Genomic DNA, 115,081 nt, shown 5'->3' on the forward strand with positions numbered 1-115,081 from the left:
GGTGGAGCGGAATGTGGCGCGTCGGGTGTTCTTGACGCCGGAGTGCTGCAACGCGTATCGCCATAATTGGGATGATCTGCGTCGGATGGTGGGGTCTCTGCGTGGTGCGTATGCGAAGAATTTGGGTGATCCGCAGTGGGAGGAGTTCATTGCGGAGTTGTGTGTGGAGAGTGAGAGTTTCGCGTCGTTGTGGGCGTTGAATGATGTGGCGGTGCCGGTGAGTAGGACGAAGCAGGTGCGGAATTTGGCGGTGGGGGAGTTGGAGATGTTTTTGACGAGTATGTCGTTGCCGTCGGTGCCGACTGCGTGGATGCAGGTGTATACGCCGGTTGATGAGGTGGCGTGGGGTAAGTTGCGGGAGTTGTTGGCGATGAGTCCGGAGGAGCGGGGGCGTCCGTGGGTTGAGCATCGGGAGCAGTATCACGCTGCGGCAGGCTGAGTAGCAGGCTCGTGGAGCCCGCTCGAGCCGGAGCCTCCCAACCGGGAACATCCGAAGAGTCCGAGTCATGGCGTGGCGGGAGAGATTGCTCGGGAACCAGGTGTCCGATCGAGTGCTGCTAGTGGCGTTTGTGGGAGAGCATGTGTTGGCCTGCGGCGCGGAATCGCGGCCAGTTCATCGGTCCTCGGCGTAGCCGCCTTGCCACCATCGGCACAGCACGGTGAGCCGGCGTTCGGTAAGCGGACCAGAAAGTCGTTGCTGGACCTCATCGAGGTAGGCGAGTTCCTCGTCGGTCCATTCCCGGCCTCAGCGACGAGCACCGCAGAAACGGCGTGTTGCCCATCCTCGGCGGCAACCGCACGTGCCCAGTTGACTGCACCACGAATGCACCGTGGGCAATAGTGGTTGTTCGGTCATAGTGGTGCCCTTCTTCTAGGGTGGGATTGGGATGGCCGTCGATGTCGGTGGCGGACCGGGTGATGGGATCCGGGCCGGGGGTCAGGAATCGGGTTCGATCTTCCAGGTGGCCAGTGAGGCGCCGTAGCCCCGACGCATGACGTAAACATGGCGGCTGTACGGGTCCGGGTGGGCATCGTTGTCGTTGACATACAGATGCTCTCCGCCGTATCCGCCGGTGATGGCGACGTCGTCGCTGTAACGGACGACTCCCTTTCCCTCGGAGGTCAGGTCACCGTCGACCTGGAGGCCGTTGGTGCCGCTGGTGGTCAGTTTCTCGGTACCGCCGTTGGAGACGCGGATATCTCCGCTGGCGGACAGGAACCCTTCGACATCGCAGTCGGAGGTCAGGGTGGTGCGGCCGTTGACGGTGAGTCCGTTGCGGATGGCGAGGGCGTCGTAACCCCCGGAGATTCCTCCGGCGGCGGTGAGTTGCTGATCGACCGTGGCCGTCCGGTGGACTTGCACATCACCTTGGACGATGAGACCGCCGGAGACGTTGAGATCGCTTCTGGCGGAGAGGGTTCCGTTGACCGTCAGCGCCGCCACGGTCGGGTTGGTGACGGTGACGGGTACCAGGGCGTTCAGATACGTGGGTTCGAAACCGTGGGCGGTGTACTCGGCGACGAGTGTGAACGTCGTGTCGCTGGTGAGGGAGAACGCGCGCCCGGCGTCGGTGGTGCCGCCGTCGGGGAGGGTGGCGTGGGTGTCCGTGCCCGCGTAGAGCACGGTGCCGTCGCCGTCATAGAGCGTGAAGGACGTGCCGTTGCTTTCCCAGGTGAAATCGACCCGGTTTCCTGCCGTGAATCTGGTTTGGGGAACAGAGGTTCTGTCCGGGCTGTGGGTGATGAAGTTGCGCAGGTAGAAGGGCTGCGGTTCCACAAGCATGTCCACTTTGCTCTGCCTGAGCTTGTGGCGCATTTCGTTGTCTGTGGTGGATTTCTCGCCGATGGTGCAGGTAAGCGTGCCGGTGGGGGTTCCGAGTGGGCCGGTGAGGATAATGCTCATCGGGTAGTCGATGAGATCGGTGTCGTCATCATCGTCTGTGGCTGTGTTCTTGAAGGTGAACTGATAGGGACCCTTGATACCTTCGCCGGTGGCTTCCTCTTCCACCGCTGCGGCGGTGAAGACCTCCCATTTGCCCTCAGGGGTGACCGAACAGGTCGGTTTGCCCGCGAAGTAGGGAGCACTGTTGTCGGACTCGCCGGGAACGGCGATCTGGATCTCTTCGCAGTAGACCGGTTGGCTGCGGGGGGTGACGGCGATGACGATGCGGGCGTGACCGGGGGTGTCCTTGGTTCCGGCCTGGAGTGGTGACGGGCTGGTCGAGGGCTGGTAGTTCAACAGTGGCTGCTCGGTCATGGGTGTGCCCTTCTTCTCAGGTGGGGTCGGGGTTGTCGTCGAGGTTGGTGGTGAATCGGAGCAGGCCGTCTTGAAGTGTCGTGGGGTCGTCCGGGAACTGGGCGTTCGCTGTCGTCGGTGCCAGCGTGTACGGGGTCCAGGGGGCGGACCCGGGCGCGGGATGCAACCAGCTCCAGTTGCCGTGCTTTTCGGCGGGCCGTGGGAAGGCGATGGATCCGTTGCCTGTGCCTTGGCCGTGGCAGGTGGTGAGGATGGGCCCGAAGCGGAACAGGGCCTCGATGTGAGCGAGCGGTGTATCTCTATGGGCGGCCGCGACGGCGACCTCGGCGGTGGGCGTGATGCCGGTGACGGCGTGCACGCTCGCATGCGGGTCTATCAGCAGCAGCAACGGGATCGGGGCCGGGTCGCCGAAGGTCAGTTGGAGGTAGTTGGCGTCCGACGGGGTGTCGCAGGGACCCAGCGGGCCGATCTGGGTGAGGAAGTCCTGCTGTTGGTCGGGCTCGGTGACGCAGTGGAACCGGTCGTAGTTGTAGGTGCCGTGGGGGTCGGACGTGAAATAGCCGATGAGGCCGTCGTCGCGGGCGTGCCGGTCGCCCAGCCGGACCGCGAACTCATAGCCGGTGAACGTCGGCTGCGGCGGTTCGAGCGTCGCACCCCAGCCGGTGTCGAACAGCGGCGGACCGTCCAGGCACAGTCGCAGTTGCGCGGGTATGAGCGCCAGCGGTCGTCCGATGAGGACCGACAGGTTTTTGTCGGCGCGGGCGCCGAGCGGGTCGGTGGTCCACAAGGTGGTGTCGATCGCCTCGAGGAAGGCCGTGAAGTTCGCCGCGGAGGCGAGCCGCGAGGAGCCGAGGAGCCCGGCGAGGACCGGCGCTCGCGCGGCTACCTGGTCGAGACCGGTGATGGTGCCGTCGGGTGGCGGTTCCCACTGTCCGATCTGCCCGTCGCGAGTGCTGACCAGCCGGTAAGTGCCCAACAATATGCCCGCCGGGTCGTAGAGCAGCAGACTGCGGTCGAGGTGGTTGGGTAGCAGCCATCCGCCGATCGGGCTGGCCTCGGTACCGGTGCCGACGATGCGGCGCGCGGTCATGCCGTCGAGCAGATCGAAGTCCAGCCGCGCCGGTTGCAGGGGACGCGGCGGCAACTGGGCGACGGCCGCGACCTTCGGGGCGAGTGAGGTCGCGGTGTTGAAGGCGTCGTCGACGACGAGCGGAAAGTTCCGGTGATCGTGCAGCCCACCGTATTCGGTGTCGGAGTTGACGACGTCGAGCACCCGGCCGAACTTGTCGTAGAGGAACAGTTGCGTCAGGTAGATCTGCCCTTGCCGGATCTCCTGGAACTGCGGGTCGCTTCCGGCGGGCAGGTACGGGACGCCGGTGACCCGGTCGAGGTAGCGGGCGGGCAGGCTGTCCTCGGTCGCGGCGTCCGAATATCCGGCGAGGCCGGCGATGTGGGGGAAGTCCTCGTCGCCTGGTGTCGGGCGGCGGAAGGCGCGGATATCGCGGGCGGCGAGGCGTTCGTTGAATCCGGTCAGTTCCTGGGCCAGGAAATTCCATTCGCCGATATCGGCCAGCCACCCGTCCAACCGGTCGGCTTGATCGGCGGTGCCGTGGTCGGCCACGTACTTCTCCAGGCGGGCGGCGAACAGGGACCGGGGGTGCGGGCTCAGGCCCGAGATCCCACCGATCTCGACGATGTCGTCCAGGGAGTACCGCAACTGGGCGGCACCGGGGGTGAAGCGGTAGTCGGTGCCGTCGAAACTCCAACAGCGCTGGCCGCCGACGCTGTAAGGGATGGGGAGATAGGCCGCCTTCCATTCCATGAACACCGGCTGCCAGGGCTGACTCCAGGGCGTCAGGCCCAGGGCGGGCAGGGTGCCGGTGTAGTCGTCGGGCCGGTGCGCGGTGAGTGTCGCGGTCACCTCGTCGGCGGGCAGATCCGTGGCGGTCGCTAGGGCGGCGGCATTGTCCGGATCGAGCAGGAAGAATTCGGCGAGCAACGCACCCAGCAGGTCCGGAAACGAGGCGCTGGAAGGGATGTCGGGCATCGGCGCGTGACCGGGGGTGACGGTGATCGGTGTGCCGTTGACCGTGACGGCGGCGATCAGGGTGGAAATATCGGCGGTGACCGGCCGCACCGGCAGCGGCTGGTCGGCGTCGGCAATGTCCGGGGGAGGCAGCACCCCGGACACGGTGACGACCGGATTGTTGCTCTGCCAGAACGGGTTTGCGGGTATCGCCTTGAGGGCGGCACCCTGCGGCAGACCCTTGGCCGCGGCGAAGGCGGTGATCGCGGCCTGCAGCGCGTCCTGTGCTGCGGCGTGGGTGCCGCCGGGGTCGGGCTGGGGCACTTTGGCGGCCTGGTCGCGGACCGCGGCGGTCTTGTGGCGCACCCGCTGGGCCAGGGAACCGTCGATGCCGGGGTCGAGATGGTCCTGCATCCGCTGCGGGTCGGGTGCGTCGGGCGGCGGGATGAGCAGGTTGGCGTAGATGCCGTTCTTGAGCCACAGCGCGTTCAATCGCCATTGCAGCGAGGATAATTCGCCGAGCTGCGTGTCCAGGTCGCGCTGATCGTCGTTGAGGGTGTCGAGCCACGTCGGTGCGGTGAACAGCCGCGGTGAGTCGTCTGTGGCGGGCGGGGGTGTCACGGTCCAGCGGTGGCCGCCGGCGGAGGCGGCGAACCATCCACCGTGGATGCGGCGTCGTATCCGGGCGTCGCCGCCCTTCTCGTCGGCCAGCGGCAGCAGACCGTGCAGGAACGCGCGCAGCAGCTGCATGTCGGCGGGGGTGGGCGCTTGACCCGCGACCTCCAGCGCGCGACCCGAAAGTGCCGCGAAAGCGTCCTCGGTGGTGTTGGCCAGGGCGACGTCGATCCTCCCGTCATCGCGGATTCGGCGCAGCGGGTCCTCGGACGGCGCGGTGGTGGCGTCGGGGTCCCAGGCGAGCGACAGCACCTGGCCGGTGTAAAGGCTGCGGGTGGCCGGTTCGACCGCGCCGTCGTGGCCGGGGTTTCCGGTCAGGCGCGGATCCTGCCAGCCCAGGTGGGCGAGCACCTCCGTGTAGGAGGTGCTAGCGGTCGGGGCCAGTATGTCGTCGTCGGGGTGGGAGTACCAGCCGGTGAGGTGATAGGCGAGGGTGGTCGCGCCGGCGAGGTCGGTGAGGTCGTCGATGAAGGAGAAGATGTTGTTGTTGTGTGGGACGTAGGTGGGGAAATATGGGTCGCCGGGACCCATGGCAGTCAGGTACAGCCGATCATCGCCGGCGCGTTCGGACCACGCCCCGGGGGTGTCGGCGGGAAAGGCGAGCCCGATGGGCAGTTGATAGAAGCCCGGTTCCGGCTTGCGTGGTTTGACCTGATTGCGGTAGGTGTCCGCGCTGGCCTTCCAGGCGTCGACGGTGTTCTGGTCGACCAGGAAGTCGCTGGACTGCACCGCGTCGTGGCCTTGCCTGCGGGCGTAGGTGCTGTGCGGGCAGTCGCTTTCGATCACCCATGCCTTGACCCGGCGGTCGGTGGTCCCGCTGAAACGGGTGAGCAGCCAGCGGTTGGGGACCAGCGGGTAGCGCAGCCGCCCGGTGCGCGGGTCCTGCGTGCCGTGACGCAGCCCGCGCGGCAGCGTCCAGTGCAGGTGGACTCCCGGGGCGGCGAATTGGGAATCCTCGATCTGCCGGTCGCCTTCGTCGGCTTGGGGACTGGCATAGTCTTCCAGGGCTCGGTAGGTCTGTTGCCAGATGCGGAAGGTGTTCTCGCCCAAGACGGCCGAGGTGATCACCAGGGCGTCGAGCGCGACCGGAACGACGAGGGTGGGGCGCATGGTCACCGGCCTATCGTTTGATCGGCGGGGCCGGTGAAGCGGATCGCCTCGGGAACCCTGACCATCTGCAGGGCCAGATCGGCCGGGGTGATCGGGCCGACGGAGGTCCCGTGCGCGGCGTCGAGGGCCCGGCCGAGCGCCGCCACCAGCGAACCCGGCGCCAGCACACGGCACCCGTCGTCGCCGCGCAGATGGTCGAGAACCGGAAAGGTGACCTCCGGGTCGAACGGCGCCCCCAGCGCCAGGCCGTGCGAGGAGTCGTGCGGCCGCAGGTTGCGCAGCGGGATGAGGCCGTCGTCGTCGACGCCGAACCGGAACCCTTCCTGCGGTTCGGCCAGCTCGACCGTGTGCGGGATGCCGTCGAACAAGCACAGCAGCACGGTCGGTGACAGATGATCCAGCCGCAGTATCCGCAGCAGCCCGCCCGCCGGATCGTAGCCTCGCACAGCGAGGTTCGGCCATCCGGATACGATCGCCGATCGCAGCAGCAAGCCCGAGATCTGTTGTGCCGCCTCTGTTTCTTCGTCGATGGTGGTACGTGGGTCGCCGGTGCGCAGCGTGTCGCGGTGGGTGGTGGCCTGCGTGGCTGCCGCGGCGCGGACCGCAGCGCCGATGATCCGGTCTAGGACGGTGTCGCGGCTCGACTGCGCACCGATGCTGAGCGCGCCCGAGACCAGCGCGTCCAGCCACGTGCGATCGATGTGGAAGAAGCGCAACGATTCCGGCGGCAGCATCCGTTCATCGGGAACCAGGTGGATGAACGGAATGCCTTGCAGCAGTATCCGCTGGGCCAGCCAGGCCACGATCGGGGCGAGTTCGTCGACGAGCGGCGCCTCGCGCAGCGCTTGGTCCAGTGCGGCCCGGGTGTCGTCGGAGCGGAGGAATTCGGCCAGTGCCTGTGCCGGATCGCTCGGCGGCGCATCGGGGGCCGGTGGCGACCACGGCTGGGTCGGCGCGGGCGTCGGCGCACCCAGCACGGCGAGCAGCCGTCCGTCGAGCATGGCGCCGAACGCCGCACGCGCGGTCGTGACCTTCGAGGTCCCCTCATCCCGGTCCGGGAGGTGGGTGCTGATCTGCTGGTGGTGCAGGGTGTCGACCAGCGCCCGAGCTGAGTGTTTGAAGGTCGTCAGCTGTTGGGCGAAGACGGAATCGGCGATGGCGAGTGCTCGGCCGGTCTCGAACGCGGTCGCCAGCGACAGGTCGAAACTTCCCCAGACCGGGTCGTAGCCGATGAGTGCGTCCGCGGTGGTGGCGGTCATCGCCTGCGGTGTCGCGGCTGGCGCGACCGCGGTGCAAGGGCCGCGATACCAGCCGAAGGTGCTCTCACCGGACCGGGTCACATACGGCAAGGGAACATAGCCGCCGGCGATCCGCCGTGCCACCTCACCTCGCGCGTCGGTCGTATTCGTGCCCAGGTAGGGGCTGGGTAGCCGCAACCACATCTGTTCGCGCGCAGCCGGTGTGCCCGAGCGCGGGTCGTGGGCCAGTCCCTCGGCGAGTTCGCGGAAGTCGATCCTCCGGTCGGCCTGACACCAGAACGTCCAACTGCACAACGACAGCAGCGCCACCGACGTATAGGCACCGAAGTCGGGATCCTCGGTCAGGATCTGCTGGTGGCCTTCCAACGAGACCAGGTGCGCGATGTTCTTCACGGCATCCGCCGATCCCGCCGGGCCCACAGCCGGGAAACGGCCCGCGACGACCACGGAGAACAATCCGTCCTCTTGGATACCCAGAATGGGCCGGTCGCCGGTATCGGCGCCACGGCAGTGGGTCAGCCACCGCGCCTCGTCGAGCCGTGGCGCCACCGCCCGGAACGCCTCGGCCGCGACCTGGATGTAGCGGCACGGCGCATCCGTCGCGATATCGGACTCCACGGCCAGCGTGGGTTTGCGCACCGCCGGGTCGGGGGCCAGAAAATCCTGCACGGTCCCGGACTGGGCCCGGGTCGGGTCCGCGGTGGCGCCGACGAACTGGTCGTCGGTGAACACCAGCAGCGCCAGCCAGGGCGTGCCTGGCGCGGCGTTCATGTCGCGTTCCCATGGCAGCATGGGGTCACCGAGCACCACATGGGGCAGGACCTCGGCGAATCGCCCGGTGCTGCCGTCCGGCGGCTGGGTAGCCAGCACCGCGCCGGTGTCGATCGCCACCTGCGGACCGCGAACGGTGAACCGCTGCACCGTTCGCAACGCCCCGCCGGTGATAATCGACGCCCCGTCCGGACCCGCCTGCAGATCGTGGGTGATTTCGACGGTGTAGTCGCCGGCCGTCACACCGGGAAGGTAGTTGTCGTGCAGTTCGATATCGCCAACCGGGATGGTGTCGCGCGCGGGGTGTGCCGGACTCGAACTCATGCGGGGCTACTCGCTTTCCGGATCATCGGCGCCTGGCTGTAGAGGTGAGCTGTGCGCCGGAGGTCGATTCCGTCAGGTTGCCGTTGTGAACCGTTGCAGGCACAGGGGTTTCGGACCTATCGGCGGGCGGGGTGGTGTCTTGTGTCGTCCTCGACCTGAACTGTTCCGGCCTATAGAGGGATTTCGCTGAGACATCGTCCGCCGGTGTGTACTGATCGTTGAACTGGTTGTCGTGATGGCGGATTCGCACCGAGTCCGTCTTCGGTGCCAAGTCAACTGCCCATCCTTCGTCGTCTCGGCGGCTGCACCTTCAGCCCCTCGTCCGTCGTGCCATTCCGGTTCCGGACGGAACCCCAGGTCCAGTGCGCGGTCGAGAACCGAGTTACGGTCGAGTATTTCGTAGCGATCGTCCCGAGATTTCGATAGGCATTTTCTGCACAGCCCTTCTTCGCCGGGTTTCTCAGGTATGTGCCGATGTCGGTGTAGGCGCCGTTGAGCAGCTCGTATTGTGCGCGGTCAATGATGTGCTGGGCAGGCGCGTCCAAGTCGTCACCCGGATCATCGATCCGCACGGTCGGTCCTGTGAACAGGTTCCCGGGCAGCCAGACATACACCCGGGCAAAGTCGTCCCAGTAATCGTGGCGTAGTGGGGTATTCGGGTCGTGGATAATCTTGTTGCTTTTGATCTCTTTTGCGAGCTGCTCGACCCGATCGGGGTTGGCTAGCGCTAGCAGTGCCTTCGTCTCTTTCCCTGTCGTCTCGTCCTCTTGCATCGCCCCGTAGGTGTGGACGTTGCGCTCGATCGCGGTGAGCAGCGGACCCGCTACATCGCCGACCTTCTCCTTTGCTATGACTGTGTCCCATAGGGTCATCAAGCCGGCTTTACCTTTCTTCGGCGCGACATGGTGGTATGAGGATGGAGATTCCGCCGCTATCTCCTGCGGGCCCAAAACTAGGTAAAGCCAACTCTGAGGGGGTCCTACATACGGATGGTTGGGAGCGGCGTTGCCAAACGAGAGGTTGTACCTGGTGGGGGGCATGAACCTGCTCCTTCGCGGCTCGGCCCGCCGTCAGGCCGGGCAGATAGTTGTCGCGCAGTTCGATGTCGCCGACCGGGATGGCCTCCCTTGCGGGGCGGACTCGAACTCATGCGGGGTTGCTCACTTTCCGGATCATCGGCGCCTGGTTGTAGAGGTGTCCCGCGCCCGATGCCAATCCCGTCAGGTCGTCGTTGGGGCCGGTGAACAGTCCGGCGGCGGCGAGCGCGGTGAACACCTGATCGCGTCGGTTTCGGACCGGATCGGTGTCGAGGTCGCTGATCAATCGCACGGCGGCGGGGTCGGCTGCGACGACGTGGTCGTGGTTCGGTTCGGGGTGCAATGGCAGCGGAGACAGCCCGGGTGGGATCTCTTCGGCGTCGTATTCGCTGAGCGGGAACACCCCGCGAGAGCCGGCCAGCACCGGCCGGGGTGCCTGCACCTCGCATCCGACCAGCAGATCCGCGACAACCTCGGCGCTGGGTTCGGCGGGCCGGTGGGTGAACGGAGCCGGCGGGGCGCCCCACAGTGAAGCGGCCAGGTTCTGTCTGCGCGCGGTGACCGTCCAGCCCTGGACGGGCCGATTCTCGTGCCGCACGGTGAGCTGGTGCACGCCGGCGAGGCCGGTGTGGTTCATGGGCCGCACGTCGATGTCGGCACCGGTCGCCACGGAGTCCTCGCCCATCCGCACCTGGCTGCCGGGAATCGCGGATCGGGTGTGGAAACGCAGGTCGCGGGCACGCATCAGCCACCTCTGCCCGCTGCTGCTGGGTTCACCCGTGCCGGTGTCCGGCACGGTGGTGTCCAGACCGCTTATCGGGGTGAGAGTGAGCACTTCCTCGCGTTTGGGCAGCATGCCGGCTAGTTGTGTCCAGTTCAGCGGTGCGATCTGGCCCTGGTCCGGGTTGGCGCCGAAGCCGATGGTGACGGTGTGGACGACCAGGTCGACGGTCACCGAACCGCCGGTCGGCGGCCCCCACAGGGTGAGTTGGGCACCGGCCGAGACGCTGATCGTTCCGTGGACGAACAACGCGTCGATGCGGACCGACGCGCCGATGGACACTCCGATCTCGGCGGCGAAGCTGAACGGATGCCAGGCCACCACGAGATCGGCGTGGGCGGTGAACCAGGCTCGGATCGGACCCTCGTGGAACACCACGTCCAGCTTGGCGCCCGCCATCGCGCACGAGGGCGTCACGGCCAGATAGGCTTCGGCGGTGACCGATACCGAGGTGCTCGGGGCCCACCTGATGCCGAGTGGCGGCACGACGGGGTAGTAGGACGGGCGATCGAATTTCGGGTGGTAGCCGCCGAGCGAGACGACGAACTGCCCGGCGTTGGGGTTGGATCCGAACCACACCGCTGCGGCGAATCCGCCGGTCAGATGGCAGTCTTTCACCAGCACATAGGAGGCGTCGGACAGCTGCGCCTGCGCGGTCAGGGTGCCCTGGGCCGGACGCAGGGACGACTGGAGTCCCAGTTCGGCGTAGACGTAGGTGTGCGGTGATCGACCGGCCAGCGGAAGTTGCAGCGTCGCGGTGCCCAGGAGGGTGAAAATCAGCTCGTTGCCGAACTCCGCGACGAGCATCAGTTTGGTCTTCACGACCTCGAACAGGGTCAGTTCCGCCCCGACGCCGAGCCAGTAGCTGCCTTGTTTCGGCGGAATCCATTGCTGTGGCGCGGTTCCCGGTGAGGCCGGTGCGCGGCCCTCCAGAACGTCGAGAACATGGGTGGGTTCAGTGGGGCTCTGCCCGTTGAGGGCCAGTAGCGGGAAGTTCGGCACTTCTCGCGCGGTGGGAACGACCAGCTCGCGGTTGAACCCGAAACCGGCCATCAGCGCGCTGACCACCACCGGCGGCTCGCCCAGCTCCGCGTTGAGCTGGGCGAAGATGAACAGCGAAGGATCCCCGCCGGTCAACTGCGCGTAGGAGCCGATCGCGGCCAGAGCGAAGGACTTGCTGGCGATGACCGCGGTGCCGTCGTACTGGAACTCGATCCCGGCGGGCGGGTTCGGAACATGCAGCAGGCCACCGGAAATAGTGACCGCCGGAGTGTTGACCGCCACCCCGAGCCCGGACAGACTGAACCTCGGCACGAACTTGTCCAGCGGTGAACCGACCGCCAAGCCGTCGAACGACAGCTTCAACGGGCCCAGGGCGACCGCGGCGTCGAGCGCGAACATCAGCGCGTTGTCCTGATAAAGCACGCCGATCCGGTTCACGTGCAGCACACCGAGCTGTTTTTGCACCTGTAGCCACACACTCGCTCCGCCCTGCGGCGCATGCGTATTCGGGGTTGCCGGAACCGAGCCGGATGTGTCGGTGGGCATCTCGGGCGCCGGGTTACCGGACGAGGACGTACCCGACGGCGGGAGCCCTGAAGCCCCGGACGATGTGGCGGGCAGACCCAGCGCTACCGGTGTGGTGTTCGCGCCGATCCGCAGTGTCGCCTGCACGGCCAGGCCCTTGGCCAAACCAGCACCCGGCAGCGACACCACCTCGGCGTGAGTTAGCAGGGCGTCGAGCGACGCGGTGGTCGTAGCATCTATAGCACCGGTGCTATAGATGACCTGGAGATTGTCCACACCGAGAGTGCCCATCGCGGACAGGAACCCGCCGACCAGCGGCAGCTGGCCGAGATCGATACCGGCCGACAGATCGAAACCTACCGCGAACACCGCGGGCCCGGTGCCCGGTTTCACCCGGATGAACTTGGCGTCGGTCAACCCGACCCGCAAGCTCTCGGGAATATCCGCCGCGAGGTCGGTGGATACCGCGGCGATCCAGTCCCGCAACGCGACTGCGCCGCCGTGGACATTGCGATAGGTGGCGACGAAGGCGTCCATGCCACGCTCGGCGGCGAACAGGAGGTCCAATTCGAACTCGCCCACCGACAGCGTTCCCTCGTACCGGGTACCGGTGTCGTCGCGAGTGATGGCGACGCCCATCGCCGCCGTGACACCGTCGGCGATCTCCAGCTCGCCCCGGCAGCTGACGGCGAAGTGGCCGCTGCCGGTGGTGTAGGAGAACCAAAGACTGGTCAGCGCAAGGGTTTCCACTGGCTTGGGCGCCCCGGTGAGGCCCAGGTGCTCGAGCAATGCCCCCATCGTGAGCTCGTCGCCGGCTGCTGTCCCGCCTTCGAAGGTCCAGCCGCCGTCGGCACCGGCGGACTTCTCCGCGCTGATCGTGACGGGAACAGATCCCAGCCGCGCCGTGCCCGAGAAGCGGGCCACAAACTTCTCGACGGTGTTGTAGGCGATCGAAGCCGACACGTCCTTCAGGGTGAAATGACCGATGGACCAATCGCCGGTGAGCGTCGCCGTGATCCGGTAGGTGCCGCCAAGGCCGGTGACGAAATCCAGTTCGGCGACGGTCAGCTCGGTCGGCACATGGATACCCGGGAGCCCGAACGAGCTCAGCAACTGCGTGACACCGATCGGCTTGTGCTCGTGCAGACTGCCGATGAGATACAGGCCCGGCAGCCACAATTCGACATCCAACGCGAGATCTTTGAGCGTGAACGCAGCGGCCACCGCCGCGGACCTCACCACATAACCGGCAGGTTCGGCCGACAGGTCCTTGTCGAGGCCGAAGTCGAAACCGGTGACCTGCCCGAGTGCGCGATCCAACCCCAGATCCGTCAGGCCGCTCTCGAGTGTGCGCCACCTATCGTTCCCGGCCAATGCTCCTACCAGCGTGTTCACCGTGAACGCGCCCGGATCCCGTGACCGTACCGCTGCTTCCAGCTCGCCGTCCTTGCCCGTGTTCAGCGTGACTGCCACCGCGATCCCGTCGAACCGGCCATCGAGGATAAGCGTGACCTCGCCCAGGCGGGTCACCCGCACGGTCGCGGCCTGCACGGTAGTGGCCACCGCGGTCCCCGCGGGCCAGGCCAGCTCGGTGCAGCTGAGGGCCAGCGTCAGTTCGGTACGGCCCTGGTCGATCCGCGACCGGCCCGAGCCCGCGATGCCCTCCAGTTTGCGCCCGGGAAAGGTGGCGAGCGCATCGCGCAACCGGCCCGGCAGCGCAGCGTCTGCCCCATCGAGAACTGGCGGGTCGCCGAGCCCGGTCAGATGGGCCGCGAGCGCGTCCAGATCGATCGAGCCCTGGTCCCCGGGCTCCGGCTCACTACTCATCGTTTCTTCGCCCGACACTCGAGCCCGAGAACCTGTCGTCCTCTAGCCTTCCCTGCACCAGCTTCGCAGGACAACCGGATATCGGGGGCCATCGAAAGTCGTCCTCCTTGCCGAGGAACGCTGGTTTCTGGATCGCGGATGCCGAGGCGAGTCTGTTTGTCGCCGTTGCCCACAGGTAAGTCCTCCCCCCATGTGTGGCGCCGCCTGCCCTCCCGAGGTCTGCATGCGACAAGGCTCGTGTCGATGTGGTGCGCTCGGTCTCACCGTCAGAGCTGACGGGGCCGTAGCCAAGATGCAATGAAATACGTTGTCGGAGAAGAAAATACATGGACAATGGACCAATGTGATAACCAGTTTGCGCGGTCGTGGCCAGCCCGTCAAGCCCGGCTGTGGAAGTGCTGACGTGTCGTCCGCGCTTGCCCGCATGGGAGCAACCGGCGATCGGGCAACCTGGTCACAGGTTGAGATGCCTGCGGGCTGCTGTCCGGTGGCGTAGGTGGTGTGACTCTCGGGTGGTCCTGTCGTATGTGGGGCTGCCCGTCCGATAGCGTCTGTGGCATCGTTGGTCTGTGCGGATGCGGCGGGTGTCTGGCTCGTATCGCCGTCGCTGGTTTGTGCCGCAGCGGACCTGAGCCGCCGACGACGGTCAGGCGGTCGCGCAGCTGCCTGTCCGCCGGTCGAGTTCCGTTCGGCGGCAGTGGATTATGTTCCGCTTCGCGTCCCGGGGGCCATTGGTGACTGTGGAGGGAAACGCGTGGAGAACAGCAGCGAGTGGGACCAACTCGTCCAGACCGTTTCTGTCAACAGTTACGGCGTGCACGTCGAGTCCGACAAGGTCAGCCTCGAGATCGAGGGCGCCGACGAGGACTGGGGTTTCCCCGGACGTCGTGATCAGACGAGCAGGCGATCAATGGATCCAGATCGACAGGACGTTCGCCAAGGCCGACAAGGTTGATCTCGCGCCCGTACTCACAATGGCCGGTAGCAAGATCACCGTCGGCGGGATCGTCTGTCTGTCGCGGGTCGCCGGATGCATTTCTGGGTTGTTGGTAGATATCCGATCGCGCATCATCCGGCAGGTCCAGCCGATCACGATTGACGGTGACCATATTGCCGCACTGGCCTTCCAGCCGCCGAGTGACCGCGGGGCCCGGCGAGTCCCCGGTAGGCCGTCACGAAACCGGGGCTCCGCTGGGTAGCAACTCCTCCGCTGACCTGATAACGAATCCTCTGCCTGCGTGCGCGCCGTGAAGTGGGTTGTTCCGAGCCCTTGTTTGGGTGATTGCATTCAGAGGCGGACCGACCACCCTTGCGAGCGGCCGGCCCAACGATCCTCCCTCACCGCGCGGATACGCTTCTTCTCGGTGAATTGCTCCTCGGCCTGCAGGAACGCCATTCTGTTCAAGAAGCGGTGATGTCGGTGCGGTCAGGCTGCTGGGATCGCGGCTCTCGTCGCTGCGTTGCAACCGCAGGCTCTGCGAGAGCAACGCCAGATAGCTGATCCGCGATTGGCAGTACTGCTTGGCGCCTTGCCCGCGGTGCAGCGGCAGGTCGTTGTAGGCCATCACCTTCGTCGCCTCCCGCAGCCACGGCTGGGAGGTCTCGGTGAACCGTAGCGCGCCACCGAAACCGAACACTGCGATGTCCCACACGCCTTTGCGTCGTTCGGTTTCCGGATCCGAACATTGCCTTCGCGCGAAGGCAATGAAGTGTCTGGTCAGCGTGATTTCCTCGAAGATCAGTCCCTGCAAGGACGCCGCATCCAGGCGGTGTGCTTCCTGGGCTCGGAGATGGTCGGCTACGCGGCGGAAGAAGAATGGCTTGGTTTTCGCGCCGTCGGTGGTCCGTTGCTGCAGCCCGAACAATAACTCCGCCACCACGCGCGCAGACAGGCCCCGCAGGCTGATCTCGCCGCCGACCGCGATTCGCGTCTGCGCCCATCTGTTCGCTATCGCAGGGCACCGATGACCCGGTCGCGCCCACTCCTCGGTTGTCGAAGGCCATGACGCGGTGGTGCGCGTCGATGCCGTCGATGACCGGTGATGGCGAGCGGCCTCGAGTCTTAGGTCCGCTCGAATATCGCGGGCCAGGTGGGAAAAGGCGAAGCCATTTCCTCAGAATCAGTCGGCGGTCATCGGAAGCGATGATCGATGACTTCGCGTGGAAGTTTCTCGGGGCTCGGGTAGGTGATCAGCACGCGGCAACCGTCCGGGTCGATACCGTCGACGAAACTGATCCCGTTCGCTTGGGCGGTGTGGGTACTGGGATAGTGAGCGCGCAGTCGGTGTTCGATGCCGTCCAGCTCTTTCTTGCTGTCGGTGGACCAGATGAGGTACACGACGCCCAGGTCACCGATGTGGCGCCTGTGAAACGTGCCGCTGACTCGTAGGTAGAGCTGGAAGCCGTCGGGTGTCAAGAGCAGCGCGGCGTCCGGCTCGTGAATCGCGACACGGCATTCCAATACGTCGCAGTAGAAGCGTATCGAACGATCCAAATCCGACACTTCCATAAAACACGACGCGGCCCGCACGATTCCCATCTGCTTCCTTTCGAAGCGTCGCCCTGTCACCCAACGCTACCGGTTGTTGTGCTGCGTGCTGCGTAAGTACTGCTCGAGGGAATCGAGATGTCCATGGTTGACACGGCACCGGGGTAAACGCTCTGCCGCGCCGGATTCGGCCATCGCCCGCGAGCCCGGTCTGTGGCAGTTGTACTCGATCGTGGTCGACATCGAGCAGGTCAGGCCGGACGCGGGTGGTTTGGGGGAGTCTTGTCGTCGGGTTTGCGTGGACCAGACCGGGGAATTTCGTCGTGGACGAGTGCGACTGCTCGCGCGTTGATGGTGCGTCCGCGGACGAAGGCGCGTTCGGTATCGGCAGTCGACGCCGGCAGGGCACCGATGAGCTGTCTGGTGCTGTGAAGTCAAAGCAAGGGTCGAAAGCCGATGATCAGGGGGAAGCCACAGGCTGGGAGTGAGGTGAAATGGATGGCAAGGTCTACGTGGGTGGGGTGGGCAGCACTGGTGGTGGGGATCGGCGCGGTGGCGGCGTCGATCACAGTGAGTTCCACTCGGGTCGGGGAGGGTCTGACATTCGGCTTCGGTGCGTTCATCGCGTTCTTCGGGGTGTTGTCGTTGCCGGTGCGGAATCGGACCCCCGATCATTGGGGCTTGTTTGTGGTGGGCTTGGCGATGTTCCTGCTGCCCTGGCTGGGTGCCGGCTTCGTCCCTGATCGCGGGGCCGCGTGGACAGCGTGGGTGGCCGGGTTTCTCGCCATGGCCCTCGGGGCCGCGGCATGGACCCGGGGTAATCCACCTACCGCGTCCGGCATCCGCGATTACAGCACCGGCGCGGGCGAGCGCAGCGCCGTCAGTTATTGGATAAGCCGGGCGGCACTCGTCGTTGGAGTCGTGACGGTGGTGCTGGCCGGGGCGGTGGTGCACTCATCGCCCGCGGCGACTGCCGTCATGATCGGGCTGGGTGGCCTCACCGCAGTGACCGCGCTGTGGTCGCTGCTCGCGGGCGATCCGACGCGCGATTACCTGGCCTTGGCCGTCGTAGGGTTTGCCTTGTTCCTCGCGCCGTGGGTCGGTGGCTTCGCGGGTGGCAGCGCCGCATGGACGGCCTGGATATCCGGCTGCCTCGTCACCGTCCTCGGTGTCACGGGGTACCTACGCGGCGAGTCCCTGGATAACAGCAGCACCGTCGCCGACGCCGCCGAGGCGCGTTACCGCGAACGATTCCGATGACGCAATGGAAGGCGTGATCTCACCGTCGAGGTCTCCTGGTAGGCGTACCGTTCGATGTGTGGCAAGGCCCGGACCGGCCGCCCGAGCTTGGCCAGCTGAGACTCCGCAAGGCGAGCAGCGATAGAACCGGGAGTCGGCGATGACGACTCGACGCATTGTGCAAATCCGCAGAATCTATGACGACCCCACGCCGCAGGACGGTACCCGCGTCCTGGTAGACCGGCTCTGGCCCCGCGGTGTCAGCAAGACCCGAGCCCGCCTCGACGAGTGGTGCAAACAGGTCGCTCCATCCACCGAACTGCGCACCTGGTACGGCCACGACCCGAAACTGTTCGATGAATTCGCTCGCCGCTACCGCGACGAACTGACCGCACGCGATCGCGCCGCCGCCCTCACCCACCTGCACCAGCTGGCCGACCGTAGCACGCTCACGCTGCTGACCGGCACCAAGAACACCGACATCAGCGAAGCCGCCGTACTCGCCGATCTCCTCGCACACCCGAACAGGTCCCCCGATAGATGACGGGTCGCCTCGTGCCGACGGACGGCGACCCGGCGTGCTCATCCACGACCTTTTGCCACTTGCGCCCGGTTCGACGTCGGAGCGGCTCATGGTGACGTTGGATCGGTTGGCGAACGTACTGGGTGGCTACGGCGTCCGATTGCGGTTGGGTTCGGTTGCCCGGTCCACCCCATTACGCAGTGGGGCGCGCAGCTCGGTGTGAACGAGAACACCATCCGTAATCGGCTGCGCAAGATGGCATAGGTGACCGACCTCGGCCTGGACGACCCCCGCAAACGGTTCGCCATGATGATCGAACTCGCCGCCACTGATTCCGCCTGATACACCCGCGCTGTGCCATTGCCACAGATCCCGGTGCCTCGATTGTCGGATTAACGCAACCTGTCGCCTCGACTCGACGCGATCATGGAGTGGAGCAGAAGTCGCAGGTAGGGGCGGCGCAATGATCCGAGTGACTGTGACCCGGCCCGACACTAGGGCCGTGCGCGTCGTCAGGGGCGGCTACGCCGCCTCGGCTCGCCCCTGACGAGACTTTCCACCAGCCTCCTGCGAGAGAGAGGCAGCACTCGGAGAACACAAGGACGGCCCGGTGAAGTGGTCCGCCCTTCGAGCGATCCGGTCCTAGTTGAATCGGAGTTGAATGGAATGAGGAACGTGCGGGTAAACGAGATCATGCGAAGACCGATCATCGCTGTGCGGCATACTGATTCGGTACGCGAGGCGGCGCTGAGGCTTACCGAACTGGGCTATGCGGCGTTGCCCGTTCTCACCCAGGATGACCGCCTCATTGGGGTAGTCACCAGCGGTGACCTGTTGCGGGCCGGCGAACTCGATGACACCGTCGACGCCGTGATGACCGCACCCGCGGTGTCGGTCTCCGACAGCGCAGCTCTGGCCGAGGTCATGAGGTGGCTGGTAACGCGCGGACTGCGTAGCCTGCCGGTCGTCGACGCAGACGGTTGTCTGGTCGGGATGTTCAGCCGCGGCGACGCGTTACGGATCATGCTTACCCCTGACGACGCACTCGCGGCCGATGCACAGAATGTTGTCGATCAACACACCGGCGTGCGGCGCTGGCATGTCACCGTCGAAGAAGGCAACGCCGGCATCTCCGGCCGGTTCACCGACGAATCCGAACGGCGCATCGCCATCGCCCTGATCCGCACAGTGCCCGGTATCCGTGCCGTGACCATCGCGGCGACACCGGCCGCGGTGGCTGCATCCGTGCACTGACATCGACCCGGCCGACCGCAACTTCCGAACGCCTGCGTGAGCGGCACACCGACCGTCACTTCGATGGGTTCGAGCCGACGTCGCCAAACGTAGACCAGCGGGGACAGGTTGTGGCCTGAACGAGATTCGCCGGGGTCTCGGCGCGCCTGCCCCGCAGCTGGGGTCGTCACACGGCCCCGGGCATCGCGGTCCGCGCGCACATCGCCGCCGGAGCGTCCACCGCGCTGATAGGCCTGACTCGACCGCAAGCGTCGGGTGACCGCAATCGCCTTTCTGCTTCCACTGGTTTGCTGTCGACGGTGTGCCTCAAGGATGCGAGTGGAGGAATCGGACAAGTGGCGCACCCGCACTTGTCGCGGACGAACAAGCGCAGCCGTTACGGCGTGAACGATCCTGGGGTTGTCAGCCTATATTTCGATCGCGTGGAGGTGGTCATACAGGGGGCCGCTGGCAGGGCGGCCCATCCCATCTCGGTGACTGCATCTCGAACCGATTTCTAACCACCAGTCCTGGAGACCCGGATGACCCTCGCACAGCACGTCTCACCCGAACGCCTTACCGACCACCTACCGGCGCTGAGAGCCAGGCTCAATCAGCAACGCCGCTTCCGAGCGCAGCAACTGGCCGAACTCGACGCCGAAATCGATCGCGCCGCCGCACCCACCGACGCAGCTGAAGCAGCCCGGCATGAGGTCACCATTAAACTGGCCGCGGCCGCACGACACGCCTTGGCCGACATCGAGGAAACCCTCACCCTCATCACCACAGGCCGTTACGGCCGCTGCCGCGGCTGCCACACCGAGATCCCGCTCCACCTACTGCAAACCATTCCCACTACGCAGTGGTGTCTGAACTGCCGGCGGCATCTGCCCGCCTTCGACGGTTCCCGCCCGACGCGCGGACACCTTACTCGAACACCTCTCCAAGGAACTCGACGTGACCTGCGGCGAAACCGATTGCAACGGCCCATATGGGGGCATCCCCACGACAACCAACTGTGACCGATGGTCATCCCGCTGGACACCGACACCACCAAGAACACCGCCCCGAACGGCGGACTCGACTCCGTTGTCGGAATTCGACCCGGGCCGGAACCGCACCGAGTGGGAGGAGGACATGAGATGCCCGACCCGTTGACTGCGCTGACCCAGGCCGGGGTGTCGATCTGGCTCGACGACCTCAGCCGCGAACGCCTCACCGACGGCAGCCTCGCCGATCTGGTTCGTGACCGGCATGTGGTCGGTGTGACTACCAACCCGACCATCTTCGCCAAAGCCATCACCGGCAGCGACTGCTACGCCGAGCAAATCCGTGATCTCGCTCTGCGCCAGGTGGACACCGACACGGCCCTGCGGGAGCTGACCACCTACGACGTACGCTGGGCCTGCGATGTGCTGCACCCGGTATACGAGGCTACCGGCGAGGTGGATGGGCGGGTCTCGATCGAGGTCGACCCGCGTATCGCCCACGACACCGACCGCACGGTGGCCGAGGCTCACGCCCTATGGTGGCTGGTCGACCGGCCCAACCTGTTCGTGAAGATCCCCGCCGCCAAACAAGGGCTGCCAGCGATCACCGCCTGCCTTGCCGGCGGCATCGACATCAACGTCACCCTCATGTTCTCCCTGCACCGATACCGCGAGGTGATCGAAGCGTTCTGGTCCGGGCTCGAACAAGCCCACGCACGCGGGAAAGACATCACCGCCATCCACTCCGTGGCGTCGTTCTTCGTTTCCCGTGTCGACACCGAGGTCGACCAGCGTCTCGACGAACTCGGCACCGATCAGTCTGCCGCCCTGCGCGGTCAGGCCGCGATCGCCAACGCGCGGCTGGCCTATCAGCTCTATGAACAGAGTCTCGACAGCGACCGGTGGCGGGCGCTGGCGCGGGCCGGTGCCCGTCCGCAGCGTCCGCTGTGGGCGTCGACCGGGGTGAAAGACCCCCGCTACGACAACACCCGCTACGTGGTCGAACTTGTCGCGCCCGGAGTGGTGAACACCATGCCGGAAGCGACCCTGCACACTGTCGCCGACCACGGCATGGTCCCCGCCGACAGCATCCACGGCACCTACCCCCACGCTCAGCAGATCCTCGACGAACTCACCGGGCTCGGCGTCGACTACGACGACATCGTCGCCACCCTGGAAGCCAAAGGTGTCGCCACATTCGACGCCAGCTGGGACCAACTCGGCACCGACCTCACCCACGCCCTCACCGGCACACCCACCCGGCGGTGACACCGATGACCACACCCCCGACAACCGTAATCGCCGGTGCCGGGCCACGCCGTGGCCAAAAGCCGCACAGACATTGCGCGACAACCGATAGACGACCGCCGATCCTAATCGGCAACGATTCGGAGAGGACCATTCGTGTTCTCGTTCGTGCCTCGCTGCCACGGGCTGTGAGGATCGGCGAAGAACACCGGGATCCCCGTCTTGCGGGTGAAGTCAGCGTGCCCCCACATGCCTTGCCGCGGTCCCACGTCAGTGATCTCACCAGCGGAGCAGTGATGGGTTTCATCGCCGCGGCCAGTGGCCTGGTCATCGATTTGGCTCCGTAGCCACCCAACCCGGGACCGCTCTTCACCGAAGTTGGAGTTGCGGGACAAGCAACTCTTGGATTCGACCAATATCGCAGGCTCGAATATTGCGTATCCGCCACTCCGGATGTCCGGCTTCCGACCTCACGCCGTTCGCAGTTCCAGAACATTCGACGATCTCTCGCAGGCGTCAAGGGTTCTATACGCCTGCTGGGGTTGTGCGAATCTCGCCGTTCATGTGGTTCTCGGTGTCCCACGGCCCGGCCTTCAGGGCCGGCCTGACCCGTGACGTGCCATTCGCCCACTCAGCCACTCCGGTAACGGCCAGTCGACGAACTTCTCACCTCGGTCTGCGAAACGCCTGGCGGAGGAAACGCCCAGGATGTGAACTCAACGCCGACGCGTTCGTTCATTGTTATCGGGGTTCGTGCGATGTGGATAGCAATCAACGGGCAATAGGTGTACCTGAACCGTGGGCCCCGGGTTCTGCCCCGGTACCGAACTCGGCCGGGCCGGCATGGACGACAGCGCCGGCGAAGCGGTGCGCGGTTTGCGGATTCAGTTCGGAATCGGTGATAACGCAGGTGACTTCGTCGATACCGGCGACCTTTGCGAGGGCGCGTCTGCCGAACTTGGAGCTGTCGGCCACGGCGACAGCTCTCGTCGCGGCGGCGATCATCGCTCGCTTCAGGGGCACCTCCAATGTGTTCATGTTGGTGATCCCGGCATCGACGTCAACTGCGTCTGCGCCTCGACGCGGCGATCGAGACGTACCTGCACACCGTGCCCGGCCAACGCCCGCCGCGGCTGCCGCACTGCGCCGGAAGTCGTGACCGCCGAGTTCGGCGCGGATGCCGATCCGGCGCTGCTGGATCGGGACCGGGCCGCGGCTTGGGTCCACACCCGGTGGGGTGCTGCTCGTCTCAATTCGTGTGACCCGCATGACCCGCAGCGGCCGGTTGAGCGCTCGATATGCGGCTATCTTGTGTTCGCGAGAGGTCCCTGGGGCAGTGCCTTTGCTGTGAGCCGGATACGCGATGTTCAGTCGCCGAACGCGGCACCTGCCCGATTAGTTGTTGGCGCGTTGGATGGAGCGTCGGACCAAGCCGCGGATGCCGGGGAGCTGGATCGCGCGGAGCATCAGCTCGCCTGCCCACACATGTGTGCGTGACGGCGGGGCGAATCGGCTGATTCCCTTCCGGGCCAGTGCCTGTCGTTTGTGTACTTCCGGGCGCAACGACGTCTCCCAGGCGTCGAGTGCGGTGGGAATGTCATCGCCGTGTGCCGCTAGCGCGGTGCCGAGCCGGTCGGCGCCATCGAGAGCGAGGGCGGCACCGTAACCGGCGAATACCGTTACGCACCATGCCGCGTCGCCGAGTAGAACGACTCGGTCGTGACTCCAGCGGTCCATCACGATTTGGCCGACCGAGTCGAAGTAGGCGGTGTCGGGGTCGGCCTCGAGTTGGTGCAGGGCGTCGGCGATACCGCCTCCGAGATCCCCGAACGCTCGGGTGAGCGCGGGTGCGGCGCCGAGAGCCAGTTCGGCGGCCGGGTCGGGGGCGCGGTAGGTGAAGAACGCCGAGGATCGTTCCCGCCCCAGGTTCATCACCGCGGCTGTGCGTCCGGGGCCGATAAAGGTCGTGCCGACGCCTGCTGATACATGCTCGGGAATTGCTTCCAGCGGAAATGCGCCGACCATGTGGCCCAGGTCCACGAAATATTCGGGCTCGGCGCCGAATGCGAGCTCGCGGACTCGGGAATGCACGCCGTCGGCGCCGATGAGGAGTTCGGTTTGCAGGCGGGTGCCATCAGTGAGGGTGACCACGACTTCCCCCGGGGTCTGGGCGACGGCCTGCACGGTGGTGCCGAAACGGATGTCGACCAGCTCGGCCACCGCGCCGTACAGCGCCGACTCCAAGTCGCCGCGGAACAGGCTCAGTGCCCGGTTCCCGGCAGCAGCCTCGGCGACGGCGGCCGGAATCCTGAACTTCTCCCGTCCGTCCGCGTGGACGAGGACGGAGGTGAAGAACCCGATATCACGCGGAGCGAGCGCCGGTATGAGCCCGAGCCGCTCGGCGGCGGCATATCCGGGTCCGTGCAGGTTCACCAGGTAACCGCCACTGCGACGAGTCGGCGCGCGCTCGACCACAACGACGTCCCAGCCCTGCTGATGCAGCCGCAACGCGGCGGCCAAACCGGCGATACCGGCGCCGACAACCACCGCCCGCCTGCTCGGCGTTTCGGCGCGATGGTGCGCGGCGTTCTCGAGAGGTTCCACGTGCGACTCCTGAATCGATTCGTTGTCGGCGAAAGCCATCCACGAACTAACGCCATGCCGTCGTCAACTAATAGTTGACGGCGACATGATCGTCAACCTATGGTTGACGCATGGCTGGACGAGTGCCACTGCGTGAGGTGATCGTCGCGATCGAGCGGGTCCACCCTGAGGGCAGCCTGAATCAGTTGGTAGCAGCGGTGATTCACGCTGCGCACTGGTTGCGGCCGGCCGATCGGCTGCTCGACTATTTCGTGGGCCGAGCCCGGCGCGCAGGCATGCCCTGGGTGAAATCGGCGCCCACCTCGGTGTCTCCAGGCAGGCCGCGCAGAAAAGATTCGCGATTCGCCAAGAGGAACCAAGATGCCTGAAGTACCGATTGTCACCGGCGCCCCGGCCAGCCGCGGTGTTGTCGCCGGTCCGGTCCGGCTGGTGCACAGTGTCGACGACTTCGGCGCGGTTCGGCCGGGCGATGTCATCGTCTGTCGCACGACCGATCCGTCGTGGACAGCGCTTTTCAGCGTTGCCGCAGCGGTGGTGACGGAAACCGGAGGAATTCTGTCCCATGCGGCAATCGTCGCCCGCGAGTACGGGATCCCGGCTGTGGTAGCGGCCGAGGGTGCGATGGATGCCCTGGCGAATCATCGGACGATCTCGGTCGATGGGACAAACGGGCACGTTCACGCCGTTCGCTCAACCCAACGTTGATGTGACTTCATCAGGCATGGCTGATCGATACGAAAGGGAGGTCGGCGATGACGCATGTTTCACGCAGTTCGTTGCTCGCGTTGCACGCAATCCGCCTCGGCGGATTCGTCGATACACAGGCGGTGGCCGACAGATACGGAATGCCCGTCGCTCTCGCCGAGTCGCTCGTGCGGGACTTTCGGGAGTCTGGTTGGATCAGCCGCTTCCGTTTCGGGGCGGACGCAGGGTGGTCGCTCACCGAGAGCGGGCGTGTGGAGAACGAGCGGCTACTCGCCGACGAGCTATCCCAGTGTGGGGCCAAAGCATTGATGGAAGACGTCTATCGCATGTTTCTCCCGCTCAACGCACGGTTGGTGCAGGCTTGCACGGCCTGGCAGCTGACCATCCTTCCCGACGGCAGCATGCAGGACAACGACCACGGCGACGCGCAGCGCGACCGGCCGATCCTGGCCGAACTCGAAAGCCTCGCGCATGAATTGATTCCGCTGACGATTCAGCTCACCGAACGACTCGCCCGGTTCTCCGGCTACGACACCCGGTTCGCCGCGGCCGTCTCCCTGGCCGCCGACAATCCCGAGATGGTTACCGGCACCAAAAACGATTCCGCCCACCGGGTTTGGTTCGAACTACACGAAGATCTGATTGCCACCCTCGGTATCGACAGGGCACTCCCCTCCGGCCCGTAGGTGGGTTCTCCCACGCCCGGCGGTTCGGGCTGTCCAGGACAGCATGCAGGCAGTGCCCTGGAACGGCACTGTCGGCATCGGCACCACGGCTGGAGCTGACCATCTGGATGAGCCTCACGACGATCTACGGACGCAAGAACGTCAGGCGCTGGATGAGCTTTACCAACTGAAGTGCTTGGTCCGGATCCCCCCGACACCCTTCGCGCACGCTACGAACTTGCGTGTCGCACAAGCGGGCTCTCGCAGCCGGCTCGGGGGAACACCGATTCCCCTCGACGATCAGTGACTACCATGCCGGCGAGTAGCAGATGGTCATGTCCCTACCGGTCACGTGCGGCGTCGGCCGCATTCTCCTTCGGGATCGTTCGCCACATGGGCGCTGGACGTGCGCCCTGCCGGTGCAGTTCGACCAGGCGCGGCCGGGCACGGTCCCAGAACAGGCGGATGATCCTGCCTTGCGCCTCGGCTGCTCCGGCCACCGGGCGTGTCGATTCGGCGCTCGTCACCAGAAGCTCACTCAGTCGTTGCTTTCGCGCGTCCGAGGACGGATGGGAATTGAGTTGACGAGCCTGCTCCTCGCCGGTCTCCAGCAGCGACAACGCGCGATCCATCACGTCCACCACATCGAAGTACAAGCCGATGCCCAGGAAGGCGCCTACCAAGTCGATGTTGTCGGCGGCGCCGAAACCGGCCGTCGCGAGAATGCCCAAGCTGATCTCGTCGGCCAGGAATTCCTGTTGCCAGGAGTGGGTGAGTGATTCGACATCGGGGACCGGCAGCATTCCCGCGCGCGGCGTCGCTTCATGGGCGTGCACCAGCAGGTGTGCGTACCCCCGCCCCAGGACGAAACGGAGGAGGAAATCACGCAGGTCCGCGGCGAAGTCGAGCTGACCACCCGGCAGCCCGCCGAGCGCATGGCCGACGACGCTGCCGGTCATGGCGTAAACGCTGACGATTTCGGCGAAGCGCGCGGCGAGCATCGGCTCGGCATCCAATCGCTCGGCCGCGGCGGACTCGTCGAAGGAGAAGCTGGTCCTGCCGCTCGCATCGGTGCGCCGCTGCGGCAGAACCGACAGGACTGCTTCACCGAACTTGAACGCGAACAGCGGCAGCTCGTCTTCGATGAGCATCAGGCAGGTGCCTCGAGCGTCCCAATGGCCGGGCACGGGCGCGAGCACCGCGTCGAGCCGACCCGTCCGGAGGTGGCCGACGAGCGGGCGGGGGAATTCGGCCACCTCGGCCTGCAACGCACTCTCGGTCCAGCCCAGCACCTCGGCGAACAGGTCGCCCACGTCCCGCGGATCGCGACCCAGATGCACCGTCGCCGCTCGCGGATCGTCGGCTCGCTCGACGCGCAGGAAGCGATCGAGTTCGGTTCCCAGAGCGGCTGGGTCGACTCGAGCGCGGGCGCCGAGCAAGGCATCGGTCCGCGCCAGCAGATTCCGGTAGTAGTGCGACGCGGCTTCGTCGGGGTGTAGCGACCCCGGATCGAGCGGGGGGTCGAGCGTAGGCGCTTCTTTCGCGATGGTTCGCCAGGTACGTGCCGGTCGCACGCCACGCTCGCGCAGTTCCAGCAGGCGCGGTCGCGTGCGTTCCCACAGCAGACGCACGACGTCCGCCTGAATCTCGGCGTTCTTCAGCGCCGCCCGGAACCGTTCGGCCTTCTCCCGCTCGTCCGTGCCGTCGACGCGAGCCAGCTGCTCGAGCGACTCCCGCATTCGTCGCCTGCGCAGATATGACGGTGGGTGCGAGCCCAGTTGGCGCACGTTCTCGTCACCGGTTTCCAGCAGGGACACCGCTCGATCCATGACGTCCAGGGCGTCGAAGAACAGGCTGATGCCCAGAAAACTCAACTCGACCGGATACGCGTCGGCGCAGTTGATCGCCAGGCCCATGCCGATGAAGTCGGCTTCGAGCTCCTGCTTCCACGAGTAGGTCAGCGTGCTGACGTCATCGATCGGCAGGACACCTCGGCTCGGCGCCGTCTTGTGCAGATGGCCGAACAGGATGTGCCCGTATTCGTGGCCGATCACGAAGTTTTCCAGGGACTGTCCCAACATGTTCGCGAAGTTGAGGTAACCCGGAGGCAGCATGGCATAGGACTCGGTCCGATCGAACCGGCCGGTCACGGCGTAACCGGTGATGGCGTCGACGAAACGAGCGAGGACATCCGGATCGGACTCGATCCGCTCGGTCACGCCGGACACGCCGAGCTGATAGTCGCGCAGATGTCCGTCGTGCACAGGGCCGCGCGGGATCGCCCAGGCGACCGCCGCGCTCAGCTTGCGCCAGAACTCCTCCATCTGGTCCTCGACGAGCACCAGGTAGGCATCCGAGCGTCCCGGTGTCAGCGTGCACACGGCATTGAGCTGCCCGGTTCGCAGCGGACGCACCAACGGACGGCCGCCGAGCCGGGGCAAACCGTCCGGGAACAGGGTCGGAATGGCCGCTTCGATCCTGTCCTGAATTCTGCTGAGCTGCTCGACTTTGATCTCGTGGCGGCCCGCGCGACCGCGCATGAACTGGGCGACCACCCGCTCCGCCTCCGCCCGTATCTCCGGAGTGACCCCGGGAGCTGCGTAGTCCCGCAGGATCCGTTCGAGGAGTTCCGCAGCTCTGGCCTCGAATTCGGCCAGGTCGGCGCCGGCGAGATCGCCGGGCTCGGGCTCCTCCAGTGCCGCCCGCAGCTGCTCGTAATACCGTTGTGCTGCTTGCTGGGCGTCACCGTGCACCTACGCGCCGCCCTCGGGAGCCGGATCGCCGTCCATCGTCTCGACCGCGATGTCCGCCGTCTCTATCGCGATGTCCGCGCCGAACCTCTCGGTCACCGTTCGAGTGACCTCCTCCGCGCTGCCGCCACTGGAAAGCAACTGCGGCAGGGTGGATACCACCTTGCCGAACATGCCCTCCGGCTCCCTGACCTCCACGGTCACCTTGCCGTCGACGGTGACGATCACGACGGTGCCGTACACGACATCCGGGGTGCGGTAGAACGCCTTCGGTGCGCCGGGCCGCAGGTCGATCACCTGACCACCTTTGCGCTGCTCCAAGATGTGCAATACCGCACCGACGGCGGCCGCCGCACCGATCAGCAGCAGGGTCACGGTCGTGACCGGCTCGATTCCGCGGCGGGGGAACTCCTGCACCTCGACGCCGTGGGCCGCTGCCAACGCGCGTGCCGACGGCACCTCCCACGGGTCCAGTAAGACGGCCTGCGTCTGTGGCGGCTCGTTCACCGAAATTCCCCCTGCACGAAGACAATCGAGTCAGACCAACAGCGTGCCACAACTGGGCTGTCGCTGCCATGCCATCGGGGGTTCTGCGGTCGGAGCGGCCGGCACAGGGAGTTCGCCGCGTCGCGGTCGTTCGGGGTGCCGTCCGGACGAGTGCGGAGAATCTCGGATGGTCACGAGCCGGGATGGATAGCACAGCCCGTTCGACCTTCGGGTCCAGTTCACCATCCGCTACGGTCTCGGTGGTGTTCGTCCGATCCGGGTTCCTCATCGGTTACCTGATGGCGCTACCGTTTCCGGTACGCGGAAAAAGGGAGCCCGCGGCACAGAGTTCCGACATCTGGTTTCGTTCATCACGATTGCCGAAGAGCTGCATTTCGGCCGCGCACCCCGGCGTTGATGGACAGGGAACGGTGTATGTCGTTTCCGTGGAAGGGCTTACAGAGCCCGGCGCTACCCCAGGGGTGTTGGTCGCGGTGCCGATGAGAGCGGGGCGATCCAGGTGGTGAGGTAGTTGCGCAGCGTGCTGCCGGAGCGTGGTGGCCGGCCGGGGTCGATGACGAAGGACCGGACGATGCGCAGCATGTGCTCGACGAGTTCATCCAGCCGGGTACCGGTGATGCCGGCCCGATCACCGTGACCCTGTGCTGGCACGGAATATCCCGCTCCCGCGCGTCCAGCGAATACGTGCTCACAGCTGATTGCGGAGCGACTGGGCTGCTCCGGCGACGCCGCAGCGGCGACCTGAGTCACCGATACTGGTGGCGTGCCTATTGACAACTGCCCCGACTGTGGACGGGTGCTCGACGAACACGACCGGCACCGAAGGTTCAGGCTGCCGGAACCGGTGTTACGCGTGTCCCAGCCGGTGCCCGCGCAGGACGTGTGGATGAGCGGCTCGGATATGGGCGATTCGGAGTTGCTTCAGGTGCGGCAGGTCGGAACGTTCGCGCGCGCGACGCTTCCGGTCGCGCTGACCGGCGGTTACCGCGTTACTTTCGGGGTCTGGCTGCTGGTCCATCCCGCCGAATTTCGGTCGATCTGCGAAGCTTGGTGGGGTGCGGGCTATTCTCAGCTGCGCATCGAAGGCTATCTGGCGAACGAGATTCCGCCGTGGGGGATGCTGGCATCGCCGGTCGAGGCGATCGTGAAAGATTCAGAGCGACTGCCGGTTTGCGTAGCGTCGACGGATTCGCTCCTGGCTCGGGTGTTGCACGAGCAGTGGTCACATGAAGTCGTGTTGGGTTCGATCCACTGAACCATGGGCGGTCCTGGTGCCGTTATGCACACGAAGGTGGCTGGCGACGCTGTGCGTTCGGCTTCGATCCGTCGAGGGCTGCACTGTCATCAACACCGCTTCGATAGGCGCGATAGTCGACCCCGGCGCACGCTGCGGCCGCGGCGGTCATTTCTGTGCTGATGAATCCCAGATCTAGTGACACTAGATGGTATAGCAGTGCTAAAATCAGGCTTATGACGACCCAGACGCGGCGAGAACGGGAACGCGCCGAACGGCACCGGCTGATCATCGACACCGCTCGGGAGCTGGCCGAGTCGCAGGGCTGGGACGCGGTGACTGTGCGCAGGTTGGCGGAACGGATCGAATACAGCCAGCCTGTGCTGTATTCGCACTTCGCGGGCAAGGATGAGATCGTCACGGCGGTCGCCGAGGAAGGCATCGCGGAGATGGCCGCGTGGAGCCGCGCCGCGTTGGAGTCCGCGGGCGGCGAGCCGCGCGCAGCGTTGGCGGCGGTGGCGCGGTCCTACCTCGACTTCGCGACCGCGCGGCCCGCACTCTACGACGCGATGTTCCTGATGAAGGTGAACCTCGCGTTCGGCGAGAATGCCTCGCAGCCGCTGCGGGACGCGTTCGCCGTCATGTTCGCCGCCTTCTCGCCGTTCGCGGGCGAGCATGATCCGGAGACCTTCACCGAAGTCGGCTGGAGCACCCTGCACGGCCTGGCGACCCTGGACCGCGGTGGACGTCTGCGGCCGGCTCAGCGGGACGCCCGCCTAGCGGTGTTGCTCGACCAATGGACCCGATAGGCCTCTGCCGAGGCCACGGGTCCCCAGCTGGTCGCGCCGCTCGTCGGCCACATGGGCGCGGACGCTGTCGCCACCAGCGCCGCCGTGCCGGATACGCGCGAACACCATCGGGCCGCCGCCGCGCAGCAGTGTCACCGTCGGCCTGATAGTGCAGTAACCCGTCGTCGGCCACCTCGCGTACTTCGTGAGGGCGCACCGAGACATGCCCCGACAGCCATCATGTGCGCCATGGTCCTCCGCGGGGTGCATGAGCCGGGAATGACGCAGCTGATGCACCGTGCAGGAGTCGGCGGTGCGGGGCGCGGTCTGAAATCTAGCAAGGCTAGACAACGTAGCGGACGAATGCTACCGTTGCTCCAGTTCCTAACGATGCTAGAAATTCGGGAAGGGAAGTCGAAATGCTCATTCTCACCGGCCAGGCCATCGCCGCCGCCGCCGTTCTCTCCAATGCCATCGTGTATGGCACCGATGTCAGCGTGGCCGTGATCACCCGGTCCGTGTACCGCAAGCTCGATGACGCGACCGTGACCATGAGTGCGGGCTGGGGTCACTACTACGGCGACAAGCGCATGCCGGTTGTCGGCGTGGTCGGTGTGGTCAGCGCCGTGCTCACGCTGCTGATCGCACTGTCGGCCGGGCAGATCGGCGCCGCTATCGCGGCGGGGATCACGGTGGCGGCACTGTTCACCTGGCTCGCCTTCTACGTCCGCATCGCCAAGCCGATCAATTCCCAGCAGACCGCCGCTGCGCAGAGCGGCATCATCCCGGCCAATGCCCGTGCGCTGCAGGACAAATGGGACAGCATTCTGAAGTACCGGGTCACCCTGCAGTTCATTGCCATTGCCGGACTGTGCGCCGCGTTGATTCTCTTCTGATCTCAGAACACGGGGTAGGCGGTGCCGCGCGGAGTAAGTGGTCGGCGCACCAGTAGAAAGCTCGTCGTCGCCGTCCCGCTGACACACGACGCGCGGGACGTGGCAGGCAACAGCTCGAGCTTCCTCCACCCGAAAACTTCCGGCTGATCGCCGGGCACACCGGATATCGAATTCACCAAGGAGTAACGGACATGACCTTCACCATCAATGAACAGCAGTTCCTCGCCGAGGCCGGGATCGGTCGGCTGGCCACGGTGTCGCCCGACGGCGTTGTGCAGAACAACCCGACCAGCTATCGGGTGAACCCCGACGGCACGATCGACATCGGGGGAATGGGGATGCGTGCCAGTCGAAAGTACCGCAATGTCGAGGCGGGCAGCCGGGTGTCGTTCGTGATCGACCAACAGGTTTCACTGGAGCCATACGTGATCCGCGGCATCGAGGTACGTGGCACGGCCGAGGCGCTCGATGACGAGGAGCCGCCGTTCCCACCCCAGGAACGCGCGGTCATCCGCATTCACCCCGAACGGATCATCTCCTGGGGCATCGATGGCGGATCATTCGACTTCACCAGTCGCAGCGCCGAATAGTGAGGCACCATGGTGCTCCCAACACGAAAGGCCGTCACCGACCGTCCGGTAGTGAGCGGAATGGACCGCGTCGGTGCGTGAGACCGGGCACCGCGACATCGGCTACGCCGACCTGCGCTACGGGAGTGGGGAGCTGATTGATTTCCACGCGATCACTACCCGAGCCGTTCGTCCTTGCCCTCATCGTCGAATGGCTCGAATCATGGGCAGACACCACCTGGTCGTGGCGGCCGACCGCGGAGGCCGACGCTGGACCTCGTCGACTGACCTGTTGTCGCCCGGCTGCCCGCCGGAATCGACCGCCACGTCCTGCCCCGTTGGAGCGCTTCGCGCTGTACCGGATCGAAACTCGCCTGCCACTTGGTGCGGGGGCGGGGCGTCAGTTCATGCGGAGGTGGGGTCGAACTCGGCGGTGACGCGGTCCACGAGTTTCTTGGCTTCGGGGCTGTCGTGGTCAGTGGGCAGCTCGACGGGCTGTCCGTTGATCGGAACGGTCACCGGCCGACGGTTCGCCAGTACCTTTCCGGCGCCGTCGCCGCCCGGTAGACCGGCTGCGGCCAGGAGGCGGCCCATCACGGTGTCGGCGCCGACCGGCGGCAGGGCTACGACGCCCTGCGGCCACTGCACGCCTTTGATTTCGAAGAAGTCATGGTAGCCGCCTATGTGCTGGTAACCCACCTGGTTCCAGTACAAATCGTCTGGCGTCGAGCCTTGCGTTTGATCGATCTCATTGTTGAAAGTGCCTTGGAACACGCCGCTGCTGGGTTCGAAGTGCGCATATTGGCCCGACACGGACGCCTGCGCCTCGAGCAAGTCGAACACAACCTCCATACCACCGGGAGCAGGCCGGTTGTTCTTGGAGTAGAGAGCCTTGGCGCCATCGATGTCGGCCGGGTTCCACATGTGCGGGACGAGGTCGAGGTCGTTGGCGTAGCGCTGCACTCGTTGCAGGCGTCGGGTGGTGTAGTCGACGAATTCCTGATTGCAGAAACTCGGTCCGGCGGTCGAGAGCACGCTGATTTTGGCTTTCTCGGAGTTGTCCCATAGCCACTGGGTGTCGCGCAGGAACAGGGCCAGCGTGAGTGACAGGGCGCCGCCGAGGCTGTGGCCGGTGACGGTCAGGTCGATCGCCTTGTCGCCGAGCGCGCTCAGGAACTCGGGCAAGGTGTGACCGGCGCCGGGACGGTGGCCGGAGGGTCTGATGTTGATGAGGGTTTTCACCCCGATGGCCGTGCCGATCGTGTGCAAGGCAGCATTATTCGCGAACCACGGCGTCTGGAGAATGAAGGAGTCCTCGACGAGCCAGTCGAACACCAGTGCGTCGGTACTGCCGGCCATGGCGATCACGTACCGGGAGCGATCCTCGGTGCTTCGCACCATGTACAGGGCGTTGACCGCGTACAAGTCGGTGTCGAACAGCGCGACTCCCGGACCCCAGACGATCTCCCACCCTCCGATGACCTCCCGGTTGGTGTCGAGATACTGCTGGATCTTCTGGGAGAGTGTGCCCTCCAGGTCGCTGTCTTCTTTGCTGATGCTGTTGACCAGATTCGCGTACTCGCACAGCTGGTATGCGATCTTGTCCTGCAGATTCGGCTCATTGATCGTCGTGGATTGTGCAGTCATGTACCGCTCCTTACTGTATGAGTTTCATCCGAAACAGAGAGGAAAAGCGGTGACGCGAATTCACACGCCGCGTCCGCATCGGGGACAGAACATCCCGGACCGGTAGCTGCGTATACGATTCTAGACGATCCACCACACATGCGGGCGGATAACTTGCCTGTCCAGGATTTATCGAAACTCCATGACTCGGCACGGCCGACGGCTGGTCGGAGGTCATTGCCGATCGTGCGATCGCCCCAGTTCTTCGACGCCTGTGGGCGGGCGGACGAAGCGACCATCACCCGGTCCCGTGGCTGGGCTGTTCTTCGCGCAGTTTGCCTCATCCGGATCGGACAGTCCGGCAGGTGTGGTCTGCCCAGGGGCGAACCGACCGGGGAATCAGCAGGCTACGCCACACTCGAGCGGGTCCTGGCGATGCCCTGACCTGCGAATCGAGGACGGTGTAGCCGGCAGCTTTCGGCGTGTTGAGTACGTCGTACGACCGGGTCATCGTTGTGCAATGACGCCGTGTCGAGGCGGAGCGGACAGTGTGGATCGCTGAACAGGCGACCAAGACAGCGGCGGAAGATCAGTACTGCTCGAGCCCGAACCGGCCCCGCTCCATCACGCCGCGGCCCGCGCCGCCGAAGAAATATGCCCGGCAACCGCAATACGGATCAGCAACCGGAGGTGACACAACGAACCGTGGTTGTGCTCGGCGGTGAGATCAGTAGGCGGTATCGCGCATCGTCCGATCGGGCAGAATCCCCGATCGGACGAGTTCCTCGTAGATTCGCTGCTGCTCATCATCGAGATTCGAGTACAGCATGTCGTACGCCAGATCTTCCTCGGCGAGCACCGTGACCGGATCCCAGTCGTCCCCCAGTGCCGCGAGGACGGCGCTGCGCCGTCGTGCCTCGTCCAGCGTGAGGTCGTAAGCAAAATTGTGGTCGGTCATTCGGGATCTCCAACGAGGTTCTTTCCGAAACGAATTGCTGACAATGCCCAACGGGGCCTTTCTCAGGCAATGGCCTGCATCACATTCCACGGCCGAACTTCGTCACATTTGATGCCGATGCGCGGATCGACCCCGGCGTAGGCAGCTGACCTGCATATTCGAGCGGCGCAAGTAGCGTCGATGCCCGGCCGTGCCGAGCATCGACGCAGCCTCGCTGACCGAGCTTGTGTGGGTACCCGGCGGTCGGGAGCAACGCGAACGAGGGACGGGTTCTGATAGATTCCGGCCGCATGGGGTACAAGCGCGGCTGCGCACGGGTCTCTGCGGCCGGCCGGAACCCAGAATCGCAGAGGACCGTTCTGGGCGCGATGTATGTCGCCGTCGCGGCGCTGCTCACCTTGGTGTTATTCGTCCCGCAGGTGCGGCTGTATCGGGATGAGCAGCCGCGTGCCGATGTCATCGCTCAATTGCGGTTTCTTCGTGCGGAATTGGGGTCGGGGCTCGGGGAGGAGATGCAGGGCATGTTCCCAGAGGGTTATTTCTTCTCCCACGTCTTGTACGGGTTGGCGTGGACTGATATCGCCCGTGGCGACACGACGTATCGGGACGAGGCGCTTCGGGAGGCACGCTGGGCGCTGGAGCGATTGGGATCGGCTTCGGCACGGACGGTTTTCGATGCGCGGCTGCGCCCGGCGTACGGGGTTTTCTATGTCGGATGGTCCAGCCGGTTGCGCGGGGACGTGATCGAACTCGCCGGTGCCGGCGCACCGGAGGCGGCGCAATTCGTCGCGGATTGCGAGGGACTCGCGGTCGCTTTCGGTAGGGACGGGCCGTTCCTCGCGGCGTATCCGGGTCAGGCTTGGCCGGTCGACAGTGTGGTGGCCGTGTCCGCGTTGAGGTTGCACGACCGCATCCTCGGACCGCGCTTCGAGTCGGTGATCGCCGAATGGCTCACGTCGGCTCGCTCGCGCTTGGACCCGGCGACCGGTCTACTGCCGCACCAGGCGACTCCCGTGATGGAGGGTGCGCGCGGCTCGTCACAATCGATGATCCAGCGGTTCCTGCCCGAGATAGACCCCGCGTGGGCCGCACAGCAGTACAGCATATTCCGCCGACTCTTCATCGATACTCCACTCGGCCTGCCAGGAGTGCGGGAGTACCCGCACGGCCGCAGCGGCGCGGGCGATGTGGATTCCGGGCCACTCATTCTCGGTATCAGCGCGTCGGCCACCGTGGTCACCATCGGTGCGGCCCGAGTACACGGCGATCGCTCCCTCTCCGGTCCACTCACCGGCCTCGGTGAGAGCCTGGGCGTTCCGGTCACTTTCCGCAACTCCAAACGCTACGCCTTCGGTGCCCTCCCTATCGGTGATGCCTTCCTGGCCTGGGCTTTCGCCGTACCGCTCGCCACCACCGCAACATCGTTCCCGCCGGTGGTCCAATGGTGGTGGCGGGTAGCCTGGCACGCCCTCACGCTGACGGTCCTCACCGTGCTCTGGTTCCCGATAGTCCGCGGACTGGTTCGGCGCGTGCGCGCGGGTCAGCGCAGCACCTCTGCCATCCGCCATTCGCCGGCCTGATCCAAGCGGTCATCCGGACACACGAGTAGCGCATCCTTCGGAGAGTACGAGTTCGCGTCGTGCCGCGGTCCGCTATTCCCCGGCCCTTCGTGAACCACCCGGGCTCGGACGACTCCAGGCTGTCCGGTGGCTGAGATGACTCCGCTGTCGGCCCGTAGCGCCCGTCGGTCCGGCGGGGCCGGCGGGGCCGGACCATCGAATGCGGTCCGAGTCCTGATGGCCGGTTGCGAGGGTGACACCGGCCCTGACGAAAGGTCACGGCACTGACACGGTGTTCGGGCTGGCGTGGTGCCAGCGGAATGAAGTGTGGCGCCGGTGGGCCATCACGGCGATCGTCCGGTCGGCCGTAGCGCCGGTCCATCGTGTCTGCGGTTCCGGTAGCGAGTGGATTCTGGTTCGCCCACAGGTCCCGCAGCTGGTGTTCAAGGAAGCCCCGCGCTCATCGCTTGAAGGTGCTATCTCCTTGACAGGCAAATGTAATCGCCAGGGTTCATTTGCCGTGGCTACGCTGGCACGTCGAATGAAGATTAAAAATCTGGCAAATACACTGCAATGGTGCGTGCATCGCTGATGCGCAGCGTGGTGGTGAGAAGAAAGGCCGGTCCCGAGCGGTGGCTCGGAGGAAGTGGTGATCTACCGGGACCGGATCAGGCGGCGGGGGGCTGGGGCTGGTTCAGGTCCCGGACGCCGGTGATCGCATCGATGATGTTGACGATCGCGGAGGTGCCGCCGTCGAGTGCCGAGCTGCCGGAGTCGAGCATGGCGGAACCGGAGGACGAACCGGCGGAACCGGTGGACGAGCCGCCGTCGGCCGAACCCGAGGCGGAGCCGGTGGCAGCGGAGCCGGTGGCAGCGGAACCGGCGGCGCCGGAACCGGCGGCGGAGGCCACCGCGACCGGGCCGAAGAACAGGGCGGCGGCGGAGATGCTGCTGGCGGCGATCAGGGCCTTGCGAGTGAACATGTACGAAGCTTCCTTTCACGGTTGGATAACGACGCCATTGCGGCGTGCACCAGCAACGTTAGGAAAAAGAGATCTATAAATCCACTTCTCTTATTGTGGGGATAATCACCGTTAATAGTTGGCTAACGACATATTGTGCCGAGGTAACGCCATTTGATCTTCACTTCGGATACAAATTCATGATCGAATCAGTCGATATCTTTCACGGTGCCGCGTATCGCTGTGCGGCGGAGCCGATCTCGTAGCGGGGGAGTCCTGACCCCGGCTCGGCGCAAAAGGGCTGTCGGCTGCCCCCGGCGCCCTCTCGGATGCCGGCGTGTGCAAACCGCGGCCGCGGCTCCTCCGCTTCCACGCAGGTGGACCTCATGAACACCGCCTGCTGGTCGGCCTTGGTCGTGCCGACTTCCGGTGCTGTCGATCCTCGGGGATCGCCGGGGCGAGATCCGGTTGACCGCCGGTCACTGCCTCCCTGTGCCGTACTGGCGCGGTGATCGATTCCGGTGAGGTGACCGAGCTGGTCGCCGCTGAGATTGTCGTGCTATCGGCGCCGGTGGGCGTCACGTCCCCCGGCGGTGCGGTGTCGGCGGCAGGGGGTGTGGCGCGGTCAGGGCAACTTGATTACCGACACATACATTTCGATGATCGGCCGGTAGAGGTCGACGTCGTCGAGCTGGCTTCCGAGGACGACCGAGTCGCTGGTGGCGATGAGCATGTGCGCGAACGTCAGCGGGGGGATCAACAGGGTTCCGCCGACCCGGTCGAGGCCCTCGGCGATGAACCTGCCCAGTGACTCGACGACCTCGGCCCTTTTGGCCGCTACACGTTCCCGTGCCTCGGGGTTGCGAAGCAGATACAACGTGAACTCGTAGCCCAGCGCGGCGTGATCGGTCCCGCGGTCGTGACCGAGTTGCCGCCACCGCTGGGCGATCGCGTCGAGTTCGCGTGCCCCTACTTCCGACACCGAGGAGAGCACTTCGGCGAAAGTGTCGAAATAGCGACGCAAGTACCGGTCACTCAGTGCCAAGAACAAGTCTTCCTTCGTGGCGAAGTGCTTGTAGATGGCGCCTTTCGTGTAGCCCGCGGTATGCGCGATGTCGTCGAGAGTCGCTGCCGTGAAGCCTTTCTCGGCAAACACCGCCTCGGCGGCATCCAGAAGGAGCGAACGGGTGCGCTCGAGGCGGCGCTCCAACGTCCATCGCTCGACCATACGGGTCAGTGTAGCGGAGGATCTCAGAAACTACTTGGGTGGTGAGATACTAAGTGGTATCTTGGTTGGACGGGCCCTCGACGGAGGGCACTTGATGACTTCTCCGTAGTCGAACGATGTCGACCACGGTCCCTGCTACATCGGGCTCATCGCCGATCCGTATCCCCTGGTCGCACGGATGCGTGAGCGCTGTACTGCAACTATCCGAAGGAGACAGTGTCATGAGCGGACTGTCGAATAGGAAGAACGCACCCCCTGTCACCGAGTCGCTCGGCGGAGTGGCCACGCTCGGCACCCAGGTTCGGTCCACGGTCAAGCCGGTCCGGATCTGGGCCGTTCTCGGCGGTGCGATCCTTGCGTTCCAGCTGTATGTGTGGATCCGCTGGGCGACCGGGCCCTATTTCGTGCGGGTGCCCACCGGGCCGAGCGATCCGCCCGTGTGGATGAAGACAGTCCTGATCACGTGGACAGCGGTGGTCTTGGCCGGCTGGCCGATCGGCGTCTACTACTTCATCGTCAGGCCGTGGCGGCGGGAGCGGCGGATCACGACCGACGGCATGCTATTGGTGGCCTGCGGCCTGCTGTTCTTCCAGGATCCGCTCCTGAATTACTTCAACACCTGGAGCACATACAACACCTGGATGTTCAACCGGGGCTCGTGGGTGCAGCACGTTCCGGGTTGGCGATCGTATGGCGAACCGGGCGCGATGATGGCGGAACCGCTGCTGATGAATGCGGCGGGTTACTCGTACGGAGTTCTGCTGTGCACGATACTCGGATGCTGGATCATGCGCCGGGCCAAGGCGAAATGGCCGAATATCGGAAACCTCGGATTGATCGGCGTTCTGATCGTATGGACGTTCTTCTTCGATTTCGTCATCGAGGGCATGTTCCTGATGCCGATGGGGCTTTTCACCTATCCCGGTGCGATCCAATCGTTGTCGATCAATGCCGGAACCTACTACCAATGGCCGATCTATGAAGGGCTCATGTGGGGAGGTGTCCAGGCTGGTCTGTGCGCACTGCGCTACTTCACCGACGACCGTGGCAGGACATTCGTCGAGCGGGGGCTGGAACGTGTCCGAGGTGGGTTCGTGCAGCAGCAACTCACCCGTTTCCTGGCGATCTTCGCGGCGTGCAGCGTGTTCTTCTTCGTGTGCTACAACCTTCCCGCTCAGTGGTTCGGCATGAACGCCGACCCCTGGCCCGAGGACATCCAGAAGCGCTCGTACTTCGACATGGGCATCTGTGGTGAAGGAACCGGGCGGCTGTGTCCTGATCCTGTTCTGCCGATCCCCGGCAAGAACACCGGCTACATCGATCCCGAAGGCCGGCTCGTTCTCCCCGACGGGGAAGAACTTCCGGAAGTCGTTCCCTTCGAGCGAGGAAATTGATATGTCGATCAGTCGATCCACCGCCGTACTCCAGGATTTGGAGGCGCCGTTCTACCGGGCGGTCGGCGACGAGGTGGAGGTCTTCCACGCCGCAGCTCGCCGCGGTTCGCCGGTGTTGTTGAAAGGCCCTACGGGATGCGGGAAGACACGCTTCGTGGAGGCCATGGCACACGAGCTCGGTCGCGAGCTGATCACCGCCGCCGGGCACGAGGACATGACCTCGGCGGACCTGGTGGGCCGGTTCCTGCTCCAGGGCGGTGAAACGGTGTGGGTGGACGGGCCGCTGACCCGGGCCGTGCGCGAGGGCGCCATCTGCTACCTGGACGAAGTGGTGGAGGCCCGCCAGGACACCACCGTGGTCATCCACCCCCTCGCCGACCACCGGCGCGAACTACCGATCGATCGCCTCGGCAAGACATTGCGAGCAGCTCCGGGCTTTCAGCTGGTGATCTCCTACAATCCCGGCTATCAGAGCGTTTTGAAGAGCCTCAAGGAGTCGACCCGCCAGCGTTTCGTCGCCATCGAGCTCGACTTCCCACCCGTCGATATCGAGACCGAAGTGGTCGCCTACGAAGCAGGAATCGGATCCGACACCGCGCGTGCCCTGGTCTCACTCGGTCACGCGATTCGCCACCTGGACGGGGCACCGCTGCGCGAAGTCGCTTCCACCCGGTTGTTGATCCTGGCAGGCGGTCTCGTCGCCGAGGGGCTGAGCCTGCGCAGCGCCGCCCAGTCGGCCGTCGTCCAGGCCCTCTCCGACGATCCCGACGTCGTGCGTGCCCTCGGTGAACTCGCCGACGCCGTCCTGCCACGGACATGAACGCCTCGAATCCGGCGAACCTCGACCGCTTCCGGCTCCTCGCGACATTCGTCGCCGGTCGGTCCGTCGATGTGGCGGAAGCACCCGCCGGCCGACCCGCTCACACCAACGGTCGGACCGTCTTCGTCTCGGCGGATCGGTCCACCGCGGAACAGCGCCGCGAGATGCTGGTCCAGACCGCCCTGCTCGGTGCGGGGAGCCTGGATCGGCATCTGGTCAGGACGCTGCGGGCACGCCCCGCGGTAGCGCGCCGCTACCTGGCGCTGGAAGGTTGCCGAGTGCTCGCCGAACTCGGCGAAAAGGTCCCCCTCGCAACAACGCTCGGGCCCCTCGAGCCACCCGGCACCGCGACCGCCGAGGAGTCGCTCGAAGTGGCCGCAGGCCGTGTGCCGGTTGCCGATCCACCCGAGTGGTTCGGTGTCATCAGACCTTCCCGGTTGCTGGCAGCGACAGCCGGAGCGGGTGCACAGGCCACCGACAAGGAGCTGCGCTTGGATTTCGATCCCATCGACTTGCCCGAGGCCGACGACGATGACCGGGACAGCGAGCAGGCCACCGGAAGTAGAATTCTCAGACTGTTCGAGAATCCTCTGTTCAACTCGCGGGCTCTGTCGGATCGGTTACGCAAGTTGTTCGGCGACTCCCGTTCTCCCGGAGACGGAGCGGCAGGCGCAGAGATGCGAGTTCGCGCCGTCCGACGGGTGCGGAAGGTGGGAGCGAATGCCCGGCCTCTGCCCACGCGTATCGGTTTCACCGATGACGGCAAGCCCGGCGCCGCGCTGGGAGTGGGCGGCGCCCTCCATCCGGAGTGGGACGTACACTCCCAGCGATATCGACCCGATTGGTGCCGGGTCATCGACTTCCCGTTGACAGTCGCCGCCGACATCTCCGCCGCCGGTGTCCCACCCGACGACGTACTCCGACGACGCCTGTCTCGCATCGGCCTCGGCTCGAAGGTGCTGCGCAGCCGCCCCGACGGTGACGAGCTCGATATCGAAGCACTCATCGATCTCGTCGTCGATCTGCGTTCGGGATACTCGCCCGCGGAGAACATCTACTTGGAACGCCGCAAACTCGAGCGCGATCTCGGCGTCCTCATCCTGCTCGATGCCTCCGGATCGGCCACCGACACCGATCCGGCGGGCCTGACCGTCCACGACCATCAGCGACGGGCGGCAGCCACCCTGGCCCTCACGCTCGAAGAGCTCGGCGACCGCGTCGCTGTCTACGCTTTTCGCTCGCAGGGCCGACATGCTGTCCACCTACCTGCGATCAAGACATTCGACCAGCGTTTCGGCGCGGTCGGACGAGCCCGGCTCAACCAACTCCAACCCTCGAACTACACACGTCTGGGCGCGGGCATCCGCGGGGCAGGCGAGATTCTCCGAAATGAAGCAGGTACGCAGAACCGGCTGCTGGTCGTCCTTTCGGACGGCTTTCCCTACGACGATGGCTACGAAGGCCGTTACGCGGAAGCCGACGCCCGCAAGGCCCTGGAAGAACTGCGCGCCGACGGCGTCGCCTGCCTGTGCCTGTCCATCGGCGCCGCCACCGCCACCGACGCCCTCGAACGTGTCTTCGGCTCCGCCGGTCACGCCGGCGCGACCACGCTGAGCGAACTCAGTCCGCGAATGGATGAATTGTTCCTGTCGTCCCTTCGAGAACTCGCCGCATCCAAACCGCGCTGACGACAACGCGTCCGACCCGAAGACCAATCGCAGTCGGGCGCCGCATCGATAGGGGCAATCCGTGGCGGCCCTCTTACGACTCCGATCACGTCGACACCAAAAGGGAGGCTCATAGTGACACTCGATGAGGCCCCGAACAACCATCCAACCGCGCCCACCGCGGTCGCCGAGATCAAGAACTGGTCGAAGGAGTACGCACGGCGGCACCCGATCGCGTCGCTGCAGACCGTCGGTCGGCAGGTCGCACTCGGTCGCAACGCCTTTCGCCATCTCCTCACCGACATCGCCGGACGCCGCTTCCCCTTCGGCGAATTCGTCGCGCAAGCAGCGTTCATGGTCAAGACCTCACTGCTTCCGACGGTAGCGGTCGCCCTGCCCATCAGCGCGACACTCTCCATCCAGTTCGGTCTGCTGGCCGGGCAGGTCGGCGCCACCGCGCTGGCCGGGGCGGCGAGCGGTTTGGCCGTGATCCGTCAGTCGGCTCCGCTGGTTACCGCCATTCTGCTTGCGGCAGCGGTGGGTTCGGCGCTGTGCGCGGATCTCGGTTCACGCAAGATCCGCGACGAGATCGATGCGATGGAGGTCATGGGCATCTCGGTGCTGCGCCGGCTCGTCGTGCCGCGACTGGCCGCGGGGATCGTCGTCGCCATGGGCCTCACCGGCGTCAGCTGTTTCGTCGGATTCCTCGCGGGCTACTTGTTCAACGTCTATGTCCAGGACGGGACACCGGGCAGTTACCTGGCGACGTTCTCCTCCTTCGCGACCGCGGGTGATCTGTACCTGGCCATGGTCAAGGCCGCGGTGTTCGGGGTGATCGTCGTGGTCATCGCATGCGAGAAGGGCTTGAACACCCGGGGCGGACCGGGAGGTGTCGCGAACTCGGTCAACGCCGCTGTCGTGGCATCCATCGTCGTGCTCATGGTGATCAATCTGGGCTTCACCCAGATCTACACCATGCTGTTCCCGAGGACGACACTCTGATGGCCACCACCTATCTCCCACCCGGAGTTCGGACGGTGATCGCGGTGGCGCGACCACCGTGGTACGGGATCATCCGGCTCGGGCACATGTTCACCTTCTTCGTGCGCGCCGTGGTCTCGATCCCGCTGGCCCTGCGGCACTACAGCCGGGAAACCCTGCGCATCATCTCCGACGTCACCTGGGGCAATGGCTCGCTCATCGTCGGCGGCGGCACTGCGGGGATCATGATCCTCCTCGGCGCGGCGGCCGGGGGCATCGTCGGCATCGAGGGGTTCAACGCGCTGAAACTGCTCGGGATGCAACCCGCCACCGGAATGATCGCGGCCACCGCCGCGACCCGCGAGCTGGCCCCGATCATGGCCTCCATCGCGTTCGCCGCCCAAGCGGGCTGCCGGTTCACCGCCCAGCTGGGCTCGATGCGGATCGCCGAGGAGATCGACGCCCTGGATTCGATTGCGATCCGCCCGGTTCCGTTCCTGGTCACCACTCGGCTCATCGCCTCGGTCGTGGCGATGGTCCCGCTCTACCTAGCCGCGCTGGCCGCGGACTACCTCGCGGTGAAGCTGTTCGTCGGCGTCGCCGGGGCCCAATCCTCCGGCACCTACGATCACTACTTCGACCTGGTGCTCAGCGGCACCGACATCGTTTACTCGCTGCTGAAAGCGATCGTCTTCGTCATCGTCACCACCACGGTCCAGTGCTACTACGGCTACTACGCGCGCGGCGGGCCGCAGGGCGTCGGCATCGCGGCCGGGCGGGCGATGCGCGCGAGCATCACCGTGATGATCACGGTGAACCTGCTGATGACGCTGGCGCTGTGGGGATTCGACGCCGGTTCGAGAATCAGCGGGTAGCGCGATGGCGATCGTATTCGAATCCGACGACAGGCACCTGTCCAACGCGGTGCTGTTCGTGCGCGGCTTGGCCGTCCTGGTTGTCATCACGGCCACCGTCGCGGCGATGATCGCCCGATCCGAAGGCGCGTTCGCGCGGACCGTCGAAGTGACCGCGCTACTGGTCGATGTCGGTGACGGACTGCCCAGGAAGTCCGATGTCAAATACCGCGGCGTGCTGGTCGGCAGTGTGCGGGATGTGGTACCGGCAGCCGACGGCCGAGCCAACTCGGTGCGTATCGATCTGCTGGCCGAGTACGCCGGCGGGATTCCGGCGACCGTGACGGCGCGGGTCGTCCCGAGCAACGTCTTCGCTGTGCCCTCGATACAGCTCATCGACAACGGCCCCGGTGCCGCCCTGGCGGAGGGGGCCCGGATCCCGGAGGACCACAGTCGCGCCGGCGTGCAGCTACAGACCTCACTGACCGCGCTGAGCCACATCGTCGCCGCCGTGGGGCGACCCCGCTCCGACCCCACTGTCGGAATCCTCGAAACCGTCGAGCGAGCGACCCGGGGCCGGGGTGAGGACGCGCTGGCAGCCGCGGCCCAGCTCGAACGAATCGTGCGTGCTTACAACGCAGAGGCGACTTCTACCGGTGAATTGTCGCTGCTCACCGGGCTATCGGAGGCGGTGCACGGGTTGCAGCAATCCGCACCCGATCTCCTCGCCGCGCTGCACGACGCGGTCGGGCCCATGCGCAGCGTGGCCGAGCAGCGACTCCGATTGGCGGAATTGCTGACCGGCAGCATCGCGACCAGCGAACGGGTCGGCACAGCGATGACCAATCGGACCGACACCGTCATCGACCTCAACAGCAGAATGGGGCCGGTCCTGCAGATTCTGGCCGCAGGCAGCGGCAACTTCGTCCAGATGACGACCTCCCAGACCCGAGTCGCACGCGTGTTCACTCACGATTTCTGGAACGCCGAGGACCAGAGCGGCACCGCCGAAGTGATCGTCGAGCTCACCCCGCACAAGCAGTACACCCGCACCGACTGCCCCCGCTACGGCGAACTGGCCGGCGCGAGTTGCGAAAACGGCCCTGCCGCGGGCCCACCCGTCATCGGCACCCTCGACCTGCCGGTGAGCGGACCTGAGCGACGACGACGTCTCGCCGAGCGCCTGGGCCTGCCGCCCGAATCCGTCGGCCTCGCGGAGCTGTTCGGCCTGGCCCCGCAGTCGCTCGCCGACCGCGGAACCGCGCCTCCCGATACCGCACCGGCTACCCCCGCACCACCGGCAGGAGAACCACGGTGAAACATAAACGCGACCTCGCCGGACTCACCGCGTTCCTGCTCGTCGCCGCCCTGCTGACGTGGATGGTGCAGGCGACCCTGCGACGCGACATCACCGGCGACACCCACTCCTATTCCGCGGTGTTCACCGATGTCTCCGGACTGCGAGTCGGTGATGACGTCCGGGTCGCCGGTGTGCGGGTGGGCCGAGTCGATGCCATCGACGTTCACGGACCACACGCCGAGGTCACCTTCCGGCTGCGCCGGGATCAGACCGTCTACGGCAACACCCTGGCCTCGGTCACCTACCAGAATCTGATCGGGCAGCGCTACCTCGGACTGAGCCTGTCCGACTTCGGGGACGCGACGCCGCTGGCGCCCGGCGCGCAGATCCCGCTCGAACACACGGAACGGTCCTTCGATATCTCCGGTCTGCTCAACGGATTCCAGCCATTGTTCAGCACCCTCGACCCTCAGGACGTCGACAACCTGACCGCCGCGTTGATCAGAGCGCTCCAAGGCGACGACGGTGCGGTCGCCGCCCTGATCACCGAAACCGCGACTCTGGCGCAATCCCTCGCCGGACCCGACCAGATCCTCGGCACACTCATCGACAATCTCTCGGTCGTGATGACCACCCTGGCAGCGCAGAGCACCGGAATGCGGACGGCACTCGCCCAGACCCGCAAGCTCTTCGATGCACTGGAGGCCCGCCGCGACACCCTGATCGAGCAGACCGACCGTATCGCCACCGTCGTGTCCGATGCCGCGAGCGTCGTCGACGGCGCCGCCCCGTCGCTGAACGAGTTCATCCGTCGCGAACCCGGCTTCGCACGACATTTCGTCGATGGCCGGGAACGGTTCGCCTACCTCGGATTCAACCTTCCGCTGCTGTTGCAGTCCATGGTCCGCGCCACCGACAGTGGCGCATTCGTCAATGCCTATGTCTGCGACATCGGATTCGGTCTCGTCCCCGGAGTCGACCCGGTGATCTCGCGGATCCTCGGCGCCACCTCCCCCTCCGGCCATTCCCAGAACTCCGCCATCTGCAGGTAGAACCATGATCGAACAACTGCGCGCAATCAGCCGCCGCCCACGAAATCCCGGCACCACAGGCGTTGTGGCCGAAGTGGACACCTCGTTGCGCATCGGGCTCACCGCCGTCGTCTCGCTGGTGTTGGTGCTGGTCGCCGTGGTCGTGCTCAACTCGCTACACCTCGGCGCACGGACCTACCGCGCCGACTTCGCCCAAGCCGCGGGTATCGGCGCGGGCGACGCAGTCACCTGGGCCGGAATCCCCGTGGGCACGGTGACCGGCACCCGGCTGGCCGGTGACCATGTCGAGGTGACCATGACGATCGACAACGGTGACGTCACATTGGGCGCGGACACCGAAGCCGCGATCAAACTGACCACGCTGCTCGGCTCCCGCTATGTCGAGCTTCGCTCCACCGGCACCGGCGAACTTCGCGACAACCGGATTCCCCTGTCCCGCACCACCGTCCCCTACGACCTAGAGACGGCCCTGCAAGACGCCACCACCACCTTCCATCAACTCGACGCCGACCAGATCGCCCGGTCGATGACATCTCTGTCGCGCGAACTCGACGGGGTGCCATCCGTGCTCCCCGGCGTCCTGCGCGATGTCCGATCCCTGTCGGCCGTCATCGCGCAGCGCCGCGACCAGATCGGCGCACTGCTCGCCGGCACCGGCCAGGTCAGCACCGTCATCACCGAACAGCAGGCCGGTCTGGCCGCGGTGATCGGGCAGGGCCGCACCGTGCTTCAGCAGATCAACGCAAGGCAAGCCGCGCTGCGTCGGCTACTCGAAGCGACGACCACCCTGGTACACCGGCTCGAACCCGTCGCGGTCGGTGAACACGCCGAGATCGAGCAACTGCTGACCGACCTGCGCGACATGACCGCGATGATCGCCGGCCACGACGACCTGCTGCGCAACATCCTGCAGATCCTTCCGGTTCCGTGGCGGCTGTTCGCCAACGCCACCGGGACCGGAGCGGAGCTGAACGCCAACGCCCCAGACGGAGCCTTCGTCGACTCCTGGATGTGCGCGCTGAGCGCCACCGCTGTCGCGGTCGGCGAAGCCCCCTACCTACAGGACTGCCGATGAGTGTCACTCTCGCCACCGTCAAACTGGCCGTGGTCTCACTAACCGCCGCTTGCCTGGCCGGATGCTCGGCCGGACCCGGCGCGGACACCACCACCATCACGGCCCACTTCGCCAACGCCAACGGCCTCTACGAGGGCAACTCCGTATCGGTGCTCGGGATGCGCGTCGGCCGGATCGTCCGCATCGACGCGCGCGGGACCGACGTCGAAGTCGAGATGACCATCGACAGCGGAACCCGGCTTCCGGCCGATGTGCGAGCGGTCACGGTGTCCGACTCGATACTCACCGACCGCCACGTCGAGCTGACACCGGTCTACCGGGGTGGGCCCGCCCTGCGCGACGGTGCGGTGCTGGACACGACCCGCACGAAGACTCCGGTCGAGTTCGACGCCCTGCTGTCGATGGCGCAGAAACTGTCGGCCTCCCTGGGCGGTGACGGCGCCGGCTCGGGCCCGGTCGCGGACCTGATGAACCTCGGCGCCGCGGCGACCAGCGGCAACGGCGACGACATGCGCGCCGCGCTCGGTGAACTCGCACACGCGCTGCAACCGGGCGATGACCACGGCGCCGCCACCCGCGACGCGATCACCAAGGTCGTCACCAACCTCGACGCCCTGACCGCGGCAGCCGCGCGCAACGACCGGACATTACGCGAATTCGGCTCCGCCGTAGCTCGACTCAGCGATTTCCTGGCCGAGCAACAGTTGGGCGCAGGCACGGCCGGCGCAGCGCTGAACCGGATCATCGCGCAAGTCACCGACCTGCTGGCCCGCCACCGGGGCACCATCGCCGGGCTCATGACCGGCGCGAACACCCTGTCGACGTCACTGGCCGCCTACGACTACAACCTCGCCGAATTCCTCGACGTGTTTCCCTTGGTCACCGACAACGCCTACAACGCCATCGACCACAGCGTCGGCGCGCTACGCGCGGCGGTCGACATCAACAGGCTTCTGCTCGACGGCCAGATGGTCAAGCAGGTCTGCAATCTGTTGCAGCTGAACAATCTCGGCTGTGCCACCGGCACCATGCGGGACATGGGACCGGATTTCGGGATCACCGCCATCCTGGCGGGGCTGGCGGAAGAGCACGGCCGATGACACGACCGAAGCACATGCGCCTCCTCGTCGCCACCGTCACCGCGCTCGCCCTGTCGGCCACCGGATGCGCCACCGGACTGGACCGGCTACCGTTGCCCGCCCCGAAGTCGAGCGGCGACACCTACACCCTCACGGCGACTTTCGGTAATGCCCTCAATCTGCCGGCCAAGGCGAAGGTGAAGCTCAACGGCGCCGACATCGGCAAAGTCGAATCCATGTCGGCGCGCGACTACACCGCCGTGGTGACCCTGCGCATCACCGCCACGGTGCACCTGCCCGTAGGCACATCGGCAGAACTGAGATCGGCCACACCCATGGGCGATGTATTCGTCGCACTGAAACCACCTCCGGCCCCGGAACCGGGAACCGCGATGCTCGGCGACGGCTATACGATTCCGATCGAGTCGACCTCGGCGGCCAGCACGATCGAGGAAATGCTCACTCGCGCATCGCTTCTGGTCAGCGGCGGTACGATCGACTACCTCACCCGAGTGATCTCCGCACTCGGTGAACATGTCGGGGGCCGCGGCGAGCGGCTCGCCGCGCTGCTGGAGCAGACCCGCACTTCGCTGGCCACGCTCTCGGCCCGATCCGCGCAGATCGACGACGTCCTGCGCTCCGCGGCCGATCTCGGCGCGACCCTCGCCACCCAGCAGGCCACCCTCGCCGACGCCGTCGCCGCGGCAGGACCCGCCATGCGGGTCCTCGCCGACAACACCGACTCGTTCGTCACTCTCGTGGACCGCATCCATACGATCACCGCCCAACTCGCGCGGTTCCCCAGCCTCCAAGGCGCCAACGACACCAGCATGGCAGCCAACCTCGATCAATTGGCCGCCGGCCTCAACGCCGCGGCGGTCAACCCGGAGGCCGACCTCGACGAGCTGAACAGCATGCTGGGGATCGTCATCAAGATGATCAGCGGCCCGAACGGCCATGTCGATGTGGACGTCGCCCGGCTCGCCGTCGGCGCGGTCCCCGACCCGGGCTTTCCCGGCGCACCCGGTGCCAGGCTTCCCGACGCCACGGACTGGGCGGCCTTCGTGGGCTCGCTGCAGCACATGCTCGATCGACTGGGCACCCGGCTGGACGGCGCGCCGCGATGACCACGAGTTTCCGCCCCGGCAATGGGGAACGGTCCGCCCGGCTGGTCGTGGGCATCATCCGGCGCGCGCATCGACACCGGCTGGCGATGTCATTGGCCGGTCTGCTGGCGATCCTCGTCGGCGCGGGCGGATATCTCCTCGTCGGCACCCTCGATGTCGACCCGCTCGACCAACCGTATCGAGTGCGCGTCGAACTGCAGCGATCCGGCGGGTTGCTCGCCGGGCAGGACGTCACACTGCGTGGAGTCCGCGTCGGGCGGATCGAGACCGTCGATGTGGCCGGAGACAAGGTGATCGCGGTCGCCGCCATCGATGAGCATGTGCGGATCTCCGCATCCGCTGCCGTCCGGGCTGCGGCCCTGTCCGCGGCCGGCGAGCAGTACCTGGACTTCCTTCCCGCCACCAACGACGGTCCGTACCTCGCGGACGGCGCTGTCATCACCGCCGAGCGTACTTCCACGCCCGTGCCGCTGTCGGACATGCTCGAAAGCCTCAGCGGCACACTCGCCCAAATCGATCCCGCTCAACTCGCCGCGATCTCCCGCGAACTCGGCGTCGGCCGGGCCGGCCCCGACAAACTGGCCACGATCATCGACGGCGGCGCCTTTCTCGTCTCGACACTGGACGCGGTCCTGCCGCAGACGGTGAACCTGCTGCACAACAGCAGAGTCGTGCTGGCGACCCTGCGCGACGGGCGCGCCACCCTGCGGTCCACCGCGGCGAACCTGTCGGCCACACTCGGCGGCGTCTCCTCGATGACCGGCGGCTTCGAACAACTCGTCACACAGACACCGCCGATGCTGTCGGCCCTCGACGCCATCCTCGCGGAGAACTCACCCACCATGGTCCAACTCCTGGGCAACCTCGTCACCGTCTCCCAGGTCGCCTATTCCCGGATTCCCGCCCTCGACGAATTCTTCTTTCCCCAGCAGCGGGCCGGATCAGCGCTCGACGCCGTCACCTCGGCATTCCACGACGGGGGAGTCTGGGCGCTGGCCAGTATCTACCCCCGTTACGCCTGCGACTACCACGTGCCACGACGCCCGGGTTCGGTGCCCGACTACGCCGAACCGTATCTCCACGCGGACTGCACAGACACCGACACCACGCTCATTCCCCGCGGCGCGCGCAACGCTCCACGTCCCCCCGACGACCCCGTGCCTCCCGCCCCGCGGCGTGATCCGCTGGAGACCGCTGAGCCCCCACCGATCGGGCCGTTGTCCATCCCCACTCCCTACGGCGGCCCCTCAGCCCCTGTCGCTGTCCCGCGATGACCCCAGCACGGCGATCCGCCGCGAGTAACTGTGTTACTGTGCGGTGGTTCGCACTGTGATGGACGTCATCTTCGTGATCTGAATCACTCGTGGCGCAAGTCGCGGTGGTGGAGTTCTGGGGAGTCATTTGATGTATCAACAACATCTCGTCGGAAGCGCGAGCGCGGGCCGGTCGGATCGCGGCGGCCGTGGCCGTGGCGTCGGCTGGGTGGGAATCGATAGTCGCGAGGTGGCAACTGGCGTTGTCGGCTCGTTGTGTACGCCACCCGAGCCGAGAGGGCGATGATGCGAAGGTATCGCCTCGATGTGGTCGCGAGCAGCGTTGCCGATGCCGTCGAGCACGCCGGTGGCTGGCTGTTCGATCGTGCGGCGGCGGGCTGGAATGTGACAGTGCTCGTCGCGGACATGTCGGATACCCGGCCGCTGCGCATCCTGGGCGCGAAGGTGGTGCCACTCGAGTCCGCGCTCGCCCCGTCGGGGGAGGGGCGTCGGCCGGACGCGCTGGCTGCTGGTGCGAACATCTGCGCAAACGATCGCCGCGCGCGCCGGGGCTTGCTCGAGGCGTTGGGCGACGGCGGTGTGGAAGTGGTCGTGTGGGGTGAGGGGTGGCCGTCCCGATCCGGGCATCGGGTCGATCCGGTCCTGCACCGATTGAGTATCGCCGCGCAAGCGTTCAAAGCACAGGCGTTGCATGCCGCGACGATCACCGGGGCCGCGGTCGGCGCGATCGAGCTGTTCCGTAGTGGGCTGTCGGCCATGGCTCCGGTCGGCGCCGACCTCAGCCCGGTCGGCCGCCCGCGCCGACCTGATAGGACCGATTTCTCGCCGACCTTCGGGGGATGGCGATGACGCGATTCCAACTTTCGAGTAACCGTGTTACCGTTCCGTAGGTTGCAAGCTGTGACGTAGTTCATGTCAATCGGCTATTGCGACGCAGGACACCCGGCGACGGTGCCGGGTGGAGTTCACGGAGAGTTGATCGATGCAACGACAGCATGGGCGTTCCCGATGGGGCTGGCGCTGGGCCGCTCCGGTGGCGGTGGCGGTGGCCGCGGTGTGCGTCACCGTGGTGACCGTGGTGGGAGTCGACACGCGGGAGGCGGCGGCCGCGCCGGTCGGAGATTTCTACCTTCCGCCCGCGCAGATCCCGTCGGAACGAGGCGCGATCATCAAGACCGCGCCGATGGCGCTGTTCGCGACGCCGCCCACGGACAAAGGGTGGCCGGGCAAGGCGCAGCACGTCATGTACACCTCGCGGTTGCAGGACGGGTCTCCGGTGGCGGTTTCCGGGACGTTCATCGATGCGACGGGACCGTGGCAGGGGCCGGGTCCGCGTCCGACGGTGGTGATCGGTCCGGGTACGTCGGGGCAGGGTGATCGCTGTGCGATGTCGGTGGCGTTCTCCACCGGGTTGACGGTGTCCGCCGATCCTTCGCCGAGTTTGTCGGCGAATCAGGAACTTCCGGCTTCGGTGGTTTGGAGCGGGTTGGGTGCGCGAGTGCTGGTGACCGATTACATCGGTCTGGGCACGCCGGGAATTCATACCTACGCCAACCGGATCGAGGCCGGGCACGCGGTGCTCGACGGGGTGCGCGCGGCTCATAATCTGGCGGGTGTGGGACCGGAGACCCCGGTGGTGCTGTGGGGCTACTCGCAAGGCGGCGGAGCGACCGCCGCGGCGGCGGAGATGCAACCGGACTACGCGCCGGAACTCAACATCAAGGGTACTTGGGCAGGTGGGCCGGTGGCGGACCTGGCGGCGATCCTGGAACGTATCGACGGCGCGTTGATCGGTGGCGCCATCGGGTTCGCGATCAATGGTCTGCTCGCGCGGTACCCGGACTTGAACAAGGCAGTCGATCGGGTCACCTCGCCCGCGGGACGGGCGATGTTGGAGACGCTCAGCGATGAATGCATCGGCGACATCGTCACCCGTCACCCGTTCTTGAAGACCAGTTCGCTCACCAACGACGGCCGTTCGCTGAGTGAGCATCTGGCGGCGATTCCCGAGGCCGGGCCCGTCCTGGCCGAGTTGCGTATCGGGAATCTCACCCCGGCGTCGCCGGTGTTGATCACCAGCGGTTTGAACGACGACACCGTGCCCTACGGTCAGGCGCGTCAGCTGGCCGAGGACTGGTGCGCGAAGGGCGCCGCGGTGACTTTCCGCACCAATGATCTGCCGCCGATCCTTCCCGGGACCACTATCCCGAATCATTTCGGGCCGGAGATTATCGACGGCTTCGGGCCGGACAACGCGATCACCTACCTGCTCGATCGCCTCGCGGACAAACCCGTCACCGGCTGCACTTTCGACTGACCGCACCTCGCGCCGGCCTCGAGTCGGCGCCGACCGAGATCTCCGACCGCCCGAGCCGGCCTCACCCGGCTCGCGGCGGAGATCGCCTTGCTACGCGCACACCACCTGATCCGGCGGTCGGAAGCCCGGCTCGCACGACGCTCAGGACGTAGTTCGACATGTATTTGCCACCGAAGGATCTGTAATGCCAGCAATTTCGCGCCGGTCAGTGTTGACCGGTATCGTCGCGACCGGTGCCGCTGCCTTGGCCGCCCGCACACCTGTCCCTGCCGCCGCACAGGTGAACAACGTCGCGCTGACCTACGAGGAGCACCGCGTGGTGGTGGTCGGCTCCGGTTTCGGTGGTGGAGTCAGTGCCCTGCGCCTGGCGCAAGCGGGTGTCCCCGTGACCGTGCTCGAGCGCGGGATGCGCTGGACCACCGGACCGAATGCCGAAACGTTTCCCCGCGCCTCGTCACCGGACAAGCGATTGCTGTGGTATCGCTCCAGCCCGAATCTGTTCGGGCGGCCGATGGTGTTCGAGCCCTACACCGGCTTGGTCGAAGCGGTGCCGGGAGTGAACATGACCGCCCTGTGCGCGTCGGGCGTCGGTGGCGGCTCCCTTATCTACCAGGGAATGTCGCTACAGCCCGCGCAGGAGGTGTTCGACACCCACTTCCCCGCGGAACTGGATTGGGCACTGATGAACAAGGTGCACTATCCGCGAGTGGCCCGGATGCTGGGCTTGGCCGAGGCGCCCGACGAGCTGATCGCCAGCGACAACTACCGGGCCGCACGAGTTTTCGCCGATCGTGTCCGGCGGGCGGGGATGCCGCTGTCGAAGATCCCGATGCCCATCGATTGGGATTTCGCGCTGGCCGAGTTGCGCGGGGAGATGAAACCGTCCTACACCAACGGTGACGGCGCGATGGGCGTCAACAACGGCGGCAAGCATTCGGTCGATGTCACCTATATCGCCGCCGCCGAGGCCACCGGTCTGGTTCGGGTGGAAACCCTGCACGAGGTCACCGACGTCGAACGCGCATCCGACGGCCGGTGGATCGTGCATGTGCAGCGTCTGGATACCACCGGCGCGGTCGTCGAGAACAAGGTCCTCACCACCGGTGCGTTGATCTTGGCGGCGGGCAGTCTCAACACCACCCGCCTGCTGGTGCGCGCGGGCGCCAAGGGGCTCATCCGTGATCTGCCGGACGGGTTGGGCCAGGGCTGGGGTTCCAACGCCGACCGCATCTATGTCTGGACCGATCCCTCCGCCGAATTCGGCGCTCCCCAGGGTGGGCCGGTGGTCTACGGCAGCGAGAACTGGGATGATCCGCACGCAGCCCACACGGTGATCCAGGCAAGCATTCCGCCTTTGTCGCTGGATCCTCGTAGCACCATGATGGTCGGATACGGCATCAGCGACGGACGCGGCACGTTCATCTACGACTCCGCACGCGACGACGCGATCCTGCACTGGCCCACCGATGGTGACAGCTACATCCAGGACAACCACATCGGCCCCGCCGTCCGCAGGATCGCCGGACCTGACGGCATGCTGCTCGACACCAATGCCCTGTTCCCCTCGACCTGGCATCCCCTGGGCGGGGCGGGGATGGGCGTGGTCTGCGACCTCGCCGGCCGCGTGCACGACCAACCGGGGCTCTACGTCCTCGACGGAGCGTTGATGCCGGGCAACACCGCGGCGTGCAACCCGTCGATGACCATCGCCGCGGTCGCCGAACGCGCCATGGACAATATCGTCGCCCGCGACATCGGCACCCGGATCTGACGCGCGAGCTACCCTCGACGGAGCGGTGATCATCGTGAAATCTTCCGCAATGGCTCGTGCGGCTTCGGCCGGGATCCTCCCCGGCAGGCGAATCCGGCAGCGTACCCGTATGTGCGGGGCGGCGCTGGTCGCTGTCGTCCTGCTCGCGGCCGGAGCCGCGGCGGTCGTGGGGGATACCGCGACAGCTCGGGCGCAACCTCCCGAGTGTCTCGGGGAGCATTTCGTGGCGTCGTGGACGGCCAGTCCCACCGATTCGGTGACCCCCCTCGACGCGGCCGGAGGGCCGATTCCGCTCGCGGTCGACGATCAGAGTTTTCGGATGGTCATCACTCCGCATCTGGGTGGATCGCGACTGCGTGTGCATCTGACCAACCGGTTCGGGCTGACGCCGGTGACATTCGAACGGGTGAGCATCGCCGACCAGGTATCCGGCGCGGCGGTGGCGAACGCGGTGCCGGTGCTGTTCGGCGGGCAGGCAGCGATCACCTTGCCTGCCGGAGCCGATGTCGTCAGCGACCCGGTGTCGTTCGGTGTCTCGGCGTTCGCCCCATTGGCGGTCAGCATCTATGTTCCCGATTCGGCGGGGCCGCCGACCAAGCACTGGAACGCCAACGCCACCTCGTTCTACTCTCCCGCCGGTAGCGGTGATCTCACCGGGCGGCCAGGGGCTGACGGATTCGGCTCCACCACCGGTTCCTGGTTGTATGTCGCCGCTCTGGACGTTCTCGCACCCTCCGATACCCGTGCGGTGGTGGCGTTCGGTGACTCCATCACCGACGGCTTCGTGGGAGCGACCGCTTTGAGCGTGCCGGTGGATCGCGGGGTGGCCGACACCAACGGGCGCTATCCCGACGTGCTGCAACGCCGTCTGGACGCTGCGGGCATTCCGATCTCGGTGGTCAACGCCGGAATCGGCAGCAATCGTGTGCTCGCCAGCGGTGAGCCGCTTCTGCTCGGCCCCAGCGGGCTGGCGCGCTTCGAGCGCGACGCGCTCGCTCAGTCCGGTGTCAGCGGGGTTCTCGTCCAAGAAGGCATCAACGATCTCGGCCTGCCGCCGCCCGCCGGAGCCACCCAGATGATCGCGGGCTACGAGAAACTCATCGCCACCGCACACGGGCACGGCAAGAAGATCTGGCTGGGCACACTGCTTCCCGCCTCCGACGCCCTCGTCGACGGTGTACTTCTGGCACCCCGCAGCGAGACCGACCGGCAGCAGATCAACGCATGGATCCGCACCCAGAACCTCGCCGACGGCATCGTCGACTTCGACGCCACCCTGCGCGACCCCGCGAACCCGTCCGTCCTGCGAAATGACTACGCCAGCCCGGATCGCCTGCATCCCAGTCTCGCCGGCTACCGTGCGATGGCCGAGACGGTCGACCTGGCTCTACTCGGCAACTCTCCATCACCCGCCTGCTGACGAGCCTCCGCTACCGCACGGCTACGGCTCGCGGAACTGCCGGTGCGCGGTCATCGTGACCGAGTCGTAGGGCGCGTGGCGTATTTGCCAGTCGGTGGACTTTTCGGCCGCCGCGATAGCGAGGATGCGGCGCATGGCCGAGCCGTGTATCAGGCCGAGGGAGAACGGTTCTCGTCGTCGCGAGGGTCGAACTCCAGCTCGGCGGGCAGGGGTTCGGCATCCGGGTCGGACTGTAGATCGGCGCTGTTGAAGACCATGGCCAAGCACAGGTAGGAGCCGGTGACGAACATGAGCTCCATCAGCTGCCGGGTGTCGAAGTGCGTACCGAGTTCCGTCCAGGTGTCGTCGTCGATGCGGTGCCGGTCCAGCAGCTGGTCGGCGGCGGTCACCAACAGGCGCTCCGGTCGGGTCCAGAGTTCGGCGCCTGGATCCTGCCGCACGGCGGCGATCTGTTTCGGGGACAAGCCCGTTCGCAGACCGATGCGCACGTGCTGTTCCCATTCGTAGCGCGAACGGCTGCGCCAGGCCACACGGAGGATGACCAGTTCACGAGCGCGCGGGTCCAGCGCGCAGCGCTCGAGGAGCAGGCTGTTGTAGGTGAGCCACGCGGCGGCCAGCTCGGGATGGTGCCCGAGCACTCCGAGCACGTTGGGCAGGGGAGGGGCGTCGGGGGCGCCGGACAGGTAGCGGTCGGCCGTGGTCAGCCGTCCGCGCAGCATCTCGCGGGCCTGCTCGTCCCACAGCTGGATCGGCAGCGGCGGCAGCCGGGGCTCGGATGGCGTCATGCCGCCGGTCGTTCCCGGCGGAGGTGAACGGTCGTGATGCTGTGCACCCGCACAGCGTAAGCGTGCTCGCGGGCCGCGAACAAGGTCAGGATCGGCTGCTTCCCGCGGCGCGCGTCTTTCCGGGGCTGCGTTCGCCTTCCACGCTGCGCAGGAAGTTCTCGATCAAGGCGATCGTCTCGGTGTGTCCGGTGTCGATGTCGAAGGACTCCTCCATGCGCAGGAATCGCGAGATGCTGGACATCAGCATGACGAGAGTGGTCGGTGTCCACATGGGCGCGACGTCGGGGTAGCCGCGCAGGATGTCGCCGACCGCCTCGAGTTGCAGGAGCCGGAATCGCCGTGACGACTGGGCGATCTCGGCCCTGATCGTCTTGCGGTGATTGGCCATCGAGACGAATTCCATGGTGAGCGCGGTCTGCGACTGATCATGGATGGCCTCCCACAGCGCCCACAGCGGCTGGGCGGCCTCGAGCGCCTCGCGCTGGCGCTGGTAGCTGCGGTCGGCCCCGCGACGGAACAGCTCGACGAACAGGTTGTCCATGGTGTCGTAGTGGTAGTAGACCAGCCCCGGGTTGACTCCCGCCCTGGCGGCGAGGCGCCGTGAGCTGACGGCGGCATAGCCCTCTTCGAGCATGATCTGCTCGGCCGCGTCGAGCAGTGCGACACGGGTGGCCGCACTGTGGGCCCTGCTCGCCCGTTCCACCTTCATCGCCTGCCGCCTCCCTTCGCTGTCGCTGCCCGGCACCGAGAACGGGCGTCGGTCCGCGGTCGCGTGCCGTCGCTCGATCATATGGCCGACGAGGTTCGCGGTCGCGCGCCCGCGTCCGAAGCTGCGTATCCCGGTCTGTCAAGCCTTGACATCGTCCCCGGCCAACCCTATAAATTTAACCAGTCGATCAAATTAACCGTTCGATCAAACTTCTCGGGCCGGGACTTCCCGGCGAACCGAATGGAGAACGCGGTGCCGATTCCAGCGGAGGAAGCCGCGCTCCGGCCTGGCATCCGGACGCACCCGGTGCGCGTGGCCGACGTGCGCACCGAGACTGCCGACGCCCGCTCGTTCGTCCTCGACATCCCGCCACTGCTCGCGGGCAGGTACGCGTATCGGGCCGGGCAGTTCCTCACTCTGCGGGTGCGGATCGGTGCGCAGGTCCATCACCGGTCCTACTCGATGTCCTCCTCGCCGGTGACCGACCCGCACCCGCAGATCACCGTCAAGCGAATACCGCGGGGACTGGTGTCGACCTGGCTCATCGAACAGGTGCGGCCCGGCGACACGATGGACGTCACGGTCCCGATGGGCGCGTTCGTCCTGCCCGACTCCGAGCGCGACATCGTCGCCTTCGCGGCGGGAAGCGGTGTCACTCCGGTGTTCTCGATCGTGAAGACGGCACTGGCCACCACCACGCGCCGGGTGCGCCTGTTCTACGCCAACCGCGACCGCGATTCGATCATCTTCGCGACCGGCCTGGCCGACCTTGTCGCGCGCTACCCCGGCCGGCTGACCGTCGTCGACCACATCGACGCCGAATCCGGTCTGCTGACGGCCGGGCGGATCAGCGAAACACTGTCCGGCGCAGGGGATCACGAGTACTTCCTGTGTGGTCCGGCGCCCTTCATGGATGTCGTTCGCTCCGGCCTGTCGCAGGGCGGTGTTCCGGACGAGCGGGTGCACCTCGAACGCTTCACCCCCGGTGAAGCAGCCGCTCCCGAGGATTCGGCCGGCGGTGAGCCCGCGCGGGTCACCATCCGCTGCGGACGCCGGACCGCCAGCGGCGAGCACCGCGGCGGTACCACCGTCCTGCAGGCGGCGCGGGCACTGGGCCTGCGCCCGCCCTCGTCCTGTGAGACGGGCAGCTGCGCGACCTGCATCGCACGAGTGGTCGAAGGCAGTGCGGTGATGCGCAGCAACGAGGTGCTCACCGCGGAGGAAATCGCCGACGGCTGGGTGCTCACCTGCCAGGCCGTCCCGACCGGCCCGCTGCTGCGGGTCGACTACGACTAGGAGCGCCACCGATGTCACTCCCGCACACCCCCGAGAAACCGGCCGGGCGGACCGCTGTCGTCACCGGCGGAGCTTCCGGCATGGGCCTGGCGATCTGCCGCCGCCTCGCCGCCGGTGGCGACCGGGTGGCGATCCTCGACCTCGACGGCGCCGAGCGCGCCGCCGAGGAGATCCGTGAGACCGGCGGAACGGCAACAGGTTTCGCGGTCGACGTCACCGATCGCGCCGCCGTCGAAGCCGCCCTGACCACCACCCGCACGGCCTTCGGCCCGGTCGACATCCTCGTCACCAGCGCCGGATTGGTGGCTTTCGAGTCGTTCACCGACATCTCCCTGGAATCGTGGAATCGCGTCGTCGAGGTCAATCTCACCGGCACGTTCCACTGCGTGCAGGCCGTCGTCCCGGACATGCTGGCCCGGAAGTGGGGGCGGATCGTGACCATCTCCTCGTCGAGCGCCCAGCGTGGCTCGCCGGGGATGGTGCATTACACCGCCGCCAAAGGCGCCGTGATCGCGATGACCAAGGGGCTCGCCCGCGAATACGCCTCGCGCGGCATCACGGTGAACACGATCCCGCCGTCCGGTATCGACACCCCGATGTCGCGCGGTTCGCAGGCGGCCGGGCATCTGCCGGACAACGCGACCATGGCGAACGCGATCCCGGTCGGCTTCCTCGGCAGCGGCGACGACATCGCCGCCGCGTGCGCGTTCCTGTGCTCCGAGGACGCCCGCTACATCACCGGGCAGGTGGTCGGCGTCAACGGCGGCACCGTCATCTGACCCGTCCCTCACCGCAGAAGTGGAGTACCACGATGACCGACTGGCCCAAGCCCACCACGGGTAGCTGGACCCGCCACTATCCGGACCTGGGCACCGGACCGATCTCGTTCGAGGATTCGGTGTCCCCGGAGTTCTTCGAGTTGGAGCGGGAGGCGATTTTCAAGCGTGCTTGGCTGAATGTGGGTCGGGTGGAGCAGGTTCCGAGGGTGGGGAGTTATTTCACGAAGGAGATCGATGCCGCGCGTACGTCGGTGATCGTGGTGCGTGATCGGGAGGGGCGGGTGCGTGCGTTCCACAATATTTGTCGTCATCGTGGGAACAAGTTGGTGTGGAACGATTTTCCGAAGGAGGAGACTTCGGGGACGTGTCGGCAGTTCACGTGTAAGTATCACGGTTGGCGTTATGGGCTGGATGGGGGGTTGACCTTTGTGCAGCAGGAGGGGGAGTTCTTCGATCTGGACAAGGATCGGTACGGGCTTGCTCCGGTGCATTGCGAGGTGTGGGCGGGGTTTATTTTCGTGAATCTCGCTGCTGAACCGCCCCAGACGTTGCGGGAGTTCTTGGGTCCGATGGTGACCGCTTTGGAGGGCTACCCGTTCGACCGCATGACGGAGTGGTACGAGTTCCGGGCCGAGAACCAGAGCAACTGGAAACTGTTCGCCGATGCCTTCCAGGAGTACTACCACGTGCCGGGTCTGCACTCGCAGCAGGTTCCCGGGGCGGTGCGCAAGCCGGACGCAGGATTCACCTGCGCGCATTTCCAGCTCGACGGTCCGCACCGAATGGTCAGTACCGGGGGTGCTCGGCGCTGGACGCTGCCCGCGGAGTACATGTATCCGATCGAGCGGGTCACCCACAGCGGCCTGGTGGGTCCGTGGGAATCACCGGACATCGGTGAACTGCCACCGGGTATCAATCCCGGCCGGGTGGAGCCCTGGGGAATCGACAACTTCCAGATCTTCCCCAACATCGAGATCCTGTTCTACCGCGGCTGGTATCTGCTCTACCGCTACTGGCCCACCTCGTACAACACCCACGTGTTCGAGGGCACGCTGTGCTTCCAGCCGGCCGACACCGTACGCAAACGCGTCGAGCACGAGGTGGCCTCGGTCGTGTTCAAGGAGTTCGCGTTGCAGGACGCGGGCATGTTGACCGGCACCCAGACCGCGCTGGAGCAGGCCTACCGCACCGCGAACGTCACCGATTACCCGGTCAACGACCAGGAGATCCTGGTGCGGCACTTCCACAAGGTCGTGGCCGACTGGGTGGACGACTACCGCGGCGAGCGAGTGGGAGCCCGGTCATGAGCGGGCCCATGCTGCCTCCGGCCTTCGCCGAGTTCGAGAAATTCGCGCCGACCTGGTGCCTGGAATCCGAGTCCGCCCGATGGGCCCAGCGGCAGGCGAGCACGATGGAGGAGCTCAACGCCTTCTACGACGCGTTCTTCCCCCGCCTGGACGACGCCATCGTCTACTGCGACAAGTTCCCCCTCGACGAGCTGCCCGACGACGCCCTCAACCTGCTCCACCTCGTCTACTCGCTGGTCATGGTGGCGATGGCGGTGGAGATCTTCCAACAGCCCGCGCCGGTCGACAGCGCCGACGCCTGGCTGGCGCGCGTCGGCGAGCCCACGCCCTGACCGACCGAATCCGAAGGATCAGATCATGACAACACTCACCGTGGAGAAGCTGGGCCACGACGTCGGCGCCGAGATCGTCGGCCTCACACCCGACCGGCTCGTCGGCGACCCCGCCGTGCCCGGGGCGATCAAGCAGGCGCTCGAGGACAACGGCGTGCTCGTCTTCCGCGGCCTGAACCTCGACCCCGAGACCCAGGTCGCGTTCTGCCGCACCCTGGGACCGATCGACACCTCCCCAGGCCACCACCCGGTGGAGGGGATCTACCGAGTAAGTCTCGACACCTCGAAGAACTCCTCGGCGGGGTACCTGCGCGCCACCTTCGACTGGCACATCGACGGGTGCACCCCGGAGGACGGCGCATACCCGCAGATGGCGACGATGCTGTCGGCGAAGGCAGTGGCGGACAGCGGCGGAGAGACCGAGTTCGCCAGCACCTATAAGGCATACGACGATCTGAGCGAGACCGAGCGGGACTATCTGGCCGGATTGCGGGTGGTGCACTCGCTGGAGGCATCGCAGCGGAAGATCACGCCGGACCCGACGCCAGAGCAGCTCGCGGCGTGGCGGCGGCGGCCGGTCCGCGAGCATCCGATCGTGTGGACACACCGGTCCGGGCGGCGCTCGCTGGTGCTCGGCGCGTCCGCAGGCGAGGTGCTGGGTCTGGATGCCGACCGGAGCCGCGCTCTGTTGGAGGACCTGCTCGCCCGCAGCACCGCACCCGTGCGGGTGTACCGGCACGAGTGGTCCGTCGGCGACACCGTGATCTGGGACAACCGCGGCGTGATCCACCGCGCCGCGCCCTACGAGCCGGATTCGCCACGGGAGATGCTGCGCACCACCGTGCTCGGCGACGAACCCATCCAGTGACCCGGCCCGAACACAGCACAGGAGTACGACCATGCCTCGTTGGCCCAAACCCCCCGAAGGAAGCTGGACCCAGCACTACCCCGACCTGGGCACCGGCCCGGTGTCTTACGAAGACTCCATCTCCCCGGAGTTCTTCGAGTTGGAGCGGGAGGCGATTTTCAAGCGTGCTTGGCTGAATGTGGGTCGGGTGGAGCAGGTTCCGAGGGTGGGGAGTTATTTCACGAAGGAGATCGATGCCGCGCGTACGTCGGTGATCGTGGTGCGTGATCGGGAGGGGCGGGTGCGTGCGTTCCACAATATTTGTCGTCATCGTGGGAACAAGTTGGTGTGGAACGATTTTCCGAAGGAGGAGACTTCGGGGACGTGTCGGCAGTTCACGTGTAAGTATCACGGTTGGCGTTATGGGCTGGATGGGGGGTTGACCTTTGTGCAGCAGGAGGGGGAGTTCTTCGATCTGGACAAGGATCGGTACGGGCTTGCTCCGGTGCATTGCGAGGTGTGGGCGGGGTTTATTTTCGTGAATCTCGCTGCTGAACCGCCCCAGACGTTGCGGGAGTTCTTGGGTCCGATGGTGACCGCTTTGGAGGGCTACCCGTTCGACCACATGACCGACCGCTACTACTACCGGGCCGAGGTCGGCGCCAACTGGAAGTTGTACATGGACGCCTTCCAGGAGTTCTATCACGCGCCCGTGCTGCACGCGAAGCAGACGCCGGACAATTACTCGACCGCCGCGCAGCAGGCCGGATTCGAAGCGCCGCACTACCAGCTCGACGGCCCGCACCGGCTGGTCAGCACCTCCGGCGTGGTCGCCTGGGAGCTCGACCCCACCATGCGCAAGCCGATGGAGGACATCACCCGCAGCGGGTTGTTCGGGCCGTGGGAGACGCCGGAATTGGGCCCGATGCCGCCTGGGCTGAACCCGGCGAAATGTGATCCGTGGGGGCTGGATTCCTTCCAGCTGTGGCCCAATTTCGTGATCCTCATCTGGTCCGGCGGCTGGTATCTGACCTATCACTACTGGCCGACCAGCCACAATCGCCACATCTTCGAGGGCAATCTGTATTTCGTGCCCGCCCGCACCCCGCGCGAACGGGTCGCCCACGAGATGGCGGCGGTCACCTTCAAGGAGTACGCCCTGCAGGACGGCAACACCCTCGAGGCCACGCAGACGATGCTCGAATCGCGCGCCGTCACCACATTCCCGCTCAACGACCAGGAGATCCTGTTGCGCCACCTGCACAAGGTGGCAGGCGAGTGGGTGCAGTCCTACCGGAACGAGCGCACCGAGGCGGGCACCCGATGAGCGCCCTGCTGCCGTCGGAGTTCGCCGACCTCGAACCCTTCGCCGAAACCTGGTGCCTGGAAACCGAACCGGAGCGCTACGCCCGGCGCCTGGCCGGCTCGATGGACGACATGCAGCGCTTCTACGATGCGATCACCCCACGCGCCGAAGCGGCGATGAGGTACCTGGACGAGTTCGCACTCGACGAGCTGCCCGACGACGCCCGGCGCCTGCTGTGGCTGCTGTATTCGATGGTCATGGTCTCCTTCCCGGTGGAGGTGTGGAGCCAGCCCCGCGTCCCCGACTCCGGTGCGGCGATGCTCGACTGCCTGATCGAGCCGCGGCCATGAGCACCGAGACCGTCGTGCTGCGTGCCGCCCGCTGGGTCGACGTGGTGACCGGCGAGGTGCACAGCCCCGCCGTGATCGTGGTGCGCGGCGAATACATCGAGGCGGTGGACCCCACCCTGGCACCCGCCGACGCCACGGTGCTCGATCTGGGCGACACCACCTTGCTCCCCGGGCTGATGGACATGGAGATCAATCTGCTCATCGGCGGCCCGGAGAATCCATCCGGGTTGCCCAGCCCGATGCACGGAGTGCAGGACGACCCGGTCTATCGCACGCTGCGCGCCACGATCAATGCCCGAACGACGCTGCTGGCCGGTTTCACCACCGTCCGCAACCTCGGGCTGATGGTGAAGACCGGCGGATACCTGCTCGACGTCGACCTGCACCGCGCCATCGAACAGGGCTGGTTCCCCGGTCCGCGGATCGTGTCGGCGGGCCACGCCATCACACCGACCGGGGGCCACCTGGATCCGACCATGTTCCAGCGTCTCGCCCCGCACATCATGCCGCTGTCGGTGGAGGAGGGCTTGGCCAACGGCGTCGACCAGGTGCGGCACGCGGTGCGGTATCAGATCAAGTACGGCGCGGGAGTCATCAAGATCTCGGCATCGGGCGGGGTCATGTCGCACAGCACCGCCCCGGGCACCCAGCAGTACTCCGATGAGGAACTGCGCGCCATCGTCGACGAAGCCCATCGCGCCGGGCTGAAGGTGGCCGCGCACGCGCACGGCGACGCCGGAATTCGGGCGTGCGTCCGGGCCGGTGTCGATTGCATCGAACACGGGTCACTGGCCAGTGACGACACCATCGCCATGATGGTGGAGCACGGCACGTTCCTGGTTCCGACCAGCTACCTGTCCGAGGGTCTCGACGTGTCCAAGGCGCCGCGGGCCCTACAGGAGAAGGCCGCGACCGTGTTCCCGCAGGCGCGGCGCATGCTCGGCAAGGCCATCGAGGCCGGCGTCAAGATCGCCTGCGGCACCGACGCTCCGGCCGTTCCGCACGGCGACAACGCCAAGGAGCTGTGGGCGATGGTCGACCGGGGAATGACCCCCGTCCAAGCGCTGCGCGCCGCCACCGTCACCAGCGCCGAACTCGTCGGCGCCGAGGATCGCGGCAAGCTCGCCCCCGGCCTGCTCGCCGACATCATCGCCGTTCCCGGCAATCCCACCCGCGACATCACTGTCACAGAACAGGTGCTGTTCGTGATGAAAGGCGGTGTCGTGCACAAGAATACGACCGCTGCCCGCGCTGCCGCGGTGCCCGTCCGATAACCCCGTCACGCCAGGAGAAGGCACATGCCCACCGGAATTCTCTTCGTCGAATCGCGCCCGAACTCGGCCGAGGAGGCCGCCGCCTACCACGACTGGTACGAGAACACCCACCTCGCCGAGATGTGCGAGCTCGACGGCGTCGTCTCCGCCCGCCGCCTCGCCACCGTCGACGGCGACCCCAGTTACATCGCGCTCTACGAGATCGAGGCGAGCGACCTCGAGGCCGTGCGCGCGGCGCTCGGTCGGAAGTCCCGCTCCGGGGAGATGTCGGCGCCGGTGGGCTTGCAACTCGATCCGCCGCCGGTCGTGCGGCTGCTCCGCGACATCGCCGCCTACCGGCCCTGACCGGACTGTCCGATGCGTGAACACACCAGCCTGTTCATCGGCGGCGAATGGCGTGCCCCCAGCACCGACCGCACCCTCGAGGTGGTCGCACCGCACACCGAAACGGTGATCGCGCGGCTCGCGGCGCCGGACGCCCGCGACGTCGACCTTGCCGTGGCCGCAGCGAGGGAAGCCTTCGACCACGGCCCGTGGCGAGGCTTCGGCGCCGAGGAACGCATCGGCATCGTCCGCGACCTCGCCGACCGCTACACCGAGCGCGAGGACGAACTCGCCCGCCTGATCACCGCGGAAATGGGCGCACCCCTGCGGTTCTCGCGCTCCGCGCACGCTCGGCTCCCCGGGGTGATGATGCGCTCGCTCACCGACATCGCCGCGAACTTCCCGTGGGAGGAGACCCGGCCCGGTTACTTCGGCTCAGGCGTCCTGGTCTGTCACGAGCCTGTCGGCGTCGTCGCGGCGATCGTGCCGTGGAACATGCCGATGTTCCTCACCGTCGCCAAGCTGATCCCCGCGCTGCTGGCAGGATGCACCGTGGTGCTCAAACCCTCGCCGGAGACGCCGCTGGACGCCTACCTCATGGCCGATCTTCTGCGGCACAGCGGTATTCCACCCGGAGTGGTCAGTATCTTGCCGGGGGACCGTGACATCGGCGCCCATCTCGTCGCCCACCCCGGCGTGGACAAGGTGTCGTTCACCGGCTCCACCGCAGCGGGACGGCAGGTCGCCGCCGCCTGTGCGCCTGCGCTGCGCCGGGTGAGCCTCGAACTGGGCGGCAAATCGGCGGCGGTGGTGCTGGACGACGCCGATCCCGGGCAGGTCGCCGACGGGATCAGAGTGGCCGCGCTCATGAACGGCGGTCAGGCCTGCGTTGTGCAAGCGCGGATCCTGCTGCCCCGCAATCGGTATCGGGAGTACGTGGAAGCGCTCAACGAGATGGTGTGGGCGCTGCGCGTGGGCGACCCCTTCGACGAGGCGACCGACATCGGCCCGATGGTGTCCGAACGCCAGCAGACCCGGGTGCGCGACTACATCGACACCGGAATCCGCGAGGGCGCGCGATTGGCCGTCGGCGGCACGGACATGCCGGTCGGCTGTGACCGGGGGTGGTACGTCCGCCCCACTCTCTTCACCGAGGTCGACCCACGGATGCGGATCGCCCGCGAGGAGATCTTCGGCCCCGTCCTGACCGTCATCCCCTACACCGGCGACGACGAGGCGATCGCGATCGCCGACGACACCGACTACGGATTGTCGGGCTCGGTCTGGTCGAGTGATCCGGACCGGGCGCTCGCGGTCGCGCGCCGTATCCGCAGCGGAAGCTTCGGCATCAACCAGGCCTACAGCATGGATCCCGTCGCGCCCTTCGGCGGCGTCAAGGCCAGCGGCATCGGCCGTGAGTTCGGCCGCGAGGGTCTGGCCGGATACCTGACGACGAAATCCGTGTCCGGCGTCGGATGAGAATTTCCACCGCCCAGGCCGAAAGCCGCCGAGGACTACCGCGTAACAGATTGTCGATGCCGAGGTGTTGGCTTTCTGCCTGAGGCAGATCGAGCGGGTATCGGAGCTTGTCGCGGGTAGCTTCGCCATGTGGAAATCGTGCCTGTATCGCCCCAGCTTTCGGCGCTGCGGTTCGCCGAGGTGAACGACCTCAACGTCTATGTGTGGAACGACGGCGCCGAGGTGACGCTGATCGACTGCGCGCTGCCCGGCGCGGCCGAAGAGATCGGAAAAGGTCTCGATGCGCTGGGCTTCACCGCTGACCGGGTACGGCGCGTGATTCTCACCCACGCCCACGACGATCACATCGGGTCGGCGGCCGATCTCGCCGAGTGGGGAGCGGAGATCTGGGTCCATCACGCCGATGCCGATATCGTGCGGGGCGAACGTCCGCAACCGGCTCCGGTGCTGCGCGACTGGGAACGTCCGATCGCCGACGCCCTGGAACTGGGCCCGCCTCCGCGCCCGGCCCCCGTGCACCGCGAATTGCGCGATGGTGAAGTACTCGACTTCGGCGGCGGCGCGGAAGTATTGGCCGTCCCCGGCCACACGGAGGGCAGTGTGGCGTTGCATCTGCCGCGTCACCGTGTGCTGTTCACCGGCGACACACTGGCCAATGTCCGCGGTGTCACTATGCCGGGTGTGTTCAACCTGGACAGCGCCGCCGTCGAGGCGGCCGCCCACCGGCTGACCCAGTTGGACGTCGACGTCGTCTGTGTGGGCCACGGCGAGGTATTGACGGCAGCGGCCCTACAAGCGTGGCGGAGTCGGCGGTAGGCCTGTTGACGCGGCTCATCGGCCGGCATGCCGAACGGTGGAGCGGGCGGTTCCCGCTCCTCGGGCTGTAGGTAGCGAGGTCGTGTTCGCCGGACCGACCCCCTTCATGCCGCAGAATGGCCTCATGGTCCTTCCGATGCTCTCTGCTCCAGTGATCAGCGCCGATCGCCTGATACTGCGCAAAGCGCACGACGACGACCGCGAGGGACTCATCGAGTTACAAACCGACCCTCAGGTGCGGACATATCTCGGCGGCCCGCGGTCGCGCACTGCCGTCGAGCAGTACCTCGACGCGGTTGGCACTGCCAACGTGACAGCCGCTCCCGGCGCCTATGTCGTCGCAGACAAGACCACCGACCATCTCATCGGAACGCTGATGCTCCATCGTCGGTCCGCCGACCAGCCCGGACACATCACCGAGGATGCCGACGAACTCGAGCTGTCCTACGTTCTGCGGCACCGTGCCTGGGGTATGGGGCTGGCATTCGAAGCCACCGCAGCCGCACTGCGCGCCGCCGCCGACGAACTTCCTGACGAACCGGTTCTCGTCGTGACCCAGACTGCAAACCACCGTTCGCTGAAACTTGCCGCCCGGCTCGGTTTCCGCCCGGTCGGCACCTTCGAAGAGTTCGGCGCACAGCAGACTCTCGCAACAGCGGGGCTGCACACGTTCAAGTCCCGATCGAACAGGACAGGAAACATTCGATAGTCGGTGATCTCGGCGCGCCGCCGATCGCTGGATGCGGTGGCGTCAGGATGCGACGCGGCCGCGTCTCAGCCGCGCCAGGTTTCGAGCACGTGGTCGACGGTGGGGCGGATGCGGGCCCTGGCCTCCCTGCGCGGGATGCCGGTCATGAGGAGGTGGTCGTAGTCGGTGTCGCGGTGGCGGATGGAGGCTATGACGGCGAGGGTGAGCGCTTCGGGGGAGAGGAGTTTGGCTGCGGCGGTACGGCCTACCCGGCCGCTGCCGCGGGCGGCGGCGTGTTCGGCGATCTCGGCGGCACGATCGGTGGGACAGCCGGGGAACAGCCGTTGGATTTCGTCGGACATGCGGGCGCAGTATTCGACGTCCTGGGCGGCGCGGCGGACGCGGTCGCGCTCGCGGCGGCGGGCGCGGGCATCGTCGTCGGCCAGGCATTGCTGTTCGGCGCGGGTCAGGGCGGCCTCCTCGACGAGGATGCCGAGCCGTTCGTAGCGCTTACGTCGCTGGTTCAAGCGCACCACGACGGCCGCGAGGGCGCTCTCCTTCTTAGCGCGTCGGCTCAGCGCCGCGTTCCCGGCGGGCAGGAACTCCAGATGGTCGAGGTCCGAACACGTCAGGCACAGCGGTCCGGCGGCGGAGGTGATCAGATACGGGCCGGTCTCGGCGCACTCGGTGCAGGTCCACGCCTCAGCGGCCTCGATCACCGTCAGATCCGGGGCCCGGTTCTGGCGTTGGACGACTTGTTCGCGCTGTGCCGGGGTGAGCTTTCCCGACAGCCAGTGCACCCGGAACACCTCGTCTTCACCGGTGTCGACGAACCGCAGCGCCTCGCGATCGCGCCCCCCCGACAGATACGCCGCTGTACTCGCGGTGAGGTCGCGCTCACGGGCCCATTCGCCCAGCAGTTGCGCCGCATCGTGCATCCGCCGCCCGTCCACCGCCGTGACCTGCTCCAACGACGGCACCTGCCCCTGCCGCCAGCGATCGACATGGCTGGATCGCACCCACCCCAGAACGGTGAACACATCGACCGCCGACACGTATTTGCGCTGGGCCAGAGCCGCTTCCGCAGCCTCGGCCACGCGCCGCCGCAGCTTGGACACGGGTTCGAACCCTAGCGCACGCGGCGGGTGAGCTCGGCGCTCGCCCGGTGTGGAATCGCGATGGTGCGGGAGGGACAGGTTTCCCCCTCGTGGTCGGCGTTGCGCCACAGTGCTGCGTCCGACGGGACGACCCTTGGATCTCAATGACCAGGTCGCCGGAGGTGACGGGCCCGGTGTTTCAGAACCGCTGCTTCGGGCACCACTCGTTCAGCGCGGAAGTGCTGGCACCTTCCCGCGCGTGACCGAGAGATGCGTTTGAGCGAGGCGAACCGACATGGCTACAGATCGCGGCAGACCGAACCGGCACGAGGACGAGGCTGTCGACTCGTCGAGTACGCGAAACCGCGTCGAGGCACGAGGCCGCGCGACCGATACCGGAGCCCGGCCGGACCTCGACCCGAACGAGCCGAGCAGCCCGGCCGAACTGTCGAAACCATCGTTGCTCGCGGTGGTCAAACGCGCAGGCAGGGAGTTCCAGCGTGACAACTTGACCGACCTGGCAGCCGCGCTCACCTACTACGCGGTGTTGTCGATCGTGCCAGGCCTCATCGTGCTGGTTTCGCTGCTCGGGCTGCTCGGGCCGAATGCCGCCGAGGAACTCATGAACCAGGCGCAGCAGATCGCGCCGGGATCGAGCGCCGAATTCGTGCACACGCTCATCACCCAAGCCCAGGCCAACAAGCAGGGCGCCGGCCTCGGAGCGATATTCGGTCTCGCCATCGCGCTGTGGTCGGCGTCGGGCTACGTCGCGGCGTTCATGCGTGCCTCGAACGTCGTCTACGGCATCGGGGAGGGGCGCCCGATCTGGAAGACCGCGCCCATCCGGCTCGGCGTCACCCTCATCGCGGTGATCCTCCTGGTGATCAGCACCGCCATCGTGGTGGCGAGCGGGCCGGTGGCCCACCAGATCGGCGATTTCCTCGGACTCGGGGACACCGCGGTGACGCTCTGGAACATCGCCAAATGGCCGGTGCTGTTCGTGCTCCTGTCGGTGCTGCTCGCCATCCTGTTCTGGGCCAGCCCGAACGCCAGGCAAGGCGGGGTGAAATGGATCAGCCCCGGCGGTGTCATCGCAGTCCTCATCTGGCTGATCGTCTCGTTGTTGTTCGCGGTCTACATCGCCAACTTCTCCTCCTACGACAAGACCTACGGGTCGATGGCGGGTGTCGTGATCTTCCTCGTGTGGTTGTGGCTGACCAACATCGCGCTGTTGCTGGGAGCCGAGATCAACGCCGAACTCGACCACGGCAAAGCCATCGCCCAGGGATTGCCGGAGGACATGCAGCCTTTCGCCGAACCGCGCGACACCCGTAAGCTCGACGAGGCGGAGAAGGACGCGGCGCAGGCCGCGAGGTCCGCTCGGCGCGAGTGATACGCGGTCGTCTCAGGTGACGCGTACGGCCCGTCGCGGTTGCCACATCTGATCGAATCGCGCGAACTCGACGGCGGGGGCTGCGGCGGCGGCTTCTCGAGGTCGCCCGTGCCGGGTTCGGCTGCCCGACGGCTCCTCATCCCACGGGTGAGAAGCCCGGTGGGGTTCGTGCCCATGTCAGCCCGGAGCCGTTCTCGCCGAGGGGGTTCGGCAATCGCATCGTCGGAAGGGCTTTTCGAGAGGATGGGTTACTGTCCTGCGGGCCCGTGCGCCAGGCATCCAGTCGCCCGGGCGGTCGAGTCGTATCCCGGAATCGAGGCAAGCGAATGAACCACAAGCTCTGGCTGCTCGGACGGTCTGTCACAGTCGGTGCTCATATCATGGGCGAGAGGATTTTCCGGCCGAAGGCCCGGGACATCGACGACGTCCCGGTGTCCGGCGAAACGGTGACACCGCAGTGGCTGACGGCCGTCCTGTGCCGCGATGTCCCCGGGGCCGAGGTGCTCTCGTTCGAAACCTCCAACGGCAGCCGCGGAACGTCCACTCGCGTAGCGATACGCGTGGAGTACAACGACGCGGGCAAACAGGCGAATTTGCCGACCGATCTCTTCGCGAAGACGACAACAGCCTTCTCACAGCGGATTCTGCTCGGCGGCGGGAAGATGATCGACGGTGAAACCCGTTTCTTCAGGGACTTTCGGCCGCAGGTCGATATCGAGGCTCCGTTCGGCTACTGGGGCGCCGCCGACGCCGGGTCGTGGCGTTCGATCGCTCTGATGGAAGACATCGCCTCGACCCGTGGTGCGCGGTTCATCGAGCCGAACGCCCCGATCGCCCGCGACCAGATCGAAGATCTGGTACGCAATCTCGCGCGGCTGCACCGCGCCTTCTGGATCCACCCTTCGATCACGGACCTCAAAACCACGACCGAAGCCCTCCAGGCATATCTCGCCGCCATCGACATGAAGAAGCGTTGCGAGGTCGGACTGCGGCGGGCCGAGGAAGTGGTGCCCGAGGCGCTGCACGGGCAAGCGGATCGGCTGTGGGCCGGTGTCGAGCGAGCGATCGACAAGGCGACGAACGAGCTGCCCCCGACCCTGCTGCACGGTGACCCGCACATCGGCCAGACCTACCGAACCGATTCCGGGCGAATGGGATTCGTCGACTGGCAGGTGGTAATGCGGGGCGGCTGGGCGCACGACTTCGCCTACACCGTCAACTCGGGATGCGAGCCCGAGGATCGCCGGGCCTGGGACCGCGAACTGCTGGCGGCCTACCTCGACGAACTCGGCCCCCTCGACGGCCGGGCCCCGGCCTTCGACGACGCGTGGCTGGCCTACCGGCAACAATCCATGTTCGCGTACGCGGCGTGGGCGTTCACGATCGGCAGGGCGGTGTACCAGCCCGAGATGCAACCGGTGGAGACGTGCCTGACGCTGCTGAAGCGAATCACCACGGCCATCGACGATCACGATTCGCTGGATGCGCTCGGAGTCTGATAGAACTCTGTTCCGCTGCCCATCGCTGTGTAGCGGCCGGACGGAAGTCCGGCCGCATCGGACCGAAAAACATTCTGGTCAGCACGTTCTCGTGCGCTGACGAGGCTGATGCGTGCGCGCGATACCATCGACCGATTCCGGCGTAGCCCCGGCGACCCGCTCCTCGCTCGAGCGGTGAGCGGGTGTATCAGCAATCGTGCAGTGCATACCGACAGTTTGGGAGTTTGCTTCTTGAGTACGCCGCAGTCCGAGGTTCCAGCGCCGTCGTGCCCGGTTGTGCACGGCTCGCCGATCGATTCGGACGACACACGGGTGCCCCTGTATTCGCCCGAGTTCGCGGCCGAGCCGCACCGCGCCTACCGCGAAATGCGCCGGCAGTACGGGTCTCTGGCGCCGGTGGAGTTGGCGCCCGGCGTACCCGCCACCTTGGTGATCGGCTACGGCACCGCGGTGCGAATCCTCAACGATCCCGAGCATTTCCCCGCCGACCCACGCGCTTGGCAGAAGAACATCCCGGCCGACTGCCCCATTCTCCCGCTCCTGGAGTGGCGGCCCATGGCCAGTCGCAGCACCGGGTCGGACTTCACCCGCTACCGAGGGGCGATCACCGCGAGCATCGATGAGGTGGATCTGTACGCCCTCCACGCCGTCGTCGAGGGACTGGCCGTTCCGCTGATCAACTCCTTCTGCCAGGACGGCAATGCCGACCTGATCCGCCAATATGTGTTCCCACTCGTATTCGAGGTCGTGAACTATCTGCTGGGCTGCCCGCCAGATATCGGCGGGCAGGTCGCCGCCGGTACCGCTGCCCTCCTCGAGGGCGTCGACGCCGAGAAGGGCAATCAGATGCTCGGGGAGGCGCTGATGAAACTGGTGGCACTCAAACGCGCCGAACCGCAACGCGACATCACCTCGGTCCTGCTCCAGCATTCCGCCCGGCTGGACGACGTGGAGGCGTCGCACCATGTGTCCCAGGTTTACGGAACCGGGATCGAATTCGAGCTGAATCTGATCACCAACACCCTGCTGCTGATCCTCACCGACGAGCGCTTCGGCGACAGCTTCCTCGGCGGCAACCTGTCGTCTCGCGATGCCCTCGACGAGGTCTTGTTCAACGACCCGCCCCTGGCGAACCTGCTGATCACCTATCCCCGCCACCCGATCCTCATCGACGGCGTCTGGCTGCCCGCGCACCAGCCCGTCGTCATCAGCATGGCCGCGTGCAACAACGATCCCGCGATCCGTACCGGCGACCTGACCGGCAATCGCTCCCACCTGGCCTGGGGTCTCGGCCCGCACGCCTGCCCGGCGCGATCCTTGGCCTATCTGATCGCGCAAGAGGCGATCGACCAACTTCTCGACGCGCTGCCGGAGATCGAACTGAATCTGCCGGACCGGACACCGAACTGGCGACCGGGTCCCTTCCACCGGGCACTGACCGAATTGCCGGTCACCTTCCCGCCCACCGCTCCGCTGAACATCTGACAACCGGACACCACTACGGTTGTGCCGACCGAGTTCTCCGGGGGGCGAGGCCGCGGCGGGCGGGGTAGTCGTCGGGTGCCGGTGACGGTGTGGCACTGCACAGGCGAAGCCTGTTCGGGCCGTTGCCGGGCCCCGCAGGGAAGATTCATGTCTATACGTAGATATGCGCATCTAAATATATATGAGCTGCGCGGGCCCCCAGCCGTGAGGGATCTTCGCGTCGAAGGTCGGCCGTAGACCCGGTGGCTCGGGCTACGATGTCTGGACTACCAGCGGTGTGTACGTGATGATCGACAGCCGTGACGACGTCGAGGTGGCGAACCCTGAGCCGAGCCAGGTGATCGTCCTGCGTCCGCCCTCCCGGGCCATAGCGGGCCGCATCGAGACGTCGGTAACCGGCGGAACTCGCCGATTACGAGGGAGGTGTGTTCGCCACCCCGATTGATTCCGAGGGTGACTACGTTCGATTCGATGAGCAGCACCGGGCTGCGATGACCGAGAGGGCGAGTGATGCTTACCGACAGCAGCGCGTTCAGTGGATTCTCGGTGGACGACATCGAGGCGGCGAAGCGGTTCTACGCCGAGACGCTCGGGATACGAGTATCCGAGGAGAACGGGATGCTCCGGCTACACCTCGGCGGCGGGGGCGCGGTCCTGGTGTACCCGAAGCCGGACCATACGCCCGCGACCTTCACCGTATTGAACTTCCCCGTCCCCGATATCGAAGCGGCCGTCGATGAACTCACGCGCCGCGACGTGCGCTTCGAACGGTACGAATTCGCCGAGCAGGACGAGAAAGGCATTCACCGCGGAGGCGGTCCGTTGATCGCCTGGTTCACCGACCCCGCGGGCAACGTCCTGTCCGTCCTACAGCAGTAGCGTTCCGGACCACAGGCGCATCCATCCCGCCGGGGACCCGACGCGCTTCGCCGGCGCCAAGGGCAAGCCGGCCGCCCGAAGTCCTGTCCACCATCGGAGGACTCGGCAAGATCACCTCGGGCGGCATGGCCCGGCCGGTCAGGCGCCGCGGCCGGTGTGCTGCTGCAACTCGTCGATGAGCTGCGACGCCTCGGCCTTGGTCAGGCCCTCGGGCACCTGCTCACCCGCTTCCTGGGCCAGGGTGCGCAGGTAGGAGTCTTGCGGTCCGGTCATCGGTTCGTCGCCGGTGGTCCACTGGTCCGGATCCTTTTCCGGTTTCGGTTGTACCATCGTCGCTCCTCACGCTCGACAGAACATGTGTTCGACTCCTGTCTACCCGGGTCGTGGAGGTTCAATCACCGGATGAACCGCCGCCGGGGCGGCGGTCCGTCGGTTCCGCCGGCTTGGTCTCGTCGTGCGCGTGGTGGGGTTCAACGGTTCCGCGCCATCGCCCGATCAGCCGCATCGCGTGGTGGATCACCAGCGCGGCGAGGGCCCCGAGGGCGATGCCGCCGAAGTCGAGATCGCCTACTTTCCATGTGAAGTCGGCGATGCCGATGACCAGCGGTATGGCCGCGGTGAACTGGTTGATCGGTGTACCGAAGTCCACCCGGTTGCTCACCCAGATGTGCACGCCGAGGATCCCCACCAGGCCGTAGAGCGCGGTCGTGACACCACCGAGCACCCCGGCCGGGATGGCTGCGATCACCGCTCCTACCTTCGGTGAGAGGCTGAGCGCTATGGCGGCGGCGCCTGCCACCCAGTACGCGGCGGTCGAGTACACCTTCGTCGCTGCCATCACGCCGATGTTCTCTGCGTATGTGGTGGTCGCCGAGCCGCCGCCACTGCCGGCGAGGACCGTCGCCAGGCCGTCGGCCGCCAGCGCGCGGCCCATGCGCCGGTCGTAGTCGATTCCGGTCATCGTGGTGATCGACTTGACGTGCCCGATGTTCTCCACCACGAGTACCAGCACCACCGGCAGGAACATCGGAATCACCGAGAGGTGGAAGCCGGGCGCGTGGAAGTCGGGCAGCCCCACCCATGCGGCGCTCCTGATTGCCGCCGTGTCGACCTCGCCGCGCGCGAGTGCGAGTAGATAGCCGAGCACGACACTGGCGACGATGGCCAGCCTGCCGAGCAATCCGCGGAAGAGTACGAGACACGAGATCAGCAGGATGAGCACGACCGTGGCCGTGATGGCGTCCTTCTCGAAGTTCGTTTCGGCGGTCGGCGCCAGGTTCAGCCCGATGAGGGCGACGATGGTGCCGGTGACCACCGGCGGCATCAGCGCCTCGATCCAGTGGGTGCCTGCGAAGTGCACCACCACGCCGATGACGATCAGCAGGGCACCTACCACGACGATCCCGCCGAGGGCCGCACCCATGCCGTCGGAGGCGGTGGCCGCGAGGACCGGTGCGATGATCGCGAAACTCGAACCGAGATAGCTCGGCAGCCGGTTGCGGGTGATCACCAGGAACAGCAGGGTGCCGACCCCGGAGAAGAGCAACGTCGCCGACGGCGGGAACCCGGTGAGGACCGGCACGAGGAAGGTGGCGCCGAACATCGCCACCACATGCTGCAACCCGATCCCGATCGTGCGCGGCCAGGTCAATCGCTCGCCCGGGGCGATCACACCGCCGGTGCCGACCTCGGTCCACCGGAACATCGGTCCTGTTCGCGTCTCGGGCGTCGTCATGGGAGCAGTGTGCGGCATTCTCGGTCGTCGCGCCGTGTTCGCTCACCGGACCTGCGGGCGCGGTTGCCGTCGGCGCGCCGCGCGGTGGGTGGTGCGGAGGGCCGGTCCACTATGGTCGTCCGGGTTCGGGCTGTGCGGGCGCCGGGTGCCATGACGCGGTAGGTGCCGCGGTAGCGGTGACAAGGAGTGGTAGGCGAGTTCGGCCATCGGGCCGCTCCTGCCTGATCTGCGCGTCGCGACCGAAATTCACAGCATTGCCACGTGCGGGTGGCATCCGGATCGGTCACCGATTCCATTGCCGCGCAGTAGATGCGCTTGCCCAGGTTCTCCGCCGTCAGGCATTCCGCTACACACTCGGTGGAGGCATGCCAATTGACTCGTGAAGACCCGTGTCATCCCACCTCCACCACGGAGAACCATTGGCCGTCAACATTATCCAGGCTGCGCGGCTACCCGACCGGCTCGTTCGTCGTTGTTTGGTCTCTTCTGACCAGGGAAAGTAATGGGAGATAACCGGTTCCGTAGCCGGGGTCGAGTCAGGGAGGTCGCTAATGCCCATCAAGTACCGTCAGCGTAGATCCTTCGGGCCGCTGAAACTCAATTTCACCCAATCGGGTCTGTCCTCGTGGAGTATCAAGATCGGCCCGTGGTCGTGGAACTCCCGCAGCAAGAAGAACAGTGTCGACCTGCCGGGTCCGCTTAGCTGGCGCCAGCGCTGAGGGGATCGCGAAAGCCGTTGACGGCTCACCGGTTCGAACCGGCCGAAGCCGCACCGAGACGAGACGCCTGCGCGCAACCATGTCGGGCCGCCGGTCGCGCGGCCGTGCACGGTCGGCGGCGTGAAACTCCGGCCTCGGCGCCGCGCCTGATCGCCGTTGGCGACATCTCCCAGCGGGGAGGTTGTCTCTGGACGCGAGCCGCGAGCGCGCTGCCGAGCGCCGCGGCCTCGCCCCCTGGCGGGGGCGTAGTGCCCCTTCCGCGGCCGGGGTTCGCGCCGGCCCGACCGGTTCCCGCTGAGCTGCTGATCGCCCCGCGCATCCCGCGCTTGACCTTGACACTGTGACATGGTCTTCACTGGGTGCAGGAGGTGGTCCCCATCAACTCGGCACACAGGAATTCACACGACACGCGGCTGCTCGAAGCATTGTCCGCCGGAGACTCGTCGACGCGGCTCCAGGCGGCGCTGGCGGTCGGCACGCACCCCGACGACGGCTTGGTCGACGCGCTCGTGGCGCGGTGCGCGATCGAGCCCGACTTCTTCGTGCGCGACATGCTCACCTGGGCGTTGACGCGCTTCCCGTCGGAGATCACGGTGCCCAGACTCCGTGCGGAGCTGCGGTCCGAGCGCTCCCAGGCCCGAAGCCAGGCGTTGCATACGCTGTCGAAGATCGGGGACCGGGATGCGTGGCCCGCGATCACCCGGTCGTTGCTGCACGACGCCGACGACGAGGTCGCGCGAAGTGCGTGGCGTGCCGCCGTCGTCCTCGTGCCCGCCGGGGAGGAGGAAGGCCTGATCGCGGAACTGGTCGCACAACTCGGTCGCGGTGACCGGAATGTGCAACGGAGCCTCAGCCGGGCACTCGTCGCGCTCGGGGACGTGATCGAGCCCGCCCTGCGGGCCGCGCGGACGAGTGCGGACCCGGCGGTGCGTGCGCATGCGCGCGCCACCCAGCAGCTCCTGGACGACCCGGATGCCGGTTTCGACCCGGCCGTCGACGAGGCGAAACGGATCGTCGCGCTCGGCCCGGAACGGGTCGAGGGAACAGCGTGCTGATCGGCGAGGTGGCGCGCCGTTCCGGAGTGAGTACCCGGATGCTCAGGCACTACGACTCCCTCGGGCTGGTGCGGCCGACCGGCCGCACTGTGGGGGGCTACCGCGAGTACTCCGCCGAGGACATCCGCCGGATCTTCCATGTGGAAAGTCTGCGGTCCCTCGGATTGTCGCTGCGGCAGATCGGATCCGCCTTGGAGGATCCCGCCTTCACGCCGTCCGCGCTGGTCGGCGACCTCATCCGACGGACCGAGGAGCGATTGCGGCGCGAGCAGGAGCTGCTCGAGCGACTGCGTGCCGTCGACGCCTCGGCGCCCACCGGCTGGCAGGGCGTCCTGCGCATCGTCGAGCTCCTGCACGGCCTCCACTCGCCCAGCGCTGCGCGCCGCCAGCAAACCGTCCTGGCCCCGCCCGAGGACGTGCCGGTTCCCCTCGAGTTGCTGGCTGAGGCGGTGCTCGCCGAATCCGATCCGAACGTCGCCGGGGCTCTGCGGTGGGCATTGGCGCGGGCGGGCGCTGACGGTGTGGCGAGCGTGGCATCCGGCGTGTACTCCGAGAACGTCGACATCCGGCGGCGCGCGGTGCGGGCGATCGCCGAGATACCCGGTGACGAGGCGACCTCGCTGCTCGCGGATGCCCTCGGGGACACCGACGCGACAGTGCGCAGGCACGCGGCTCTGGCATCCGGTACACGTGGCGTGACCGCAGCCGTGCCCGCGCTGGTCGGCATGGTGGTCGAGGGTGCGAACGACGTCGAGGCGGCCGAGGTGCTCGGCGCACTGGCACTGGATCCGGAGTGCGCGGACCGGATCATGAGCGCGCTGACCGATGAACTCGCCGCGCCCACGGCGGACTCCGCTGTTCGGATACGCCTGACTCAGGCACTCGCCGAGATGCCGGGGACCATCGCGCTGGGCATCCTGCGGCGAACGGCCCAGGACCATGATCGGGCGGTCGCCATGATCGCCTCGGCCCTCGCCGGAGTGCTCGAGAAGCGGGCCACGACCGGACCTGAGGCGTAGCCGATTGCCGACCGCTCGCTGTTGCCCTCCACCACAGCACCGTGGCGCAGACCCACGGACGGCACATCGGTGTGGCTGTCCTGGGTACACCTCTCGACAGAGACTCCCGCAAGTGCGTGCACGGGGGTTGACCGGGCATCGCCGGGGGGTGATCCGGAAGCGACGGTGAGGAGAAACTGATCATGCGTGGAGTCGTTATGCATGCTCCCCGGGGATTTGCGGGTCGAGGAGCGGGAGGATCCGAGGATCGTCGAACCGGCCGATGCGGTCATCCGCGTCACCGCGACCTGTATCTGCGGTTCGGACCCGGACCAGCGCCGCGCCACCAAGGTTCTGCTGACGCTGTGACTTCCACGCTCCTGGCATCAGGCAAGGGTCCGGGCCGGGACGCTCGGTAGATCGATCATCGCCGAGCGGCGGTATGTCCCCGGCGCCACGCCGTAAGCGCGCTTGAACGCCTTGGCGAAGGCGAATTCGGAGCTGTAGCCGACCTGCGCGGCCACATTCCTGAGCGGGGCGTCGGATTCGCGGAGCATGCGGCCTGCGCTGGTCATCCGCCACCAGGTCAGATACGACACCGGAGGTTCGCCCACCAGTGCGGTGAACCGCTGGGCGAACACCGAACGGGACAGTCCGTTTCGCGCCGCCAGTTGTTCCACTGTCCAGGGGGTGGCCGGGTGGGAGTGCATATCGCGCAACGCCTGGCCGACCGCCCGGTCGGCGAGCGCCCGCGCCCATCCCGGCGCATCGGTGCGCTGGTCGGCCCAGGTGCGCAGGATGTAGAGCAGCATCGCGTCGACCAGCGGGGGAACGATGCCATCCCGGCCGGGCCGATCCTGGTCGAATTCGGTCGCCAGCAGGCCGACGAGATGACCGAGCTCCGCGTTCCCGGCGGGTAGGTGCAGGAACACGGGCAATTCCTTCATCAGCGGATGCGGCCGCGTTCGATCGAGTTGGTATGCGCCACAGAGCAGGATCGACTGCGCTCCCGGGCCGTCCACGCGGACATGACCGATCGGCGAATCCGGTTCCGAGCGCTCGGGAGCGAAGTCGATCAGCGGCGTGTGCGGGCTGTCCGCGAGAGCGTGCGAGCTCCCTGTGCGGAGGAAAACCACATCGCCCGGGCTCAGCGCGAGGGGCGGGGTTCCGTCGGCCAGCAGCCAGCACGTGCCGCTGAGCACGACGTGGAAGGTCGTGCCGGTGACGGCCGAAAAGCGCAGGCCCCACGGCGCTCGTACGTCGGTGCGGGCCGCGCGGGTTCGGCCCGTTCGCATCGCGGCAAGCGCGTCGGAGAGAACGTCCACAGGTTCGGGACTATAGGACATGTATTCCGGATTTTCAGGCATTCATCATCCGGGCGATGATCCGTAGATTTCCTCCGGTACAACCGATCCGAGGAGAAATACGATGACTGTTCTGGTGCTCGGCGCGACCGGCAAGACCGGTGGGCCCGTGGTGGACGCGCTGGTAGCCCGCGGCGTCCACGTGCGCGCGGCAAGCCGCACTCCCGCCGCGGCCACCACCGGGGTCGAACCGGTGCGTTTCGACTGGGCCGACCGTTCCACCTGGGCTCCCGCGCTGCACGGCATCGACGGCGTGTACGTCGTCGGCCCGTATGCCATGCCCGGCGAACCCGGTCTCGTCGGCGAGCTGCTGGCCGCCGCCGCGCACATGCGCAAAGTAGTGCTGCTGTCGGTGCTGGGCGTCGACGAGTTGCCCGACGCGATTCCGATGGCCGCTTGGGAGGCGGACGTGCGCGCTTCGGGCAAGGAGTGGATCATTCTGCGGCCGAACTGGTTCCAGCAGAACTTCGGCGAGGGCTTCGCGGCGCCCCTGCGCGAGAACGGCGAACTCGCGCTTCCGGCCGCCGATGCCGTCGTCGGCTTCGTCGACACCCGTGACATCGCGGAAGTGGCCGCCGCCGCGCTCACCGAGGACGGACATTCGGGAGAAGTTCACATCCTCACCGGACCTGAGGTCCTGACCCTCCGGCAGGTCACCGAGACCTTGGGTGAAGCCGCGGGCCGGGAACTGCGCTACCGGGCCATCACCGCCGACCGGTTCGCCGACGGCCTGCGCGAAGCCGGTCTGGACGAACGCTCGATCATCTGGCAACTGGCCCTGTTCCGGGTGATCCGCGACGGCGGCAACGCCGTGGTGACCGATACGGTCGAACGGATCACCGGCCACCCCGCACGGGATCTGAAGTCCTACGCCCGCGAGAACGCCGCCACATGGAGGTGATCACGCCCGGTATCGACCGACGGTGACCCCTGTGGTCGGACGTGAAATTCAATCCAGGCCGGCCCGGGTGGCGGTCTGTGTCGCCCCCGCACCGGGCTCCCAGCCGGGAGGCCCGAAGGTGTAGCCGAGCCAGTCGCGTACGCGCCGCGTGGAGCGGAGGTCACGCCACAGCGCACCGAATTGGTAGTACTGGAGTGTGAGGATATCGGTGCTTTCGATGTTCTTGGTGAGTCCGTAGGTCGGACGGAACGTTTCGGCGCGGAAGCTGCCGAACAAGCGGTCCCAGAGGATGAGGATTCCGCCGTAGTTCTTGTCGAGGTATTCCGGATCGCTGGCGTGGTGCACGCGGTGGTGGGAGGGAGTGTTGAACACGAACTCGAACCACCGCGGCAGTTTCCCGATGGTCTCGGTGTGCACCCAGAACTGGTAGACGAGGTTGAACGACCAGGCCGTGAACACCATCCACGGCGGTACGCCCAGCAGGGGCAGCGGCGTCCAGAAAAGCAGTTCGAACCAAGGATTCCACTTCTGCCGCAGTGCTGTCGCGTAGTTGAAGTACCGGCTGTTGTGGTGCACCTGATGCGCGGCCCAAACCAGCCGGACGCGGTGGGAGACCCGGTGGTAGAGATACCAGAGCAGGTCCACGCCGACCAGGACCGCGACCCATGCCAGCGGATTGCGCGGATCGAGCTGCCACGGTGCGCGCACATACAGCGCCGCGTAAGCGATCAATGCGGCGAATTTCGCCGCGCCACTGATGAATACGGACACCGCCCCCATGATCAGGCTGGTACGGGCATCAACCTTCGCGTAGCCGGCCAGGTCGTCGTGCCCGCGCAGGGCGGCGATCTCGAGCGCCATGGCCAGGACGAAGAAGGGGATGGCGTAGGTCACCGGTTGATTGATCTGTTGCCACAGGGACATGGCCTGGTTCCTCCCACACCCTTGATATGACCTTACGGTCACTTCCGTTGAAGTGACCGTAAGGTAAGTTCGAGGCCATGTCAACGGCCGCGGGTCTGGGAACCAAGGGCATGCCCTCCGATGATCGACGCCAAGAGATTCTGGCGGTCGCCTTGCGGGAGTTCGCCGAGCACGGCTTCGCGGGAGTGTCGATGGTCTCCATCGCGGCGCGCGCGGGTATCTCCAAAGCGCTGGTGTATCAGCACTTCGTCTCGAAGGAGCAGCTGTACGCCGAATGCCTGACCATCGTGGCGGAGCCGCTGCTCGAACGCCTGGATCTCGAAATGGGCGGCGAGGCCGAGTTTTTCGCCGTACCGGCGAACGCGCTGCGCGGCATCTTCGACACTCTCGGCCCCGACCGCACCGCCTGGCGCATCATTCACGACCCCACCGCCCCCGATGCCGGTGGCGCGGGAAAGTTGGCCCACGCCTACCGGGAACGGATCGCGAACCACGCGGCCTCGGGAGTACGCCGATTCCTGCACGAACTCGGCGACACCGACGAGAAGGACATCGACGCGCTCGCCCGGATCTGGACAGCCGCGGTGGACGCGATCATGGCTTGGGCCCGGGAGCATCCGGAGGAGTCGGCCGAGGGGCTCACCCGCCGGTTCGGCCGGCTCATCGACACGGTGTTCTCTATCGGCTCCAGCCGGGGGTGATCACAGGCGGGTCTGTCGCATCCTGAGAACGACGGTCTTCAGCGCGTGGTCATGGTCACCGAGAATTTGCGCCGCAGGGCCGCATCGTGTGCCGGTCGCGGATTATGTGTCGGGGTCTTCATCTCGGTCGCTGTGGGGACCTGGGCCCGCCAGGTTGCCGGACGCCTCGGATCGGCCCTCGAGAATGCTCTTTTCTCTCGCATCCGAGGTTTCGTGCGAGTTTGCCTCGTCGGCGGTGTCGCGGGGTTGATTCATGGGTGGTTCTCCTGAGGGGTTGGATCGTCGCTGTCGCGACCATCGCCTACCCCTTGATATGCAGGACAAACCGAGGGAAGTCATCCAGCGGCGATCTCGAAGTGCCGGCGGCCGATCGATATCGCTCGCGCCGCCGGGCTGGTGCCGGGGCCTCCGGAGTCGGAGCCGGTCGATCACCCGCCACCGGAGACCTCGCGCGTCAGAAAGTCTGCCCGCGAACCCTGTTCATACGCGTGACCGCACTTCTGAACGGGAGCCGGGCGCGGTTCACTGGGGCCCTGCGACGCACGGACTCGGAAGCGCGGACATCGTGGCCAGGTCGCAGATTCCACTGGTCAATATCTGCAAAGGGGCGGCGACCATGAGCACGAGAATTCCGATGATGTCGCCGCGCTCGAGGTAGTACAAGCCCGTGCGCGCCGCCGCCGATCCGGAGTCCGCCGCCGACGAGCCGGTTCCGGCCGCGACGGTGGTCACCGGGGCGGAGCTGATCGGTTCGGCCGTCGCACCGGCCGCGGTGACGACGAGAGTCGCCGCGGCGGCCGAGGCGGCGGCGAGCCGAAGGGGGGTACGCATCATCGCGCTCCTCTGTTCGTGAATCTGTGTTCACATACTAGCGTGCTTCCGTGCCGTCCTGTACGCGAAATCGCAAAGCTACCGGCTCCGGAGGCGCAGGGCGCAGCTCACGGCGACGAGTAGAAGACTGGCGATAAGCAGCGCCTATGGCGAGTTCACCGCATGTCGAAACTGTCATGCGCTAGGAGTGGAAGAATCCACGGCGTCATCGCATCGCCGACGTGGCGACGCCTCCTATGCTGCGTGAATATTCGGTCACATAGTGCCGGGTCGTTCCCGAAAACTGGTTACCCGTCGAGTCGGTGCGGTCGCCGGTCGGCGGGCGCGTCGGTGGCCTCGACAAATTACGCCACCTGACTTAATCTCGCGGTGACGAAGAGCGGAGACAGATGGCACGGCACAGCGACGCGGCCCGGCGGGCTCTGATGGACGCGGCCGAGGAGTTGTACGGCCGCTATGGCATCGACCAGGTCTCCAGTCGGCGGATCGCCGAGCACGCAGGCAATGCCAACCACTCCGCGGTCGCCTACCACTTCGGCGATCGGGACGGACTGATCGGCGCCATGCTGGACCGCTACACCGAGCAGTCCGAGCCGATGCGGGCCGGCATGCTGGCCGCGCTCGGACCGGAGCCCACCCTGGTGGAACTACTGCGCTGCCTGATCGTCCCCGCCGTCCGCAGCCTAGCCGACCGGCCCGCACCGTCGTGGCGGGCGCGGTTCGTCAACCAGGTGCGCACCACACCGTCGGCGGCGGCGCTGCTGGAGCGGCCGATCGGCGGGCGCGCGGCCACCGACACGATCATGGCGGCGACCCGGGAACGGTTGCGGTCCATCGACCAGCGAGTGCTGGACGGGCGCGGCTGGATTCTCACCCGGATGGTGTTCGAGGTCTGTGCCGCCTACGAAGCGGAGGTCGCGGCGGGGGAGCGGGAGCCCGACTGGGCGGCACTGGGCTGTTTCCTCACCGACGCGGCGGCCGGGATGCTCGCCGCGCCGGTCACCGTCTCCGGCGGGTTCGCCCCGGACCCGTCGTTTCTTCGCATCTGAGAGGATCCGTCATGGCAGGACGTGTAGCAGGCAAGGTCGCGCTGATCACCGGCGCGGCGCGCGGTCAGGGCCGGGCGCACGCGGTGCGGCTGGCCCAGGAGGGCGCCGACATCATCGCGATCGACCTGGCCGGGCCACTGCCCGGCGTACCCTACGACTCGCCCACCCCCGACGACCTGGACGAGACCGTGCGGCAGGTCGAGGAGGCCGGCGGACGGATCGTCGCCACCATCGCCGACGTGCGCGATATCGACGCCTTGCGCTCGGCCACCGACGCCGCGGTCGCCGAACTGGGCAGACTCGACATCGTGATCGCCAATGCGGGCATCTGTATCCCGGCCGCATGGGACGAAATCACCCCCCGGGCGTTCCGGGACACCATCGACACCAACGTGATCGGAGTTTGGAACACGGTCATGGTCGCCGCCCCGCACGTGATCGCGGGCGGCTGCGGCGGCTCGATCGTGCTCACCAGCTCCTACGCCGGGGTGAAGATGCAGCCGTTCATGGTGCACTACACCGCCAGCAAGCACGCGGTGACCGGGATGGCGCGGGCTTTCGCCGCCGAACTCGGCAAGTACGAGATCCGGGTCAACAGCATCCATCCCGGCGGGGTGAACACGCCCATGGGTTCGGGTGACATGCAGTCCGCGCTCGCCGCGGCGGGGGAGACCAACCCGCTGCTCAACGGGATGGGCACCCCGTTCCTGCCGCGCTGGGCCGCGACCGCGGAGGAGATCGCCGACACGGTGCTCTTCCTGGTCGGCGACGAATCGAAGTACATCACCGCGGTGCCGCTGTCCATCGACGGCGGCGCCGCGCACTTCTGAGGCGGACCCGCCGCGTGCGAGCATCGCGCGGCGGGGCGGGCGGTCAGATGCCGCGGTTCTCCGACTTGATCATCCACGCCAGCTTCTCCAGCGAGGCGATGACCTGATGTAGCAGATCGCTGGTGCTGGGGTCCTCGGCGTCCACGGCGTCGTGCACGTCGCGGAGGGTGTCGATCGCCGCGTAGGTCCGCGTCGTGATCAAATCGACGACGTCGGTGGTGTTCACCTCTTGGGCGGGAAAGGGCGGCAGGCTCGTCGTCGCGGCGACGGTGTCGGAACGCCCGTCGGGGACGGCGTCGAGGGCTCGCATCCGCTCGGCGATGGTGTCGCTGCTCTCGCGGGCCGCGTCGACGAGTTCGTCGAGCTGTAGGTGCAGGTCGCGGAAGTTGGTCCCGACGACGTTCCAGTGCGCCTGCTTGCCTTGCAGGTGCAGTTCGATGAGATCGACGAGCACGCGCTGTAGGCCTGCGGCCAGCCGGGGGGAAGCGGTGAAATTCCGGACATCGTCGGCGAGGCGGCGATTGGTCCGCTGCTCGGTCCGAGGTGCGGCAGTCATGGGTTGTACTCCTTTCGAAATCCTTCAGCAGAACCAACCGCCGCTTTATTGGAATCATTCCAGAATGCACTGTTGGGTGGGTCACTGCGTTACGGATCGGCGACCACCGCCCGCTCGCGATCATCTGCCGGAGGTCACGGCGCGAGCGAGTCCACGAGGTCGCCGAACCATCCGGCGGCCGAGGCAAGCGGGACTTCGGCCCGTGACGGCTGCGGCGGCCACGCCGATGGTCGTGCTGTCTTCCGAGGCGTAGCGGTTTTCGCTGGTCAACCGCTATCCAGTGATCAGCGGCAACGGCCGGCCCGGGCGCGCCGGACTCGAGCGGGTGTAAGCCCGTTGTGAGACGGCGGGTTTCGTCCGAGCGCGGCCGACTTCCGCGGCCGGCTCACGGGCCGAGCGGAGTTGGGTAGGGGGCAGCGGCGTGTCCGGTCCGGCCCTACACTCGACGCACACACACGCTTTCGACGGAGGTGATCGGCGGTTGAATCCCATGGATCCGCGCGACCAGCACACCGCACGTTACGAAGCCGGCTATCAGCCGGGAAATTACCGTGATCCCGGATACGGCCAAGATCACGGATACGGCCAAGATCACGGGTACAGCCAAAGCCCTGGACAGGGCCGGGATCCCGGATACGGCCAGGGGGCGGGCTATGGCCGGGAGGCCGACTACAGCGCGTATCAGCAGCCCGATCATCAGGACCAGCAGCGATCCCGGCCGCAGCAGGGGCCGGAGGTCAACATCGGCATGTTCACCGGCGGTGTGATCGCGGCGGCGGTGGTGACCGCGCTGGCGGCCTGGCTGTGCGCCTGGATCATCGAAATCATCGCGACCAGGGTGAGCGAGAGCGGCAATCTCGGGGTGTGGAACCCGATGGCCCAGGACGCGTACTGGTTCGCGGTGGTGGCCTTCATCTGCGCGCTGCTGGGCGGGGTCCTCTGGTATCTGCTTCGCCTGGGCACTCCGTCACCGGAACTGTTCTTCAGCTGGATCGTGGGAATCCTCACCGCCGCGGCGGTGATCATTCCACTGGCCCTGTCCAGTGACCTGTGGGTGGGTATCTCGACGGGGATCGAGCATTTGGTGATCGGCCTGCCCATCTTCAGCCTGGTGCGCATGGTGGGCGCGAAGAGCATCGTGTACCCGTGACGAACGAACCGGCAGCGTAGGCACAACCACGACGTTCCGCTGTTCTCGACAGGCATCGATGCGGTCGACGGGCCGACCAGTAGGCCGCCACCGCACCGCTTCCGAGCCGCCAGGGTCGGTCGGCCAGGCCTGATCAGAGGGGGTCCGGCTCGTGCGATCCGTAGACAGGTGGTTCGAATGCCGTGGTCTGCGGATCGGCCTGGGGCGCGGTGCTGCGACGGCTCCAGCATCCGGCAAGGAAGGCCACGGCGGTGATGATCGCGACGTGCACCGCCATCAGGACGAGGAACGGCAGGAAGAATCCCTCGTCGGTGACCGCGCCACGGTCGGTGACGCAGTAGAGGGTGTAGTCGACCGAGGTGCCCTCGGAGTCGTGGTAGGTGTCGGACACCACTACGGGTTCGCGGTAGGGGTCCGAACAGAACAGTGGCGCGGTGAGTTCCGCTTCGCCGGGCCAGATCGCCACGGGTATCACGACGCTGAACGTGCCGACGCCGACACCGGTCGACAAGGCGGTGATGAGCGGTCTCGCCATGGCCTTACATCTGCCGGATTCGGAGGAACGCGCCGGTGCGGTCGAACTCGGCGACCATGTCCGTCCGCGGGGAGGTGACGTTCGCGACGATCCGTATCTCCCGGCCGAAGCGGCTGACGATGATCACGGTGACCTGGCCGTCGGTGAGTGCGCTGCGAACCAGAGCGGTATCGACGATGTCCTCGATCCGCCCGAGTCCCGGCACCTCGCCGATCGCGAAGTTCTCACCGTCGATGTCGTCGATGGCCGAAACCCGCACGGGTTGCGGCGCACTGAGCGCACCGAGGGTGAACGAGTAGTCGTCGAGTCGGCGGGATCCGTCCGGATCGCGCACCCGCAGTCGAACGGTCGCTTGCCGTGCGGTGGGATCCGGTTGAGCGGAGAGGAATCGAGTCACCTGGTTCGGCTGATCTGCCAGCACCATGCGGAACCGGGTGGAATTCGGCGCGGTCAGCAGGATGACATTCGCCTGGAAATCTGCGATTCCCAGGCACTCTCGCACCGCGGTGATCGCCGAATCCGCCAGCCCGTGCACCAATCCGCCGCCCCGCGCCCGCAAATCCTGTTCGAAGTCGCCGCGGTCGACCGCGCCGATACATCCGCCGGCGCTCAGCACGACCAAACACAGCGCGGCCCTCAGCCACCTCCGACGGCCCATACCGGAATGCTAAACGTCCACTGATCATACGCGACGTCGATCCGGCCAACCGCGCCCTATCGGCGATCCGAGCGAAGACGCACCGCCCTGGGTCACAAGGTGAATCGGCGTCCCTTCGCTGCCCATTCGCCGCGTCCGCGTTGCGTGATGGTCCAGCGACCGCGGTGGCGGCAGTCCATGATCAAACCGCGCGACTGCAGCCGCAGCAATGCGCTGCGTACCGACCATGCGGTCAGTCGCGCCTGCTGAGCCAGTTGCTCGACGGTGAGCAATCCGCCTGGCGCCAGCACACCCAGTACCGCGAAATCGGCGGCAGTCCTGGGTCGTCTCATCATGTCGGAGCCCTTTCCCTCGGGGGAGAAAGGCAGCCCGGGATCGACGTGGCCACAGTGGCCCCGAGTTGCCGAATCGACGGTAGAAGCCACACCGAACCGCCGCCACGACTTTGCGCGACTTTGCGAAGTGCGTTGACCCACAGAGCCTCCGGTAGGGACGATTGCACGACATCGTCCGCCAGCTCTCGCAAAGGATCAGCTATGAACCTGCGACTTCTCGGATCCGGATCCGATCATGGAGCTTGTCCCGCCGTGTACGCCACCGACACCGGCGTGCTCGTGGTGCAGGGCGACGCCACCGACCGCACCGGGACGGTCCTGGTGCCGCACCAGCTGCTGGACTGGCTGGAGCCGGGGATGCGGCTACGGGTGGAGGCGAGCGGAACCTGTGGGTCGGTGCTGGTGGCCGGGGAACCGGTCACCGATCCCGAGTTGCTCGCCCAGCTGACTCTCGAATGTCACGAAACCGCCGTGGTGGTGCGCTGATGCTGCACGTCGTCGGCGACCGCTGTTACGAGCCGCTGTTCCGGGCGGCTCGGTTCCGCGCGTTCCATCTGGAGGTTCGGGATCAGTACCTGATGGACGACGAGCAGGAGGCGTTGCGCCGCTTCGATGCCGGAGTAGCGTACGAGCGAGACGAACAGCCCGAGTCGTGGAAAGCCTGGGATGCTCTGATGGTCGAGTCAGCCGGTCGCGGGGTCGCGCTCGAACGACTACGCGTCGTGACGGTGCCGCACACGGACTACACCCGGTGGCTGTTGTCGGCGACCGACGACAACATCGCCACCGGCGAGGCGGTGCGCTGGCTGCCGCGGCATCTGGTCGATACCGCCGATCTGCCCTACGACGATTACTGGCTGTTCGACACGAACACGGTCGCCTTCAACACCTTCGCCGAGGACGGGGCGTTCACGGGGTTGTCGATCACTAACGACCCGGCGCTGGTCGCCCGCTACTCACGTGTGCGGGAGCGGCTGTGGCCCAAGGGGATCGACCATCAACGATATTGCGAGAGTGAGCACGTAGGCGAGTGAACGGTGTGTCGGACGCACGCGAGGTGCTGGGCGCGCGCCTGCGTGAACTACGTCGCGCCGCCCACCTCACCGGCTTGGAACTGGCCGCGAGGTGCGGCTGGCATTCGAGCAAGGTCTCCCGGATCGAGGGCGGCAAGCAGACGCCTTCGGAGGCCGACCTCGCCGCGTGGTGCGAGGCGTGCGGCAATACGGCGGTGCTGGACGATCTGGTGGCCAACGCACGCAATCTGCAGTCGATGTACCTGGAGTGGCAGCGCACCGTCGCCTCCGGACACGCGCGCAGGCAACGGCAGTCGATCGACCTGGAGGCGCAGACCACGCAGATCCGCTGGTATGCGCCGGATACGTTGCCGGGACTGCTGCAAACCGAGGGCTACGCGCGAGCGATCCTGACCGCCTGCATCGCCGTCACCGGCGGACGCGACGACCTGGAGGACGCGGTGGCCGCGCGCATGGCCCGCAAGCAAGTGCTCTTCCGGGCCAAGCACCGGTTCCACTTCGTGGTCAACCAGGCCGCGCTGTGGCGCACGGTCGGCGACGCCGCCACCATGACCGAGCAACTCACCCACCTGCTCGCGGTGATGGCCAATCCGAGGGTCCGGCTGGGCATCATCCCGATCTGCGCCGACTACCGCGCCCCCGCGACGAACTTCGTCATCTACGACCGGGCGCAGGTACTCACCGAGACGGTGTCGGCCGAACTGACCATCACCCGGCCGTCCGAGATCGCCCTGCACGAGCGAACCTTCGCGATCCTCGCCGACCAAGCCGAGTACGGCGATCGCGCCCGGGCCTTGATCGCGAAGGCCTTGGAACGCCGGCGCGGCTCCTGAGCGCACCGAAGCGGAAACGGCGATGCCGCCGCTGTCGCCCAGCGACGGCATCGCAGCGGCCGAGGCCCGTCAGCGGACGAACGTCGCCGCCTGATCGGCGAGGTCGAGCAGCGGCTGCGGGAACACGCCGAGCGCGAACGTGACCGCCGCGGTGATCACCACGATCGTCGTCGTCATCGGCGGAGTGACCAGCAGCGGAGCGTCGGCGGGCGGGTCGGTGAAGAACATCAGCACGATGACCCGCAGATAGAAGAACGCCGCGATGGCACTGCAGATCACGCCGATGACGACCAGCGCTGCCGCGCCGCCCGACGCGGCGGCCTCGAACACGGCGAATTTGCTGACGAATCCGCTGGTGAGCGGCAAACCGGCGAAGGAAAGCAGGAACAGCGCGAAAACGGTGGCCAGCCATGGGGAGCGGCGGCCGAGCCCCGCCCACCGGGGCAGGCCGGTGGCTTCGTCGCCGTCCGGTTCGCGGACCAGGCTGACCACGGCGAACGCGCCGAGCGTGCCGATGCCGTAGGCCGCCAGGTAGAACAGCACCGCCGCGACACCGCGGTCGTTCGCCGCCACCGGGCCGGTGAGCAGGAAACCGGCATGTGCCACCGAGGAATACGCGAGCATTCGTTTGACGTCGGTCTGCGTGATCGCCATGACCGCGCCGACTGCCATGGTGGCTATCGCGACGGCGGCGAGGATCGGCCGCCAGTCGTCGCGCAGGCCGGGCACCGCGACCTGCAGCACCCGCACCAGCGCGCCGACCGCCGCGATCTTGGTGGCCGCCGCCATGAAACCGGTGATCGCGGTGGGAGCGCCCTGGTACACGTCCGGCACCCAGGATTGGAACGGCACCGCGCCGATCTTGAACAGCAGACCGACGGCGAGCATCGCGACCCCGAGCACCGCCAGCGTCGCGTTGTCCGGATGCTGGGCGATGGCGTCCGCGATGCCGCCGAGCCGCACTGTGCCCGCCTGGCCGTACAACAGCGCGACACCGTAGAGGAAGAACGCCGAGGAGAACGCGCCGAGCAGGAAGTACTTCAGCGCCGCCTCCTGCGACAGCAACCGCTTGCGCCGGGCCAGTCCGCACAGCAGATACAACGGCAGCGAGAGCACTTCGAGCGCGACGAACATGGTCAGCAGATCGTTGGATGCCGGGAACAGCATCAGCCCGCCGACGGCGAGCAGCGTCAAGGGGAACACCTCGGTGGTCGCCACACCCGCGCGCAGCGCCGCCGTTTCGGCCGCGCTGCCGGGCACCGCCGAAGCCTGTGGTGTGAACGCGTCCACACCGCGCTCGCGGGTGGCAGCGGCACGGCTCCAGGTTCCCGGTCCGGACCGCGCCTGCCGACGAGGCTCGGCTCCCCGCTCGGCGATGAACAGGATGGCGAGGATCGACACGACCAGGATCGTGCCCTGCAGGAACAGCGTCACGCCGTCGATCGCGACCGCACCGGCGACGGCGGTGGATTCGGTGCCCGCCAACGCCACTACGGCGATCAGCGCGGCGGTCAGGCCCGCCACGCTCAGCACCAGGTGAACGGTATAGCGGTAGTCGCGGGCGACGAACGCTTCGGCCAGTACGCCGAGCACGGCGGCGCCGAACACGATGAGCATGGGAGACAAGGCGCCGTATTCGATGCTCGGCGCGGGGACGCTCGCGGCGAGTGTCGTAGCGGAGGCGAGATCGTTCACTTGTGGGCACCTCCGGGATGGTGGGCCGAGCCCGCCTCGGGCGGTGGGGGCGTCGAGGGCGCGGGATCGTTGCGGCCGATGGTGGTGAGGGTCTGGCTCACCGCGGGATTGATGAAGTCGGTGAGGACTTTCGGATAGATGCCGAGGAACAGCAGCGCGGCGATCAGCGGGACCACCACGACGACTTCGCGCGGCGCCAGATCATAGATCCGCTCGTTGCCCTCCTTCACCGGTCCGGTCATCATCCGCTGGTAGAGCCACAGCACATAGAGGGCCGCGAGTACCAGCGCACTGGCGGCGATCACCGAAGCGAACCCGTAGCGGGTGAATGTCCCGATCAGAACCAGGAATTCGCTGACGAACGGGGCGAGTCCGGGAAGCGACAGCGTCGCCAGACCGGCGATGAAGAACGTCCCTGCCAGCACCGGGGCCACCTTCTGCACCCCGCCGTACTCGGCGATGAGCCGGGTCCCCCGCCGCGAGACGAGGAATCCGGCCACCAGGAACAGCGCGGCGGTGGAGATGCCGTGGTTGACCATGTACAGCGTGGCGCCGGTCTGGCCTTGGCTGGTCATAGCGAAGACACCCAGGATGATGAAGCCGAAGTGGGAAATCGAGGTGTAGGCGATCAGCCGCATCACGTCGGTCTGCCCGATGGCGAGCAGGGCGCCGTACACGATGCCGACCACCGCGAGCGTGATCACCAGCGGCGCATAGGTGTCCGACGCGCCGGGGAACAGCAGCAGGCAGTAGCGCAACATCCCGAAGGTGCCGACCTTGTCCACCACCGCCATCATCAGCACCGCGCTGGACGGCGTGGCCGCGACGGCGGCGTCGGGCAGCCAGGTGTGCAGCGGCCACAGCGGCGCCTTGACCGCGAAGGCGAACATGAAGCCGAGGAACAGGGCATTGAGCACCGCGGGTCCGGCGCCGAGTTGCCCGGCATTGGCGGCGGCGACCACAGTGCGGAAGTCGAACGTGCCCGACGAACCCTCACCCAGGCCTTCCCGGGCGGTGAGCACGTACAGCCCGATGACCGCGGCCAGCATGATCAGCCCGCCGAACAGGTTGTAGAGCAGGAATTTCACCGCCGCGCGGGAGCGCTGCCTGCGCAGCAGCGCGTCCCCGGTGCGCGGCCCGAACCCGCCGATGAGGAAGTACATCGGGATGAGCATCGCCTCGAAGAACACGTAGAACAGCAGAATGTCCAGGGCGACGAAGGAGATCAGCACCATCGCCTCGACGAGCAGGGTGAGCGCGACGTAGGTGTGGGCAACCCGTCCACCGCTGCCGACTTCGCGATCGTCGTGCCAGCCCGCCAGGATCAGCAATGGCACCAGCGCCGCGGTCAGCAGCACCAATACCAGCGCGATGCCGTCCAGGCCGAGGGTGTACCCCGCGCCGAACGCCGGGATCCACCGATGGGATTCGACGAACTGGTACTGCGCGCCCGCGGTGTCGAAGCGCACGGCGAGCGCGATGCCGATTCCCAGCACCAGCACCGAGAAGCCCAGCGCCACCGCACGGGCGAGGGTGCGCTGCGCGGCGGGCAGCGCGAGCACGATCGCCGCACCGACGACCGGGGCCAGCCACAGCGTCGTCAACCAGGGAAACTCGTTCACCACAACCTCACCGCCAGCAGGGCGGCGGCCACCAGGGCCGCGCCGGTGAACATGGACAGGGCATAGGAGCGCACGAATCCGGACTGCACTCGCCGGGCCCGCGCGGACAACCCGCCGATCAGCGCCGCCGTGCCGTTGACGACGCCGTCGATGCCGCGGTTGTCGAGGAAGACCAGCGCCCGGGTCAGGTGCTGTCCGGGCCGCATGAACCCGGCTTCGTTGACCGTGTCGCCGTACAGATCGCGCCTCGCCGCGACGGTCAGTGCGGAGACGGATTCGGGCGCGGTCTCGGGAACCTCGCGCTGCGCGTACTGCGAGTAGGCGACCGCGACACCGACCGCGACCACGCCGAGCGCGAGAATCGTGACCAGCGCCGCCGGAACGGTTTCGGTGCCGTGGTGGGCGCCGACGACCGGTTCGAGCCAATTCTGCAACGAGGAGCCGAAGACGAACACCGCACCGGCTCCGATCGAGCCGAGGGCGAGCAGGATCATCGGACCGGTCATCACCGCGGGGGATTCGTGCGGGTGGGTGTCCGGTTTCCAGCGGCGCTCGCCGAAGAACGTCATCAGCATGACGCGCGTCATGTAGAACGCGGTCAGCCCCGCGCCGAGCAGCGCCGCCAGTCCCAGCGCGATCCCGCCCGGACCGCCTTGGTTGAACGCCGCCTCGATGATCCGGTCCTTGGAGAAGAACCCGGCGAACGGCGGCACCCCGATGATGGCGAGGTAGCCGAGGCCGAAGGTGACATAGGTGATCGGCAGCAGAGTGCGCAGCCCGCCGTAGCGGCGCATGTCGGTTTCGTCGTCCATCGCGTGCATCACCGAACCGGCGCCGAGGAACAGCCCGGCTTTGAAGAACCCGTGGGTGAGCAGATGCATGATGGCGAAGGCGTATCCGGCGGGTCCGAGCCCGGCCGCCAGCACCATGTAGCCGATCTGGCTCATCGTCGAGGCGGCGAGCGCCTTCTTGATGTCGTCCTTGGCGCAGCCGATGATCGCGCCGAACAGCAGGGTGACCGCGCCCACCAGCACCACGCCGAGGCGCGCGTTCGGTGCGAGATCGAAGATCGCGTTGGAGCGCGTGATCAGGTAGACGCCCGCGGTGACCATTGTGGCCGCGTGGATGAGCGCCGACACCGGGGTGGGGCCCTCCATCGCGTCGCCGAGCCAGGACTGCAGCGGCACCTGGGCGGACTTGCCGCACGCGGCCAGCAGCAGCAACAGGCCGATCGCGGTGAGCGTGCCCTCGCTCGCACCGGGCGCGGCGCCGAACACGACGCCGAAGTCGACCGACCCGAAGGTCGCGAACATCACCATCATCGCGATCGCCAAGCCCATGTCACCGACCCGGTTGACGACGAACGCCTTCTTGGCGGCCGTTGCCGCCGAGGGCTTTTCGTGCCAGAACCCGATGAGCAGGTAGGAGGCCAGGCCGACGCCCTCCCAGCCGAGGTAGAGCACGAGGTAGTTGTTCGCCAGGACCAGCAGCAGCATGGCCGCGAGGAAGAGGTTCAGGTAGGCGAAGAACCGCCGCCGCGCCGGATCGTGGCTCATGTAGCCGATCGAGTAGACGTGGATCAGCGAACCGACGCCGGTGATCAGCAGCGCGAAGCACATCGACAGCTGGTCCAGCTGCAGGGCGAAATCGACCTGGAGGCCGGTCACCGGGACCCAGCTGAACAGGTCCTCGCGCACAGCCCGGTCGGTGGTGGCGCGCCCCAGCATGTCGGCGAACGCGAACACCGCGACCCCGAACGAGGCCAGCGCCATAACGGTGCCGAGTAGATGACCCCACTTGTCGGCGTAGCGTCCGGTCAGCAGCAGGACGATCGCGCCCGCCAGGGGGAGGGCGGGCAGCAGCCACAGCGTTGCGGTGTCCACGTCAGAACTTCAGCAGGTTGGCGTCGTCGACCGAGGTCGAGCGGCGGGTGCGGAAGATGGTCATGATGATGGCCAGGCCGACGACGACCTCGGCCGCGGCGACCACCATCGTGAAGAACGCGAACACCTGACCGTCCAGGTCGGCGTGCATCCGGGCGAAGGTGACGAACGCGAGGTTCACCGCGTTGAGCATGAGTTCGATGCACATGAACACGACGATGGCGTTGCGCCGCAGCAGCACTCCGGCCGCGCCGATCGTGAAGAGCAGGGCGGACAGGAACAGGTAGTTCTCGGGATTCACCGGTTGCCTTCCTCGTCGCTGGGGTTGTCGGTCCCGTCCGATGCGGGCGTGGTGCCGACCGAGATGACGGCCGCTTCGGTGAGCGCCCTGGTGCGGCGGTGCCGCAGGATGGTGCTGACCGACAGTTCCTCGAACGACCCGTCGGGCAGCCGCGCGGGGACGTCCACCGCGTTGTGCCTGGCGTAGACGCCGGGAGTGGGCAGCGGGGTCGCGCGGTGCCCTCTCTCGCGGAACCGGCGGCGCGACAACTCACGCTGATCGTTGCGGGGCCCGAACTGCTCGCGGTGGGCCAGCACCATCGCGCCGATGGTGGCGGTGATCAGCAGGGCGCCGGTGAGTTCGAAGGCCCACACATAGCGCAGGAAGATCAGCTCGGCCAGTTCGGCGATCACGTTGCGGCCGGGAAATCCGTTGGCGGGAAAGGTGATTCCGGATTCGCGCACGCCGTGGGCGATTCCACCGCTGAGCAGCAACCCGAAGCCCACGCCGACCGCGGCGGCGGCGAGCCGCTGTCCGCGGATGGTTTCTCGCAGCGATTCGGCGGAGTCGACGCCGACGAGCATCAGCACGAACAGGAACAGCATCATGACCGCGCCGGTGTAGACCACGATCTGCACGACGCCGAGGAACAGCGCGTCCTGGGCGATGTAGAACGCGGCCAGCGCGATCATCGTGGCGGCCAGGCACAGCGCGGAGTGCACCGCTCTGGGGGCGAACACCATACCGAGCGCGCCGAGCACCGCCACCGGGGCGAGGATCCAGAAGTGGACGGTCTCGCCGGTGGAGGCGCGGGTCAACGGCTCCGCCGCCAGGATCAAGTCGGTCACCGTGTCGCTCCTTCCGCGGCCGCGGCGGCGGGTTGCCGCGGCGCCTCGCCCGGGTGGGGGAGCGCCGTGGCACCGTTGGTGGCCGGCGCGTCGCCGGTTACCCGGCCGAGGTAGTAGTCCGCTTCGTCGGCGCCGGGGTGCATGGCGTGCGGCGGCGCGGTCATCCCGGGCTGCAGCGGCGCCAGCAACCGATCCTTCTCGTAGATAAGGTCGGCCCGGTTGTCGTCGGTCATCTCGTAGTCGTTGGTCATCGTGAGCGCGCGAGTCGGGCAGGCCTCGATGCACAATCCGCAGCCGATGCAGCGCAGGTAGTTGATCTGATAGACCCGCCCGTACCGTTCACCGGGCGAGAACCGTTCGGTCTCGGTGTTGTCGGCGCCTTCGACGTAGATCGCGTCGGCGGGGCAGGCCCACGCGCACAGCTCGCAGCCGATGCACTTCTCCAAGCCGTCGGGATGCCGGTTGAGCTGATGCCTGCCGTGGTAGCGCGGCGCGGTCGGGGTTTTCTGCTCCGGATAGAACTCGGTGTTCGGCTTCTTGAACATGGTCGCGGCGGTGACCGCGAACCCGGCCAGCGGCTCGAGCAGACCGGCCTTGGTGCGGGTGGCGTCGCGCGCGTGCGCGTCGGCGGGCAGCGGCGGCACCGGGAACCCGAGGAATACCGTCGAATCGGTGGAATCCGCGGCCACGGGTTCCTCGTCCTGCGGCGGCGTTCCCATGGCCCGGCCCGCCCGCAGGAACTGCAGCACCAGCAAGCCGGTGACCACCAAGCCGCCGATCACCAGGATCGGAGTCTGCACCGGGTAGCCCTCGGCCTGCAGCACCCGTGCGGTGGCCACCACCATGACCCAGGCCAGCGAGGTCGGGATCAGCAGTTTCCAGCCGAGGTTCATGAACTGGTCGTAGCGCAGCCGGGGCAGTGTGCCGCGCAGCCAGATGAATACGAACAGGAATGTCCAGACTTTGGCGGTGAACCACAGCACCGGCCACCAGCCGGAGTTCGCGCCGTCCCACATGTTCAGCGGCCACGGTGCGTGCCATCCGCCCAGGAACAGGGTGGTGGCCAGCGCGGAAACCGTTCCCATATTGACGTATTCGGCCAGCATGAACATGGCGAACTTGAGCGAGGAGTACTCGGTGTGGAAGCCGCCGACCAACTCGCCCTCGGCCTCGGGCAGGTCGAACGGGGCCCGGTTGGTCTCGCCGACCATCGATACGCAGTAGATCAGGAACGACGGCAGCAGCAGGAACACATACCAGGTGCCCTCCTGCGCGGAGACGATGCCGGAGGTGGCCATGGTGCCGCCGAGCAGGAACACGGTCGCGAAGCACAGCGCCATCGCGATCTCGTAGGAGATCACCTGCGCGGTCGAGCGCAATCCGCCCAGCAGCGGATAGGTGGAGCCCGACGACCAGCCGGCCAGCACGATGCCGTAGACGCCGATGGAGGTGATCGCGAGGATGTACAGCACCGCCACCGGCAGATCGGTGAGCTGCAGCGGGGTGGTGACGCCGAAGACCGACACCTGGGGTCCGAGCGGGATCACCGCGAACGCCATGAACGCCGGCACCACCGAGATGACCGGCGCCAGGATGTAGATCGGCTTGTCCACGATCGCCGGGACGATGTCCTCCTTGAGGGCCATCTTCACGCCGTCGGCGATGCTCTGCAGCGACCCGAGGGGGCCGGTCCGGTTCGGGCCGATCCGCATCTGCATGCGTGCCACGATCTTGCGTTCCGCGAGCACCGCGATCAGCGGGATCAGCATCAGATAGACGAAGATCGCCACGGCCTTGGCGATCACCAGCCACAGCGGGTCGTGTCCGAAGCCCGCGGGGGTGTACGGATCGGAGGCAGCGGCGTGCGTGACCGTCGACGCGGTGACGAGCGTGGCGAGCTCACTCATGACGGTGCTCCTTCATCCTCTCGTCGGCGTGCCGCAGATGCACGATCGCGCCGGGCTGAACGGCGAGCTGCTCGGCGATGGAGCAGCCGGGCGAGTGCTGCGGCAGCCACACCACGCGGTCGGGCAGGTCGCTGATCATCAAAGGGAGCGTGACCGCGCCGCGGCTGGTGGCGACGGTGACCGGATCGTCGGGCTGTGCTCCGAGTTCGGCGGCGGTGGCGGCCGACAGGCGCACCATCGGCGGCCGGGCGATGCCCGCCAGGTTCGGTTCGCCGTCCTGCATGCGTCCCGCGTCCAGCAGCATGCGCCAACTGGCGAGCACCGCGGTGCCGGGCTCGGGCCGCGGCAGCGGATGCGGCTGGTGTGTGGGCGCGGTGACGGGTGCGCCGTCCCACGCGCCGAGTTCGTCGAGTTCGGCGCGGGCGGACTCGACGTCGGGCAGGCCCAGGCGCACCGACATCTCCTCGGCGATGGCGTGCAGCACCCGTTGATCCGACAGCGGCGCGGACCGGCGGCGCACCATGTCCTCGCCGAGCGCGGCGGCGAACGGGCGCGGCCTGCCCTCCCAGGTACGGAAGGTGCCGGATTTCTCCATGGCCGCGGCCACCGGGAACACCACGTCGGCGCGTTCGGTGACCGGGCTGCGGCGCAGTTCCAGGCTCACCACGAACCTGGCCGCGTCGATCGCGGCCAGCGCGGCGGCCGGGTCGGGCAGGTCGGCGACGTCGACCCCGCCGATGACCAGTGCGCCTAGGCCGGACGCGGCCTCCAGGATGGCCGTCGTGTCGCGGCCCGCGCCGACGGGCAGTTCCGGCACGTTCCAGACGGCTCGAACCTGTTGGCGGGCACGGGGATCGGCGACCGGCCTGCCGCCGGGGAGCAGGCCGGGCAGGGTGCCCGCTTCGACCGCACCGCGTTCGCCTGCCCGGCGCGGCACCCAGGCGAGGGCGGCTCCGGTCTCGTCGGCGAGGCGCACGGCGGCCGACAGCGCGCCCACGACCCCCGCCATCCGCTCACCGACCATGATCACCGCGCCGGGTTCGCGCAGTAGCCGGGCCAGATCGGCGAGCTGGGCGGGATCCGCCCCGGGCGTGGTGATCTCGCCGGCTCGGATGGCGTCGAGCAGATGCGGTTCGGCGCCGGGCACAGCGCGCATCAGTCGTCCGGACATGCGCTCGAGCCCGCGCGAGGAGTACGGCGCCAGCGAGTAGATCGGCAGGCGGCGTTTGCGCGCGGCCTTGCGCAATCGGAGGTAGACGATCGGCGACTCTTCTTCGGGTTCGAATCCGACGAGCAGGACGACCGGTGCGGCCTCCATGCTGTCGTAGGTCACCGTGGCGGACCGGCCCGCGACGCGGGCGGCGAGGAAGTCGGCCTCTTCCGCCGAATGCGCGCGGGAACGGAAGTCGATGTCGTTGGTGCCGAGGGCGACTCGCGCGAACTTGCCGTAGGCGTAGGCGTCCTCTTCGGTGACCCGGCCGCCGACGAGCACGCCGGCGTTACCGAACGACGCGGCCAATCCCTCGGCGGCCGCGGCCAGCGCCTCCGACCAGGAGGCCGGTGCGAGTTCGCCGTCCCAGCCGCGCACCAGCGGGGTGGTGAGCCGATCGGGTTCGGTGGCGTAGGCGAACGCCCAGCGGCCTTTGTCGCAGTTCCACTCCTCGTTGACCTGCGGGTCGTCCCCGGCCAGTCGGCGCAGCACCTTGCCGCGCCGGTGGTCGGTGCGCTGCGCGCAACCGGAGGCGCAGTGCTCGCAGACGTTCGGGCTGGACACCAGGTCGAACGGACGCGCGCGGAATCGGTAGGCGGTGCCGGTGAGCGCGCCCACCGGGCAGATCTGCACGGTGTTGCCGGAGAAGTAGGAGTCCAGGGGTTCGGCCTGCGCGGTGCCGACTTGTTGCAGCGCACCGCGGTCCATCAGCTCGATGAACGGATCGCCCGCGATCTGCTGGGAGAAACGGGTGCAGCGGGCGCACAGCACGCAGCGTTCCCGGTCCAGCAGCACGGCTGTCGACAGCGGAATCGGTTTCGGATAGGTGCGTTTGCGTCCGTCGAACCGGGATTCGGCGCGGCCGGTGGACATCGCCTGGTTCTGCAGCGGGCACTCGCCGCCCTTGTCGCATACCGGGCAATCGAGCGGATGGTTGATCAGCAGCAGCTCCATCACGCCCTCCTGCGCCTTGTCGGCCGCGGGAGAGGTGAGCTGGGTGCGCACCACCATGCCGTCGGTGACGGCCATGGTGCAGGAGGCGACCGGTTTGCGCTGTCCCTCGACGTCGACCAGGCATTGACGGCAGGCGCCGACCGGGTCCAGCAGCGGATGGTCGCAGAAGCGGGGGATCTGGATGCCGATCAGTTCGGCGGCCCGGATCAGCAGCGTGCCGGGCGGCACGCTGACGGCGGTGTCGTCGATGGTCACGGTCACCAGATCGGCGGGCGCGGGGCCGCCGGTGCGGTCACCCACCGTGGCAGGCCCACTCGTCGCCCGACCGCCACCCCTGATCGAATCGCTGCGCGATACCGGTTTCATCGGACCTCTTCTCCTGACTCGGCCCACGCGGTGGAGCGCGCCGGGTCGAATGGGCATCCGCCGACCCGCAGGTGTTCGGCGTACTCCTCGCGGAAGTACTTCAGCGAGGAGATGATCGGGCTGGCCGCGCCGTCGCCGAGGGCGCAGAACGACTTGCCGTTGATGGTGTCGCTGATGTCGAGCAGCTTGTCCAGGTCGGCGGTGACGCCCGCGCCCGCTTCGATCCGTTGCAGCAGCTGCACCAGCCAGTAGGTGCCCTCCCGGCACGGGGTGCACTTGCCGCAGGATTCATGGGCGTAGAACTCCGTCCAGCGCAGCACGGCGCGCACCACGCAGGTGGTGTCGTCGAAGATCTGCAGGGCCTTGGTGCCGAGCATGGATCCCGCGCCCGCCACGCCTTCGTAGTCCAGCGGCACGTCGAGGTGTTCCTCGGTGAACAGCGGCGTGGACGAACCGCCCGGGGTCCAGAACTTCACCCGGTGCCCGGCGCGCACGCCGCCCGCGTAGCCGAGCAGTTCGCGCAGCGTGACGCCCAGCGGCGCCTCGTACTGCCCCGGCCGGGCCACGTGCCCGGACAGTGAGTAGAGGGTGAAGCCGGGTGACCTCTCGCTGCCCATCGAGCGGAACCACGCGATGCCGTTGCGGATGATGGGCGGCACGCTGGCGATGGATTCGACGTTGTTGACCACGGTCGGGCAGGCGTAGAGACCGGCGACGGCGGGAAACGGCGGGCGCAGGCGAGGCTGGCCGCGGCGGCCTTCCAGCGAGTCCAGCAGCGCGGTCTCCTCGCCGCAGATGTAGGCGCCCGCGCCGGCGTGCACGATCAGCTCGAGGTCGTAGCCGGAGCCGAGGATGTCGTGCCCGAGGAAGCCCGCCTCGTAGGCCTGGGCCACCGCGGCCTGCAACCGTCGCAGGACCGGCACCACCTCGCCGCGCACGTAGATGAACGCGTGCGCCGCGCGGATGGCGTAGGCGGCGATGACGACGCCTTCGATCAGCGCGTGCGGCGATGCGAGCATGAGCGGAATGTCTTTGCAGGTGCCGGGTTCCGACTCGTCGGCGTTCACCACCAGGTAGTGCGGTTTGGTGACGCCGTCGGGCCCGGGACCCTGCGGGATGAAGCTCCACTTCATGCCGGTGGGGAAGCCCGCGCCGCCGCGGCCACGCAGGCCCGCGTCCTTGACGGTCTGGATGATCTGGTCCGGTTCCATCCGCAGGGCGGTGCGCAGCGCCTGGTAGCCGTCGTGGCGCAGGTAGGCGTCCATCGTCCAGGACCGCGGATCGTCCCAGTGAGTAGTCAATACCGGCGTGAGCGTCATCGCGGGCCCTCCGGATCCTCTTGCGGCGCAGGGGCTCGCATGCCCTGTTCGCGGGCGATCCGAAGACCGGCGAGCGTGGCCGGGCCCGCCGCGCCGTCGAGCACGCCGGGGCGCTCGTCCGGGAACCCGGCCAGGATGCGCGCGGTCTGCTTGAACGTGCACAGCGGCGCGCCCCTGGTGGGGGTGACCTGCTGCCCGGCACGCAGCGCGTCCACAAGGGCGCGCGCGGATTCGGGGGTCTGGTTGTCGAAGAACTCCCAGTTGACCATCACCACCGGCGCGAAATCGCAGGCCGCGTTGCACTCGACGTGCTCGAGCGTGATCGATCCGTCCGCTGTGGTCTCGCCGTGCCCGATGCCGAGATGGTGCTCGAGCGTGGCGAGGATGGCATCGCCGCCCATCACCGCGCAGAGCGTGTTGGTGCACACTCCGACGTGGTAGTCGCCGGTGGGTGTGCGCCGGAACATCGAGTAGAAGGTGGCAACCGCGGTGACTTCGGCACCGGTCAGGCCCAATTGCTCGGCACAGAACTCGATCCCGGTACCGGTGACGTAGCCCTCCTCGGACTGCACCAGGTGCAGCAGGGGCAGCAGCGCCGAGCGCGGATGCGGATAGCGCGCGATGATCTCCTTGGCGTCGGTCTCGAGTCGCTCCCGCACGAAGGGCTGATAGGGCTCGGGCCGGGTGCCGAGCTTCAGCAGGACTCGCGTGCCGCCCGGCACGCGGCCACCGCCGTCGGTGGATTCGCTGTGCGATGTCGGGTTCATCGGTCCACTCCGCCCATGACCGGGTCGATACTGGCGACCGAGGCGATGACGTCGGCGACCATGCCGCCCTCGCACATCGCCGCGACCGCTTGCAGATTGGTGAACGAGGGGTCGCGATAGTGCACCCGATAGGGGCGGGTGCCGCCGTCGCTGACCATATGCACGCCCAGCTCGCCGCGCGGCGACTCCACCGCCGTGTACACCTGGCCCGCGGGGACGCGGATGCCTTCGGTGACCAGCTTGAAGTGGTGGATCAGCCCCTCCATGGAGGTGCCCATGATCTTGCCGATGTGCCGGGGCGAGTTGCCGAGACCGTCCGCGCCGACCTGGAGGTCGGCAGGCCAGGCGATCTTCTTGTCGTCGATCATGACCGGGCCTGGCCGCAGCCGGTCCAGGCACTGCTCGACGATCTTCAGCGACTCCTTCATCTCCTCCACCCGGATGACGTAGCGGCCGTAGCAGTCGCACCCGCTGGTGGTGGGGACGTCGAATTCGTAGTTCTCGTAGCCGCAGTAGGGCTGGGCTTTACGGAGGTCGTGCGGCAAGCCGGTGGCGCGCAGCACCGGGCCGGTGATGCCGAGGGCCATGCACCCCTGCAGATCGAGATAGCCGATGTTCTGGGTGCGCGCCTTCCAGATCGGATTGGCGGTGAGCAGGTGCTCCATGTCGCGCAGCCGTTTGGGCAGCAGTGCGAGCAGTTCGCGTACCTTGGTGACCCCGTTGTCGGGCAGGTCCTGGGCCAGGCCGCCGGGACGGATGTACGCGTGGTTCATGCGCAGTCCGGTGATCGTCTCGAACACGTCGAGGATCAGCTCGCGTTCGCGGAAGCCGAACAGCATCGGCGTCAGCGCGCCGAGTTCCATGCCGCCGGTGGCCAGGGCGACCAGATGCGAGGAGATGCGGTTGAGTTCCATCAGCAGCACGCGGACGATCGTGGCGCGCTCCGGGATCTGCTCGGTGATGTCGAGCAGTTTCTCCACGCCCAGGCAGTAGGCCGTCTCGTTGTAGAACGGCGACAGGTAGTCCATGCGGGTGACGAAGGTGACGCCCTGGGTCCAGTTGCGGAATTCGAGATTCTTCTCGATCCCGGTGTGCAGGTAGCCGATTCCGCAGCGGGCCTCGGTGACCGTTTCGCCTTCGATCTCCAGGATCAGGCGCAGCACACCGTGCGTGGACGGGTGCTGCGGGCCCATGTTGACGACGATGCGTTCCTCGCCCGCGCCGGCCAGCGTCTCGGCCACCTGGTCCCAGTCCTGCCCCGCCACGGTGACCGTGACGGGCTCGGGTGCGACGCCCTCGGCGACGCCGGGCGCGGTGTCGGTGTCGTTCATCAGCTGTAAGCCCTCCGCTCGTCGGGCGGCGGGATGCGCGCGCCCTTGTATTCGACCGGGATCCCGCCGAGCGGGTAGTCCTTGCGCTGGGGGTGGCCGCGCCAGTCGTCCGGCATGGTGATCCGGGTCAGCGAGGGGTGCCCGTCGAACAAGATGCCGAAGAAGTCGTAGGTCTCGCGCTCGTGCCAGTCGGTGGTCGGGTACACCTCGTAGAGCGAGGGAATACGCGGGTCCGCGTCCGGTGCGGAGACCTCCACCCGCACGCGGCGGTTGTGCGTGATCGACATGAGGTGATAGACGGCGTGCAGTTCACGGCCGGAATCCTGCGGGTAGTGCACCCCGTTGACGCCGAGGCAGAGTTCGAAACGCAGTGCGGGATCGTCGCGCAGCGCGCGCGCCACCGGCAGCAGCTGCTCCCGGTGCACGTGCAGGGTGAGCTCGCCGCGGAAGACGATCACCTTCTCCAGCGCCGCGTCCGGGCGGGTGCCGGTGGCGGTGAGGGCGGCGCGCAGCGCGTCGACCACTTGGTCGAAGTACCCGCCGTAGGGGGCGGGCGTGCTGCCGGGCAGCGTCACCGGGCGGACCAGGCCGCCGTAACCGGAGGTGTCGCCGGTGCCGGTGACGCCGAACATGCCGCGGCGCACCCCGATCACGTCGGCTCCGCTCCGCGCGGAATCCTCCTCCGGCAGAGTGCCTTCGGGGCCCGCGGTGGCCGCGGCGTCGATCGCGTCGTGCGCGGGCGGGATGTCGGTGTCGTCGGGGGTGTCGAAGGTCATCGCAGCAGACCCTCCATCCGGATGGTCGGCGTCGAGGCGAGCGCGGCCTGTTCGGCGGCGCGGATGGCCTCTTCTCGGTTGACGCCGAGCGGCATCTGCTGAATCTTGGCGTGCAGTGCCAGGATCGCGTTCAGCAGCATCTCCGGCCGGGGCGGGCAGCCGGGCAGGTAGATGTCGACCGGCACCACATGATCGACGCCCTGCACGATGGCGTAGTTGTTGAACATCCCGCCCGACGAGGCGCAGACGCCCATCGCCAGCACCCATTTCGGTTCGGTCATCTGGTCGTAGACCTGGCGCAGGACCGGGGCCATCTTCTGGCTCACCCGGCCCGCGACGATCATCAGATCCGCCTGCCGCGGCGAGGCGCGGAACGCTTCCATGCCGAAGCGGGCGATATCGAAGCGGCCCCCGCCGGTGGCCATCATTTCGATGGCGCAGCAGGCCAGCCCGAAGGTGGCCGGCCATAGGGAGCCCTTGCGCAGGTATCCGGCGAAATCCTCGACCGTGCTCAGCAGGAAGCCGCTGGGCAGTTTTTCCTCGAGACCCATGTTCTACTGACTCGCTTCCACTCGTCTGCTACGAATTCGGTTGCGCGGCAATCAGTCCCAACTGAGACCGCCGCGCTTCCACTCGTAGGCGTAGGCCACCGAGACGTTGACGATGAACAACGCCATCGCGGCGAGACCGAAGAGACCGAGCGCATCGAAGTGGACTGCCCACGGGTAGAGGAACACGATCTCGATGTCGAAGATGATGAACAACATCGCGGTGAGGTAGTACTTCACCGGAAAGCGTTGTCCCGTAACGTTTCCCGGACCCCCGGCCACGGAATGCGGGGTGGGTTCGATCCCGCATTCGTACGGTTCCAGCTTCGCTCGATTGCGCCGCTTCGGCCCGACCAGGGCCGATAGGGCGATGGAGAACAGCGCGAACGCCGCCGCGATCGCGCCGAGTACGAGCGTCGGCACCTCGATATTCACGACTGCACTTCCCCTCTTGCGAGCTGCAGCTGATAACAGCGTCCGGGGCGGGCTGACGTCGGTGTCCGCCTCGGACGGACTCGCCCCTCGGCTTCACACGGAACCGGTCATTCCTGAATCCGGTTCCATGTGAGGTAGGGCACAGCCTACAACCGAACGGTCGCTCCGCAGCGGGTTTGGGGCCGCCGTTTGATCGAATTCAGTACAAGCATTTATGACCGAAACGGTGGTAATCCGCGCGGACGCTCGCGACGTTGGGTGAACGGTCAGTTGGCTGCTGGTCGACAGCGGATATCGCGACGTCGAATGTGGTCCCGAGCGGGATCAGAGTCGGCAACGGCAATGGATGCACGGTGCCGGGGAGGGCTGCCGAGAGGAGGTTTGGAACAGGGTTTCTCCGTGCCGAATTGCTGTCGGGAGCCGGCCGAGACTAATTCATGATCGCTATGAATAACCGAGGAGGGTCCCCGGTGATCAAGCCGCCGAACGGCTGCGCAGCAGCGCGACAACGGCCTCGGTGAGCCGGAGCGGATCGATCGGATGCGCCACCGCGGCTTCCGCGCGGGACCAGCTCGCCAGCCACGCGTCGTCCGGCCGCCCGGTCAGCACCAGGAGCGGCGGGCACACGTCCACTTCGTCCTTCAACTGCTTGGCGATTCCGAGTCCACCGGTAGGGCTCGCCTCACCGTCCAGGACGGCCAGGTCTATGCCACCGGCATCCATCTGCGCGATCACCACCGGACCGGTGGCGACCTCGAGGTACTCGAACTCCGGTAACTCCGGGCTGGGACGCTTGCCCAAGGCCTGGATCACCTGGCGCCTGGTGTCGGCGTCGTTGCTGTACACGAGAACCCGCAGAGGGGTGGAACGAGGGGAATCGGCCACGAACGGCATGGTACGTCCGCGAGGGCGGACCGCGTGGCAGGTTCGGCGCAGATGGTTTCGCGCGCGTCGTGCACCGCGCGTCAGCAGCGGCATCATCGGCCGAAAGCCGATGGCAAGCAGTCGACAAGAATCTGCCGGTAGAGTCCGGCCAATGCGGGGAGATATCACCCAGGCCCTCGTCGACACCGACGTATGGACCGATGAAATGCTGGGCAGCGCCGGGATTCCGGTGATCGACGTGCCGTTCGTGACCATCGGCAGCGGAATCGGATCGTTCGTCACCTACGACACGCTCCGGATCTTCGGCGTGCCCGCCGAGGCGATGGCGGTGCTGGGCCCGCAGGAGCACCCCTGGGCGTCCTACGAGTACCTGACCCGGGTCTCGCAGATTCCGCGCGGCGAGCGCCTGCGCAGCGACTCGGCCTCGATGCCGGACAACATGTGGGGCTTCCCCTCCTACGCCGTGCGGGAGGCCGTCGCGGACAAGTCGATCAAACCGCTGTGGAACGTCTTCGTCGAGCCCATCTTCGCCAACTACTACACCCCGCGCGCGGGCCAGGCGTTCGCCGCCATGGAGCGGGAGTTCCACCGCATCGGTTACGCCCGGTCCCTGCATCGCGGCCAGGTACGCATGGTGCGCAAGCGCCAGGGCGGCGGATACTTCACCATCCTCACCCCGCCGGCGGGTGCGGCGCCGACCAAGCGGGTCGCCTTCCGCAGCACGTATGTCCATGTGGCGGTGGGGTATCCGGGTCTGAAGCTGCTGCCGGACCTGCAGGAGTATCGCGAGACCCACCGTGACCCGACCCGGGTGGTGAACGCCTACGAGCCGCACGAGCACGTCTACCAGGCGCTGCAGCGGCGGCCCGGTACCGTGCTGATCCGCGGCAGCGGGATCGTGGCCAGCCGCGTCCTGCAACGGCTCATCGACGACCGCGACAAGTACCGGCTCGACACCCGGATCCTGCACCTGTTCCGCACGTATGTCGCCGGCCCGCACGGCAAGAACGTCTTCAGCAGGCGCAAGGGCGGCGACGGGTGGGCCTATCAGGGGTTCAACTACCCGAAGTCGGTGTGGGGCGGTCAGTTGAAGCAGAAAGTGCGCAACCTGCAAGGCGAGGAACGGGCGCGGGCGTACAAGGAGATCTCCGGCACCAATACCCCGATCCGGGACAACTGGCAGGAACAGCTGCGCCGGGGCCGCAGGGAGGGGTGGTATCAGGTGATGGCTGGCACGATGCGGGCTCCGCGCCCCGCAGGGGGACGCCAAGGCGTGGTCGCGACGATTCTTCCGGATGCCACCGCCCCGCTGCCGTTTCCGCCGCCGACGCAACCGTTCGACACGACCGTCGACTACATCGTCGACTGCACCGGGCTGGAAGCCGACATCCGCGAGCACCGTCTGCTGGCCGACCTGCTCGACCACGCCGGTGCCGGGCGCAATCCGCTGGGCAGGCTCGACGTGGACACCTCGTTCGAGCTGATCGGCACCCGCAGCGGCACCGGGCGGATGTACGCCTCCGGCAGCGCCACGCTGGGCGGGCCGTTCGCCGGTGTGGACACTTTCCTGGGGCTGCAGATCGCCGCGCAGGAGATCGCCGACGATCTGGCCGCGGTCGGGTTCTGCCGCAGGATGGGTCCGCTGCGCTCGACGCGGCAATGGTGGCTGTGGGTTACGAACGAGAAGATCTGAGCACATGCTTCCTACCTTGAACGGGCGAATCCAGACCCGTCTTCTCGCGCTGAGCGTGATCGGCTTCGTCGTCGCGCTGATCATCACCCCGTTTCTGCCGACCGGCTCGTCGAGCATCGGTCAGGCGTACCGGGTGACGTTGTCGGTCCTGCTGGCTACCGTTCTGGTCGGTGTGCTCTGGGAGTTGCTCTACCATTTCCTGCAGCAGTTCCGCTGGGAGAAGGACTGGCCGACTCTGTTCGGTCTGGTCACCATCGTCAACGAGGGGGCGCTGATGTGGGTCCTCGTGCGCCACACCACGATGGTGCTGCCCGAACATCTGCGTCCCTCGCCCGCGGCGTTCGGCATTCAATTCGTTCTCACGTGGATCGTTTTCTGGCTCATCGTGAACGGGCCGATGCGGGTGGTGTTCCACCGGTGGCGGTTCCAGGGGGGCCGGTTCCTGTGAGCGCGCAGATCGAGGTGCTGCCCGGCGCCCATCTGGTGGCGAGTGCGAGCGGCGTGGTCGTGGTCGTCGCGCACCGGGGCGAGGGCGCCGTGACGGCGGAGACGATGGCGGCCCGGACGATGACGGCGCTGCTGGACATCGTGCGTGAAGCCGTCGCGCGCGACCGGCGCCGCAGCGGGCGCGCGGTGGCGCGGCTGGCCACGACGTGGCTGATGAGCCTGTCCAACGGTGAGGAGGACGAGGTCGAATTCGGATTGATCACGCCGGTGGACGACGGCCTCGCGGTGTTCCTGCACGGTGGGGTCACCGCGGTGCTCGCCGGTCCCGGCCACCCGGAGGTGTTGCGCGGCCGGGACGCCGGATTCACCGTCGACCGCATGGTGACTCCCGCACCCGTCGGCGGCGCGGGATTGTTCGTGGACGAGGCGGGCTGGGCCGCGGAGGCCCTGCCGGGGCGCGGGATCTTCGCGCTCGGCGAGGGGACCGCCCCGGGGGCGGGTGCGGTGCGGTGGCCGGGTGCGCTGCTCGGCGCGATCGACGGCGAACCGGAGAACCTGGGCGTCATCGAGTCCATGCGGCCATCCCGCTCGGCGCACGAGCCGCCCGCGGCTATATCGGCACGGGAGCCCGGCCCCGCACCTCGGCGAACGGCGGCGCCGCAGAACGTCGAAGGACGAGCAGCGTCCGAGCCGTCTGTCGTCCCGGAGCCGCCCTCGGTCGCGGCGCCGCAACCGCACCCTGCTATGGGGCCGCAGCTCGCGCAGCAACCGCATCGTCCCGCGACACAGCCGGGTTCCGAGCAGGTGTCCGGAGCACCACCACGGCGGGCGCCGAGCCTGCGCAAAGGCGAGGAATCCAACGACACCGCAACGGAAGTCGATCTCCAGGCGGCGCCGCGGCGGGCCGCGCCACGCGAAGGCATGACTCCTCCGGTCGCGCAGCCGGTACCGCCGGGTTCCGAGCAGGGTCCGGCGCGGCCCGCCCATCGCACCGATCGGGAATACGCGATCGCCAACGACGCGAATCTCGCCGAGACGATGGTGCCCTCCTCCGAGGTCGTCGCGGACGCGCTCGGCTCGACCGGTTCGAACCCGCTGGGGCACCGGGTGATCGTGCACGGCTTCCAGTGCGCCCGGCGTCATCACAACGATCCGCGAGTGTCGTTCTGCGCGGTGTGCGGCATCCGGATGGATCAGCTCACCTGCGTGCTCAGCGAAGGGGTGCGCCCACCGCTGGGTGTGCTGCTACTCGACGACGGCACGTCGTTCGTGCTGGACAACGACTGCGTTCTCGGTCGCGAGCCGGAGTATTCGGAGGCGGTCGCGCGTGGCGCGCGCCCGATACGGCTGGAGGACAGCTCCGGCGGAATGTCGCGAGCACACGCGGAGATCCGCCTCGTCGACTGGGACGTCACGGTCGTGGACGGCGGTTCCACCAACGGCACCCACATTCGTCATCCCGGACGTCAGGACTGGGTCCGGGCGGCCCCTGGCCTGCCGATAACCCTCGCCCCGGGCGCCCAGATCCAACTGGGCGGCCGCGTCCTGACCTTCGACTCCCAGCACGGCCAGCTGTAATCCCGGGCCGCAGCGCCGATCGGCGCGGTCCGCGGCGGCGGCCGCGTTCAGGCGTGGCGGAAGCGGATGATGCCCGACCAGGGGTTGCGCATGGGTTTGCGGGGGTCGGGCTGGGGGAGATAGGTGAATGGGCGCAGGTACCAAGGTGCACGGCGGAACTTGCGGGCGTGCACCAGCAGGTTCTCCAGCTCGACCGGCTGCCAGCCGAGGTCTTCGAAGAAGCGGACGCCGTTGGGCGGCTCGAACTTCATCGGCGCGTTGGCGAAGGTGTCCCCGGAACGCATCTTCTTCATGCCCAGGCTCAGGTCGAGCAGCCACCAGGCGATTTCCGGACGGGCCAGGGCGTCCGCCAGGTCGGTGACCGTAGACGGATCGAGGTACATCAGCAGCCCCTCGGTGAGCACCAGGGCCTTCGACGCAGGGGCGGTGACCGGGCCGATCGCGCCGAGCGCCTCGTCGAGGAACTTCCCGCGGGCTTCGGGGTCGGCCAGATCGACCGCTCGGCGCAGGAGCACGCAGTGCGGCGTCTCACCGGCGAGCGCGTCGTCCTTCTCGGCGACGATCCCGGGCAGGTCCGCCTCGATCCAGAGCAGCCCGGCGGGGAGCTCGAGCCGATAGGGTCGGGTGTCCAGGCCGGCGGCCAGGTTGAGCACGCGGTCGCAACCCTCGGCGATCGCTTTCGCGACGAGGTCGTCGATCAGCCTGGTCCTGGTGACGATCGGCCACCCGTCCCGCATCATGGGGGGTGCGCTGTCGGCGATGGCATGGCCGCGTTCTCCGGCCAGCCGGTCGGCGAGCGGATCACGGAACAGCGCGTCCCGGCGCGTCGTCTCGCGCGCACGGTAGGCCGCGACCCAGCGCGCGGTGTCGGACACGTCGGACGGTACGTCCCCTCGGGTCATGGCAGCCAGTCTGTCACATCGATCCGGCGATTCTCCGCACCCGGCGTCCCGCCCAGGAGCGCGATCAACCGGGGTGGAAGGCGTCGGAGCCGACTTCGGCAGGGTCGAGCAGATGGGTGAGGAACAGCCGGGTGGTCGGCGTCGGTGTGCGAGTGGTGATGGCATGCCACGGACGGTCCAGCGGAGTGCCCTCGACCGGCAGCACGCGCAGCACACCGTTCTCCAGATCGTGGGAGATGGCATCGCTGTGGATCAGCGTGACACCCAGGCCTTCTCGCGCGGCGGCCAGGACGGCGCCGTGCGAACCGAGGGTCAGCGTGGCCGGTTCGATCCGGAGCTGGTCGAGCAGGCCGAGGGTGGCCTCGCGGGTGCCGGAGCCGCGCCCGCGCAGCAGCCAGGTGGCGTGCAACGGATCGAATTCCGGCAGGCCGACCACGACCAGGCTGCTCGGCCGCCGGGCGCGCACCACCAGCCCGGTGTCGCGCGGTGGGCGACCGGCGATGACGAGATCCGTTTCGTGATGCTGCAATTCGAGGAACAGCGCGTCGCGCGGATGCACCGACAGGCTCAGTTCGATGTCGGGGAACCGGCGGCGGAACGACGCGAGCGGCCGCAGCAGAACGTATTCGCCCGCGGTGGCGACCACGCCGATCCGCAGGCGCCCGGTCTCGGCGCGGCGCACCGCGGCCTGCGCCTCCTTCATCAGGCCGAGGATGCCGCGGCAGTATTCGGCGTAGACGCGGCCTGCCTCGGTGAGCGTGATGCCGCGCCCGGACTTCGCGATCAGCTTGGCCCCGAGCTGTTTCTCGATATGCGCGACGGCCGCGGAGACGGCGGCTTCGGTGATGTGCAGTTGCGCCGCGGCGCGGCGAATGCCGCCGTGGCGGGCGACGGCCAGGAAGGTTTCCATCCGTGCCGCGCTCACCATACCCATCGAACGACGGTAACAAACTCGAAGAAAAGGTTGAGTATCGCGAGGAACAATCAAATTGTTTGTCGGTATCCGGCCCGTCATCCTGGAAATCCCAAGGCACGCCCGTTCGCCCGGGTGCGGGTGTCCCGCAGTGGCACAGCAGGAGGAACGATGGCCGAAGAAATCGAACGCGACCGCTGGGATCCGGGTGTCCAAACCTACGCCTCGATGGGGTATTACGCGCCCGACTACCAGCCGACGGAGACCGACGTGCTCGCCGTGTTCCGGGTGACCCCGCAGCGCGGCGTCGATCCGATCGAGGCGGCCGCCGCGGTGGCGGGCGAATCCTCCACGGCCACTTGGACGGTGGTGTGGACCGACCGGCTCACCGCGCACTCGCGCTATCAGGCGAAGTGCTACCGCATCGACGAGGTACCCGGGCGGCCGGGCGAGTACTTCGCCTACATCGCCTACGATCTCGACCTGTTCGAGGAGGGATCGATCACCAACCTGACCTCGTCGATCATCGGCAACGTGTTCGGTTTCAAGCCGCTGCTGGCGCTGCGGCTGGAAGACATGCGCATTCCGGTGGCATACGTGAAGACGTTTCAGGGGCCGCCGCACGGCACGGTGATGGAACGCGAATATCTCAACAAATACGGTAGGCCCCTGCTCGGTGCGACGGTGAAACCGAAACTCGGGCTATCGGCGCGCAATTACGGCCGGGTGATCTACGAGGCGTGCAAAGGCGGCCTGGATTTCACCAAGGACGACGAGAACATCAACTCCCAGCCGTTCATGCGCTGGCGCGACCGATACCTGTTCGCGATGGAGGGCGTCAACCGTGCGATGGCCGAGACCGGCGAGATCAAAGGCCACTACCTCAATGTGACCGCGGCTTCGATGGAGCAGATGTACGAGCGCGCGGAGTTCGCCAAGGAACTCGGCAGCGTCGTCATCATGATGGACCTCACCGTCGGATTCACCGCGATGCAGTCGATGTCGCACTGGGCGCGCCGCAACGGGGTGTTGCTGCATCTGCATCGCGCAGGGCATTCCACCTACACCCGGCAGAAGACGCACGGTGTCAGCTTCCGGGTGCTGGCCAAGTGGTGCAGGCTGATCGGCGTCGATCATCTGCACGCGGGCACCGTGGTAGGCAAGCTGGAGGGCGATCCCGCGACGACCAAAGGGTTCTATGACACCCTGCGGGAGAACCACATTCGGACCGAACCGGCCAACGGGATCTTCTTCGACCAGTACTGGGCGAGCCTGCCCGGCGTGATGCCGGTGGCCTCCGGCGGTATCCATGCCGGGCAGATGCATCAGTTGCTCGACCTGTTCGGCGACGACGTGGTGTTGCAGTTCGGCGG

The 115,081-nt window shown here is 67.0% G+C and carries 101 protein-coding genes and 8 pseudogenes (1 of these 109 cut by a window edge); 62 read left to right on the plus strand and 47 right to left on the minus strand.

What is annotated here, in order from left to right; translation table 11 throughout:
• Positions 1–439: pseudogene (locus tag ABZ420_RS10675) on the plus strand (transcriptional regulator); the annotation flags it as partial.
• A 498-nt stretch (positions 440–937) separates the two neighbouring features.
• On the opposite strand, the gene ABZ420_RS10680 reads toward ABZ420_RS10675, so the two are convergent.
• The 5 genes from ABZ420_RS10680 to ABZ420_RS10700 form a co-directional block, all read right to left on the minus strand.
• Complete coding sequence (locus tag ABZ420_RS10680) at positions 938–2,257, minus strand: hypothetical protein (RefSeq protein ID WP_357119999.1); 1,320 nt, start codon at positions 2,255–2,257, stop codon at positions 938–940.
• 16 nt (positions 2,258–2,273) lie between these two features.
• The gene (locus ABZ420_RS10685) at positions 2,274–6,074 is read right to left on the minus strand and encodes a hypothetical protein (protein WP_357120002.1); all 3,801 of its coding nucleotides are present in this window, start codon (positions 6,072–6,074) and stop codon (positions 2,274–2,276) included.
• The gene (locus ABZ420_RS10690) at positions 6,071–8,422 is read right to left on the minus strand and encodes a hypothetical protein (protein ID WP_357120005.1); all 2,352 of its coding nucleotides are present in this window, start codon (positions 8,420–8,422) and stop codon (positions 6,071–6,073) included. Before ABZ420_RS10690 ends, ABZ420_RS10685 begins: the two co-directional genes overlap by 4 nt.
• Before the next feature lie 272 nt (positions 8,423–8,694).
• On the minus strand, positions 8,695–9,294 hold the full coding sequence (locus tag ABZ420_RS10695) for a hypothetical protein (RefSeq protein ID WP_357120007.1): 600 nt from the start codon (positions 9,292–9,294) through the stop codon (positions 8,695–8,697).
• A 274-nt stretch (positions 9,295–9,568) separates the two neighbouring features.
• On the minus strand, positions 9,569–13,594 hold the full coding sequence (locus ABZ420_RS10700) for a DUF6603 domain-containing protein (RefSeq protein ID WP_357120010.1): 4,026 nt from the start codon (positions 13,592–13,594) through the stop codon (positions 9,569–9,571).
• Between the two features lie 754 nt (positions 13,595–14,348).
• Between ABZ420_RS10700 and ABZ420_RS10705 the strand changes: the two genes are divergently transcribed.
• A complete protein-coding gene (locus ABZ420_RS10705; protein WP_357120013.1) occupies positions 14,349–14,549 on the plus strand; it encodes a hypothetical protein in 201 nt (66 codons plus the stop codon).
• Positions 14,550–14,766: 217 nt separating this feature from the next.
• Here the strand turns inward: ABZ420_RS10705 and ABZ420_RS10710 are convergent, their stop codons facing one another.
• From ABZ420_RS10710 to ABZ420_RS10720, 3 genes and pseudogenes are all read right to left on the minus strand, one after another.
• Positions 14,767–15,474 carry a hypothetical protein gene (locus tag ABZ420_RS10710; protein ID WP_357120015.1) on the minus strand — a complete coding sequence of 236 codons (708 nt, stop codon included), beginning with the start codon at positions 15,472–15,474 and terminating at the stop codon, positions 14,767–14,769.
• Between the two features lie 46 nt (positions 15,475–15,520).
• A pseudogene (locus ABZ420_RS10715) lies at positions 15,521–15,631 on the minus strand (alpha/beta hydrolase); the annotation flags it as partial.
• 94 nt (positions 15,632–15,725) lie between these two features.
• Positions 15,726–16,133 carry a VOC family protein gene (locus ABZ420_RS10720; protein WP_357120018.1) on the minus strand — a complete coding sequence of 136 codons (408 nt, stop codon included), beginning with the start codon at positions 16,131–16,133 and terminating at the stop codon, positions 15,726–15,728.
• A gap of 447 nt (positions 16,134–16,580) precedes the next feature.
• Between ABZ420_RS10720 and ABZ420_RS10725 the strand changes: the two genes are divergently transcribed.
• The 6 genes and pseudogenes from ABZ420_RS10725 (at position 16,581) to tal (ending at position 21,335) form a co-directional block, all read left to right on the plus strand.
• A complete protein-coding gene (locus ABZ420_RS10725; RefSeq protein ID WP_357120021.1) occupies positions 16,581–17,342 on the plus strand; it encodes an SPW repeat protein in 762 nt (253 codons plus the stop codon).
• Positions 17,343–17,481: 139 nt separating this feature from the next.
• Positions 17,482–17,865, plus strand: a complete 384-nt coding sequence (locus ABZ420_RS10730) for a DUF488 family protein (RefSeq protein ID WP_357120023.1) — start codon at positions 17,482–17,484, stop codon at positions 17,863–17,865.
• A 174-nt stretch (positions 17,866–18,039) separates the two neighbouring features.
• Positions 18,040–18,186 (plus strand): annotated as a pseudogene (locus ABZ420_RS10735) (helix-turn-helix domain-containing protein); the annotation flags it as partial.
• A gap of 324 nt (positions 18,187–18,510) precedes the next feature.
• Positions 18,511–19,098 carry a CBS domain-containing protein gene (locus tag ABZ420_RS10740; RefSeq protein WP_357120026.1) on the plus strand — a complete coding sequence of 196 codons (588 nt, stop codon included), beginning with the start codon at positions 18,511–18,513 and terminating at the stop codon, positions 19,096–19,098.
• A gap of 521 nt (positions 19,099–19,619) precedes the next feature.
• On the plus strand, positions 19,620–20,099 hold the full coding sequence (locus ABZ420_RS10745) for a TraR/DksA C4-type zinc finger protein (protein ID WP_357120029.1): 480 nt from the start codon (positions 19,620–19,622) through the stop codon (positions 20,097–20,099).
• Between the two features lie 120 nt (positions 20,100–20,219).
• The gene (gene tal / locus ABZ420_RS10750) at positions 20,220–21,335 is read left to right on the plus strand and encodes a transaldolase (protein ID WP_357120032.1); all 1,116 of its coding nucleotides are present in this window, start codon (positions 20,220–20,222) and stop codon (positions 21,333–21,335) included.
• A 119-nt stretch (positions 21,336–21,454) separates the two neighbouring features.
• On the opposite strand, the pseudogene ABZ420_RS10755 reads toward tal, so the two are convergent.
• The 3 genes and pseudogenes from ABZ420_RS10755 to ABZ420_RS10765 all read right to left on the minus strand — a co-directional run.
• A pseudogene (locus tag ABZ420_RS10755) lies at positions 21,455–21,684 on the minus strand (IS30 family transposase); the annotation flags it as partial.
• Positions 21,685–22,085: 401 nt separating this feature from the next.
• Complete coding sequence (locus ABZ420_RS10760) at positions 22,086–22,583, minus strand: hypothetical protein (protein WP_357120035.1); 498 nt, start codon at positions 22,581–22,583, stop codon at positions 22,086–22,088.
• Positions 22,584–22,709: 126 nt separating this feature from the next.
• Positions 22,710–23,918 (minus strand): FAD-dependent oxidoreductase, encoded by a 1,209-nt coding sequence (locus ABZ420_RS10765; protein ID WP_357120037.1) that lies wholly within the window; start codon positions 23,916–23,918, stop codon positions 22,710–22,712.
• Between the two features lie 360 nt (positions 23,919–24,278).
• Here ABZ420_RS10765 and ABZ420_RS10770 point away from each other — a divergent pair, with 360 nt between their 5' ends.
• Positions 24,279–24,623, plus strand: coding sequence for a PEP-utilizing enzyme (locus tag ABZ420_RS10770; RefSeq protein WP_357120040.1), 345 nt, complete (start codon positions 24,279–24,281; stop codon positions 24,621–24,623).
• Between the two features lie 47 nt (positions 24,624–24,670).
• Positions 24,671–25,309: a hypothetical protein gene (locus ABZ420_RS10775; RefSeq protein ID WP_357120043.1), complete on the plus strand. Its 639-nt coding sequence runs from the start codon at positions 24,671–24,673 to the stop codon at positions 25,307–25,309.
• A gap of 320 nt (positions 25,310–25,629) precedes the next feature.
• Here ABZ420_RS10775 and ABZ420_RS10780 read toward each other — a convergent pair whose 3' ends face one another.
• From ABZ420_RS10780 to ABZ420_RS10790, 3 genes and pseudogenes are all read right to left on the minus strand, one after another.
• On the minus strand, positions 25,630–28,041 hold the full coding sequence (locus tag ABZ420_RS10780; protein ID WP_357120046.1) for a hypothetical protein: 2,412 nt from the start codon (positions 28,039–28,041) through the stop codon (positions 25,630–25,632).
• Entirely contained in the window at positions 28,042–28,545 is a 504-nt protein-coding gene (locus ABZ420_RS10785) for a hypothetical protein (protein WP_357120049.1), read from the minus strand. It lies immediately after the preceding gene.
• Positions 28,546–28,995: 450 nt separating this feature from the next.
• Positions 28,996–29,169: pseudogene (locus ABZ420_RS10790) on the minus strand (TetR family transcriptional regulator); the annotation flags it as partial.
• A 139-nt stretch (positions 29,170–29,308) separates the two neighbouring features.
• Between ABZ420_RS10790 and ABZ420_RS10795 the strand changes: the two are divergent.
• The 4 genes from ABZ420_RS10795 (at position 29,309) to ABZ420_RS10810 (ending at position 32,053) form a co-directional block, all read left to right on the plus strand.
• Positions 29,309–29,800, plus strand: coding sequence for a DUF2199 domain-containing protein (locus ABZ420_RS10795; RefSeq protein ID WP_357120052.1), 492 nt, complete (start codon positions 29,309–29,311; stop codon positions 29,798–29,800).
• Positions 29,801–30,015: 215 nt separating this feature from the next.
• Positions 30,016–30,588: a TetR/AcrR family transcriptional regulator gene (locus ABZ420_RS10800; RefSeq protein ID WP_357120055.1), complete on the plus strand. Its 573-nt coding sequence runs from the start codon at positions 30,016–30,018 to the stop codon at positions 30,586–30,588.
• A gap of 398 nt (positions 30,589–30,986) precedes the next feature.
• Positions 30,987–31,463: a DUF1772 domain-containing protein gene (locus ABZ420_RS10805; protein ID WP_357120058.1), complete on the plus strand. Its 477-nt coding sequence runs from the start codon at positions 30,987–30,989 to the stop codon at positions 31,461–31,463.
• 191 nt (positions 31,464–31,654) lie between these two features.
• A complete protein-coding gene (locus tag ABZ420_RS10810) occupies positions 31,655–32,053 on the plus strand; it encodes a PPOX class F420-dependent oxidoreductase (protein ID WP_357120061.1) in 399 nt (132 codons plus the stop codon).
• A gap of 384 nt (positions 32,054–32,437) precedes the next feature.
• Here the strand turns inward: ABZ420_RS10810 and ABZ420_RS10815 are convergent, their stop codons facing one another.
• Both ABZ420_RS10815 and ABZ420_RS10820 read right to left on the minus strand, forming a co-directional pair.
• A complete protein-coding gene (locus ABZ420_RS10815) occupies positions 32,438–33,679 on the minus strand; it encodes a hypothetical protein (RefSeq protein ID WP_357120064.1) in 1,242 nt (413 codons plus the stop codon).
• Positions 33,680–34,385: 706 nt separating this feature from the next.
• Positions 34,386–34,616: a DUF6400 family protein gene (locus ABZ420_RS10820; protein WP_357120066.1), complete on the minus strand. Its 231-nt coding sequence runs from the start codon at positions 34,614–34,616 to the stop codon at positions 34,386–34,388.
• A gap of 368 nt (positions 34,617–34,984) precedes the next feature.
• On the opposite strand from ABZ420_RS10820, the gene ABZ420_RS10825 reads away from it, so the two are divergent.
• On the plus strand, positions 34,985–36,196 hold the full coding sequence (locus ABZ420_RS10825) for a hypothetical protein (protein WP_357120069.1): 1,212 nt from the start codon (positions 34,985–34,987) through the stop codon (positions 36,194–36,196).
• A 647-nt stretch (positions 36,197–36,843) separates the two neighbouring features.
• On the opposite strand, the gene ABZ420_RS10830 is transcribed toward ABZ420_RS10825, so the two are convergent.
• Positions 36,844–37,158: a hypothetical protein gene (locus tag ABZ420_RS10830; RefSeq protein ID WP_357120071.1), complete on the minus strand. Its 315-nt coding sequence runs from the start codon at positions 37,156–37,158 to the stop codon at positions 36,844–36,846.
• 604 nt (positions 37,159–37,762) lie between these two features.
• The gene (locus ABZ420_RS10835) at positions 37,763–38,365 is read right to left on the minus strand and encodes a helix-turn-helix domain-containing protein (protein ID WP_357120074.1); all 603 of its coding nucleotides are present in this window, start codon (positions 38,363–38,365) and stop codon (positions 37,763–37,765) included.
• Positions 38,366–38,586: 221 nt separating this feature from the next.
• Here ABZ420_RS10835 and ABZ420_RS10840 point away from each other — a divergent pair, with 221 nt between their 5' ends.
• From ABZ420_RS10840 to ABZ420_RS10910, 15 genes are all read left to right on the plus strand, one after another.
• Positions 38,587–39,759, plus strand: a complete 1,173-nt coding sequence (locus ABZ420_RS10840) for a spirocyclase AveC family protein (RefSeq protein ID WP_357120077.1) — start codon at positions 38,587–38,589, stop codon at positions 39,757–39,759.
• A gap of 1 nt (position 39,760) precedes the next feature.
• The gene (locus tag ABZ420_RS10845) at positions 39,761–40,579 is read left to right on the plus strand and encodes a CbbQ/NirQ/NorQ/GpvN family protein (protein WP_357120080.1); all 819 of its coding nucleotides are present in this window, start codon (positions 39,761–39,763) and stop codon (positions 40,577–40,579) included.
• Complete coding sequence (locus ABZ420_RS10850; protein WP_357120083.1) at positions 40,576–42,267, plus strand: VWA domain-containing protein; 1,692 nt, start codon at positions 40,576–40,578, stop codon at positions 42,265–42,267. The genes ABZ420_RS10845 and ABZ420_RS10850 overlap by 4 nt, the downstream gene beginning before the upstream one ends.
• A 114-nt stretch (positions 42,268–42,381) precedes the next feature.
• A complete protein-coding gene (locus tag ABZ420_RS10855) occupies positions 42,382–43,248 on the plus strand; it encodes an ABC transporter permease (protein WP_357120086.1) in 867 nt (288 codons plus the stop codon).
• Complete coding sequence (locus ABZ420_RS10860; RefSeq protein WP_357120089.1) at positions 43,248–44,102, plus strand: ABC transporter permease; 855 nt, start codon at positions 43,248–43,250, stop codon at positions 44,100–44,102. The genes ABZ420_RS10855 and ABZ420_RS10860 overlap by 1 nt, the downstream gene beginning before the upstream one ends.
• A 4-nt stretch (positions 44,103–44,106) precedes the next feature.
• Complete coding sequence (locus tag ABZ420_RS10865) at positions 44,107–45,399, plus strand: MCE family protein (RefSeq protein ID WP_357120092.1); 1,293 nt, start codon at positions 44,107–44,109, stop codon at positions 45,397–45,399.
• On the plus strand, positions 45,396–46,433 hold the full coding sequence (locus ABZ420_RS10870; RefSeq protein WP_357120095.1) for an MlaD family protein: 1,038 nt from the start codon (positions 45,396–45,398) through the stop codon (positions 46,431–46,433). The genes ABZ420_RS10865 and ABZ420_RS10870 overlap by 4 nt, the downstream gene beginning before the upstream one ends.
• Positions 46,434–46,437: 4 nt before the next feature.
• On the plus strand, positions 46,438–47,508 hold the full coding sequence (locus ABZ420_RS10875) for an MCE family protein (RefSeq protein WP_357120098.1): 1,071 nt from the start codon (positions 46,438–46,440) through the stop codon (positions 47,506–47,508).
• Positions 47,505–48,608 (plus strand): MCE family protein, encoded by a 1,104-nt coding sequence (locus ABZ420_RS10880; RefSeq protein ID WP_357120101.1) that lies wholly within the window; start codon positions 47,505–47,507, stop codon positions 48,606–48,608. The genes ABZ420_RS10875 and ABZ420_RS10880 overlap by 4 nt, the downstream gene beginning before the upstream one ends.
• A complete protein-coding gene (locus tag ABZ420_RS10885; protein WP_357120104.1) occupies positions 48,605–49,714 on the plus strand; it encodes an MlaD family protein in 1,110 nt (369 codons plus the stop codon). Before ABZ420_RS10880 ends, ABZ420_RS10885 begins: the two co-directional genes overlap by 4 nt.
• Positions 49,711–50,988, plus strand: coding sequence for an MlaD family protein (locus ABZ420_RS10890; RefSeq protein ID WP_357120107.1), 1,278 nt, complete (start codon positions 49,711–49,713; stop codon positions 50,986–50,988). The genes ABZ420_RS10885 and ABZ420_RS10890 overlap by 4 nt, the downstream gene beginning before the upstream one ends.
• Positions 50,989–51,270: 282 nt before the next feature.
• Positions 51,271–51,837 carry a hypothetical protein gene (locus ABZ420_RS10895; protein ID WP_357120110.1) on the plus strand — a complete coding sequence of 189 codons (567 nt, stop codon included), beginning with the start codon at positions 51,271–51,273 and terminating at the stop codon, positions 51,835–51,837.
• A 133-nt stretch (positions 51,838–51,970) separates the two neighbouring features.
• Positions 51,971–53,305, plus strand: coding sequence for a lipase family protein (locus ABZ420_RS10900; protein WP_357120113.1), 1,335 nt, complete (start codon positions 51,971–51,973; stop codon positions 53,303–53,305).
• A 184-nt stretch (positions 53,306–53,489) separates the two neighbouring features.
• Entirely contained in the window at positions 53,490–55,076 is a 1,587-nt protein-coding gene (locus ABZ420_RS10905; protein WP_357120116.1) for a GMC oxidoreductase, read from the plus strand.
• A 34-nt stretch (positions 55,077–55,110) separates the two neighbouring features.
• Positions 55,111–56,496, plus strand: coding sequence for a GDSL-type esterase/lipase family protein (locus ABZ420_RS10910; protein WP_357120119.1), 1,386 nt, complete (start codon positions 55,111–55,113; stop codon positions 56,494–56,496).
• 149 nt (positions 56,497–56,645) lie between these two features.
• On the opposite strand, the gene ABZ420_RS10915 is transcribed toward ABZ420_RS10910, so the two are convergent.
• A complete protein-coding gene (locus ABZ420_RS10915; protein ID WP_357120122.1) occupies positions 56,646–57,281 on the minus strand; it encodes a carboxymuconolactone decarboxylase family protein in 636 nt (211 codons plus the stop codon).
• A gap of 85 nt (positions 57,282–57,366) precedes the next feature.
• Positions 57,367–57,990 (minus strand): helix-turn-helix domain-containing protein, encoded by a 624-nt coding sequence (locus ABZ420_RS10920; protein ID WP_357120125.1) that lies wholly within the window; start codon positions 57,988–57,990, stop codon positions 57,367–57,369.
• Positions 57,991–58,071: 81 nt separating this feature from the next.
• Here ABZ420_RS10920 and ABZ420_RS10925 point away from each other — a divergent pair, with 81 nt between their 5' ends.
• The 12 genes from ABZ420_RS10925 to ABZ420_RS10980 all read left to right on the plus strand — a co-directional run bounded on the left by ABZ420_RS10925 (position 58,072) and on the right by ABZ420_RS10980 (position 68,809).
• A complete protein-coding gene (locus tag ABZ420_RS10925; protein ID WP_357120128.1) occupies positions 58,072–59,286 on the plus strand; it encodes a ferredoxin--NADP reductase in 1,215 nt (404 codons plus the stop codon).
• Positions 59,287–59,297: 11 nt separating this feature from the next.
• Positions 59,298–60,065 (plus strand): SDR family NAD(P)-dependent oxidoreductase, encoded by a 768-nt coding sequence (locus tag ABZ420_RS10930; RefSeq protein ID WP_357120131.1) that lies wholly within the window; start codon positions 59,298–59,300, stop codon positions 60,063–60,065.
• A 32-nt stretch (positions 60,066–60,097) separates the two neighbouring features.
• Positions 60,098–61,372, plus strand: coding sequence for an aromatic ring-hydroxylating dioxygenase subunit alpha (locus ABZ420_RS10935; RefSeq protein WP_357120134.1), 1,275 nt, complete (start codon positions 60,098–60,100; stop codon positions 61,370–61,372).
• The gene (locus tag ABZ420_RS10940; RefSeq protein WP_357120137.1) at positions 61,369–61,704 is read left to right on the plus strand and encodes a hypothetical protein; all 336 of its coding nucleotides are present in this window, start codon (positions 61,369–61,371) and stop codon (positions 61,702–61,704) included. The genes ABZ420_RS10935 and ABZ420_RS10940 overlap by 4 nt, the downstream gene beginning before the upstream one ends.
• A 25-nt stretch (positions 61,705–61,729) precedes the next feature.
• Positions 61,730–62,572 (plus strand): TauD/TfdA family dioxygenase, encoded by an 843-nt coding sequence (locus tag ABZ420_RS10945; RefSeq protein ID WP_357120140.1) that lies wholly within the window; start codon positions 61,730–61,732, stop codon positions 62,570–62,572.
• 31 nt (positions 62,573–62,603) lie between these two features.
• Positions 62,604–63,878 carry an aromatic ring-hydroxylating dioxygenase subunit alpha gene (locus ABZ420_RS10950; RefSeq protein ID WP_357120143.1) on the plus strand — a complete coding sequence of 425 codons (1,275 nt, stop codon included), beginning with the start codon at positions 62,604–62,606 and terminating at the stop codon, positions 63,876–63,878.
• Complete coding sequence (locus ABZ420_RS10955) at positions 63,875–64,207, plus strand: hypothetical protein (protein WP_357120146.1); 333 nt, start codon at positions 63,875–63,877, stop codon at positions 64,205–64,207. The genes ABZ420_RS10950 and ABZ420_RS10955 overlap by 4 nt, the downstream gene beginning before the upstream one ends.
• Complete coding sequence (locus tag ABZ420_RS10960) at positions 64,204–65,481, plus strand: amidohydrolase family protein (RefSeq protein ID WP_357120149.1); 1,278 nt, start codon at positions 64,204–64,206, stop codon at positions 65,479–65,481. The genes ABZ420_RS10955 and ABZ420_RS10960 overlap by 4 nt, the downstream gene beginning before the upstream one ends.
• 24 nt (positions 65,482–65,505) lie before the next feature.
• Positions 65,506–65,826 (plus strand): hypothetical protein, encoded by a 321-nt coding sequence (locus ABZ420_RS10965; protein ID WP_357120152.1) that lies wholly within the window; start codon positions 65,506–65,508, stop codon positions 65,824–65,826.
• A gap of 12 nt (positions 65,827–65,838) precedes the next feature.
• Positions 65,839–67,284, plus strand: coding sequence for an aldehyde dehydrogenase (locus ABZ420_RS10970; protein ID WP_357120155.1), 1,446 nt, complete (start codon positions 65,839–65,841; stop codon positions 67,282–67,284).
• A 129-nt stretch (positions 67,285–67,413) separates the two neighbouring features.
• A complete protein-coding gene (locus tag ABZ420_RS10975; protein WP_357120158.1) occupies positions 67,414–68,100 on the plus strand; it encodes an MBL fold metallo-hydrolase in 687 nt (228 codons plus the stop codon).
• 136 nt (positions 68,101–68,236) lie between these two features.
• Positions 68,237–68,809 carry a GNAT family N-acetyltransferase gene (locus tag ABZ420_RS10980; protein ID WP_357120519.1) on the plus strand — a complete coding sequence of 191 codons (573 nt, stop codon included), beginning with the start codon at positions 68,237–68,239 and terminating at the stop codon, positions 68,807–68,809.
• A gap of 65 nt (positions 68,810–68,874) precedes the next feature.
• Here ABZ420_RS10980 and ABZ420_RS10985 read toward each other — a convergent pair whose 3' ends face one another.
• The gene (locus tag ABZ420_RS10985; protein ID WP_357120161.1) at positions 68,875–69,906 is read right to left on the minus strand and encodes a DUF2293 domain-containing protein; all 1,032 of its coding nucleotides are present in this window, start codon (positions 69,904–69,906) and stop codon (positions 68,875–68,877) included.
• A 274-nt stretch (positions 69,907–70,180) separates the two neighbouring features.
• Here ABZ420_RS10985 and ABZ420_RS10990 point away from each other — a divergent pair, with 274 nt between their 5' ends.
• The 4 genes from ABZ420_RS10990 to ABZ420_RS11005 all read left to right on the plus strand — a co-directional run bounded on the left by ABZ420_RS10990 (position 70,181) and on the right by ABZ420_RS11005 (position 75,141).
• Positions 70,181–71,278 (plus strand): YihY/virulence factor BrkB family protein, encoded by a 1,098-nt coding sequence (locus ABZ420_RS10990; protein WP_357120164.1) that lies wholly within the window; start codon positions 70,181–70,183, stop codon positions 71,276–71,278.
• A gap of 380 nt (positions 71,279–71,658) precedes the next feature.
• A complete protein-coding gene (locus ABZ420_RS10995; protein ID WP_357120167.1) occupies positions 71,659–72,777 on the plus strand; it encodes an aminoglycoside phosphotransferase family protein in 1,119 nt (372 codons plus the stop codon).
• A gap of 231 nt (positions 72,778–73,008) precedes the next feature.
• The gene (locus ABZ420_RS11000; RefSeq protein ID WP_357120170.1) at positions 73,009–74,262 is read left to right on the plus strand and encodes a cytochrome P450; all 1,254 of its coding nucleotides are present in this window, start codon (positions 73,009–73,011) and stop codon (positions 74,260–74,262) included.
• A gap of 510 nt (positions 74,263–74,772) precedes the next feature.
• Complete coding sequence (locus ABZ420_RS11005) at positions 74,773–75,141, plus strand: VOC family protein (protein ID WP_357120173.1); 369 nt, start codon at positions 74,773–74,775, stop codon at positions 75,139–75,141.
• A 138-nt stretch (positions 75,142–75,279) separates the two neighbouring features.
• Here the strand turns inward: ABZ420_RS11005 and ABZ420_RS11010 are convergent, their stop codons facing one another.
• Positions 75,280–75,471: a DUF3072 domain-containing protein gene (locus ABZ420_RS11010; RefSeq protein ID WP_357120176.1), complete on the minus strand. Its 192-nt coding sequence runs from the start codon at positions 75,469–75,471 to the stop codon at positions 75,280–75,282.
• 61 nt (positions 75,472–75,532) lie between these two features.
• Entirely contained in the window at positions 75,533–76,846 is a 1,314-nt protein-coding gene (locus ABZ420_RS11015) for a solute carrier family 23 protein (RefSeq protein WP_357120522.1), read from the minus strand.
• A 581-nt stretch (positions 76,847–77,427) separates the two neighbouring features.
• Here ABZ420_RS11015 and ABZ420_RS11020 point away from each other — a divergent pair.
• From ABZ420_RS11020 to ABZ420_RS11035, 4 genes and pseudogenes are all read left to right on the plus strand, one after another.
• Positions 77,428–77,595: a DUF4236 domain-containing protein gene (locus ABZ420_RS11020; RefSeq protein WP_084466474.1), complete on the plus strand. Its 168-nt coding sequence runs from the start codon at positions 77,428–77,430 to the stop codon at positions 77,593–77,595.
• Between the two features lie 359 nt (positions 77,596–77,954).
• Positions 77,955–78,650 (plus strand): HEAT repeat domain-containing protein, encoded by a 696-nt coding sequence (locus ABZ420_RS11025; protein WP_357120178.1) that lies wholly within the window; start codon positions 77,955–77,957, stop codon positions 78,648–78,650.
• Positions 78,644–79,669, plus strand: coding sequence for a MerR family transcriptional regulator (locus ABZ420_RS11030; protein WP_357120181.1), 1,026 nt, complete (start codon positions 78,644–78,646; stop codon positions 79,667–79,669). Before ABZ420_RS11025 ends, ABZ420_RS11030 begins: the two co-directional genes overlap by 7 nt.
• A gap of 182 nt (positions 79,670–79,851) precedes the next feature.
• Positions 79,852–79,975 (plus strand): annotated as a pseudogene (locus ABZ420_RS11035) (IMP dehydrogenase); the annotation flags it as partial.
• A 59-nt stretch (positions 79,976–80,034) separates the two neighbouring features.
• Here ABZ420_RS11035 and ABZ420_RS11040 read toward each other — a convergent pair.
• Positions 80,035–80,973, minus strand: a complete 939-nt coding sequence (locus ABZ420_RS11040; RefSeq protein ID WP_357120184.1) for an AraC family transcriptional regulator — start codon at positions 80,971–80,973, stop codon at positions 80,035–80,037.
• Between the two features lie 103 nt (positions 80,974–81,076).
• On the opposite strand from ABZ420_RS11040, the gene ABZ420_RS11045 reads away from it, so the two are divergent.
• On the plus strand, positions 81,077–81,913 hold the full coding sequence (locus tag ABZ420_RS11045; RefSeq protein WP_357120187.1) for an NAD(P)H-binding protein: 837 nt from the start codon (positions 81,077–81,079) through the stop codon (positions 81,911–81,913).
• A 48-nt stretch (positions 81,914–81,961) separates the two neighbouring features.
• On the opposite strand, the gene ABZ420_RS11050 is transcribed toward ABZ420_RS11045, so the two are convergent.
• Positions 81,962–82,837, minus strand: coding sequence for a sterol desaturase family protein (locus ABZ420_RS11050; protein ID WP_357120190.1), 876 nt, complete (start codon positions 82,835–82,837; stop codon positions 81,962–81,964).
• Between the two features lie 77 nt (positions 82,838–82,914).
• On the opposite strand from ABZ420_RS11050, the gene ABZ420_RS11055 reads away from it, so the two are divergent.
• The gene (locus ABZ420_RS11055) at positions 82,915–83,538 is read left to right on the plus strand and encodes a helix-turn-helix domain-containing protein (RefSeq protein ID WP_357120193.1); all 624 of its coding nucleotides are present in this window, start codon (positions 82,915–82,917) and stop codon (positions 83,536–83,538) included.
• A gap of 522 nt (positions 83,539–84,060) precedes the next feature.
• Here the strand turns inward: ABZ420_RS11055 and ABZ420_RS11060 are convergent.
• Positions 84,061–84,372, minus strand: a complete 312-nt coding sequence (locus tag ABZ420_RS11060) for a hypothetical protein (RefSeq protein WP_063048796.1) — start codon at positions 84,370–84,372, stop codon at positions 84,061–84,063.
• Positions 84,373–84,758: 386 nt separating this feature from the next.
• Between ABZ420_RS11060 and ABZ420_RS11065 the strand changes: the two genes are divergently transcribed.
• Together ABZ420_RS11065 and ABZ420_RS11070 are read left to right on the plus strand one after the other, a co-directional pair.
• Complete coding sequence (locus ABZ420_RS11065; RefSeq protein WP_357120196.1) at positions 84,759–85,418, plus strand: TetR family transcriptional regulator; 660 nt, start codon at positions 84,759–84,761, stop codon at positions 85,416–85,418.
• Between the two features lie 11 nt (positions 85,419–85,429).
• Entirely contained in the window at positions 85,430–86,248 is an 819-nt protein-coding gene (locus ABZ420_RS11070; protein ID WP_357120199.1) for a mycofactocin-coupled SDR family oxidoreductase, read from the plus strand.
• A 43-nt stretch (positions 86,249–86,291) separates the two neighbouring features.
• Here ABZ420_RS11070 and ABZ420_RS11075 read toward each other — a convergent pair whose 3' ends face one another.
• Positions 86,292–86,804 carry a DNA starvation/stationary phase protection protein gene (locus ABZ420_RS11075; RefSeq protein WP_357120202.1) on the minus strand — a complete coding sequence of 171 codons (513 nt, stop codon included), beginning with the start codon at positions 86,802–86,804 and terminating at the stop codon, positions 86,292–86,294.
• Positions 86,805–87,294: 490 nt separating this feature from the next.
• Here ABZ420_RS11075 and ABZ420_RS11080 point away from each other — a divergent pair, with 490 nt between their 5' ends.
• Complete coding sequence (locus tag ABZ420_RS11080; protein WP_357120525.1) at positions 87,295–87,954, plus strand: DUF6069 family protein; 660 nt, start codon at positions 87,295–87,297, stop codon at positions 87,952–87,954.
• A 133-nt stretch (positions 87,955–88,087) separates the two neighbouring features.
• On the opposite strand, the gene ABZ420_RS11085 is transcribed toward ABZ420_RS11080, so the two are convergent.
• The 3 genes from ABZ420_RS11085 to ABZ420_RS11095 all read right to left on the minus strand — a co-directional run bounded on the left by ABZ420_RS11085 (position 88,088) and on the right by ABZ420_RS11095 (position 89,482).
• Positions 88,088–88,489, minus strand: coding sequence for a hypothetical protein (locus ABZ420_RS11085; protein WP_357120205.1), 402 nt, complete (start codon positions 88,487–88,489; stop codon positions 88,088–88,090).
• 4 nt (positions 88,490–88,493) lie between these two features.
• Positions 88,494–89,147, minus strand: a complete 654-nt coding sequence (locus tag ABZ420_RS11090) for a hypothetical protein (protein ID WP_357120208.1) — start codon at positions 89,145–89,147, stop codon at positions 88,494–88,496.
• A gap of 92 nt (positions 89,148–89,239) precedes the next feature.
• Positions 89,240–89,482 carry a GntR family transcriptional regulator gene (locus tag ABZ420_RS11095; RefSeq protein ID WP_357120211.1) on the minus strand — a complete coding sequence of 81 codons (243 nt, stop codon included), beginning with the start codon at positions 89,480–89,482 and terminating at the stop codon, positions 89,240–89,242.
• 201 nt (positions 89,483–89,683) lie between these two features.
• Between ABZ420_RS11095 and ABZ420_RS11100 the strand changes: the two genes are divergently transcribed.
• The 3 genes from ABZ420_RS11100 to ABZ420_RS11110 are packed head-to-tail and all read left to right on the plus strand — an operon-like array spanning position 89,684 to position 91,349.
• Positions 89,684–89,968, plus strand: a complete 285-nt coding sequence (locus ABZ420_RS11100; RefSeq protein WP_357120215.1) for a hypothetical protein — start codon at positions 89,684–89,686, stop codon at positions 89,966–89,968.
• Complete coding sequence (locus ABZ420_RS11105) at positions 89,968–90,516, plus strand: DUF6879 family protein (protein WP_357120218.1); 549 nt, start codon at positions 89,968–89,970, stop codon at positions 90,514–90,516. Before ABZ420_RS11100 ends, ABZ420_RS11105 begins: the two co-directional genes overlap by 1 nt.
• 5 nt (positions 90,517–90,521) lie before the next feature.
• Positions 90,522–91,349 (plus strand): helix-turn-helix transcriptional regulator, encoded by an 828-nt coding sequence (locus ABZ420_RS11110; RefSeq protein ID WP_245659807.1) that lies wholly within the window; start codon positions 90,522–90,524, stop codon positions 91,347–91,349.
• 69 nt (positions 91,350–91,418) lie between these two features.
• On the opposite strand, the gene nuoN is transcribed toward ABZ420_RS11110, so the two are convergent.
• From nuoN to ABZ420_RS11185, 15 genes and pseudogenes are all read right to left on the minus strand, one after another.
• Positions 91,419–93,044, minus strand: a complete 1,626-nt coding sequence (nuoN, locus tag ABZ420_RS11115) for an NADH-quinone oxidoreductase subunit NuoN (protein WP_357120223.1) — start codon at positions 93,042–93,044, stop codon at positions 91,419–91,421.
• Positions 93,041–94,666, minus strand: a complete 1,626-nt coding sequence (locus ABZ420_RS11120; RefSeq protein WP_357120226.1) for an NADH-quinone oxidoreductase subunit M — start codon at positions 94,664–94,666, stop codon at positions 93,041–93,043. Before ABZ420_RS11120 ends, nuoN begins: the two co-directional genes overlap by 4 nt.
• Positions 94,663–96,549, minus strand: a complete 1,887-nt coding sequence (nuoL, locus tag ABZ420_RS11125) for an NADH-quinone oxidoreductase subunit L (protein WP_357120229.1) — start codon at positions 96,547–96,549, stop codon at positions 94,663–94,665. The genes ABZ420_RS11120 and nuoL overlap by 4 nt, the downstream gene beginning before the upstream one ends.
• 1 nt (position 96,550) lies before the next feature.
• A complete protein-coding gene (gene nuoK, locus ABZ420_RS11130; RefSeq protein ID WP_040866745.1) occupies positions 96,551–96,850 on the minus strand; it encodes an NADH-quinone oxidoreductase subunit NuoK in 300 nt (99 codons plus the stop codon).
• Positions 96,847–97,677, minus strand: coding sequence for an NADH-quinone oxidoreductase subunit J (locus tag ABZ420_RS11135; protein ID WP_357120232.1), 831 nt, complete (start codon positions 97,675–97,677; stop codon positions 96,847–96,849). The genes nuoK and ABZ420_RS11135 overlap by 4 nt, the downstream gene beginning before the upstream one ends.
• A pseudogene (nuoI, locus tag ABZ420_RS11140) lies at positions 97,674–98,273 on the minus strand (NADH-quinone oxidoreductase subunit NuoI); the annotation flags it as partial. The pseudogene nuoI and the gene ABZ420_RS11135, both read right to left, overlap by 4 nt.
• A gap of 6 nt (positions 98,274–98,279) precedes the next feature.
• A pseudogene (gene nuoH / locus ABZ420_RS11145) lies at positions 98,280–99,584 on the minus strand (NADH-quinone oxidoreductase subunit NuoH); the annotation flags it as partial.
• Positions 99,577–102,114, minus strand: a complete 2,538-nt coding sequence (locus ABZ420_RS11150; protein WP_357120235.1) for an NADH-quinone oxidoreductase subunit G — start codon at positions 102,112–102,114, stop codon at positions 99,577–99,579. The gene ABZ420_RS11150 and the pseudogene nuoH, both read right to left, overlap by 8 nt.
• Positions 102,111–103,433, minus strand: a complete 1,323-nt coding sequence (gene nuoF, locus ABZ420_RS11155; protein WP_357120238.1) for an NADH-quinone oxidoreductase subunit NuoF — start codon at positions 103,431–103,433, stop codon at positions 102,111–102,113. Before nuoF ends, ABZ420_RS11150 begins: the two co-directional genes overlap by 4 nt.
• Positions 103,430–104,200: an NADH-quinone oxidoreductase subunit NuoE gene (gene nuoE, locus ABZ420_RS11160; protein WP_357120241.1), complete on the minus strand. Its 771-nt coding sequence runs from the start codon at positions 104,198–104,200 to the stop codon at positions 103,430–103,432. The genes nuoF and nuoE overlap by 4 nt, the downstream gene beginning before the upstream one ends.
• Positions 104,197–105,531 carry an NADH dehydrogenase (quinone) subunit D gene (nuoD, locus tag ABZ420_RS11165; RefSeq protein WP_357120245.1) on the minus strand — a complete coding sequence of 445 codons (1,335 nt, stop codon included), beginning with the start codon at positions 105,529–105,531 and terminating at the stop codon, positions 104,197–104,199. The genes nuoE and nuoD overlap by 4 nt, the downstream gene beginning before the upstream one ends.
• Entirely contained in the window at positions 105,531–106,307 is a 777-nt protein-coding gene (locus ABZ420_RS11170; protein ID WP_357120248.1) for an NADH-quinone oxidoreductase subunit C, read from the minus strand. The genes nuoD and ABZ420_RS11170 overlap by 1 nt, the downstream gene beginning before the upstream one ends.
• Positions 106,304–106,858, minus strand: a complete 555-nt coding sequence (locus ABZ420_RS11175) for an NADH-quinone oxidoreductase subunit B (RefSeq protein WP_040866749.1) — start codon at positions 106,856–106,858, stop codon at positions 106,304–106,306. Before ABZ420_RS11175 ends, ABZ420_RS11170 begins: the two co-directional genes overlap by 4 nt.
• A gap of 51 nt (positions 106,859–106,909) precedes the next feature.
• The gene (locus ABZ420_RS11180) at positions 106,910–107,290 is read right to left on the minus strand and encodes an NADH-quinone oxidoreductase subunit A (protein ID WP_357120250.1); all 381 of its coding nucleotides are present in this window, start codon (positions 107,288–107,290) and stop codon (positions 106,910–106,912) included.
• Between the two features lie 474 nt (positions 107,291–107,764).
• The gene (locus tag ABZ420_RS11185) at positions 107,765–108,175 is read right to left on the minus strand and encodes a hypothetical protein (protein WP_357120253.1); all 411 of its coding nucleotides are present in this window, start codon (positions 108,173–108,175) and stop codon (positions 107,765–107,767) included.
• A gap of 151 nt (positions 108,176–108,326) precedes the next feature.
• On the opposite strand from ABZ420_RS11185, the gene ABZ420_RS11190 reads away from it, so the two are divergent.
• The 3 genes from ABZ420_RS11190 to ABZ420_RS11200 are packed head-to-tail and all read left to right on the plus strand — an operon-like array spanning position 108,327 to position 111,893.
• Positions 108,327–109,868 carry a hypothetical protein gene (locus ABZ420_RS11190; protein ID WP_357120256.1) on the plus strand — a complete coding sequence of 514 codons (1,542 nt, stop codon included), beginning with the start codon at positions 108,327–108,329 and terminating at the stop codon, positions 109,866–109,868.
• Between the two features lie 4 nt (positions 109,869–109,872).
• A complete protein-coding gene (locus ABZ420_RS11195) occupies positions 109,873–110,316 on the plus strand; it encodes a hypothetical protein (protein WP_357120258.1) in 444 nt (147 codons plus the stop codon).
• Positions 110,313–111,893, plus strand: coding sequence for an FHA domain-containing protein (locus ABZ420_RS11200; protein WP_357120261.1), 1,581 nt, complete (start codon positions 110,313–110,315; stop codon positions 111,891–111,893). Before ABZ420_RS11195 ends, ABZ420_RS11200 begins: the two co-directional genes overlap by 4 nt.
• Positions 111,894–111,940: 47 nt before the next feature.
• Here ABZ420_RS11200 and ABZ420_RS11205 read toward each other — a convergent pair whose 3' ends face one another.
• Positions 111,941–112,795, minus strand: coding sequence for a class I SAM-dependent methyltransferase (locus ABZ420_RS11205; RefSeq protein WP_357120264.1), 855 nt, complete (start codon positions 112,793–112,795; stop codon positions 111,941–111,943).
• A 64-nt stretch (positions 112,796–112,859) separates the two neighbouring features.
• Positions 112,860–113,729 (minus strand): LysR family transcriptional regulator, encoded by an 870-nt coding sequence (locus tag ABZ420_RS11210; RefSeq protein ID WP_245659809.1) that lies wholly within the window; start codon positions 113,727–113,729, stop codon positions 112,860–112,862.
• A gap of 150 nt (positions 113,730–113,879) precedes the next feature.
• On the opposite strand from ABZ420_RS11210, the gene ABZ420_RS11215 reads away from it, so the two are divergent.
• Positions 113,880–115,081, plus strand: partial view of a form I ribulose bisphosphate carboxylase large subunit gene (locus ABZ420_RS11215; protein ID WP_357031017.1) — the 5' portion only. It continues 241 nt past the right edge of the window; the window shows 1,202 of its 1,443 coding nt (coding positions 1–1,202); the start codon lies at positions 113,880–113,882; the stop codon falls past the right edge of the window.

Source organism: Nocardia sp. NPDC005745 (genome assembly GCF_040630775.1).
Classification (GTDB): domain Bacteria; phylum Actinomycetota; class Actinomycetes; order Mycobacteriales; family Mycobacteriaceae; genus Nocardia.

Excerpts from the sequence above, each read along its gene's own strand:
- ABZ420_RS10700 (WP_357120010.1), bottom strand. The coding sequence starts at position 13,594 with ATGAGTAGTGAGCCGGAGCCCGGGGACCAGGGCTCGATCGATCTGGAC.
- ABZ420_RS10990 (WP_357120164.1), top strand. The coding sequence starts at position 70,181 with ATGGCTACAGATCGCGGCAGACCGAACCGGCACGAGGACGAGGCTGTC.
- ABZ420_RS10965 (WP_357120152.1), top strand. The coding sequence starts at position 65,506 with ATGCCCACCGGAATTCTCTTCGTCGAATCGCGCCCGAACTCGGCCGAG.
- ABZ420_RS11020 (WP_084466474.1), top strand. The coding sequence starts at position 77,428 with ATGCCCATCAAGTACCGTCAGCGTAGATCCTTCGGGCCGCTGAAACTC.
- ABZ420_RS11090 (WP_357120208.1), bottom strand. The coding sequence starts at position 89,147 with ATGGGCCGTCGGAGGTGGCTGAGGGCCGCGCTGTGTTTGGTCGTGCTG.
- ABZ420_RS10915 (WP_357120122.1), bottom strand. The coding sequence starts at position 57,281 with ATGACGCCATCCGAGCCCCGGCTGCCGCCGCTGCCGATCCAGCTGTGG.
- ABZ420_RS10995 (WP_357120167.1), top strand. The coding sequence starts at position 71,659 with ATGGGCGAGAGGATTTTCCGGCCGAAGGCCCGGGACATCGACGACGTC.
- ABZ420_RS10745 (WP_357120029.1), top strand. The coding sequence starts at position 19,620 with ATGACCCTCGCACAGCACGTCTCACCCGAACGCCTTACCGACCACCTA.
- tal (WP_357120032.1), top strand. The coding sequence starts at position 20,220 with ATGCCCGACCCGTTGACTGCGCTGACCCAGGCCGGGGTGTCGATCTGG.
- ABZ420_RS11170 (WP_357120248.1), bottom strand. The coding sequence starts at position 106,307 with ATGACCTTCGACACCCCCGACGACACCGACATCCCGCCCGCGCACGAC.
- ABZ420_RS11065 (WP_357120196.1), top strand. The coding sequence starts at position 84,759 with ATGGCACGGCACAGCGACGCGGCCCGGCGGGCTCTGATGGACGCGGCC.
- ABZ420_RS10730 (WP_357120023.1), top strand. The coding sequence starts at position 17,482 with ATGACGACTCGACGCATTGTGCAAATCCGCAGAATCTATGACGACCCC.
- ABZ420_RS11105 (WP_357120218.1), top strand. The coding sequence starts at position 89,968 with ATGCTGCACGTCGTCGGCGACCGCTGTTACGAGCCGCTGTTCCGGGCG.
- ABZ420_RS10900 (WP_357120113.1), top strand. The coding sequence starts at position 51,971 with ATGCAACGACAGCATGGGCGTTCCCGATGGGGCTGGCGCTGGGCCGCT.
- ABZ420_RS10815 (WP_357120064.1), bottom strand. The coding sequence starts at position 33,679 with ATGACTGCACAATCCACGACGATCAATGAGCCGAATCTGCAGGACAAG.
- ABZ420_RS10890 (WP_357120107.1), top strand. The coding sequence starts at position 49,711 with ATGACCACGAGTTTCCGCCCCGGCAATGGGGAACGGTCCGCCCGGCTG.
- ABZ420_RS11075 (WP_357120202.1), bottom strand. The coding sequence starts at position 86,804 with ATGACTGCCGCACCTCGGACCGAGCAGCGGACCAATCGCCGCCTCGCC.
- ABZ420_RS10950 (WP_357120143.1), top strand. The coding sequence starts at position 62,604 with ATGCCTCGTTGGCCCAAACCCCCCGAAGGAAGCTGGACCCAGCACTAC.
- ABZ420_RS10830 (WP_357120071.1), bottom strand. The coding sequence starts at position 37,158 with ATGTTCACTCGCAAGGCCCTGATCGCCGCCAGCAGCATCTCCGCCGCC.
- nuoF (WP_357120238.1), bottom strand. The coding sequence starts at position 103,433 with ATGACGCTCACGCCGGTATTGACTACTCACTGGGACGATCCGCGGTCC.
- ABZ420_RS10740 (WP_357120026.1), top strand. The coding sequence starts at position 18,511 with ATGAGGAACGTGCGGGTAAACGAGATCATGCGAAGACCGATCATCGCT.
- ABZ420_RS10970 (WP_357120155.1), top strand. The coding sequence starts at position 65,839 with ATGCGTGAACACACCAGCCTGTTCATCGGCGGCGAATGGCGTGCCCCC.
- ABZ420_RS10760 (WP_357120035.1), bottom strand. The coding sequence starts at position 22,583 with ATGCGGGTCACACGAATTGAGACGAGCAGCACCCCACCGGGTGTGGAC.
- ABZ420_RS10875 (WP_357120098.1), top strand. The coding sequence starts at position 46,438 with ATGATCGAACAACTGCGCGCAATCAGCCGCCGCCCACGAAATCCCGGC.
- ABZ420_RS10895 (WP_357120110.1), top strand. The coding sequence starts at position 51,271 with ATGATGCGAAGGTATCGCCTCGATGTGGTCGCGAGCAGCGTTGCCGAT.
- ABZ420_RS10980 (WP_357120519.1), top strand. The coding sequence starts at position 68,237 with ATGCTCTCTGCTCCAGTGATCAGCGCCGATCGCCTGATACTGCGCAAA.
- ABZ420_RS10850 (WP_357120083.1), top strand. The coding sequence starts at position 40,576 with ATGAACGCCTCGAATCCGGCGAACCTCGACCGCTTCCGGCTCCTCGCG.
- ABZ420_RS10820 (WP_357120066.1), bottom strand. The coding sequence starts at position 34,616 with ATGACCGACCACAATTTTGCTTACGACCTCACGCTGGACGAGGCACGA.
- ABZ420_RS10865 (WP_357120092.1), top strand. The coding sequence starts at position 44,107 with ATGGCGATCGTATTCGAATCCGACGACAGGCACCTGTCCAACGCGGTG.
- ABZ420_RS10945 (WP_357120140.1), top strand. The coding sequence starts at position 61,730 with ATGACAACACTCACCGTGGAGAAGCTGGGCCACGACGTCGGCGCCGAG.
- ABZ420_RS10940 (WP_357120137.1), top strand. The coding sequence starts at position 61,369 with ATGAGCGGGCCCATGCTGCCTCCGGCCTTCGCCGAGTTCGAGAAATTC.
- ABZ420_RS10845 (WP_357120080.1), top strand. The coding sequence starts at position 39,761 with ATGTCGATCAGTCGATCCACCGCCGTACTCCAGGATTTGGAGGCGCCG.
- ABZ420_RS10905 (WP_357120116.1), top strand. The coding sequence starts at position 53,490 with ATGCCAGCAATTTCGCGCCGGTCAGTGTTGACCGGTATCGTCGCGACC.
- ABZ420_RS10925 (WP_357120128.1), top strand. The coding sequence starts at position 58,072 with ATGGCCGACGAGGTTCGCGGTCGCGCGCCCGCGTCCGAAGCTGCGTAT.
- ABZ420_RS10835 (WP_357120074.1), bottom strand. The coding sequence starts at position 38,365 with ATGGTCGAGCGATGGACGTTGGAGCGCCGCCTCGAGCGCACCCGTTCG.
- ABZ420_RS11175 (WP_040866749.1), bottom strand. The coding sequence starts at position 106,858 with ATGGGTCTCGAGGAAAAACTGCCCAGCGGCTTCCTGCTGAGCACGGTC.
- ABZ420_RS11100 (WP_357120215.1), top strand. The coding sequence starts at position 89,684 with ATGAACCTGCGACTTCTCGGATCCGGATCCGATCATGGAGCTTGTCCC.
- ABZ420_RS10860 (WP_357120089.1), top strand. The coding sequence starts at position 43,248 with ATGGCCACCACCTATCTCCCACCCGGAGTTCGGACGGTGATCGCGGTG.
- ABZ420_RS11060 (WP_063048796.1), bottom strand. The coding sequence starts at position 84,372 with ATGATGCGTACCCCCCTTCGGCTCGCCGCCGCCTCGGCCGCCGCGGCG.
- ABZ420_RS11190 (WP_357120256.1), top strand. The coding sequence starts at position 108,327 with ATGCGGGGAGATATCACCCAGGCCCTCGTCGACACCGACGTATGGACC.
- ABZ420_RS11210 (WP_245659809.1), bottom strand. The coding sequence starts at position 113,729 with ATGGGTATGGTGAGCGCGGCACGGATGGAAACCTTCCTGGCCGTCGCC.
- ABZ420_RS11070 (WP_357120199.1), top strand. The coding sequence starts at position 85,430 with ATGGCAGGACGTGTAGCAGGCAAGGTCGCGCTGATCACCGGCGCGGCG.
- ABZ420_RS11095 (WP_357120211.1), bottom strand. The coding sequence starts at position 89,482 with ATGATGAGACGACCCAGGACTGCCGCCGATTTCGCGGTACTGGGTGTG.
- ABZ420_RS10880 (WP_357120101.1), top strand. The coding sequence starts at position 47,505 with ATGAGTGTCACTCTCGCCACCGTCAAACTGGCCGTGGTCTCACTAACC.
- ABZ420_RS10805 (WP_357120058.1), top strand. The coding sequence starts at position 30,987 with ATGCTCATTCTCACCGGCCAGGCCATCGCCGCCGCCGCCGTTCTCTCC.
- ABZ420_RS10840 (WP_357120077.1), top strand. The coding sequence starts at position 38,587 with ATGAGCGGACTGTCGAATAGGAAGAACGCACCCCCTGTCACCGAGTCG.
- ABZ420_RS11150 (WP_357120235.1), bottom strand. The coding sequence starts at position 102,114 with ATGAAACCGGTATCGCGCAGCGATTCGATCAGGGGTGGCGGTCGGGCG.
- ABZ420_RS10955 (WP_357120146.1), top strand. The coding sequence starts at position 63,875 with ATGAGCGCCCTGCTGCCGTCGGAGTTCGCCGACCTCGAACCCTTCGCC.
- ABZ420_RS10930 (WP_357120131.1), top strand. The coding sequence starts at position 59,298 with ATGTCACTCCCGCACACCCCCGAGAAACCGGCCGGGCGGACCGCTGTC.
- ABZ420_RS10775 (WP_357120043.1), top strand. The coding sequence starts at position 24,671 with ATGACGCATGTTTCACGCAGTTCGTTGCTCGCGTTGCACGCAATCCGC.
- ABZ420_RS10920 (WP_357120125.1), bottom strand. The coding sequence starts at position 57,990 with ATGAAGGTGGAACGGGCGAGCAGGGCCCACAGTGCGGCCACCCGTGTC.
- ABZ420_RS10825 (WP_357120069.1), top strand. The coding sequence starts at position 34,985 with ATGTATGTCGCCGTCGCGGCGCTGCTCACCTTGGTGTTATTCGTCCCG.
- ABZ420_RS10800 (WP_357120055.1), top strand. The coding sequence starts at position 30,016 with ATGACGACCCAGACGCGGCGAGAACGGGAACGCGCCGAACGGCACCGG.
- ABZ420_RS11010 (WP_357120176.1), bottom strand. The coding sequence starts at position 75,471 with ATGGTACAACCGAAACCGGAAAAGGATCCGGACCAGTGGACCACCGGC.
- ABZ420_RS10720 (WP_357120018.1), bottom strand. The coding sequence starts at position 16,133 with ATGGGAATCGTGCGGGCCGCGTCGTGTTTTATGGAAGTGTCGGATTTG.
- ABZ420_RS11205 (WP_357120264.1), bottom strand. The coding sequence starts at position 112,795 with ATGACCCGAGGGGACGTACCGTCCGACGTGTCCGACACCGCGCGCTGG.
- ABZ420_RS10810 (WP_357120061.1), top strand. The coding sequence starts at position 31,655 with ATGACCTTCACCATCAATGAACAGCAGTTCCTCGCCGAGGCCGGGATC.
- ABZ420_RS10680 (WP_357119999.1), bottom strand. The coding sequence starts at position 2,257 with ATGACCGAGCAGCCACTGTTGAACTACCAGCCCTCGACCAGCCCGTCA.
- ABZ420_RS11055 (WP_357120193.1), top strand. The coding sequence starts at position 82,915 with ATGTCAACGGCCGCGGGTCTGGGAACCAAGGGCATGCCCTCCGATGAT.
- nuoD (WP_357120245.1), bottom strand. The coding sequence starts at position 105,531 with ATGAACGACACCGACACCGCGCCCGGCGTCGCCGAGGGCGTCGCACCC.
- ABZ420_RS10690 (WP_357120005.1), bottom strand. The coding sequence starts at position 8,422 with ATGAGTTCGAGTCCGGCACACCCCGCGCGCGACACCATCCCGGTTGGC.
- ABZ420_RS11085 (WP_357120205.1), bottom strand. The coding sequence starts at position 88,489 with ATGGCGAGACCGCTCATCACCGCCTTGTCGACCGGTGTCGGCGTCGGC.
- ABZ420_RS10695 (WP_357120007.1), bottom strand. The coding sequence starts at position 9,294 with ATGACCCTATGGGACACAGTCATAGCAAAGGAGAAGGTCGGCGATGTA.
- ABZ420_RS11195 (WP_357120258.1), top strand. The coding sequence starts at position 109,873 with ATGCTTCCTACCTTGAACGGGCGAATCCAGACCCGTCTTCTCGCGCTG.
- ABZ420_RS10960 (WP_357120149.1), top strand. The coding sequence starts at position 64,204 with ATGAGCACCGAGACCGTCGTGCTGCGTGCCGCCCGCTGGGTCGACGTG.
- ABZ420_RS11045 (WP_357120187.1), top strand. The coding sequence starts at position 81,077 with ATGACTGTTCTGGTGCTCGGCGCGACCGGCAAGACCGGTGGGCCCGTG.
- ABZ420_RS11015 (WP_357120522.1), bottom strand. The coding sequence starts at position 76,846 with ATGTTCCGGTGGACCGAGGTCGGCACCGGCGGTGTGATCGCCCCGGGC.
- ABZ420_RS11005 (WP_357120173.1), top strand. The coding sequence starts at position 74,773 with ATGCTTACCGACAGCAGCGCGTTCAGTGGATTCTCGGTGGACGACATC.
- ABZ420_RS10935 (WP_357120134.1), top strand. The coding sequence starts at position 60,098 with ATGACCGACTGGCCCAAGCCCACCACGGGTAGCTGGACCCGCCACTAT.
- ABZ420_RS10885 (WP_357120104.1), top strand. The coding sequence starts at position 48,605 with ATGACACGACCGAAGCACATGCGCCTCCTCGTCGCCACCGTCACCGCG.
- ABZ420_RS11050 (WP_357120190.1), bottom strand. The coding sequence starts at position 82,837 with ATGTCCCTGTGGCAACAGATCAATCAACCGGTGACCTACGCCATCCCC.
- nuoE (WP_357120241.1), bottom strand. The coding sequence starts at position 104,200 with ATGAACCCGACATCGCACAGCGAATCCACCGACGGCGGTGGCCGCGTG.
- ABZ420_RS10725 (WP_357120021.1), top strand. The coding sequence starts at position 16,581 with ATGGCAAGGTCTACGTGGGTGGGGTGGGCAGCACTGGTGGTGGGGATC.
- ABZ420_RS10770 (WP_357120040.1), top strand. The coding sequence starts at position 24,279 with ATGCCTGAAGTACCGATTGTCACCGGCGCCCCGGCCAGCCGCGGTGTT.
- ABZ420_RS11080 (WP_357120525.1), top strand. The coding sequence starts at position 87,295 with ATGGATCCGCGCGACCAGCACACCGCACGTTACGAAGCCGGCTATCAG.